At 70.3% G+C, this 113,588-nt stretch carries 109 protein-coding genes and 1 pseudogene (1 of these 110 running past the window's edge); 49 read left to right on the forward strand and 61 right to left on the reverse strand.

Features of this window, described 5'->3' with window-relative positions:
• The 3 genes from EUA06_RS17625 to EUA06_RS17635 form a co-directional block, all read right to left on the reverse strand.
• On the reverse strand, nt 1-359 hold a 359-nt coding region (locus EUA06_RS17625), incomplete at its 3' end, for an ankyrin repeat domain-containing protein (RefSeq protein WP_165354432.1).
• A gap of 293 nt (nt 360-652) precedes the next feature.
• The gene (locus EUA06_RS17630; protein WP_372456056.1) at nt 653-892 is read right to left on the reverse strand and encodes a DUF305 domain-containing protein; all 240 of its coding nucleotides are present in this window, start codon (nt 890-892) and stop codon (nt 653-655) included.
• 283 nt (nt 893-1,175) lie between these two features.
• Nucleotides 1,176-1,658 (reverse strand): MarR family winged helix-turn-helix transcriptional regulator, encoded by a 483-nt coding sequence (locus tag EUA06_RS17635; RefSeq protein ID WP_129478242.1) that lies wholly within the window; start codon nt 1,656-1,658, stop codon nt 1,176-1,178.
• A 184-nt stretch (nt 1,659-1,842) separates the two neighbouring features.
• On the opposite strand from EUA06_RS17635, the gene EUA06_RS17640 reads away from it, so the two are divergent.
• Both EUA06_RS17640 and EUA06_RS17645 read left to right on the forward strand, forming a co-directional pair.
• A complete protein-coding gene (locus EUA06_RS17640) occupies nt 1,843-2,445 on the forward strand; it encodes a TetR/AcrR family transcriptional regulator (protein ID WP_129478245.1) in 603 nt (200 codons plus the stop codon).
• Nucleotides 2,446-2,483: 38 nt separating this feature from the next.
• Complete coding sequence (locus EUA06_RS17645) at nt 2,484-4,823, forward strand: MMPL family transporter (RefSeq protein WP_129478247.1); 2,340 nt, start codon at nt 2,484-2,486, stop codon at nt 4,821-4,823.
• Between the two features lie 131 nt (nt 4,824-4,954).
• Here EUA06_RS17645 and EUA06_RS17650 read toward each other — a convergent pair whose 3' ends face one another.
• Entirely contained in the window at nt 4,955-5,458 is a 504-nt protein-coding gene (locus EUA06_RS17650) for a GbsR/MarR family transcriptional regulator (RefSeq protein WP_129478249.1), read from the reverse strand.
• A gap of 936 nt (nt 5,459-6,394) precedes the next feature.
• On the opposite strand from EUA06_RS17650, the gene EUA06_RS17655 reads away from it, so the two are divergent.
• Nucleotides 6,395-7,024 (forward strand): TetR/AcrR family transcriptional regulator, encoded by a 630-nt coding sequence (locus tag EUA06_RS17655; RefSeq protein ID WP_207083445.1) that lies wholly within the window; start codon nt 6,395-6,397, stop codon nt 7,022-7,024.
• A 723-nt stretch (nt 7,025-7,747) separates the two neighbouring features.
• Here the strand turns inward: EUA06_RS17655 and EUA06_RS17665 are convergent.
• Entirely contained in the window at nt 7,748-8,242 is a 495-nt protein-coding gene (locus tag EUA06_RS17665; RefSeq protein ID WP_129478253.1) for a peroxiredoxin, read from the reverse strand.
• Nucleotides 8,243-8,294: 52 nt separating this feature from the next.
• Nucleotides 8,295-8,720: a DoxX family protein gene (locus tag EUA06_RS17670; protein WP_129478255.1), complete on the reverse strand. Its 426-nt coding sequence runs from the start codon at nt 8,718-8,720 to the stop codon at nt 8,295-8,297.
• Nucleotides 8,721-8,928: 208 nt separating this feature from the next.
• Between EUA06_RS17670 and EUA06_RS17675 the strand changes: the two genes are divergently transcribed.
• On the forward strand, nt 8,929-9,300 hold the full coding sequence (locus EUA06_RS17675) for a winged helix-turn-helix transcriptional regulator (RefSeq protein ID WP_207083443.1): 372 nt from the start codon (nt 8,929-8,931) through the stop codon (nt 9,298-9,300).
• A 152-nt stretch (nt 9,301-9,452) separates the two neighbouring features.
• Here EUA06_RS17675 and EUA06_RS17680 read toward each other — a convergent pair whose 3' ends face one another.
• Nucleotides 9,453-9,932 (reverse strand): PaaI family thioesterase, encoded by a 480-nt coding sequence (locus EUA06_RS17680; protein WP_224276416.1) that lies wholly within the window; start codon nt 9,930-9,932, stop codon nt 9,453-9,455.
• A 5-nt stretch (nt 9,933-9,937) separates the two neighbouring features.
• The gene (locus EUA06_RS17685) at nt 9,938-10,564 is read right to left on the reverse strand and encodes a TetR/AcrR family transcriptional regulator (RefSeq protein ID WP_129478259.1); all 627 of its coding nucleotides are present in this window, start codon (nt 10,562-10,564) and stop codon (nt 9,938-9,940) included.
• Between the two features lie 197 nt (nt 10,565-10,761).
• Here EUA06_RS17685 and EUA06_RS17690 point away from each other — a divergent pair, with 197 nt between their 5' ends.
• Nucleotides 10,762-10,980: a hypothetical protein gene (locus EUA06_RS17690; RefSeq protein ID WP_224275792.1), complete on the forward strand. Its 219-nt coding sequence runs from the start codon at nt 10,762-10,764 to the stop codon at nt 10,978-10,980.
• Between the two features lie 1,073 nt (nt 10,981-12,053).
• Here EUA06_RS17690 and EUA06_RS17700 read toward each other — a convergent pair.
• Together EUA06_RS17700 and EUA06_RS17705 are read right to left on the reverse strand one after the other, a co-directional pair.
• A complete protein-coding gene (locus tag EUA06_RS17700) occupies nt 12,054-12,791 on the reverse strand; it encodes an MBL fold metallo-hydrolase (RefSeq protein ID WP_129478263.1) in 738 nt (245 codons plus the stop codon).
• Nucleotides 12,792-12,931: 140 nt separating this feature from the next.
• Nucleotides 12,932-13,324, reverse strand: a complete 393-nt coding sequence (locus tag EUA06_RS17705; protein ID WP_129478265.1) for a YidH family protein — start codon at nt 13,322-13,324, stop codon at nt 12,932-12,934.
• Between EUA06_RS17705 and EUA06_RS17710 the strand changes: the two are divergent.
• Nucleotides 13,242-14,173 (forward strand): annotated as a pseudogene (locus EUA06_RS17710) (IS3 family transposase); the annotation flags it as partial. The gene EUA06_RS17705 and the pseudogene EUA06_RS17710 overlap by 83 nt on opposite strands.
• A 521-nt stretch (nt 14,174-14,694) precedes the next feature.
• On the opposite strand, the gene EUA06_RS17715 reads toward EUA06_RS17710, so the two are convergent.
• From EUA06_RS17715 to EUA06_RS17745, 7 genes are all read right to left on the reverse strand, one after another.
• A complete protein-coding gene (locus EUA06_RS17715; RefSeq protein ID WP_129478267.1) occupies nt 14,695-15,168 on the reverse strand; it encodes a DUF7282 domain-containing protein in 474 nt (157 codons plus the stop codon).
• A 26-nt stretch (nt 15,169-15,194) separates the two neighbouring features.
• Complete coding sequence (locus tag EUA06_RS17720; RefSeq protein WP_211253534.1) at nt 15,195-15,434, reverse strand: cupredoxin domain-containing protein; 240 nt, start codon at nt 15,432-15,434, stop codon at nt 15,195-15,197.
• Nucleotides 15,435-15,619: 185 nt separating this feature from the next.
• Complete coding sequence (locus EUA06_RS17725) at nt 15,620-16,315, reverse strand: hypothetical protein (RefSeq protein ID WP_129478269.1); 696 nt, start codon at nt 16,313-16,315, stop codon at nt 15,620-15,622.
• A gap of 58 nt (nt 16,316-16,373) precedes the next feature.
• Nucleotides 16,374-17,027, reverse strand: a complete 654-nt coding sequence (locus EUA06_RS17730) for a zf-HC2 domain-containing protein (RefSeq protein ID WP_129478271.1) — start codon at nt 17,025-17,027, stop codon at nt 16,374-16,376.
• Complete coding sequence (locus EUA06_RS17735; RefSeq protein WP_056604303.1) at nt 17,024-17,515, reverse strand: sigma-70 family RNA polymerase sigma factor; 492 nt, start codon at nt 17,513-17,515, stop codon at nt 17,024-17,026. The genes EUA06_RS17730 and EUA06_RS17735 overlap by 4 nt, the downstream gene beginning before the upstream one ends.
• A gap of 130 nt (nt 17,516-17,645) precedes the next feature.
• Nucleotides 17,646-18,299, reverse strand: a complete 654-nt coding sequence (locus tag EUA06_RS22770) for an alpha/beta hydrolase (RefSeq protein WP_207208416.1) — start codon at nt 18,297-18,299, stop codon at nt 17,646-17,648.
• A gap of 94 nt (nt 18,300-18,393) precedes the next feature.
• Nucleotides 18,394-19,107, reverse strand: a complete 714-nt coding sequence (locus EUA06_RS17745) for a uracil-DNA glycosylase (RefSeq protein ID WP_165354435.1) — start codon at nt 19,105-19,107, stop codon at nt 18,394-18,396.
• A gap of 83 nt (nt 19,108-19,190) precedes the next feature.
• Here EUA06_RS17745 and EUA06_RS22535 point away from each other — a divergent pair, with 83 nt between their 5' ends.
• A complete protein-coding gene (locus tag EUA06_RS22535; RefSeq protein ID WP_165354436.1) occupies nt 19,191-19,523 on the forward strand; it encodes a hypothetical protein in 333 nt (110 codons plus the stop codon).
• A gap of 294 nt (nt 19,524-19,817) precedes the next feature.
• On the opposite strand, the gene EUA06_RS17755 is transcribed toward EUA06_RS22535, so the two are convergent.
• The gene (locus EUA06_RS17755) at nt 19,818-20,939 is read right to left on the reverse strand and encodes a YeiH family protein (RefSeq protein ID WP_340640797.1); all 1,122 of its coding nucleotides are present in this window, start codon (nt 20,937-20,939) and stop codon (nt 19,818-19,820) included.
• Nucleotides 20,940-20,992: 53 nt separating this feature from the next.
• Here EUA06_RS17755 and EUA06_RS17760 point away from each other — a divergent pair, with 53 nt between their 5' ends.
• Nucleotides 20,993-21,937, forward strand: a complete 945-nt coding sequence (locus EUA06_RS17760; protein WP_129478277.1) for a LysR family transcriptional regulator — start codon at nt 20,993-20,995, stop codon at nt 21,935-21,937.
• A gap of 334 nt (nt 21,938-22,271) precedes the next feature.
• On the opposite strand, the gene EUA06_RS17765 is transcribed toward EUA06_RS17760, so the two are convergent.
• Nucleotides 22,272-23,447: a serine hydrolase domain-containing protein gene (locus EUA06_RS17765; protein ID WP_107705825.1), complete on the reverse strand. Its 1,176-nt coding sequence runs from the start codon at nt 23,445-23,447 to the stop codon at nt 22,272-22,274.
• 199 nt (nt 23,448-23,646) lie between these two features.
• Between EUA06_RS17765 and EUA06_RS17770 the strand changes: the two genes are divergently transcribed.
• From EUA06_RS17770 to mobF, 3 genes are all read left to right on the forward strand, one after another.
• Nucleotides 23,647-24,609 carry an alpha/beta hydrolase gene (locus EUA06_RS17770; RefSeq protein WP_198652364.1) on the forward strand — a complete coding sequence of 321 codons (963 nt, stop codon included), beginning with the start codon at nt 23,647-23,649 and terminating at the stop codon, nt 24,607-24,609.
• Nucleotides 24,610-24,686: 77 nt separating this feature from the next.
• On the forward strand, nt 24,687-25,676 hold the full coding sequence (locus EUA06_RS17775; RefSeq protein WP_207208417.1) for a helix-turn-helix domain-containing protein: 990 nt from the start codon (nt 24,687-24,689) through the stop codon (nt 25,674-25,676).
• A gap of 561 nt (nt 25,677-26,237) precedes the next feature.
• Nucleotides 26,238-29,822, forward strand: coding sequence for a MobF family relaxase (gene mobF / locus EUA06_RS17780; protein WP_129478278.1), 3,585 nt, complete (start codon nt 26,238-26,240; stop codon nt 29,820-29,822).
• A gap of 3 nt (nt 29,823-29,825) precedes the next feature.
• Here mobF and EUA06_RS17785 read toward each other — a convergent pair whose 3' ends face one another.
• Nucleotides 29,826-30,692 (reverse strand): hypothetical protein, encoded by an 867-nt coding sequence (locus EUA06_RS17785; RefSeq protein WP_129478280.1) that lies wholly within the window; start codon nt 30,690-30,692, stop codon nt 29,826-29,828.
• A gap of 232 nt (nt 30,693-30,924) precedes the next feature.
• Between EUA06_RS17785 and EUA06_RS17790 the strand changes: the two genes are divergently transcribed.
• Together EUA06_RS17790 and EUA06_RS17795 are read left to right on the forward strand one after the other, a co-directional pair.
• Nucleotides 30,925-31,557: a helix-turn-helix domain-containing protein gene (locus tag EUA06_RS17790; RefSeq protein ID WP_129478282.1), complete on the forward strand. Its 633-nt coding sequence runs from the start codon at nt 30,925-30,927 to the stop codon at nt 31,555-31,557.
• Complete coding sequence (locus tag EUA06_RS17795; protein ID WP_207208418.1) at nt 31,554-31,970, forward strand: helix-turn-helix domain-containing transcriptional regulator; 417 nt, start codon at nt 31,554-31,556, stop codon at nt 31,968-31,970. The genes EUA06_RS17790 and EUA06_RS17795 overlap by 4 nt, the downstream gene beginning before the upstream one ends.
• A 3-nt stretch (nt 31,971-31,973) precedes the next feature.
• Here the strand turns inward: EUA06_RS17795 and EUA06_RS17800 are convergent, their stop codons facing one another.
• The 5 genes from EUA06_RS17800 to EUA06_RS23260 form a co-directional block, all read right to left on the reverse strand.
• Nucleotides 31,974-32,411, reverse strand: a complete 438-nt coding sequence (locus EUA06_RS17800; RefSeq protein WP_129478284.1) for a hypothetical protein — start codon at nt 32,409-32,411, stop codon at nt 31,974-31,976.
• A gap of 56 nt (nt 32,412-32,467) precedes the next feature.
• Complete coding sequence (locus EUA06_RS17805) at nt 32,468-33,640, reverse strand: tyrosine-type recombinase/integrase (protein WP_129478286.1); 1,173 nt, start codon at nt 33,638-33,640, stop codon at nt 32,468-32,470.
• A 289-nt stretch (nt 33,641-33,929) separates the two neighbouring features.
• Entirely contained in the window at nt 33,930-35,549 is a 1,620-nt protein-coding gene (locus EUA06_RS17810; protein WP_129478288.1) for an arylsulfatase, read from the reverse strand.
• A complete protein-coding gene (locus tag EUA06_RS23255; RefSeq protein WP_129478290.1) occupies nt 35,546-36,190 on the reverse strand; it encodes an MFS transporter in 645 nt (214 codons plus the stop codon). Before EUA06_RS23255 ends, EUA06_RS17810 begins: the two co-directional genes overlap by 4 nt.
• Nucleotides 36,139-36,897 (reverse strand): MFS transporter, encoded by a 759-nt coding sequence (locus EUA06_RS23260; RefSeq protein ID WP_129478292.1) that lies wholly within the window; start codon nt 36,895-36,897, stop codon nt 36,139-36,141. The genes EUA06_RS23255 and EUA06_RS23260 overlap by 52 nt, the downstream gene beginning before the upstream one ends.
• A gap of 137 nt (nt 36,898-37,034) precedes the next feature.
• On the opposite strand from EUA06_RS23260, the gene EUA06_RS17825 reads away from it, so the two are divergent.
• The 7 genes from EUA06_RS17825 to EUA06_RS17855 all read left to right on the forward strand — a co-directional run bounded on the left by EUA06_RS17825 (nt 37,035) and on the right by EUA06_RS17855 (nt 42,426).
• Nucleotides 37,035-37,841 carry an IclR family transcriptional regulator gene (locus tag EUA06_RS17825; protein ID WP_165354437.1) on the forward strand — a complete coding sequence of 269 codons (807 nt, stop codon included), beginning with the start codon at nt 37,035-37,037 and terminating at the stop codon, nt 37,839-37,841.
• 118 nt (nt 37,842-37,959) lie between these two features.
• Complete coding sequence (locus tag EUA06_RS17830) at nt 37,960-38,262, forward strand: urease subunit gamma (RefSeq protein WP_129478296.1); 303 nt, start codon at nt 37,960-37,962, stop codon at nt 38,260-38,262.
• A gap of 33 nt (nt 38,263-38,295) precedes the next feature.
• On the forward strand, nt 38,296-38,622 hold the full coding sequence (gene ureB, locus EUA06_RS17835) for an urease subunit beta (protein WP_129478298.1): 327 nt from the start codon (nt 38,296-38,298) through the stop codon (nt 38,620-38,622).
• A complete protein-coding gene (locus EUA06_RS17840; protein ID WP_129478299.1) occupies nt 38,615-40,315 on the forward strand; it encodes an urease subunit alpha in 1,701 nt (566 codons plus the stop codon). The genes ureB and EUA06_RS17840 overlap by 8 nt, the downstream gene beginning before the upstream one ends.
• Nucleotides 40,316-40,993, forward strand: coding sequence for an urease accessory protein UreF (locus EUA06_RS17845; RefSeq protein ID WP_242498225.1), 678 nt, complete (start codon nt 40,316-40,318; stop codon nt 40,991-40,993).
• Nucleotides 40,986-41,696, forward strand: coding sequence for an urease accessory protein UreG (gene ureG, locus EUA06_RS17850; protein ID WP_129478301.1), 711 nt, complete (start codon nt 40,986-40,988; stop codon nt 41,694-41,696). The genes EUA06_RS17845 and ureG overlap by 8 nt, the downstream gene beginning before the upstream one ends.
• Entirely contained in the window at nt 41,677-42,426 is a 750-nt protein-coding gene (locus tag EUA06_RS17855) for an urease accessory protein UreD (protein WP_129478303.1), read from the forward strand. The genes ureG and EUA06_RS17855 overlap by 20 nt, the downstream gene beginning before the upstream one ends.
• Before the next feature lie 7 nt (nt 42,427-42,433).
• Here EUA06_RS17855 and EUA06_RS17860 read toward each other — a convergent pair whose 3' ends face one another.
• The 3 genes from EUA06_RS17860 to EUA06_RS17870 form a co-directional block, all read right to left on the reverse strand.
• Nucleotides 42,434-43,057, reverse strand: coding sequence for a hypothetical protein (locus tag EUA06_RS17860; RefSeq protein WP_129478305.1), 624 nt, complete (start codon nt 43,055-43,057; stop codon nt 42,434-42,436).
• A gap of 4 nt (nt 43,058-43,061) precedes the next feature.
• The gene (locus EUA06_RS17865) at nt 43,062-44,057 is read right to left on the reverse strand and encodes a potassium channel family protein (RefSeq protein WP_129478536.1); all 996 of its coding nucleotides are present in this window, start codon (nt 44,055-44,057) and stop codon (nt 43,062-43,064) included.
• A gap of 95 nt (nt 44,058-44,152) precedes the next feature.
• Nucleotides 44,153-45,118, reverse strand: a complete 966-nt coding sequence (locus EUA06_RS17870) for a YihY/virulence factor BrkB family protein (protein WP_129478307.1) — start codon at nt 45,116-45,118, stop codon at nt 44,153-44,155.
• Nucleotides 45,119-45,179: 61 nt separating this feature from the next.
• Between EUA06_RS17870 and EUA06_RS17875 the strand changes: the two genes are divergently transcribed.
• The 3 genes from EUA06_RS17875 (at nt 45,180) to EUA06_RS17885 (ending at nt 47,738) form a co-directional block, all read left to right on the forward strand.
• Nucleotides 45,180-46,823 (forward strand): acyl-CoA dehydrogenase family protein, encoded by a 1,644-nt coding sequence (locus tag EUA06_RS17875; RefSeq protein WP_129478309.1) that lies wholly within the window; start codon nt 45,180-45,182, stop codon nt 46,821-46,823.
• A gap of 82 nt (nt 46,824-46,905) precedes the next feature.
• Nucleotides 46,906-47,214, forward strand: a complete 309-nt coding sequence (locus EUA06_RS17880; RefSeq protein ID WP_129478311.1) for a hypothetical protein — start codon at nt 46,906-46,908, stop codon at nt 47,212-47,214.
• Between the two features lie 161 nt (nt 47,215-47,375).
• Nucleotides 47,376-47,738: a hypothetical protein gene (locus EUA06_RS17885; protein WP_129478313.1), complete on the forward strand. Its 363-nt coding sequence runs from the start codon at nt 47,376-47,378 to the stop codon at nt 47,736-47,738.
• Here the strand turns inward: EUA06_RS17885 and pgm are convergent.
• Nucleotides 47,719-49,362, reverse strand: a complete 1,644-nt coding sequence (gene pgm / locus EUA06_RS17890; RefSeq protein WP_129478314.1) for a phosphoglucomutase (alpha-D-glucose-1,6-bisphosphate-dependent) — start codon at nt 49,360-49,362, stop codon at nt 47,719-47,721. The genes EUA06_RS17885 and pgm overlap by 20 nt on opposite strands.
• A gap of 134 nt (nt 49,363-49,496) precedes the next feature.
• On the opposite strand from pgm, the gene EUA06_RS17895 reads away from it, so the two are divergent.
• From EUA06_RS17895 to EUA06_RS17915, 5 genes are read left to right on the forward strand one after another with little or no spacing between them, the layout of a single operon-like run.
• Complete coding sequence (locus tag EUA06_RS17895; protein WP_129478316.1) at nt 49,497-49,847, forward strand: YciI family protein; 351 nt, start codon at nt 49,497-49,499, stop codon at nt 49,845-49,847.
• 10 nt (nt 49,848-49,857) lie between these two features.
• Entirely contained in the window at nt 49,858-50,217 is a 360-nt protein-coding gene (locus tag EUA06_RS17900) for a YciI family protein (protein WP_129478318.1), read from the forward strand.
• Nucleotides 50,214-50,573, forward strand: a complete 360-nt coding sequence (locus EUA06_RS17905) for a YciI family protein (protein WP_207208419.1) — start codon at nt 50,214-50,216, stop codon at nt 50,571-50,573. Before EUA06_RS17900 ends, EUA06_RS17905 begins: the two co-directional genes overlap by 4 nt.
• A 26-nt stretch (nt 50,574-50,599) precedes the next feature.
• Nucleotides 50,600-50,959 (forward strand): YciI family protein, encoded by a 360-nt coding sequence (locus EUA06_RS17910; protein ID WP_129478322.1) that lies wholly within the window; start codon nt 50,600-50,602, stop codon nt 50,957-50,959.
• 23 nt (nt 50,960-50,982) lie between these two features.
• Entirely contained in the window at nt 50,983-52,191 is a 1,209-nt protein-coding gene (locus EUA06_RS17915) for an RNA polymerase sigma factor (protein ID WP_242498227.1), read from the forward strand.
• Here EUA06_RS17915 and glgC read toward each other — a convergent pair.
• Nucleotides 52,188-53,432, reverse strand: a complete 1,245-nt coding sequence (glgC, locus tag EUA06_RS17920; protein WP_422879775.1) for a glucose-1-phosphate adenylyltransferase — start codon at nt 53,430-53,432, stop codon at nt 52,188-52,190. The genes EUA06_RS17915 and glgC overlap by 4 nt on opposite strands.
• Nucleotides 53,433-53,512: 80 nt before the next feature.
• On the opposite strand from glgC, the gene glgA reads away from it, so the two are divergent.
• Complete coding sequence (glgA, locus tag EUA06_RS17925; RefSeq protein WP_129478328.1) at nt 53,513-54,700, forward strand: glycogen synthase; 1,188 nt, start codon at nt 53,513-53,515, stop codon at nt 54,698-54,700.
• A gap of 133 nt (nt 54,701-54,833) precedes the next feature.
• Nucleotides 54,834-55,718, forward strand: coding sequence for a DUF559 domain-containing protein (locus tag EUA06_RS17930; RefSeq protein WP_129478330.1), 885 nt, complete (start codon nt 54,834-54,836; stop codon nt 55,716-55,718).
• An 84-nt stretch (nt 55,719-55,802) separates the two neighbouring features.
• Here EUA06_RS17930 and EUA06_RS17935 read toward each other — a convergent pair whose 3' ends face one another.
• Nucleotides 55,803-57,164, reverse strand: coding sequence for a cation:dicarboxylate symporter family transporter (locus EUA06_RS17935; protein WP_129478332.1), 1,362 nt, complete (start codon nt 57,162-57,164; stop codon nt 55,803-55,805).
• A gap of 153 nt (nt 57,165-57,317) precedes the next feature.
• Between EUA06_RS17935 and EUA06_RS17940 the strand changes: the two genes are divergently transcribed.
• From EUA06_RS17940 to EUA06_RS17950, 3 genes are read left to right on the forward strand one after another with little or no spacing between them, the layout of a single operon-like run.
• Entirely contained in the window at nt 57,318-58,925 is a 1,608-nt protein-coding gene (locus EUA06_RS17940; RefSeq protein ID WP_129478334.1) for a sensor histidine kinase, read from the forward strand.
• On the forward strand, nt 58,922-59,629 hold the full coding sequence (locus EUA06_RS17945) for a response regulator (RefSeq protein WP_242498228.1): 708 nt from the start codon (nt 58,922-58,924) through the stop codon (nt 59,627-59,629). The genes EUA06_RS17940 and EUA06_RS17945 overlap by 4 nt, the downstream gene beginning before the upstream one ends.
• A gap of 41 nt (nt 59,630-59,670) precedes the next feature.
• Nucleotides 59,671-60,351, forward strand: coding sequence for a hypothetical protein (locus EUA06_RS17950; protein ID WP_129478336.1), 681 nt, complete (start codon nt 59,671-59,673; stop codon nt 60,349-60,351).
• Here EUA06_RS17950 and EUA06_RS17955 read toward each other — a convergent pair.
• Nucleotides 60,344-61,780: a glycine hydroxymethyltransferase gene (locus EUA06_RS17955; protein ID WP_129478338.1), complete on the reverse strand. Its 1,437-nt coding sequence runs from the start codon at nt 61,778-61,780 to the stop codon at nt 60,344-60,346. The genes EUA06_RS17950 and EUA06_RS17955 overlap by 8 nt on opposite strands.
• 84 nt (nt 61,781-61,864) lie before the next feature.
• On the opposite strand from EUA06_RS17955, the gene EUA06_RS17960 reads away from it, so the two are divergent.
• The 6 genes from EUA06_RS17960 to EUA06_RS17980 all read left to right on the forward strand — a co-directional run bounded on the left by EUA06_RS17960 (nt 61,865) and on the right by EUA06_RS17980 (nt 65,917).
• Nucleotides 61,865-62,188: a hypothetical protein gene (locus EUA06_RS17960; protein ID WP_129478340.1), complete on the forward strand. Its 324-nt coding sequence runs from the start codon at nt 61,865-61,867 to the stop codon at nt 62,186-62,188.
• Between the two features lie 126 nt (nt 62,189-62,314).
• Nucleotides 62,315-62,404 carry a putative leader peptide gene (locus EUA06_RS23430; protein WP_422879771.1) on the forward strand — a complete coding sequence of 30 codons (90 nt, stop codon included), beginning with the start codon at nt 62,315-62,317 and terminating at the stop codon, nt 62,402-62,404.
• 73 nt (nt 62,405-62,477) lie between these two features.
• Nucleotides 62,478-64,190 carry a nitrite/sulfite reductase gene (locus EUA06_RS17965; protein WP_129478341.1) on the forward strand — a complete coding sequence of 571 codons (1,713 nt, stop codon included), beginning with the start codon at nt 62,478-62,480 and terminating at the stop codon, nt 64,188-64,190.
• The gene (locus tag EUA06_RS17970; RefSeq protein ID WP_129478343.1) at nt 64,190-64,354 is read left to right on the forward strand and encodes an Insertion element protein; all 165 of its coding nucleotides are present in this window, start codon (nt 64,190-64,192) and stop codon (nt 64,352-64,354) included. The genes EUA06_RS17965 and EUA06_RS17970 overlap by 1 nt, the downstream gene beginning before the upstream one ends.
• Nucleotides 64,351-65,094, forward strand: a complete 744-nt coding sequence (locus EUA06_RS17975) for a phosphoadenylyl-sulfate reductase (protein WP_129478345.1) — start codon at nt 64,351-64,353, stop codon at nt 65,092-65,094. The genes EUA06_RS17970 and EUA06_RS17975 overlap by 4 nt, the downstream gene beginning before the upstream one ends.
• A gap of 79 nt (nt 65,095-65,173) precedes the next feature.
• Nucleotides 65,174-65,917: a sirohydrochlorin chelatase gene (locus EUA06_RS17980; RefSeq protein WP_129478347.1), complete on the forward strand. Its 744-nt coding sequence runs from the start codon at nt 65,174-65,176 to the stop codon at nt 65,915-65,917.
• Between the two features lie 236 nt (nt 65,918-66,153).
• On the opposite strand, the gene EUA06_RS17985 is transcribed toward EUA06_RS17980, so the two are convergent.
• The 12 genes from EUA06_RS17985 to EUA06_RS18040 all read right to left on the reverse strand — a co-directional run bounded on the left by EUA06_RS17985 (nt 66,154) and on the right by EUA06_RS18040 (nt 74,720).
• Nucleotides 66,154-66,846 carry a DNA alkylation repair protein gene (locus EUA06_RS17985; protein ID WP_129478349.1) on the reverse strand — a complete coding sequence of 231 codons (693 nt, stop codon included), beginning with the start codon at nt 66,844-66,846 and terminating at the stop codon, nt 66,154-66,156.
• Nucleotides 66,843-67,220: a DUF3037 domain-containing protein gene (locus tag EUA06_RS17990; RefSeq protein WP_129478351.1), complete on the reverse strand. Its 378-nt coding sequence runs from the start codon at nt 67,218-67,220 to the stop codon at nt 66,843-66,845. Before EUA06_RS17990 ends, EUA06_RS17985 begins: the two co-directional genes overlap by 4 nt.
• A complete protein-coding gene (locus EUA06_RS17995; protein WP_242498229.1) occupies nt 67,217-68,008 on the reverse strand; it encodes a HipA family kinase in 792 nt (263 codons plus the stop codon). Before EUA06_RS17995 ends, EUA06_RS17990 begins: the two co-directional genes overlap by 4 nt.
• A complete protein-coding gene (locus tag EUA06_RS18000) occupies nt 68,005-68,859 on the reverse strand; it encodes a polyphosphate kinase 2 family protein (protein ID WP_129478353.1) in 855 nt (284 codons plus the stop codon). The genes EUA06_RS17995 and EUA06_RS18000 overlap by 4 nt, the downstream gene beginning before the upstream one ends.
• A gap of 7 nt (nt 68,860-68,866) precedes the next feature.
• A complete protein-coding gene (locus tag EUA06_RS18005; RefSeq protein WP_129478355.1) occupies nt 68,867-69,583 on the reverse strand; it encodes a GNAT family N-acetyltransferase in 717 nt (238 codons plus the stop codon).
• Between the two features lies 1 nt (nt 69,584).
• Nucleotides 69,585-70,073: a phosphoribosyltransferase gene (locus tag EUA06_RS18010; protein ID WP_129478357.1), complete on the reverse strand. Its 489-nt coding sequence runs from the start codon at nt 70,071-70,073 to the stop codon at nt 69,585-69,587.
• Nucleotides 70,074-70,118: 45 nt separating this feature from the next.
• Entirely contained in the window at nt 70,119-70,835 is a 717-nt protein-coding gene (locus EUA06_RS18015) for a regulatory protein RecX (RefSeq protein ID WP_129478359.1), read from the reverse strand.
• Nucleotides 70,836-70,839: 4 nt separating this feature from the next.
• Nucleotides 70,840-71,892, reverse strand: coding sequence for a recombinase RecA (gene recA, locus EUA06_RS18020; protein ID WP_129478361.1), 1,053 nt, complete (start codon nt 71,890-71,892; stop codon nt 70,840-70,842).
• 207 nt (nt 71,893-72,099) lie between these two features.
• Entirely contained in the window at nt 72,100-73,365 is a 1,266-nt protein-coding gene (locus tag EUA06_RS18025; RefSeq protein ID WP_242498230.1) for an MFS transporter, read from the reverse strand.
• Entirely contained in the window at nt 73,362-73,556 is a 195-nt protein-coding gene (locus EUA06_RS18030) for a DUF3046 domain-containing protein (protein ID WP_129478363.1), read from the reverse strand. The genes EUA06_RS18025 and EUA06_RS18030 overlap by 4 nt, the downstream gene beginning before the upstream one ends.
• A complete protein-coding gene (locus EUA06_RS18035) occupies nt 73,553-74,176 on the reverse strand; it encodes a class I SAM-dependent methyltransferase (protein WP_165354438.1) in 624 nt (207 codons plus the stop codon). Before EUA06_RS18035 ends, EUA06_RS18030 begins: the two co-directional genes overlap by 4 nt.
• Before the next feature lie 7 nt (nt 74,177-74,183).
• Nucleotides 74,184-74,720: a DinB family protein gene (locus EUA06_RS18040; RefSeq protein WP_129478367.1), complete on the reverse strand. Its 537-nt coding sequence runs from the start codon at nt 74,718-74,720 to the stop codon at nt 74,184-74,186.
• Nucleotides 74,721-74,763: 43 nt separating this feature from the next.
• On the opposite strand from EUA06_RS18040, the gene EUA06_RS18045 reads away from it, so the two are divergent.
• Entirely contained in the window at nt 74,764-75,252 is a 489-nt protein-coding gene (locus EUA06_RS18045; protein WP_165354439.1) for a GNAT family N-acetyltransferase, read from the forward strand.
• Between the two features lies 1 nt (nt 75,253).
• Here EUA06_RS18045 and EUA06_RS18050 read toward each other — a convergent pair whose 3' ends face one another.
• The 5 genes from EUA06_RS18050 to EUA06_RS18070 are packed head-to-tail and all read right to left on the reverse strand — an operon-like array spanning nt 75,254 to nt 80,689.
• Nucleotides 75,254-76,870 carry an AMP-binding protein gene (locus EUA06_RS18050; RefSeq protein ID WP_129478371.1) on the reverse strand — a complete coding sequence of 539 codons (1,617 nt, stop codon included), beginning with the start codon at nt 76,868-76,870 and terminating at the stop codon, nt 75,254-75,256.
• Between the two features lie 44 nt (nt 76,871-76,914).
• Nucleotides 76,915-77,721, reverse strand: coding sequence for an ABC transporter permease (locus EUA06_RS18055; RefSeq protein ID WP_129478373.1), 807 nt, complete (start codon nt 77,719-77,721; stop codon nt 76,915-76,917).
• On the reverse strand, nt 77,721-78,563 hold the full coding sequence (locus tag EUA06_RS18060; protein WP_242498231.1) for an ABC transporter permease: 843 nt from the start codon (nt 78,561-78,563) through the stop codon (nt 77,721-77,723). Before EUA06_RS18060 ends, EUA06_RS18055 begins: the two co-directional genes overlap by 1 nt.
• A complete protein-coding gene (locus EUA06_RS18065; protein WP_479724675.1) occupies nt 78,563-79,489 on the reverse strand; it encodes an ABC transporter ATP-binding protein in 927 nt (308 codons plus the stop codon). The genes EUA06_RS18060 and EUA06_RS18065 overlap by 1 nt, the downstream gene beginning before the upstream one ends.
• 45 nt (nt 79,490-79,534) lie before the next feature.
• A complete protein-coding gene (locus tag EUA06_RS18070) occupies nt 79,535-80,689 on the reverse strand; it encodes a PQQ-dependent sugar dehydrogenase (RefSeq protein WP_129478375.1) in 1,155 nt (384 codons plus the stop codon).
• 72 nt (nt 80,690-80,761) lie between these two features.
• Between EUA06_RS18070 and EUA06_RS18075 the strand changes: the two genes are divergently transcribed.
• A complete protein-coding gene (locus tag EUA06_RS18075; RefSeq protein WP_129478376.1) occupies nt 80,762-81,664 on the forward strand; it encodes an NAD-dependent epimerase/dehydratase family protein in 903 nt (300 codons plus the stop codon).
• Nucleotide 81,665: 1 nt separating this feature from the next.
• On the opposite strand, the gene EUA06_RS18080 is transcribed toward EUA06_RS18075, so the two are convergent.
• Together EUA06_RS18080 and EUA06_RS18085 are read right to left on the reverse strand one after the other, a co-directional pair.
• The gene (locus EUA06_RS18080; RefSeq protein WP_129478378.1) at nt 81,666-82,559 is read right to left on the reverse strand and encodes a homocysteine S-methyltransferase family protein; all 894 of its coding nucleotides are present in this window, start codon (nt 82,557-82,559) and stop codon (nt 81,666-81,668) included.
• Nucleotides 82,556-82,849 (reverse strand): virulence factor, encoded by a 294-nt coding sequence (locus EUA06_RS18085; protein ID WP_129478380.1) that lies wholly within the window; start codon nt 82,847-82,849, stop codon nt 82,556-82,558. The genes EUA06_RS18080 and EUA06_RS18085 overlap by 4 nt, the downstream gene beginning before the upstream one ends.
• An 86-nt stretch (nt 82,850-82,935) precedes the next feature.
• On the opposite strand from EUA06_RS18085, the gene EUA06_RS18090 reads away from it, so the two are divergent.
• The 5 genes from EUA06_RS18090 (at nt 82,936) to EUA06_RS18110 (ending at nt 90,918) form a co-directional block, all read left to right on the forward strand.
• Nucleotides 82,936-83,673, forward strand: a complete 738-nt coding sequence (locus EUA06_RS18090; RefSeq protein WP_242498232.1) for a YqjF family protein — start codon at nt 82,936-82,938, stop codon at nt 83,671-83,673.
• A gap of 73 nt (nt 83,674-83,746) precedes the next feature.
• Entirely contained in the window at nt 83,747-84,229 is a 483-nt protein-coding gene (locus EUA06_RS18095; protein WP_129478382.1) for a nucleoside deaminase, read from the forward strand.
• Between the two features lie 62 nt (nt 84,230-84,291).
• A complete protein-coding gene (locus EUA06_RS18100) occupies nt 84,292-85,425 on the forward strand; it encodes a CDP-glycerol glycerophosphotransferase family protein (protein WP_129478384.1) in 1,134 nt (377 codons plus the stop codon).
• Between the two features lie 167 nt (nt 85,426-85,592).
• Nucleotides 85,593-90,134 (forward strand): ATP-dependent helicase, encoded by a 4,542-nt coding sequence (locus tag EUA06_RS18105; RefSeq protein WP_129478385.1) that lies wholly within the window; start codon nt 85,593-85,595, stop codon nt 90,132-90,134.
• A complete protein-coding gene (locus tag EUA06_RS18110) occupies nt 90,127-90,918 on the forward strand; it encodes a DNA-formamidopyrimidine glycosylase family protein (protein ID WP_129478387.1) in 792 nt (263 codons plus the stop codon). Before EUA06_RS18105 ends, EUA06_RS18110 begins: the two co-directional genes overlap by 8 nt.
• Nucleotides 90,919-90,932: 14 nt before the next feature.
• On the opposite strand, the gene EUA06_RS18115 is transcribed toward EUA06_RS18110, so the two are convergent.
• Both EUA06_RS18115 and EUA06_RS18120 read right to left on the reverse strand, forming a co-directional pair.
• Nucleotides 90,933-91,241, reverse strand: a complete 309-nt coding sequence (locus tag EUA06_RS18115; RefSeq protein WP_129478389.1) for a helix-turn-helix domain-containing protein — start codon at nt 91,239-91,241, stop codon at nt 90,933-90,935.
• 46 nt (nt 91,242-91,287) lie between these two features.
• Complete coding sequence (locus EUA06_RS18120; protein WP_207208421.1) at nt 91,288-91,761, reverse strand: CinA family protein; 474 nt, start codon at nt 91,759-91,761, stop codon at nt 91,288-91,290.
• A 42-nt stretch (nt 91,762-91,803) separates the two neighbouring features.
• Here EUA06_RS18120 and EUA06_RS18125 point away from each other — a divergent pair, with 42 nt between their 5' ends.
• The gene (locus EUA06_RS18125; RefSeq protein WP_129478393.1) at nt 91,804-93,570 is read left to right on the forward strand and encodes a glycoside hydrolase family 15 protein; all 1,767 of its coding nucleotides are present in this window, start codon (nt 91,804-91,806) and stop codon (nt 93,568-93,570) included.
• Between the two features lie 57 nt (nt 93,571-93,627).
• Here EUA06_RS18125 and EUA06_RS18130 read toward each other — a convergent pair whose 3' ends face one another.
• The 6 genes from EUA06_RS18130 to EUA06_RS18155 form a co-directional block, all read right to left on the reverse strand.
• Nucleotides 93,628-96,195 (reverse strand): 5'-nucleotidase C-terminal domain-containing protein, encoded by a 2,568-nt coding sequence (locus EUA06_RS18130; protein ID WP_207208422.1) that lies wholly within the window; start codon nt 96,193-96,195, stop codon nt 93,628-93,630.
• Between the two features lie 242 nt (nt 96,196-96,437).
• The gene (locus EUA06_RS18135; protein WP_129478395.1) at nt 96,438-99,806 is read right to left on the reverse strand and encodes an ExeM/NucH family extracellular endonuclease; all 3,369 of its coding nucleotides are present in this window, start codon (nt 99,804-99,806) and stop codon (nt 96,438-96,440) included.
• 189 nt (nt 99,807-99,995) lie between these two features.
• Entirely contained in the window at nt 99,996-100,613 is a 618-nt protein-coding gene (gene pgsA, locus EUA06_RS18140; protein WP_129478397.1) for a CDP-diacylglycerol--glycerol-3-phosphate 3-phosphatidyltransferase, read from the reverse strand.
• Nucleotides 100,610-102,049 carry a 30S ribosomal protein S12 methylthiotransferase RimO gene (gene rimO, locus EUA06_RS18145; RefSeq protein ID WP_207208432.1) on the reverse strand — a complete coding sequence of 480 codons (1,440 nt, stop codon included), beginning with the start codon at nt 102,047-102,049 and terminating at the stop codon, nt 100,610-100,612. Before rimO ends, pgsA begins: the two co-directional genes overlap by 4 nt.
• 108 nt (nt 102,050-102,157) lie before the next feature.
• Nucleotides 102,158-103,774 carry a helix-turn-helix domain-containing protein gene (locus EUA06_RS18150; protein WP_129478400.1) on the reverse strand — a complete coding sequence of 539 codons (1,617 nt, stop codon included), beginning with the start codon at nt 103,772-103,774 and terminating at the stop codon, nt 102,158-102,160.
• Nucleotides 103,774-106,236 (reverse strand): FtsK/SpoIIIE family DNA translocase, encoded by a 2,463-nt coding sequence (locus EUA06_RS18155; RefSeq protein ID WP_129478402.1) that lies wholly within the window; start codon nt 106,234-106,236, stop codon nt 103,774-103,776. Before EUA06_RS18155 ends, EUA06_RS18150 begins: the two co-directional genes overlap by 1 nt.
• A 34-nt stretch (nt 106,237-106,270) precedes the next feature.
• Between EUA06_RS18155 and EUA06_RS23130 the strand changes: the two genes are divergently transcribed.
• Both EUA06_RS23130 and EUA06_RS18160 read left to right on the forward strand, forming a co-directional pair.
• Nucleotides 106,271-106,429 (forward strand): hypothetical protein, encoded by a 159-nt coding sequence (locus EUA06_RS23130; protein ID WP_165354440.1) that lies wholly within the window; start codon nt 106,271-106,273, stop codon nt 106,427-106,429.
• Nucleotides 106,430-106,653: 224 nt separating this feature from the next.
• Nucleotides 106,654-110,349, forward strand: a complete 3,696-nt coding sequence (locus tag EUA06_RS18160) for a S8 family serine peptidase (RefSeq protein ID WP_129478404.1) — start codon at nt 106,654-106,656, stop codon at nt 110,347-110,349.
• Between the two features lie 78 nt (nt 110,350-110,427).
• Here EUA06_RS18160 and EUA06_RS18165 read toward each other — a convergent pair whose 3' ends face one another.
• Complete coding sequence (locus tag EUA06_RS18165) at nt 110,428-112,203, reverse strand: sensor histidine kinase (protein ID WP_129478406.1); 1,776 nt, start codon at nt 112,201-112,203, stop codon at nt 110,428-110,430.
• An 81-nt stretch (nt 112,204-112,284) separates the two neighbouring features.
• Nucleotides 112,285-113,588, reverse strand: partial view of a ribonuclease J gene (locus EUA06_RS18170; protein WP_129478407.1) — the 3' portion only. Its footprint extends 382 nt past the window's final position; the window shows 1,304 of its 1,686 coding nt (coding positions 383-1,686); its start codon lies beyond the right edge, outside the window; it ends in the stop codon at nt 112,285-112,287.

Raw genomic sequence — 113,588 nt, forward strand, 5'->3', positions numbered from 1 at the left:
CCACGACCGAACATCTCGGCCGCCTGGCGGGCTGTTGGCGTGCCGGCGTCCAGGTCGGCACCGGCGCCTACGAGTCGGCGTACGACCTCATCGGCGCCCTTGAACATGGCACCAGCGACGATCGACTGGTCGCGAGCGTTGCGCAGGTCGGGGTCGGCGCCGCGGTCGAGCAGCATGTTCACGGTGTCGGGACGATCGTGGTAGGCCGCCAGCATCAGCAACGAGTCGCCCGACTCGGATACCGCATTGACGGGGACGCCGTGGTCGAGGAACTCCTCCAACTGCTCAGTCTCACCGGCGCGGGCCAGGTCGAGGGCCAGCGAGAGGACGCGTTCGGTCTGCTCGGGCGTGAGACTCATCTGAGAAGTCTACGAGCACGTGCAGAACTCACCGATCATGTGTCGCTAACGCTGTAAAGACGGGAGTTCTTGGCCTTCCCCGCGCTCCGGGCCATCCCGTAAGCCGATGGCCGGCTGGACGCCTGTGGACGTGCTCAGTCGACACACCTCCGCCGGTGCCATGGCCGAGGGGCGGCGCCTCGACCTCGACAACCGATCGCGCTCTGAGGGCGAGGTGCGGACAGTAAGCCGATCGGGTCCCAGCACGCCTGCCGGGACCCGAGCACGGTCCGTGTGAGCCTCAGTTGTGGCGATCAGGACGCGAGGAGTTCCTTCATCGTCTCGATCTCGAAGGCCTGCGTCTTCTCGATGGTCTGGGCCAGGTCGACGGCGCCGGGGTTCTCGCCGTCTGCCTGCTCGGTCTGGGCCATCTCGATTGCGCCCTCGTGATGCTCGATCATCATCGACAGGAACATCTCGTCGAACGCCGACCCGGACGCAGACGCCAACTCCTCCATCTTGTCGGACGACATCATGCCCGGCATGTCTTCCATGCTGCCCGCCCGCCGTGGTCCATGCCACCCATGTCACCGCTGCCGGTGTCGGGGACGTCCTCAACGCCTCAGCCACGAGCTCATCTTCTCGGTCTCGGGCTCTTGGACGACACTGATGTCCGCGGCGAGGTCCTTCACCCCTTGGCTCTCGGCGTCGGGCCGGAAACTACCGATTCGCTCGGTGTGGTGAGGGATTCGCCCTCGCTTCCGATCTCAGGATACCCGTCCAGTACCGAGTAGCACGGGCCCAATGTGGACCGTAGGTGGTACCGGGTCGAATCACTCAGGCGAGCTCGGAGACAAGATCAATGATGTGACGCAGCAGCGGGACCGCGATCGACTGCTCCTCGGCGGTGAGGGATGTCCAGGCCACCGCCAACCGGTCGGCAACCAGGCCGCGCTTGGCGGCCAGGAGTTGCTCCCCGCGCTCGGTGAGCGTGAGTACGCGTCGGCGTCGATCGTCCACGGCTGGGATACGGCACAGCAGGCCGGCCGCTTCCAGCCCGGCGGCCTGTTGGGTCACCGTGGGTTGGCTCAGCAGCGTGTATGCCGAGATGGCGGCGATGCCCTCGCGACCACAAGCCTGCACGGCGTCCAGCAGTACCAGCTGTGGCACGGTGACGTCCTCGAAAAGCGGCTGCAGTCGGCCCCTGGTCCGCCGAGCGACTGCGAGCAGGGCCAGCACCGCATCGGCGAACTGTTCCCCGTCAGTCGTCGTCTGGTTCCGTGTACGGTCAACGCCGACCGCTTCGCCATCAGCACCCATACGCGCTCCCCTAGGTCGATGCCGCCGACTGACAGGACCGGCCGTCCAAGGCGGATCAGCAGTCGCGTGTGCCGTCACGCTACCGGCCGCCGCCGGCGGCTACCGCTCAGCAAGGCGTCAGGCGACTGTCTGCGTGCTCACTGGGCAATGTTGCTCATTGGGCAGGCCCGGTCATACTGAGGGCATGGATCGTGGGTTGCGGGACCTCAAGCGGGAGGCGACGGCGCAGGCGCTGGCCGAGGCGGCCTTCGAGCTGACCCGTGAGCGCGGGTTGTTCGGGTTTGTCACTGCGGACGTCGTGGAGCGGGCGGGCTACTCCCGGCGCACCTTCGCGAACCACTTCTCCTGCAAGGAGGAGGCAGTCGCCGCGGTCGCGTTCGGGGGTGTCGACGACGCCAGCGCGATCCTCGCCGACCTGCCGGAAGACCTGCCACTGCTCGATGCCCTGTTGTCCGTGATGAGGGATCAGTTCACCGCGGACACCTTGGTGAGGATGCGCGAGCTGATGGCCATGGCACGGCAGTACCCGACGCTCGAGCCGTACGTCCTCAGCGTTCAGCAACGCATGCGCCACACCGCCCAGGAGCTCTTGGGATCCGCAGCCGGGGACCGCTATCCCGCCATCTACGTGCCGCTGCTGTTCGGCGCCGTCTATGGCGCCGTGATGGCCGCCTTGGAGGGAACTCTCGACGTGCACCTGGACGGCGAGAACGACGCCACCCCCGCATCGATGGACTACGCCTCGTTCCTCGATCTCACCTTCGACTACCTGCGCCACGGCCTCTAGCCACCGCCGCCCCGCCCCCTCAAGGAGACCCAGAACCCATGTCCACATTCTTGTACCGACTCGGACGAACCGCATTCGGCCGGCCGTGGCTGTTCATTGCCGGTTGGGTGGCGGTCCTCGCCGCGGTCGTCGGTGCCGTGGCCATCAACGGGGTGAACGTCAGCTCCGAGATGAAGATCGAGGGCACCGAGGCTCAGACCGTGCTCGACCGCGTGGCCGATGAGCTTCCCGCGGCGTCGGGAGGCCAGGCCAGCGTCGTCTTCACTGTGCCAGGCGGTGAGCGCCTCGACACTCCGGAGCGTCTTGCGGTGATCAGCGGCACCGTCAGCGACGTCTATGCCCTTGAGAAGGTCGTCAATCCCCTGGACGCCGCTCTGGGTGCCGGGGAGCAGGGCGGACCGGGCACTCCTCAGGAAGGTGCTCCGGCCGATCCCTCAGCCGGGACGGAGCAGGGGCAGGCGCCTCCCTACCAGCCGCTGGTGGTGGACGGGGCCGCGGTGCCCGGCGTGCTGGTGTCCTCGGACGGGCAGGTCGCACTGTTCCAGTTCCAGTTCACAGTCGCCTCGACCTCATTGACCGATGACGACGTCACCTCGGTGGTCGAGGTGGTGGAGCGTGCCGAGCAGGGAACCGGGATCACCGTGCTCCCGAGCGACTCGCTCAAGGCCATCGAAATCCCGGTCGGTATTGGTGAGGTGATCGGTCTCGCCGTCGCCGCTCTCGTGCTGGTGCTCACCCTGGGTTCGCTGATCGCGGCCGGTCTGCCCCTGATCACCGCCCTGGTCGGCGTCGGCATCGGCGTGGGTGGCGCGTACGCGCTCTCCACGGCCGTCGAGATGAACTCCGCCACCCCCGTCCTCGGTCTCATGGTCGGCCTCGCCGTCGGCATCGACTATGCGCTGTTCGTCGTCAACCGGCAGCGACGGTTGATTCTCGATCGGGGACTCAGCGCGCAGGAGGCAGCGGGCAGAGCGGTCGGCACCGCGGGCAGTGCTGTGTTCTTCGCCGGCCTGACCGTCCTTATCGCGCTGACCGCTTTGACCGTGATCGGCATCGCCATGCTGTCCACGATGGCACTGGTCGCGGCGTCCACGGTCGCCTTGGCCGTGCTCATCGCACTGACCCTGCTGCCCGCCCTGCTGGGGCTGGTCGGGGAGCGGATCTGCTCCGACAAGGCCCGATCCCGGCGCCGCGCCAAGGTGGAGGCGGAGTCCCACAGCGTCGCCGACCACTGGGTCAAGGGCGTGATCAGGTTACGGTGGCCCGTCATCGCAGGAGTGGTCGCGATCCTGGGCGTGATGGCGATCCCCGCTGCCAGCATGAACCTGGGCATCCCCACCGGCGAGACCGCGAACCAGGACACCGCCGCCCGGCAGAGCCACGAGGCCGTCTCCCAAGGCTTCGGTGAGGGATTCAACGGCCCCCTCCTGGTCACCGCAGAGCCCACCGGCACCGCAGACCGCGTCACACCCGAGCTGACCGACAAGCTCCTCGCCGAGTTCCAGGACCGAGACGACATCGTGCTGGCCGCGCCGGTCGGCGTCAACGAGGCCGGCGACCTCGCCGTGTTCAGCATCATCCCCACCTCCGGCCCCAGCGACGAGGCGACCAGCGACCTCGTGAAGTCGCTGCGCGAGCCCGACAACGACATCGCCCAGGACAACCAGGTGCAGTTAGGCGTCACCGGGTTCACCGCCATCGGCATCGACATGTCCGACAAGCTCGCCGACGTCCTACCGCTCTACCTCGGCATCATCATCGTGCTGTCCGTCCTGATCCTGACGCTGGTCTTCCGCTCGATCGTCGTCCCACTCAAGGCCACCGCCGGCTTCCTGCTCAGCATCCTGGCCACCTTCGGCGCCACCACCGCCGTCTTCCAGTGGGGCTGGCTCAGCAGCCTCTTCGGGTTCGACACCGGCGGCCCGCTGATGAGCTTCATGCCGATCATCGTGACCGGCATCCTCTACGGCCTCGCCATGGACTACGAGGTCTTCCTGGTCTCCTCCATGCGCGAGGCACACATCCACGGCCAGCCAGCCCGCCAGAGCGTCGTGCATGGGTTCGACCAGGCCAGCCGCGTCGTCGTGGCAGCCGCGATCATCATGGTCGCGGTCTTCTCCGGCTTCATCTTCAGCCACGACATCATGATCAAGCAGATCGGCTTCGCCCTCGCCGCCGGCATCCTCATCGACGCCTTCATCGTCCGGCTGACCCTCGTCCCCGCGCTGATGGCCTTCTTCGACGAGCGAGCATGGTGGCTACCCCGCTGGCTCGACCGCCTACTGCCCGACCTCGACATCGAGGGCGACAAGCTCCTGACCATGCTCAACCAGCAGGCCGAGGCCACCGACCGACAAAGCATCGAGGTCAGCAACTGAGGGACCGAAGCGTCGAGAGACGAACGCCGGGGCACGTCCTGGAGGCCTCACCACACCGATCCGGACCGCAGCCAGGGCCCGAACGCAATCGACCACCAATCCCTGACGGCGCCTCGATCACCGAGGATCGCTCATCCAGGATGTCGGCGGTACTCGGCCCAGCGCTCGAGCATGCCCTCCGTCTCGCCGCGCAGGAACGCGATGAACTCTGTCGCCTCGGCCAATCGGTGGCCGCCGCCGTTCGCGCCGAGCTCGACGGCGGCGGACTCCACCACGGACTCCCACTGCTTGAGAACCGGGATCCAGGCGGCCACGATCATGCCGCACACGTCGCCCTCACAGACCCGGTAGAACTCGGCCCTCCTCCCGGGTTCGCGCTCCTTGACCACCATCCGTGTCGCGGTGAGATGCCGCACGGCCCCCGAGATTGCGGCCGGACTGACCCGGACCCCGTCCGCGAGCGCGGCGGCGGAGTAGCGGTCAGCGTCGTCGGCGAGCATGTAGGCCAACACCCTGGCGGACATCCGTGGGATCCCGGCTTCGTTCAGGATCAGGGCAATACGCTCGACCACGCGAAGCAGCCCCTCGCTCTCGTCCTGCCAGCGGCTCGGCAGCATCTGCTCAGCATCGCTCATCGAGCCAGGCCCATCCGGGTATGCCCGTTGGGATAGCAGCCCTCAGAGATCCCCCTGCGAACGCAGATCCTGGAGGCGTCCGGGCTGTGGGGGTCTGTTTCAAGGTCGGTGCCAGCCCCGGCGCCTCCAGGTCCGAGACCGGCCGGAAGGGGCGGGCCCGTCGTTGAGGTGCGCTGGATCGCGTTCGCGGAGGTACTCCTCAAGGTCGCCCAGCCCGCGGGCGATGTCTCGACGCAGCCTGCGTTCGGCGAAGAACCGTAGGCGGGGCGCAGGATGGTCGCGAACCCACTCGGTGTACATGAACTGCCCCATGCACCAGCATGCACCGAACGCGACGCTGCCAGCCACCAGCGTCCACCACACGACTGCCAAGACATCCCACAGGGCGTTCCCCAGCTGTTGCCATGCCGGCCCGTACGGATTCCCGTATCTCACCTCACCCACCTCCAGCCGTGGCGGCCGAACCCGGGGGATCGCGATCACCCGTAGGTAGCGGTCGGCGCCAGCCTACGCCGAAATACATAGGAGGAAAAGGGTAGAAGTAGAGGGTCCAGCCGCCCACGGCGCCACGCCTGTCCCTGCAGTGGGCGTGCAGTGGGCTACCGATGGCGTTCATCGCCCGGCGTTGCCGCGTCTGGCTGAGCGAGTTCGGCAGACCACCAAGAATCGGCGCACTCAGCATTGTCGCCTCCGCTTTGAGTCGTCGTTGCCCGGATGTCGTGTTGACCACGTATGCAGCCTCGTTGCCCTTCGAGCACCATCGTCCGACACTGTCAGGATGGCGGCACCGGCCTCGACGAGGTGACGCGGTCGCTGACCAGTGACGGACAGGCTGAATTTCATGAGGACTGCCACGCCCCGGCGTGTCGCGTCCGCTCTCCTGAGCCGCCAGCCCTTCGTCGACGGCCTTTGGACGGAAAACTAGGCGGGTGGGGTATGGAGCAACCTTCTGATGGAACGGCGGCCGTGAGCCCGGTCAGGGCACGACCAGGGCGCCGGCCGGGGCACAGTTCTACACGCGAGGAGATAGCTCAGGCAGCCCGCGAGCAGTTCGCCGCTGGAGGCTACGACCGCGTCACCCTGAGGGCGGTCGCAGCACAGGCGGGCGTGGATGCCGCCCTCGTGGCGTACTTCTTCGGCTCGAAACGAGAGCTGTTCGACGAAGTCGTCAACTCTTCTTCGGATTCGTCCGCGCTCATGGCTCGGCTCCTGGACGGGGACCCGAGGCTCGTGGGCGAGCGCTTGGCAAGACTGGTGATCGAGGCACTCGATGAGACGGGCCGGCGAGAGCGCATCCTCGGAACCCTCCGCACCGCGGCGGTCGAAGCCGACACCGCTCGCATGATTGGCGAGAAGTTCACCACTGATCTGCTGGAACCGGTCGTGTCCCATCTCGGGGTCGGGCAGGCACCATTGCGCGCCGCGCTCGTGATGTCGCAGATCCTTGGCCTCGCCTTGGCTCGCCACGTCGTCGGCCTCGAGGATCTGACCTCTGCAAGCCAGGACGAGCTGGTGGCCGCGCTTGCTCCCACGTTGCAGCGCTACTTGGTCGGCGACATCTCCTGACTGGCGTCCGGCTGTCCCCAAACATCGCCCACTTGCGATCTGCGTCTGGTGGCACTGCTGAGCCGCTACACCTGGAGGAGTAGCGCTTATCCCGGCGCCGCTCCGGCTCTGGCCACGCGAGAGACGCTGATGAGCCGGCTGTCGGTGGACACCTCGCTGTGGCTGGCCGGCGTTTTCATGTTCATCACCGGCGCCGGCATAGGGATGGTGATGCAGGTCCTCGTGCTGGCGACCCAGAATGCGGTGCCCCATGCCGACCTCGGCGTCGCCACCTCCGGCGCCACCTTCTTCCGCTCCCTGGGCGGCGCGATGGGAGTCGCCGTCTTCGGTGCACTGCTCACCCACCGGCTCCGCGACACCATCCCCGCCCAGCTGAAGGCGGCCGGGGTGAGCGCCGACCAGATGCCCGCCGGGTCCGCCCCCCCAGGGCAGCCCCGAGCAGATCGCCGCGCTACCCGAGCCCATCCATCTCGCGGTCACCAGCGGGTTCGCCGAGGCGCTGAAGACCACGTTCCTCGCCGCCGTACCGTTCGCGATCCTCGGGTTCGTCATCCTGCCGTTCCTGCGGGAGACCCCGTTGCGACAGACCCGGGGACACACCTCGGGCGAGGACCTCGCCGCCGCGTTCGAGACCTCCGTCGACCCCGACGCACATCTCACCGACGACGAAGACACCCCACGGCCCGAGAACCCCCCGCCCCCGGGGAGGCCACCCCGCCGTCGCTAGGCAGGCCCGGTCCCCCCGGCGTCCGCGCCCCCGTCGGCTGCGAGGATGCGCAACGCCTCGTCGGCATGGGCCTCCATCCGCAGCTCACTACGAATCACTCCCCGCACGCGCTGGTCGGAGCCGATCACGAAGGTGCTCCGCCGCGGCGGCAACCCGAGAAGATTCCGCTGCGCACCGTAGGCAACAGCCACGGCCCCCTCGGCGTCGGAGAGCAACCGGTACCCCAGGTCATGCTCGGCGTCGAACTGACGCTGACGAGCCACGGAGTCGCGGCTAACCCCCACCCTGGTCGCACCGGCCGCCGCGAACTCCGCAGCCAAGTCACGGAAATGGCAGCTCTCCGCGGTACAGCCCCGACTCATCGCCAACGGGTAGAAGAACAGCACCACCGGCCCGGCCACGAGCAGCCGACTCAACCGGACCGGAGTCTCATGCTGGTCGGGCAGCTTGAAGTCCGGAGCAAGGTCACCGACACCTATCGGTCCGCTCATCGACGACCCCATCCGGTACCGGCCAGTCGGTTCGGATCGCCGGACACGCCGCTCAGCCCAGGTCGAACAGCGGGTCGGTCAGGGTGAGCCCCAGATCAGGGCCGGCCCAGCCGAACAGGACCAACACCATCAGCGCCGCCCCGGCCAGCGCCAGGTCTTTGAGGAACTGGGTCTGCTCCATCATCCGCTGCTGAGGATCCTCGACGCCCCACGGGCCGTGCATGACCACCGCCGTCGGAACCAGGAAGACCACCAGGAACAGCGCGCCCAGGTCGCCCCATACGCCCAGCAGGACCATCAGTGCGCCGGCCACGATCAGCAGCCCCGTCCCGAAGACCGCTGTCGGGGCGAGCGCCTGAGGAACCCCGCGCGAGGCCGTGTACTGGGCCATCATCTTGGTCTGGGTCAGGTGCCCGAATCCCGACATCAAGAACAACGCGGCGAACAGGATGCGCCCCACCAACACGAGTACGTCCACGGTCAGCCACCAGACCTTCCACGTCGAGGTGCGGAGCAGAACTGTGGGCCGTCCGCTCCATGGCCATCCTAGCCACAAAACTTACGTATGGTAAGTACTCTTCGTAAGTGGTGTTGAAAGTGGGTGTGCCCTGCGACGACGTGACCCCGCCGCGCGTGGTGTCCGGCCAAAGGTTCCTCGCGACGAACCGAAACGTCATGATGGACCAGTGACGCAGCAGAGCAGCACTCCCGGACAATGGCCGCCTGGCCACTGCCTCGGCCTGCAGCAAGCGCTGGAACTCATCGGCGGCAGATGGACGGGCAGCATCCTGCTCGCAGTGCTCTCCGGAGCCCGGCGGTTCAGCGACATCCGCGTCGCCGTGCCTGGCGTATCGGATCGGCTGCTGTGCGACCGCCTGCGCCGGCTCGAGGCCGAGGGACTCCTTGAGCGTCACACCGCCACGGATCCGGGCCTGGTCGGGTATTCCCCGACCGCGGCAGCGCAGGCGCTCGTGCCCGCGCTACGCGCGTTGTCAGACTGGACCACGCATTGGAGGGGCGGGACCGGGCGCGAATCCGACACCGGGCCCGGCCGTTGAATCCGAGCGCCGTCCTGAGCTGTTCGTGCTGCTCAGGTTGTACCAACCGCTGCCGAGACTCTGAGGCAACCGCCACCAGGATCGGCACCCACGGGACTGCAGACCTTCGGAACACGAGGCGTCGGGAAGTACGGCGCCCGACGATGGGCCCGTCATCGCGGCATGCCCTGGTTGAAGTGGGTCACGTCCACCGAAAGGAAGAGGGCCGTGGCGGAGGCGACACGCGACCCTCCGAGCTGCTTCATGTCGGCTTCCATGAAGAGCTTGCGCCCTTCTGTCCGGACGACCCTGGCCGCGAGATCGTAGGTGGTGCCGAGGATGACCGGTGAGTCGTAGAGCACCTCGAGCTTCCGGGTCACCGCAGGACCGCCCGTGAGGTAGAGCAGGAACCCGAAGAGGTCGTCGAAAACGGTTGCTACGGCACCGCCGTGGGCAATCCCGGGGGCGCCCACGTGACGTTCGTCGAAGACGTGGGTCGCGTGCACCTCCTCGCCTCGACGACGGGCGGTGAGGTGGTGGCCGTGTGGGTTGTCGGGGCCACAGGCGAGGCAGTGGGTGTGGTGCGGCGGAAGCTGAGCACCATCAGCGTGCGGCCGGAACTTCTCGTTCCAGCTGGCGAGGAGCTCCTCCATGCTGCTCACAGCGGCTCACTCCGCCGCTGGTCGCGACTGCCAGGTGTCGCGAGACCGTCGAGGACCAGCTCGCTGACCGCGGCAGACAAGCGCGCTGCGTCGGCGGATGGGTCGGCGGACGGCCCCTCCACGGCCGCGCTGAGGCCAGCGAGGGTGATGGCACCGAAGACGCTCAAGGCCACGGCGCCCGGATCGGCGACCTGGCGCAGCGACCCGTCGGAGACACCCTCAGCCAATAGTTGCTCGATCGGTTCGTAGAAGGCAGTCCGCAGTGCCGCCGCCAACTCGGGCAGCCGGGTCGCGCGTCCGAGGTCGCCGACCAGTGCCCGACACAAGGACGGGTGCTCGAGCATCACGCCCAGCTGCGCTTGCACAGCCGCCTCCAGTCGGGTCCGCGCGTTCTCCTCGCTCGCCACCGCAACACCGACCGCCCCGGCGATCATGTCCAACAGGTCGCCGAGGAGAAACTCCAGCACCGCGTTCTTGCCGTCGAGGTGGTAATAAATCGTGGCCTTGGGGATGCCCGTGGCCTCAGCGATGTCTTCGATCTTGGTGCCGTCCAGACCGCGCTCCGCGATCAGCTCCGCCGCCCCGTAGAGCTGACTGGCCAACTTCGCTGGAAGCTTCCTCATCCCACACGTCTCCGTTCACTTGCCGCCCAGCTCGGGAGGTCACGGCTCTCGACCTACGCGACATCGTAGTTGTACTTCCAGTACAAACCATGAGTTCAGGAGATGACGTGGTCAACCGAGCGACCTCGGGTGGGCGGCACGCCCGTCGCCCCCACCCACCTGTCCGTACTCGACGTCGATCACACCGAGGGCCGCTGATGAAGGAGCGACCGCGAAGGAGATGTTCGGGGAGCGACCAGCCACTGACCGATAGCCCGTTCGACGCCGAGGTGATCGCCGATCCCTATCCCCTCTACCGAGAGCTGCGCGCCAACGCCCCGGCCCACTGGTCGCGCAAGGCCAACTCGTGGGTCCTCCGCCGGTACGACGACGTCTCCGCCGCGCTCGCCGACCCGGCGACGTACTCCTGGCAATAATGCATTTGACCCCGGATGACCTCCTCGCATTCAACACACACGAGCCGAGCCAAGGTCATCCTCAAGGGACGATGCCCCCTTGCCTGCGGGCGACTGATGCTGGTTCAAGGCATAGCGATCCACCAGGACACATGTGCCTCGCCGGGACTCGGCGGAGGTGGTCAGAACGTGCAGCGACGAACCAGCCAGCATCCAGGGTTGTGCCGAGGTTGAGCAGGCGATCGGATCATCGTTCTCGCAGAGCGCGTTCCTCCTGCGCTTGCCCGCGTCCACCTCGGGGAGGTTGCCGACGAGCACTCGGTCGAGCTTGTCGATCTGGCGCGCACTGTGATAGCCACCGCCGTCGGGTGCGCCATCACCAAGGTTGCCCCAAAGACAGGCGCCCGACGTCGTGGAGATCCTCGACCAGGTATGTGGCGATCTGCTGTCGTAGGCACAACCGTACGGTGCGGATTGGCATTCCAATGTGAGACACATCCTTCTCGATGCCCCACGAGAACGTCCCGCCCACCTCCTCCTCGTTTGCTCCTGGTCAGCGCGGAGTCGCTGATTCAGTACAACCGGGACCTGCGGATGGTATTCGGGGCGACCACCTACCGGGCCCATGCCCAGATGCTCGCCGCAGGCGACCAGATCGAGTAACTCGGACACATGGGTCACCCCCATGCCGGGCCTTCTCGCCCATTGTGGCGGCACCCCTGGTCCCGTTGGCCGAACGCCTATCGGTCTCCGGCCCGGCATCGAGACGGTCAATGCGTGGGCGTCGCGATCACCGATTGAGGATACCCCTGTGGGACATCGGCGTCTCGCCGTTTCCGTTTGCGTTTCAGCGCTCTTTGGGGTTCGGCTCGCGGGACAGCCCAAACGGTTAAGACGTTTTCACCTCCGCGCTGGTACGTGGCGGGAGCACTCCGGCCACTGTTGGTGTGGCACTTACCAACTGCAGTCCGTGCGCATGGTCATCCGGCCCGAACAGGCGATGACCGGAGCCAAGCACGAGCGGGTAGATCATCAGGAGCAACTCGTCGATTAAGCCACAGCGACCATCCTCAACCGGAAACTGAACCGTCGCATCAGACTTCGATCGTTAGCCCGGGGGTGGCCACGGCGATCTCTCCGGAGAACTCTCGGCGAGCCGCCTGCCGCAGCCGGTCAGTGCTCTCGCCGGGCCAGACGTGGCACAACACCAGCTGGCCGACTCCTGCCTCGGCGGCGACCTTTCCGCGGTCGCGGGCGCTGCTCAGTCCCTCGGCCGACTCCGTGGGTACCTCGTCGACGAAGCTCGCTTCGGCCAGGAGTGCGTCGGCACCGCGAGCCAGGTCGACGGTGTCGGGACTCGCACCCGCGTCGCCGGTATAGGCGAGCAGGCGACCGCCGGCGCTAATGCGGACACCGAGGTTCGAGACGAAGTGCGGGAGCTCGACCGAGGTTACCGTGAAAGGACCGATCACCACCTCTTGCGCCGATAAGAGAACGGTCAGGGTCCAGTCATCGGCGAGCATCGCGCCGTCGAGACTCAGCAGCGCGTCGAGCGCGCCCGAGGGTGCGTGGATAGGCAGCTGGCCGGGTGGGTCGTCAGCGAGGTGCCGCGCGCGCAGCAACGGGTTGAGGTCGGCGCAGTGGTCGGCGTGACCGTGAGTGACCAGCACGGCGTCGACGTCCTCGGGCGAGACGTACTCCACCAGCCGGGACATGGTCGCGTGCCCTGGGTCCATCAGCAGGTGGAAGTCATCGTGCTCGACCAAGTAGCCGCTGCACGCTCGCTCCGGGGTGGGGTACCCACCCCCGCCTCCCAGCACGGTCACTCGCATGCTTGGAGGATACGTCGTTCACGGGGCATCACTTGTTGTGGTGCTTGCCATTCTCGAGCGTCAGCGACCCGAATGTCATGACGTTGTCGGCGCACCCCCGACGTTTGGGCTCTGGGTCGGGGCTCACCGAGTGCAGGTGGTCAGCGGCCTTGACCGTTCGATGCTTCTCCGATGATCAGCAGAATCAGTGATGCGAGCACGGCGAGGGTCAGGACCGTCGAGGCCATGGCGGGGCCGCGTCCGCGGCTGCCGGTGGTGTACTCGCCGTGCTCGATCTCGCGGTTGACACGGCGGTAGCGTCGGGTGCCGTAGAACAGTCCGGCAACGCCGACCACGATGAGCACTGCCCCGGCGGCGATGGTGTAGATGGTGGTGGCGTCGCCGAAGGTGGCCACGGCCAGGCCGAGCACCATGACCCCACCCGCGGTGCGGAGCCAGGCTAGGTAGGTGCAAGTAGTAGCCGCGTTCATCGACGCCAACCGCGACGATGTCGTCGCGGGCCGGCGCCTGGGGGTCGGGGTCATCTGCCGCATGCTGCAGGTGGCCCCGAGCAGCTACTACGAGTACAAGAACCGCCACCCTCCGCCCGTGTCCAGCGCGACGCCGTCATGGCCCCGGTCGTGCGTCAGCTCTGGGAGGACAACTACCGCGTCTACGGGGCCCGCAAGATCTGGAAGGCCGCCCACCGTGGTGGCCACGACATCGGTCGCGACCAGGTCGCCCGACTCATGCGCGCCGACGGTATCGAAGGGGCCCGGCGCACCAAGCGGGTCCGCACCACCAAGCCAGACCCCGGTGCGCCACGCCACCCCGATCTGGTGGGTCGTGACTTCACCGCTGCGGCACCTAACCAGCTGTGGGTCACCGACCTGACGTTCGTGCCGACCTGGGCCGGGATCGCCTACGTCTGCTTCATCATCGACGTATACTCCCGCACCATCGTCGGGTGGAGGGCCGCCTCGCACATCAGGACCACGATGGTCCTCGACGCGATCGAGATGGCCCGCTGGTCACGCGGCACCCAGCTGGCCGGGCTGCGGTGTCACAGCGACGCTGGGTCGCAATTTACGTCGATTCGGTATGGCGAACGCCTGGCCGAGATTGGCGCGGTTCCTTCGATCGGGGCCGTCGGAGATTCCTACGATAACGCTCTCGCTGAGACCGTGAACGGCTACTACAAGGCCGAACTGATCCGCGGCCCAGCTCGTGAAGGTCGGCCCTGGAAGACGGTTGAGGACGTCGAGCTCGCGACCCTGTCGTGGGTCTACTGGCACAACCACGAGCGCCTTCACGGCTACCTCGACGACGTACCGCCAGCAGAGTTCGAGGAGACGTTCTACGCTCGAGCTAGGACCGACCAACCCCTGGTCGAAATCCAATAGCCCGAGCCTCCATCAGACCCAGGGCGAGTCAAGGGTCCCCGACGCCGCAGCCTCGACGTGAGCCGACGAGTCCACATCCCAACCACCTTCGAAACTGGTGCAGTCTCTGGGCGAGCTGATCGCCCGAGGTCCCAGGAGACCCGTCCGCAGGCGCTTGCGGAATGGGGTCACGCGCCGGAGGTTTGATGCCGCTCCTGTTTGAGTCCAGGAGGACGAGCACCATGCCAAGAAAGATCGATGACGAGCTGAGATCCGGTGCTGTGCGACCGGTCAATGATCATCAGGGCGAGTGCTCCTCGACCGCGGACATCTGGCCAGCTCACGTTGTCGGTCGACGGCCATGGGATCGCACGCCCCGAAATTCCTCGGGGTACTTCCGCGGGTGCTCCCCGTGATGCTGACGCGAAGCACGGCTAAACGACCAGCTCGCCCTGCAGGCAAGGGTCGTCGCCGCTGGGGCGACGACCCTTGGCGGCGTCCCTGCACTCGTGAGTCCGGATGATCTTCAGGGACCACGCAGGTCAGCTGACGGTCAGGGTCAGCTTCTGCATCACGGGCATCTCGCCGTCGAGCACCGGCAGGTCGACGCCTTCGACATCGGGGAACTCGTAGGCCCCGATCTCGCCGTCGTCGACGTGCAGCATCGGCCAGTAGTCGCCGGTGGCGACGGTGTCGTCGAGCTCGACGACCACGTCACTGCTCTCACCCTGCTCGACCTGGACGGTGCCGACGACCGGTCCGGGTTTGCCGTCGACGTCACTGTGCACTGCGATCCAACCCTGCTCGACACCCTCGAGGCTGACGGAGCTCACGGTCAGGGTGCTGCCGTCACCGTCTTGGTCGGCTGCCTCGACCGTGCCGGTAGTCGTGGTGGAAGAATCCTCGGCGGGGACAGCGGTGGACGACTCGTCGTCGCTACCACAGCCGGCCAGGACGAAAGCCAGGAACAGGCTCGAGATGACAGCGGCGCTGCGCCGCGCGGTCAGGTTACGCATGGTGATCTCCTTGGTGTGGCTTTTCATTACTGAACGGTCAGAGTGCCGGTCATCGACGGGTGGATCTCACAGACGAAGTCGTAGGTCCCGGGCTTGTCAGGAGCGGTAAACGTGCCCGGCGAGCTGTTGTCGAAGCTGCCTGTGTCGAAGGAGCCGTCGATCGCGGTCAGGGTGTGCGCTTCGGCGTCGCTGTCGACGACCTCGACCTCTTGGCCAGGCGCGACGGTGAGCGGCGCGAATGCGTAGTCCGCCACGGTGTAGGCCACCCCCTCCGGCAGCACATCACCCGACGCGCCGTCCGGCGTAGCGGACGAGACGGGGGCGGGCGAGGACGAGGGCTCCTCCGACGAAGACCCACAGGCCGTTAGAAGGAAGAGGACAGGGACGATCAGAGCCTTCAGGACGTGTCGCGAGACCTGGGGTCGGTCCAACGGAGCCGGACGGATCACTCTCATGCGGGGGCGCCGTTGATACGGAAGTCCACGGTCTCGACCTTGGAGGCGACGCCGATGGCTTCGAGGTCGCGGCGGTCGATGCGTCCGTCGGCGTTCTGGTCGGTGACGACGGCGGGTGCGTCGTTGTAGATGCCGTCGTGGTTGAGGTCGTCGATGACGGCGACGGTCAGCGTGGTGGTGACGTCCTTGCCGGCGATCGGGGCGCCGACGATCCAGGTGTCCCAGATCTCGACGTCGTTCTTGGAGCGGTCGGTGACTCCGGTGAGGTTGAACAGGTTGGCCAGGTTGGTTCCGGGCCCGGAGAAGCCGGGGAGGGTGCTGTTGGTGGTGCTGGTGAGCACGACCAAACCGGGCATCCGGTCGTCGGCACCGGTCGAGAAGCTACCGGGGAAGGGAGCGGTGTTGTTGTGCGCGGCCGGCCCGGTCAACTGGTTGGCGGTGAAGCCGGTGCCTGCGAGCGAGGTGTCATTGAACTCGATCTCGAGGTCGACGAACCACCCGGCTCCGGCGATGCCGGCGTTGTCGCCGCGTGCGGGGGCGAGGATCTCGACGTCCACGGACTTGGCCGCGTCATGGCGGTCGCGGTGCCCAGGCCCAGGGGCGGCGGAGGCCCCACCGGCGGTGGCGGCGTAGGTGCCGCCGAGCGCCGCGGTCACGGTGAGGGCGGTGAGGGCAGTGGTCATCTTCTTCATTGGTGGGTCCCTTTTCGTCGGATGTCACGCAGGGGTACGCCGTCGCCGGCGGATCGGTTCACCGGGTAGTGGCGGAGATCACGAGATCACCGTCGGAGTCGGTGACCCGCACCTGGGCGACATCGCGCGTGACGAACGCCGAGGCCCCGGTCACGCGCGCTTCGCCGTTGCCGGTCGATCCCCAAGTGGCGACCTGCTGGCGCTCTCCTTCGGGTGAGACCAGCCAGGCGACGAACTGCTCGTCTTGTGGGAGCCCCCGCAGGTCGAGCTCGACCGACGTGCCCCACGGCTTGGCGCTCAAGGAGGCCGCACCGGTGGCGCTCACTCCCGCCGGTGCGCTCAGGGCGAGAGTCGTAGCGAGGGGTGCGTCGGGTTCGAGGACCACCGCCGTGCCGACACCCGCTCCCGCCACCAGCACGACCGCGGCGGCAGCGGTGAGGAGCAGCCGGCGACGATGCCGACGGGTCCGCAGGGCTCCGATCGCGTCACCCAAGGCAGCATCGGAGGTTTCGCGGTGTGCTGATGACGGCGCCCCGGCCCGCAGCAGCGCCGGCAGCCCGGCGTACGTCGCGAGCTCGTCGCGGCACGAGGCGCAGGTCGGGAGATGGGCCTCGAGCCGAGCCCGGTCGTCGGCGTCGAGACCGCCCAGGACGTAGGGGCCCAGCAGCTCGCGCAGCCGGGTGTGAGCGCGGTCCTCCTCGTGCTGGTTCATCGCTCGACTCCCATCTCTTCGAACGCGGTCCGCAGGATGCGGATCGCGTAGTACGAGCGTGACTTCACGGTGCCCGGGCGCAGCCCGAGGGTGCTGGCGGCCTCGGTGACGGTGGCGCCGCGGTAGTAGAGCTCGTCGACCACGGCCCGGTGCTCGGGTGAGAGCCGGTCCAGTGCCTGCTCGACGACATAGGCGTCGACCAGCGCGTCGGCGCGGTCACCGACCGACTGGGCTGCCACGGTGTCGTCGTCGCCGATGAGTCGTGGGCGGCGCTCGTCGGCGCGCCACAGATCGATGACCAGGTTGCGGGCCACCGCGAACAGGTAGGCCCGCGGATCACCGCGACTCGGATCGATCCTGTCGAGGTTGCGCCAGCCGCGCAGCATCGTCTCCTGCACGACGTCCTCGGCGCGGCCCCGGTCATCGACCAGGCGCAGCACGAAGGTCATCAGGGCCGTCCCGTGCCGTAGGTAGAGCTCGGTCAGCACTCGCTCATCGGCCCCGGCCGACCTACCGGGTGCCCGCGAGCCGGGGAGCAGCGATCTCACGGGTTTGGGTACGACCCGCTTTCGGGATCGGTTCACCGTGTCGCGCCGTGCACGACGGCTCCGTGAGGGCTCACGGGGCAGCGAAGCGCTTGAGGCGTTGGAGCATCGCGTCGAGGACCGGACCGGCCTGGTCTGTGGCGAAGATGTTCTGCGCGTGGGCCGTGCCCGGCAGGATCGTCACCTCGTTCTCCTCACCGGGGGAGGACGCGGCCAGCTCCGTCGAGACGTTGGCCACGGGCTCGTCCTCGCTGGCCACGAAGAGCTTCGGCTCCTCCCCGAGACCGTCGACCGTTGCGTTCGGCGATAGCAAGATCAGCTGATCGGCCAGCGATGGGTCCTGGCTCGCGAGATCGAGGATGGCGTCGGCCCCAGCGCTGGCCCCGACGAGCGCGACGTCGGCGACTCCCTCGCCCTGTAGCTGTTCCACGGCGTCGCGAATCGCATCGGGGTCGATGTCCTCGACAGCGATCACGCTCGCTCCCTGGTCGGCGATCGCGACGGCTTGCTCCTCCCAACTGGCCGCGTTGAAGGCGGCGCCATGAGCGAGGACAACTCCGTAGTCTCCCTGGCCCCACCTCGACGCCGGGGCGCCGGCGACGGAGATGGTCTGCCCTGAGGAGTCACCGGTGGAACCGGTGCTGGCCGTCTCCGGCGATCCTCCGCAACTCGCCAGGGCCAGGACAAGGACCGGTGCGAGTGCCGTTCTCTTCAGGGTTCCGAGCATGTCCACCACACTAGGTCGCTGTGCACGGAATGCTCATCTGTGTGACCGTCCCTTGCCCGCCACGCGTAAGCCGTCGTACACCACGCCTGTGGACTCAACTGTGGGCTGTTCGCCCGCAGAGATCTGCGGCTCGTTCCAGAGCGGCGGTGGTTCGCTGGAGGGCTTCCTGGCGCCGGTGTCCGTTGGCAGGTGAGGGATGGGGAACGGCCAGGGTCGGGACGACGACCGGGTGCTCGGCGAGCGTGAGGTACCTCATCCACCCTTCAAGTGCCGCGCCGCCGAAGGTCACGACCACCCGGAGGTCGACCAGTTCGGCGAGCAGCGCGCTCAAGGCCGGCCGGGCGTCTTCCAGGTCATCGACCCGGGGGGCGCGGAGTCGACCTTCAGGTCCGGTCAGGGCCCAGGGGACGACGTTCCACCGCAGGCAGCGAGCCTGGTCGAGATTGGAGGAGGTCAGCGCCCGGTGAACCTGTCGGGTGGTGGGATCGTCGTTGTCGAGCGAGCTGAAGCCGAGGTCGCCCGCGGCGACCGTTCTGGGGCCGGGCGCCTCCATCAGTAGCAGCACCTGGGCCTTAGTTCCTGCACCGTCGGGGTCGAACCAGGGCACGAACCTGGAATTGCTCGGACCTTCTAACCGCCACCGTTCGGCCAGCTCGTTCAAGCGGCCAACCGGGTCGTCGTGGACGCGCGCTCGTTTGCTGGCAGGGTCAGGCAGCACGGTGTCCGCTCCAGCCCACGGGCGCAACACCGACAGCCAGGCAGATGCCCGCGAATCCGGCGGCCACCGGGAGGGGGAACGCTTGCTCATCCCGTACATGCGGCGGCGACGTCACAAGAGAAACCCTATGCCGAACCAGCGGTGAGCCATGTGCCCGCACCCGGCTCCACTTCGTGGGCCACCAGTTCATTGTGGAGGCGCTCTGGTGGTCAGCGCTCAGCCGCACGCGCGATCGCGACGAGGTCACGCACGGCCCCGGCCGGCGGGTTCTTGGTTCCGACCCAGACGGCGCGGAAGTACCGTCGCAGATCGAGGTCCAGTACCGCCACGACGCTCAGGCTCCCGGAATCCACGTCGCGCGCGACGACGCGACGGCACCGCCGGCGCTGATGGCGAGCAGCACGTCCCACTGCGACGTGAACAAGGAAGGCAACCGGTGGACCGTGCCGGTGAGCCTGTCACCGGACGTATCGGGATCGATCGGCAGATCGCCGACGTCGGGGTAACTATTTTCGGGCACACGAACTCCTACCTGTCTCAGGTAGGGACTGTTGGTGGCCTGCCGCCACGGTTGTCGGCGAGCCCCACCGCCATCGTGTGCGCTCATTCTAACCAACTGCGACACTCACCGGCGAACCCGGACACCCCGAACACATCAGCGCGGACCGCCCAGCGTTTGGGATCCCCGACGATCACGCCGAAGGGTCGGGCCAAGTTGGGCCAGGTTGGGCGCAGGAGTGCCCGAACCACACGACCCACCCACCGCGGGGTTGGTCGAACCGACCACCACCCCTTGCCCGTCATGCGCCGGTGAGCTGTACGCCGGCGTAGGCGACCCCCGCGACGAGGACCCATGACATGAGGCCGAGCACCAGCGCGCGGCCTCCGGTGCGCCGCAGCACCGGGAGGTGGATCCCGGTGCCCAGACCGACCAGGGCTGCGGCGAGCAAGACCTCCTGGAGGACCTTCGCGCCGTGCAGGACCGGATCGGGCAGGAGCCCGGTGCTCGCGACGGCGATCGCTGCCAGGAAGCCGGCGACGAACAGGGGAAGCAGCGGTGGGCGGCGCCCCGTCGCCGCCGCGGGGGTGCGACGCCGCAGCGCAACGGCGGTCCCGGCGACCAGCGGGGCGAGGAGCACGACGCGGCTGAGCTTGACGACGACCGCGGTCGTCAGGGCTCCCGGTACGCGGTCGGCTGTCGCCACGGTCTGGCCCACGTCGTGCACGCTTGCGCCGACCCAGCTGCCGAACGCAGCAGGGTCGAGCCCGAGGGGCTCACGAAGCAGCGGGAGCAGCACGATGGCCAGGCTCCCGCACAACGTGACGAGCGCGATTGCGACCGCCGTGTCGTCCTCGTCCCCGCCGGCGACCTCCTCCATCGCGGCGACGGCCGAGGCGCCGCAGATCGAGAAGCCGGTGGCGACGAGCAGGGACCGGGCCGGCGGCACACCCAGCAGCCGCCCAAGCAGGCGCGTTCCGGTGAACGTGACCGTGACGGTGGTGACCACGACGAGGGCACCGCGCGGCCCCAGGTCGAGCAGCTGTTGCAGCCCCAGCTGCAGGCCAAGCAGCACGACGGCCAGGCGCAGGAACCGGTGTGAGGCGACGTGGGTGCCGACGTGCAGGGAGGGGTGGTGCAGCCCGATGTTGACCGCGATCGCGCCGATGACCACAGCAACGGTGGAGGGGTTCACCGCTGGGACCAAGGCATGCACGCCGAACGCGACGCCGGTGGCGGTTGCGACGGCGAGCAACCCAGGTACCGGACTGCGGTGCCCGGGCTCGGGAGTGGGCGGGCAGGACGGGCGGCAGCGGCTGCCGGTGCGGTGTCGGTGGACAGGGGCTTCGTGGGCCGTGGTCACAGGCATTCTCCTTCGTCGGTACTTCCAGCCTGCGCCGGCAGACGGGCGCTCGGTAGACATCCTGGATCGATGACGTCATCCACCGGACTGATGGCGGGCTCTAGAGTGGGTCGATGACTCTCACCCGGGTGCCCGACCTCGACACCCTGTCGCTGCTCCTCGAGATCGCTGCCAGCGGCAGCCTGAGCAAGGCCGGTGCCTCCCGCGGGCTAAGCCAGCCTGCCGTGAGCGCACGGGTGCGCGGACTCGAACGGCTGGTCGGGTTCGCGGTCCTCACTCGCTCGGCCCGTGGCTCGAACCTCACCCCCAACGGTGCACTGCTGGCCGAGTGGGCACGTGGGGTCCTCGCTGCTGCGGACGTCCTCGAGGCGGGCATCGCGTCCCTGCGCAGCGACCGCATCGCGCGGCTGCGGGTCGCGGCGAGCTTGACCGTGGCCGAGCATCTACTGCCGAGCTGGCTCGTCGTGCTGGCCGCCACGCATCCGGACACCGCCGTCAGCCTGACCGCAGGCAACAGCGACACCACGGCGGCCGCGGTTCTCGCGGGCGACGCCGACCTCGGCTTCATCGAGGGCCCCGACCTTCCCTCCGGCCTGTCTGCTCAGGTCGTGGCGACCGACCGGCTCGTGGTCGTCGTCGCGCCCGCTCACCCGTGGGCCCACCGCCGTAGATCGGTAGAGGCTGAGGAGCTGGCCGCAACGCGGCTGGTGCACCGCGAAGCCGGGTCGGGGACCCGCACCGCGCTGGACCGAGCCCTGACCCCGTTCGGCACCCCCACCCAACCCCTGCTCGAGGTGTCGACCAGCAGCGGCGTCCGCTCCGCAGTCATCGCCGGAGCCGGCCCGGCCGTGCTCTCCGACCTGGCAGTGCACGACGACGTCGCAGCCGGCCGCCTAGTCCAGGTCCCCGTTCACGGAGTCGACCTCGACCGCTCGCTACGTGCCGTCTGGCTCACCGGCCAGCGACCGGTCGGCCCGGCAGAGGACCTGCTTCGGCTTGCAGTCCCCGAGAGGCCACGAGCCCGGCGTCTACCCCGGAGCAGAGCGCGAGTTCGTTGAGGATCGCTGGCGCTACCGTGACTCGCGCGAGCTGGTCAACGCGCCACAAACTACTGGTCACAAAGAGCGCGACCGCAGCAGGATCGGCTCGCGGAGCGTGCCAGTGCAGGATCGGCTCGCGGAGCGCGCCAGTGCAGGATCCGTCATCGGTACGCGCACTCAACGCCAGCCGGACTTACAACCCGCCCCAGCACGCCGGCACCTAACACGACTTCGCATCACGATCACACGCATCGAGGACTACGCGGCGGCCGGAGCGGCACCGTTGTGCTTCGACCGCCGCGCTCGCTCCGGCTACCCCACGACTCCAGCGGTGGCGTGACTCAGCCGGTGGTCAGAGTGCCGTGTACAACGCCTTCTCGAAGTCGCCGTAGAGCTTCCAGGCCTCATGCTCAGTGATGAAGGGCAGCGAGTTGGTGTAGATCGAGGCGCAGATCCCGGTGCTCCGGTCGATGAAGAAGTGGGTGTTGAACAGACCGGCCCAGGCGCCGCTGCCTGCCTTGCGGCCGCCGGGTGAGTCGGCGCCGTTGAGCATCAGGCCGTAGCCCCACTTCCAGCCGGGACCGGCGTGGAGCGTGTCGGTGATCGCCGGGTCGGCGGTTGCGATCTCGGCGGGGAAGTCGAGGTCGCCGATCTGGTTGCTGAACGCCGCGTCGACGGTGCCCTCCTCGAGGATGCGGGTGCCGTCGAGCTCCCCGCCGCGGAGCAGGGCGCGCTCGAAGCGGATGTAGTCGCGCGGGGTGGAGTAGAGGCCGTGGCCGCCGGCCCACCAGTCGGGCTCGGGGTTGAGGATGCTGCCGGCCGAGCCCCACGACCCGTCCTCGCCCTTGACGTGGACCGTCACCGCGTTGTCGCGCTGGGCGTCGCTGGGGTGGAAGGTCGTGTTGCTCATGCCCAGGGGGCCGGCGATGCCCTCCTCGATCACCGCATCGAGCTGCTTCCCAGCCACCGCCTCGACGACCCGGCCGAGCCAGTCGGTGTTGATCCCGTAGACGAACTTCTCGCCGGGGTGCGCGGTCATGGGCGCCTTGAAGGCGTCCATCGAGCCCGGCACCACGTTGGGGATCCCGGTCGCCGCTTCGTACTTCACGAGGTCGTCGTTCCAGAACCAGTAGCCCAAGCCGCTGGTGTGGGTCACAAGCTGGTGGACGGTCGGCGGAGTACGTGGAGCGACCAGGATCGGCTCGTCGCCGTCCCAGCCTTCAAGGACCCTCACGTCCGCGAAGTCCGGCACGTAGTCCGCGACGGGGGCGTCGAAGTCGAGGTCGCCCCGCTCCTTCTGCTGCAGGGCGGCGGTGGTGCACACCATCTTGGTCATGGACATGATCCGGAACTGGGTAGACGTCCCGACCGGGTCGTCGGACTCGCCGGCGATCCGCACGCCAGCCCCACCCTCGTAGAAGACGCCGTCGGCATCCGCGGCGATGGCGGCGACGTGCGGCACCGCCCCGTTGTCCACGCCCTGCCGAAGCACGGCGTCGATCGCCGCGCCGTCGATGGTCCTCGTCATGATGCGTCCTCCTCGTGGTGGGCGCCGGCGTTACCGGTCGCTGTGGCTCACCGTGCTCCTCCGGCGGCGCGCAGGGAACCGCCGTCGCGACGCAGTTCGGTGTGCTCGGACCGCCATCTGGCGGGTCGCATCTCGCGAGTTGCACATTCGTCGGGTCGACCCCTGTCGCGGACGTCCGTCCGGGGCTAGCGTGACGAGGGTGACGAACGTCGTACGCCCCGAGTTCGACCCCGAGCTCAAGGCCGGACTGGCCATCGTGGGGGGCATGTTCCCGCCCACGATCACGCCCGACCTCATCGACTTCATGCGGGTGTCCTACGCCTCGGCCCCACTCGACGACCTCCTCGCCGAGCGCGGGATCGGACGGGTCGACCTGGAGGTGCCGGGGCACGAGGGGACTGCCTTGGCCGTCTCGGTGCTGCGACCGGCCGGGGCCACCTCCGGTCGCCCCGGAGTCCTCTACGCCCACTCCGGCGGGCTGATGTTCGGCGACCGGTTCAGCGGCATCGACCTGGTCCTCGACTGGGTGGACCGGCTGGGCGTGGTCATGGTGACCGTCGAATACCGCCTCGCCCCCGAGTTCCCCGATCCCTATCCCCGCGAGGACATGTACGCCGCCCTCGAGTGGACCGCTTCCCACTGCGAGGACCTCGGGATCCGCTCCGACCGGCTGCTCGTGGCCGGAGCGAGTGCCGGTGGCGGGCTGGCCGCCGGCCTCGCCCTCGCTGCACGCGACCGTGGGGGACCGCGGCTGTGCGGCCAGGTGCTCGACTATCCGATGCTCGACGACCGGGGCACCACAGCGTCGACAGGTCAGTTCGACGGGATCGGCGTGTGGGACCGGGTGAGCAACGAGACCGGCTGGGGCGCCCTGCTCGGGGCGCAGCGAGGAGGCGATCAGGTGTCGCCGTACGCCGCACCGTCGCGGGCCGACGACCTGTCGGGGCTCCCGCCGGCCTTCATCGACGTCGGGGCCGCCGAGATCTTCCGCGACGAGGCCATCGACTATGCCGACGCCATCTGGCGGGCCGGCGGCAACGCCGAGCTGCACGTGTGGGCAGGCGCGTTCCACGCCTGCGACATCTTCGCCCCGCACACAGCAGTCGGGCGCTCGATGATCCAGGCGCGCGACACGTGGGTGGAGAAGATCCTCGGTGACTGAGCGGGAGAAGAGCTGACGTGCAGGAGCTGTTGGGCCGCATCGCGCGTCTCGATCCCAGCGCCAGTCTGGGGTTGCGGGTGATCGCCTGTTTCGACGAGCTGGTCGTCGGCAACGTCAACACGCGTGGCCTCCTCGCCGCCGCTGCATCGCTGGCCGGGTGCTCGGCCGGCTTCCGCCAGGAGCACCCGCGTCGGGTGCTGCGCGTGAGTCCGCGCGGGAGCGTGGTGGACGGTGATCCGCCCGAGCTCGACGCCGAGTTCATGGCCCCCGCCTCGGACGGCCTGGTCGTCTGGCTCGAGCGCGAGGGTGAGGCGCTGCCCAACGACGCGATCACACTTGAACGGCTCGCGCTGGCTGTCCGGATTCGGCACGGTCGCGGTCGGCGCGACCACGACAACCGGCGCCACCTCGGGCTGCTCACCGACCTCGACGTGGCCGCGGAGGAGAGGATCGCCGCGGCGGTCGCCCTCGGTCTCAGCGCCACCGGTCGCTACCGCGTGGCGGCCGCGCCGCTGTTCGCCGTGTGGGTGCGCCACCCGGACGGTCCGGAGGACGTCATTCCCACCCGGCACGGGCCCATCCACGCGATCGTCCTGCCCGAGTCCTACGACGCGTTCGAGGCCAGTCCCTGCGGGGTCGGGATGGTCAGCTCGGTCGACGAGCTCCACCACTCGTTCCGCACCGCGATGGTCGCGCTCCGGTTGTGCGCACCACCGGACGACGGCCTCGTCTGCGCCGACGTCTACGGCGGACTGATCGACATGCTGGCCGACACCCCGGAGGACGCTCACCAGCCCGATGTCGCGCGGATGGATGACGTGGCGAAGCACCCGTGGGGTCTCACGACGGTGGCTGCCATCTTGGCGACCCAGTCGGTGCGCGAGGCAGCGCGCCGGGCTGGAGTACACCACAGCACGCTGAGCACCCGGGTGGATGTCATCTCCGCTGCCCTGGGCTTCGACCCGCTCGACGGGTTCGGTCGTGCCCGCCTCGGCCTGGCCTACCTCAGCCACCGCCTGCGCCGCTCGAAGGTGCTCGATCTACCTGCGCCACCCTTCGGCACCTGACGAAATCGCGACACCGGCCGAGGCGACGCCGGTCGACACGATTGGTCAATCGGTTGATAAGCCACGTTACGGGCACTGACCGAGCGAGGGCCCATTCTCGCTGCGACGACATCCTGGCTGCTCCCGCTCGCCGGCATGTCTAGACGTCCCCGTTTGGCGAACCTCGACCGACAAGGCTCCCGGCCCAAGAGTCGTCCTCCCGTGTTCTGTCGCCGTTTGGCCCGTCCGGTGACTTGTTCCGGTGACGGACCCCTATCCGGACGAGCCAACGCATCCCCCCGAGTCGGACTCCCTACCCGAACTTCGAACGCCGTCCGCGACAGCGGCCCAGCCCGGATCGCCCTTCTTGAAGCTCCTCACACACTGTCCCGCCTTTTCTCACAATCTTCCTGTTCACACGTTCTCGGCCCTCCACCGCTCCTGCCGCTCACCCCAGTCCCCCAGTCCTCTCGCTGACCCTGCTCCCTTCCTTCTCCGTCTCCTCCATTCGCCACACACCTCTTTCATTCAGGTTCCCCCCTGGCCACTCGCGGCAGTTCGGGCGCCTTGGGGGGTGTGACGATGACACTGCGCAAGCTGGCGGCCGGGTCGGGGTACGAGTACCTCACCAACCAGGTCGCCGCGCTCGACTCGACGGAGAAGGGCGCCACTCCCCTGGCTGACTACTACGCAGCCAAGGGCGAGGCGCCGGGCCGTTGGCTGGGTTCAGGGCTGGTCGGCATCGGCGGGCTCGAAGCCGGCGACGTCGTGACGGCGGAGCAGATGACCCACCTGTTCGGCAGCGGCTGCGATCCGGTCAGTGGGCAACCCTTGGGATCGCCGTACAAGGTGTTCACCAACGAGACCGCAGACGCCTTCGCAGCGCGGGTCGGCGAGCTCCTCGCAGATACGCCGAAGCCGAGTTCGGCTGAGCGGGCAGTGGCGCGGACCATCACGGCCCGCGGGATGTTCGTCGACGAGCACGGTCGCGAGCCGACCGCACCCGAGCTGTCGGCCGCGGTGGCGCGCTACGCGCGAGCCCGTCAGACGGCGGTCGCGGGCTTCGACCTGACGTTCAGTCCGGTGAAGTCGGTCTCCACCTTGTGGGCGATCGCGCCACCGGAGATTGCCCTCAAGATCGAACAGGCTCATGCTGCGGCAATCAACGACGCGTTGGTCTTCATCGAGCAGCACGCGCTCTTCACAAGGGAGGGCAAGGATGGAGCCCGGCAGGTCGAGACGCGCGGACTTATCGCCACCGCGTTCACGCACCGTGACTCTCGGGCCGGCGACCCGGATCTGCACACCCACGTAGCGGTCGCCAACAAGGTGCAGACGAAGCAGGGCAAGTGGCTCTCCATCTACGGGCGGGTGCTGCACCAGCACGTGGTCGCCGCGTCGGAGACGTACAACACCGCACTCGAGCGCCACCTCACGACGACCCTCGGCGTGAGGTTCACCGAACGCCCTGGCGCTCAGCGCGAGAGGCGGCCCATCCGGGAGGTCGTCGGCATCGACCGGGAGCTTTGCGAAGCGTGGTCGAGCAGGCGGGCTGACATTGTCGTCCGGCAGCGCGAATTGGCGCGGGCGTTCCATGAGGCGCACGTACGGTCGCCGACATCGATCGAATCGGTGGCACTCGCCCAGCAGGCGAACCTCGAGACCCGCGAGCGCAAGCACGAACCACGCTCGTTGGGCGATCAGCGCAGGACGTGGCGAGCCGAGGCGATCGAGTTGCTCGGCTCGGAGCGAGCCGTCGAGGCGACCATCCGTGCCGCCCTTCACCTGCCCGAGGACTTTGCACCGGTGTCGATGAAGACCGGCTGGCTCCGTCAGGTGGCTGCAGACACCTTGGCGGAATTGGAGCAGCACCGCGCGACCTGGCAGCGCTGGCACATCTACGCCGAAGTCCAACGGCAGATCCGACGCGCGGATCTGCCGCCCGAGTACCTCCCCGAGATCTCACGCATGATCGCCGACGAGGTCGTCGGCCTGTCGGTCCATCTCAACCCCGACCTGGATTCGATCCCTGAGCCCGGCGCGCTACGCCGGACGGACGGGTCCAGCGTCTACCGACATGCCGGCCGCGACCGCTTCAGCTCGACGCGCGTACTGGAAGCCGAGCAACGCATCGTCAGCGCCGCCGCGGGCACAGACGCCCCGAGATGGACCACCGACGACGTCGAACTAGCCATCCTTGCCGCCCGCATCACGGGCACCGAACTCAACGTCGACCAGCAGCGGCTGGTCCGCGCGATGGCCACGAGCGGCCGGCGCGTGCAGCTCTCAATCGCCCCGGCCGGAGCAGGCAAGACAACAGCGATGCGGGTTCTCGCCAAGGTGTGGACCGAGGCGAGCGCCGACGTGCTCGGGCTCGCCCCGTCTGCAGCCGCCGCGGCCGCACTCCACGACGCCACTGGCATGCCGTGCGAGACGCTCGCCAAGCTCGCGCACGACCTCGACACGCAGCCCGATTCGGCGCTGGCGGCCGCCGTCGGTCCCAACACCTTGCTCGTCGTTGACGAAGCTGGCATGGCCGACACCATCACCCTCGAGCGGATCATCGGCGTAGCGATGGAACGGGGCGCCACGGTCCGGCTGATCGGCGACGACCAACAACTCGCCGCGATCGGCGCCGGCGGAGTCCTGCGCGACATCGCTCGCACCAGTGGCGCCGTACGACTGGAAGAGGTTGTGAGGTTCGACGACCCGATCGAAGCCGAGGCTTCGTTGGCGCTGAGGGAAGGCAACCGCGGGGCGCTCGGCTTCTACCTCGACCACGACCGCATCCACTGCGGGGACCAAGAATCCGTCCTCGCCGACGTCTTCGACGCCTGGCGGCGCGAGCATGAGGCCGGCCGGGACTGTCTGATGCTGGCGCCGACCCACGAACTCGTGAGCGAGCTCAACGAGCGAGCGCGCACCGCGCGGCTCGCGGACGGGATCCCTGACGACGAGCTGCGACTGAGGGACGGTACGCATGCGTCGGTCGGCGACGTCGTGCTCACGCGTTGCAACGAGCGTCGGCTCTCTTTGAGCGGCAGCGACTGGGTCAAGAACGGCGACCGCTGGACCGTCACCGGCATCCGGGACGGCGGCCTGACTGTGCAGCATCGCGACTCCGGACTCGTCACCGTGCTGCCGTCCGAGTACGTCGCCGCCCACGTCGAGCTCGGCTACGCCTCCACAGTCCACACCGCCCAAGGCTTGACCGCCGATGTGATGCACAGCGTCATCACGGGTGAGGAGACCAGGCAACTGCTCTACACAATGCTGACGCGCGGCCGCGTCGAGAACCACGTCCACGTGATCACCGACCACGTGGGCGACGAGCACGAGCTCGAGCTGCCCGGAATCAGCGAACAACTCACGGCCACCGGGGCCGTCGAGCGCGTGGTGGCCCGCGACGGCGCTGCAGTCTCAGCGACCTCCACCCGCCACGACTCGGCTACCCCTGAAGCACGACTCCACGACGCCACCACGAGGTACGCCGACGCAGTGGCCTTGGCCACGCAACGGATTCTCGGCGCCTGGGATGACGAGTCCTCCGCGCCCGGCCCGCTCCCCTGGCTGCCTGACGTGCCGGCCGAGGTGGCCGACCACCCGCGGTGGGGCCCATACCTCGCAGCCCGAGCACGCCTCGTGCACAGCCTCGCGGCTGAGGCCCGCAACCGGGCAGACGCGACGCTGCCCTCTTGGTTCGACGACTACGACGACGTACTCACTCCTGCGCTACGTGCCGATCTCGCGGTCTGGCGGGCAGCACACGGCGTGGCAGCAGGAGAGCGCACCATGACAGGGCCAGTACCCGCGGACGATCGAGCCGCGCGGTATCGCCGAACCCTCCTTCGTGAGATCCACTCCCGGTACGACGACGCAGTCCGTGTATGGGAACGAAGGGTGGTCGAGTACATCGGCCGGCCCGACGAGCACACCCTCGACGTCGCACGCGAACTCGACAAGGTCCGTCGCCAAGGGCACGATCCCGAGCGCCTGCTCAAGCGCGCGATGACCCGGCCGCTGCCGGTGGAGCACCCGACGTCGGCCCTCGCGTATCGGATCCGCAGGCTCTCGCGTCCGAAGCCGGCCGCCGTGCAACGCGGCTGGCAGCCGGCGACGTCCGTGCCTTCGCGGCCACCCGCTCACGGGCCCGGACTCGGGCTGTGAGGGTCAGGCCGGATAGCCGAACTCCTCGAAGTGGTCCCAGAAGTACAGCTCGAGGAGCTCCGCCAACTCCACCGGCGGCAGATCGTGCGTCGCCACGAAGTCCCGCAGGTCGTCAACGATGCGCTGCTCGCGCGCGAACGCTCCAAGCTGGTCGAGGGCCGTTGTCGCCCGTCGGCGCACCGTTCGAGTCGGCATCTTGCGGAAGCGCATGGCATCGTCCACGGCGACGGGAGCGGTGAGCCCGCCCCGACCACGACGGGACGATACGGCGTGCTCATCTGCCGCTGTGGCGAGCTGATGCAGCAGGCTGGCGTCGTGATAGCTGATCGCGCCGGCGAGCAGCGCAGCCTGCACGAGATGCCCCGACTGCGACTCCGCGTTGGTCTCCTGGTCGGGCACGCTGGCCAACGAGTCGAGAACGGCATCGTCGCCACAAACCCACGTGTTGGCCCAGGTTTTGTCGCTCCTGCGCGCCGATTCGCCATGCCCGAGTTCATCCAGCAGTGCGCGGCGGACCCCTCGGAGGATGGTGGCCGCAACGCATCGCTCCACCGGCCGGCTCCTGATCCGCAGCCAAAGCTCGCCCGCCGTCAGTGCGTCGATGTCCGGCGAAAGATCACGTAATCCGTTGGCCACTCGCGTGGCGCCCGGAAGCATCAGCCAGGCCAAGACCAGTGCGGCTTCAGCATCTTCCTGAGCCAGGCGATGCAGATGTACCAGCAGACTGTCCTTGGTGGCTGCGGTCACCTGGCGGGTCCAGCCGGGTAAGGCGAGCAGGTCGTCAACCACCGCCAGCTCGGGATTCTGATGGCACCAGCGCTGCCACGCAACGGCCGCCACCGTCATCGCCGGGCCGTCCACGTCATCCACGCCAAGACAATTCGCCACGCTCATTGCCGCCGCTCCTTCCATCGTCCGGGCAGACGCCTGCCACGGTGCGGGCAGACCCGCTTCACTAGGTAGGTGTGCAGGCATGTCCCGATTTGGCCCGGAATCGCCGTACACACTGCCCATCTGTTGTCCGTGGTTGGTGGCATCTGTGCAGGTGGGAGTGCGAATCGCGCGATCTGGCCATCTAGATCCGGTCGGATATCCTTGGAGCATGTCCGGGCACTCCTTGCTCGTGTATGCCCGCCGTGCGGCCGGGCTGTCGCAGGCCGCGCTCGCACGGCTCGCCGGCACGTCGCAGCCGACCCTGTCGGCGTACGAGCGAGGCACGAAGTCGCCCTCATTGGCTGTCGCCGACCGGATCGTCGAGGCCGCCGGCCACCACCTGGAAGCGGTGTCGAACCTGGAGTTCGTGGAAGTGCCAGGCCAGCATGGCTTGCACCCGTTCTGGCTGGCCAACGAGCCGTGGCGGCTGGATCCGGAACGCGCGTTCAGCACAGTCCTGCTTCCCGGACCCGAGCACCAGTGGCCGGCGCCTCGTCGCCTCTACTACCTGCACGAGCGCGAAGATCGCGCCCGCGCCTACGAGCTGATCCTCCGCGAGGGCAGTCCGACCGACTTGCTCGACTACATCGACGCCACGTTGCTCGTCGACATCTGGAAGGAGCTCGACCTACCCGGTCCCATCCGTCGCGCCTGGCAACCGCTGATCCGCAAGGCCCTGCGAACGAGCCGGCGGCGGCCGGTGCCCCGTGGCGCCGGCCCGTCAACGACGCCGCAGCGCGTCCGGCAAGTTCAGGTGCGTAACATTCGTGATACGCTGGGCCGCGAAGGAGTTGGTGAATGATGACGAAGCACAGCGCATTCTGGGACGACCTGGCTGGCGACCTTGAGGACCCTGGGTTCCTGCGGGAGTACGTCGCCGAGTCGATGCGCATCGCGACCATCGACGCGATCGTCAATGCACTCGATGACGCACGGGAGGCTGCTGGATTGTCGAAAGCTGAGCTCGCCCGGGCCATTCAGGTGGAGCCAGCAACGATCCGAAGGCTCTTCTCCTCCGACAAGACCAATCCAACGCTCGGCACCCTCGCCGAAGTCGCGGCTGCTCTCGGCCTGCGCATCACTGTCGAGCCCATGGGCAAAGACGAGAGAACCCAAGTCACAGGTCCACTTCTCGAAGGACGCGTCGCTGACCCGAAGAAGTTGGCCAAGCACCTCGACACCCTGCGGACGCGCAAGACGAAGGTTCCCGCCTGACGATCAGACAATTGAGCGAGGGTTGCGCTTGCGGTACTCCTCGCCGAGAGCCCGAACCTCGGCGTAATCCTTGTTTGGCAACACAGTGCGGAACGGCTTGTCTCGACCATCGATGACCACCAGCAGCGGCTTCTCGCGGCCCATGGCCTCGTAGTCGAGCAAGCAGAACAAGCGGTAATGGTGGCGACCTGGACCGTCGGAGCGCACCTCGAACCACCCACTCATCTCGCCCTTCATCGCCTCCCAGTAACCGCCACCAGAGAAGCGCTTGGGTGGCGCCGTGGCGACGGCGACGAGTGCGGCGCGCATCTTCGCCCGAACCGTTGTTGGATAGCCGTTGAGCGCTTCACGGCCTGGGGTCGCCTGCTTCGGATCGTCATCTCTGTGGCGCCTGAAGAAGACGATCTCGTGTTCATCGTCTGGTGACGGCCCGGTGCGCACCGCAGGCACCTTCGGCTGTGACTTCCTTTGCTTCCGGCGGTCGCGTGGGTCTGGGCTCATCGCGGCTCATCTTCGCCGCGCACACCGACAAGCGCGGACAAGCGCTTGGCAATCTCGGTGTCGCGGTCGGCGGCGGCGTGTTGGTAGCGCATGGCCGCACCGGGAGTGGAGTGACCCAAACGCCCCATGAGTTCGGCAAGCGTCGCGCCGGTCTGCGCGGCCAATACGGCTCCGGTGTGGCGCAGATCGTGCCAGCGCAGATCCTCACGTCCCGCCGCCTTCCGAGCCGGGTAGTAGACCTTGTACAGCGTCGACGGTGCCATGTGGGCGTCGTGGTCGGCGGCGGCCGAGAACAGCAACGCGTCCTTGCCAGGACCCGTGTAGTCCTTGAGGTGAGCACTCACGAGTGGCAGCAGGTGCGGCGGGATGGCCACGTCTCGAATCCCGGCGTCGGTCTTCGGCAGGCCGACGATCATCTGGCCGTCGGCACGGACGACGGCGCGGCGGATCTTGACCTGCTTGGTCCGCAGATCGATGTCGCCCCGTCGGAGCTCGGCAAGCTCACCGAAACGCATGGCGCACCAAGCGGCCAGCAGTGCCATCAGTTGGTATCGCGTCGGCAGCTCGTCAACGATCGTCTCGAGCTCCTGCAGGGATGCCGGCCTGACCTTGTGCACGCGTTTGGTATTGCCCGCTCCCCTGATGTGCGCCGGGTTGTACGGGATGAACGCGCGCGGCCTCTCGGTCGCGGCACTCGTGAAGATCGTCCGCAGCAGGCTGTACGCCTGTGCCCGGATCGTCTCGCGGCCGGGGGCCAGGGCGTCGTACCACTTGTTGACGTCGTCGGCCGAGATCCGGTCGACGCGCTCGTCCCCGAAGGTCGGGTAGATGAACTTGTCGAGGAGCATCCGATATTGCTGCCGCGTCGTCGGGCGGAGTTCGCGGCCGCGGGTCTTCCTGGTCTCCAACCACAAGTCGCCGTACGCGCGCATCGTCGGTGCCGTCCGGCGAGCGGCGCCCCGGGCGGCAACGTCGGGCGCCCAGACCTCCATCTCGATCTCCGCGCGCCGGGCGGACAGCCAGGCAATGGCGTCATCCCGCGCACCGAAGGTCACCGGACCGCGGTAGAGCCGTCCGTCCGGACCGGTGTAGCCGGCGCGATAGCGACCGGATGCCAACTTCTCGATCCGCCCGAATCCACGCCTCGTGCGCCGCTGTTCGTTGACCAACTTTTTCGCCCCCAGTATCGCCTTTCGTGGAACAAGCGAGGAATAGTGGCGTCAAAACGTGTCCGGGACTGTCCGGTCTTGTCCAGACCCAAAATGGCCTCTGACCTGCGAGTTTACGTCAAATCAACCCGCATTCGGAACACTCCAGATGACCCGCTTCTCAAAGGTTCAAACCCAGTATCGCCCACCAACAGACGAAGGCCCCGCAGGAATGCGGGGCCTTCCTCCATGTGGCGGCTCAGTGACGGGATGGGGCGACCACACCCCCGTGGTGGTCGCCCCTCCCCCGTCATTCCTCCGGCAGGCCGTGCCCGCGCGCGGCGTAGATCTCGAGGACCTGCTCGCGCGGAATGACCCCGCACCGGTCGGCCCACGCCTGCCAGGCCTCGGCGAGGGTGGCGATGAGGTCGGGGTGCTCCGAGGCACGGTCGTCGAGCTCGGTGCGGTCGGCCTCGATGTCGTAGAGCTCCCACTCGCCGCGGTGCTTCCTGACGAGCTTCCACCGGCCGCGGCGTACGGCGCAGTTGCCCTCGTGCTCCCAGAAGAGGTCGCGGTCGTCGGCACTCCCCTCGCCCCGCAGCGCGGAGAGCAGGCTGACGCCCTCCGCATCCGGGATCGCCGCGCCGTTGCGCTCCTTCGGGTATCGGGCACCCGCCGCCTCGGCGATCGTCGGCAGCACGTCGACGAGCTGGCTCGGCACGGTGCACAGCGAGCCGTCGGTCGGCAGCCCGACAGGCCAGTGCGCGATGAACGGCGTCGAGATGCCGCCCTCGTGCACCCAGTGCTTGTACTCGCGGAACGGCGTGTTGGAGAGGTTGGCCCAGGACCGGCCGTAGGACATGTACGTGGACTCGGGGCCCGGGACGAGCGCCGGGTCGTTGCCGGGCACGACCGGCTCGCCCTCGCGGGTCGTCTCCTGCAGCGGGACGAACGCGGTGACGAACTCGCGCGCGCCGTCGCCCGGCGGCATCTCCTCGGCGCACCCGCCGTTGTCGGAGAGGAACACCACGAGCGTGTTGTCGAGCCGGCCGGTCCTCTCGAGCTGGTCGAGCACGCGCCCGATCCCCTGGTCCATCCGGTCGACCTGGGCGGCGTACGTCGCCATCCGGGACGCCTCCCACTCGCGGTCGACGACGTCCTCCCACGCCGGCACCCGCTCGTCACGCGGGGTCAGCGGCCACGAGGCGTCGATGATCCCCTCCTTCACGAGCCTCTCCAGCCGCTCCTCCCGGAGCTGGTCCCACCCGGCGTCGAAGCGACCGGCGTAGCGCGCGATGTCCTCGTCGTGGGCGTGCAGCGGCCAGTGCGGCGCGGTATAAGCGAGGAAGAGGAAGAAGGGGTCGTCGCCGCGCTGCTCGTCGTGCTCGGCGAGGAACTCGACCGCGGTGTCGGAGATCGCGTCGGTGTAGAACCAGCCCGGCTCCTCGGCCTCGTGCTCGATGTTGGTCTCCTGCCGCACGAGCGTGCGCGGTCGGTAGAACGAGCCCGCACCCTCGAGCGTGCCGAAGAAGCGGTCGAAGCCGCGTCGGGTGGGCCAGGCCGGGTTGGGGGTGTCCATGTCGACGGCGAGGTGCCACTTGCCGGAGAGGTACGTCGCGTAGCCCGCGTCGCGGCACACCTCCGCGACCGTCGCGCACTCCTCGCTGAGGTTGCCGGGGTAGCCGTCGGGCGCGTCGTCGAAGTTGAGGATGCCGATCCCGACCTGGTGCGGGTGGAGCCCGGTGAGCAGCGAGGCGCGCGACGGGCTGCACCGCGCGGTGTTGTAGAACTGCGTCATCCGGACCCCGCCGCTGGCCAGCCGGTCGAGGGACGGCGTGCGCACCTCACCGCCGTAGGACGCGATGTCGGAGAAGCCCATGTCGTCGGCCAGGATCAGCAGGACGTCGGGCCGCCCCTCGCGTGCGCTCATCGACCGGCGCCCACGGACTCGCGCGTGGTGTCGTACGCCGATGCGTCCCGCAGGTCGCGTCGGTGGGTCTCCGGGAGGAAGTACACCGAGACCAGCGAGATCAGGGCCATCGCCATCACGTAGATCGCGACCGGCCAGACCGAGCCGCTCCACGCGCTGACGAGCGACGTGCCGATCAGGGGGGCGACGGCGCCGGTCGGGATCACGCCGATCTGGTAGACCGCGCTCATCCCGGAGTAGCGCACGCGCGTCGGGAAGACCTCGGCGAACATCGCGCCCTCCGGGCCGAACATGATGCAGGCCGCGAGGCCCCAGCCGACGACGACGCCGAGGGTGATGAGCGCAGCGTTCTCGGTGTTCACGAGCGCGAAGATCGGGACGGCGCTCACCAGCGCGAGCCCGGCACCGGTCGCGAAGACCGGTCGACGGCCGAACCGGTCGGAGAGGCGGCCCGCGACCAGGATCGTGAAGAAGCCGACGACCGAGGCGACCAGCAGCGCGTCGAGGACGACGGACGCGGCCAGCCCGAGCACGGTGACGGTGTAGGTGACCAGGAACGCGTTGTAGATGTTGAAGGTGACGCTCTCGCTCACTCGCGCGCCCATCGCGAGCAGGGTGACCTTGGGGTGCTTGCGGAACACCTCGACGAGGGCAGCGCTGCCTTCTCGTCGGCCTCCTCGATCTCCTTGAAGGCCGGCGGCTCGTCGATCTTGAGCCGGATCACCAGGCCCACCGCGACCAGCACGATCGACACGAGGAACGGCACGCGCCAGCCCCACGACTGGAAGTCGTCCTCGGGGAGCTGGGTCACGGCGGTGACCGCGAGGGTCGAGGTCAGCAGGCCGATCGGCACACCGAGCTGGGGCCACGACGAGAACCAGCCGCGCTTGTCGTCCGGGGCGTGCTCGACGCAGAGCAGGACCGCGCCGCCCCACTCGCCCCCGAGGCCGATGCCCTGCAGCATGCGGAGGAGGAGCAGCAGCATCGGGGCCGCGACACCGATCGCGGCGTAGTTGGGCAGCAGGCCCATCGCAAAGGTGGAGAGGCCCATGATGAGCATCGTCAGCACCAGCATCTTCTTGCGACCGACCCGGTCGCCGAAGTGGCCGAAGATGAAGCCGCCGAGCGGGCGGGTGACGAACCCCGCCGCGAAGGTGGCGAAGGAGAGCATCGTGCCGACCAGCGGGTCGACCGTCGGGAAGAACTGCCCGTTGAAGACCAGCGCGGCCATCGTCCCGTAGAGGAAGAAGTCGTACCACTCGACGACGGAGCCGAGCAGGCTCGCGCCCGCCACACGTCGGATCTCGGACTGGTCCGACCCGGACTCGGGTGCGGCGACGGTTGCCATGCGGTTCTCCTTGCGATGTGTCCCGATTTGCGGGACAGTGGTACCCCACGTGGGACACTGCTGATCAGTCTTGGACGGCCGCACGGGCCTGTCAAGGTGTGCCCGACATCCCCTGTCACCGAGCGAGGAGTGCGCGCGTGCCCCTGTCACCGAGCAGCGACGGGTCCCCGCCCGAGGAGCGTGGCCTGCTGCGCCGCGCCGTGGCGGTGCTCGACTCGCTCGCGGACGACGCCGCCACCCCGAGCGTGCGCGCGATCGCCGAGAGGACCGGGCTGTCGAAGTCCGCGGTGCAGCGCATCCTGGTCGAGCTCGAGTCCGTCGACCTCGCCGTGCAGGACCCGGCGTCGCGGCGCTACCGCCTCGGCCCGCGCACGCTCGCGCTCGGCGCGGCCTACCAGCGCGGCCTGAGCCTGCACGCCGCGGCGGTCGGGCCGATGACGGAGCTGGTCGCGGAGGTGTCGGAGACCGTGGGCCTCTCCGTGGGCCGGGCGGACCGGATGATCCACGTCGAGCAGGTCGAGGCCCAGCGCCGGCTCAGCGCCCGCTTCGACGTCGGCCGCCCGCTCCCCCTGTGGTTCGGCGCCCCGGCGCGGGTGCTGCTCGCCGAGCGGTCGGACGACGACATCTCGCGCGTCCTCGAGGTCCGCGAGCTCACCGACATCGAGCCTGCCGACCCGCCGACGGCTGCCGAGCTGCGGCGTCAGGTGGACGACGTACGCCGGACCGGGCACGCGCGAGCGTTCGGCGAGACGATCGAGGGCGTGCACACGCTGTCGGTCCCGGTGCGCGACGCACTCGGCGACCTGGCGGCCGTGCTGTCGATCACCGCGCCGTCGGACCGGCTGCCGGTCGAGCGGATGGACGAGCTGCTGCCCCGCCTCCGGGACGCCGCCGCCCGGATCTCGGCCAGCCTCGGCCACCGCGTCGGAGCCGTCGGGCCGTAACGACGATGTAACTCCATCTGGTGTCACCACGAAACATGTCGTGCCTACCTTCGAGGTCATCGAACGGCACGACGACGTGCCGGTGGCGCCCTCTGGGCTGGGACCGAGAGGGGACGGCATGCACCTGACGCCCGCCGACACCGAGAAGCTCCTCCTCGCCGTCGCCGGCATGGTGGCGCGCGACCGCCTCGACCGGGGCGTCCTGCTCAACCACCCCGAGACGGTGGCCCTGCTCAGCACGTGGGTTATCGAGCGCGCGCGGGAAGGTGCGAGCGTGGCCGACCTCATGGACCGCGGTCGCCACGTGCTCACCCGTGACCAGGTGATGCCGCAGGTCGCAGCGATGCTCACCGACGTGCAGGTCGAGGCGACCTTCCCCGACGGCCGCAAGCTCGTCACGCTCCACCAACCCATCGCGTGATCCCGCGCCGATCGCCGAGACAGGAGGAGACCAGTGGCCGACCTGCCCACCGGACCCGGTGAGATCCGGACCCAGGACGGAACCGTCGTGCTCAACGCGGACCGGACGGAGGACGAACGCATCGACCTCGTCATCCTGAACACGGGTGACCGGCCCGTCCAGATCGGCTCGCACATCCACCTGCCGGACGTGAACGCGGCGCTCTCCTTCGACCGCGAGGCGGCCGCGGGCTTCCGGCTCGACGTCCCGTCCGGCACCAGCAGGCGGTTCGAGCCGGGTGCGTCACAGGAGGTCCAGGCCGTCGCGCTCCGAGGCCTGCGGCGCGTGCCCGGGATCCAGGTGCGGGCCATCGATGGTTGAGATCAGCCGGCGCGCCTACGCCGCCCTCTACGGACCGACGGCCGGCGACCAGGTGCGTCTCGCTGACACCGACCTGTGGATCGAGGTCGAGCAGGACCTCACCTTCGGCGGCGAGGAATCGGTCTTCGGCGGGGGGAAGTCGATCCGCGAGTCGATGCACCAGTCCACGGCCTCGCGCGCGGAAGGTGCCCTGGACACGGTGATCACCAGCGCCGTGGTCCTGGACCACTGGGGCATCGTCAAGGCCGACGTCGGCATCCGCGACGGGCGCGTCGTCGCGCTGGGCCGCAGCGGCAACCCCGACATCGCTGACGGTGTGCACCCCGACCTCGTCATCGGCCCGTCCACGGACGTCATCTCCGGCGAGGGGAAGATCCTCACGGCCGGCGGGATCGACGTGCACGTCCACTTCCTCTCGCGCTCGCAGGTCCACGAGGGGCTCGCCACCGGGCTCACCACCCTGGGCGGCGGCGGGACCGGCCCCTCCGAGGGCTCGAAGGCGACGACCGTGACGCCCGGCGCGTGGCACCTGCGCACCGTGCACCGCGCGCTGGATCCCCTGCCGGTCAACGTGCTGTTGATGGGCAAGGGCAACACCGTGTCCGCCGCGGCGCTCGCCGAGCAGGCCCTCGCGGGCGCGGCCGCCTACAAGGTCCACGAGGACTGGGGCTCGACACCGGCGGCCATCGACGCGGCGCTCCGCGCGGCCGACGAGCACGGCCTGCAGGTCGCCCTGCACTCCGACAGCCTCAACGAGGCGGGCTACCTCGAGTCCACGCTCCGGGCGATCGGCGGGCGATCGATCCACGCCTTCCACGCCGAGGGGGCCGGCGGCGGGCACGCGCCCGACATCGTGCGCGTGGCCGGGGAGCCGTACGTGATCCCGGGCTCGACCAACCCGACCCTCCCGCACACGGTCAACACGGTCGCCGAGCACCTCGACATGCTGATGGTCTGCCACCACCTCAACCCCCGCGTCCCGGAAGACCTCGCGTTCGCCGAGTCCAGGATCCGGGCGACCACGATCGCGGCCGAGGACGTGCTGCACGACATCGGCGCCATGTCGATCACGTCCTCCGACGCCCAGGCCATGGGGCGCATCGGCGAGGTGATCACCCGCACCTGGCAGGTGGCGCACACCATGAAGGCCAGGTTCGGCGTGCTCGGCACCGGACCGGCGGACAACGAGCGCGCTCGACGCTACGTCGCCAAGTACACGATCAACCCGGCCATCGCCCACGGCATCGACCACGAGGTCGGGTCGGTGGAGGCCGGCAAGCTCGCGGACCTCGTCCTCTGGGACCCCCGCTTCTTCGGCGTACGTCCGTCGATCGTGCTCAAGGCAGGGGCGATCGTGTACGCCGCGCTCGGCGACCCGAACGCCTCGATCCCGACCCCCCAGCCCGTCCTCATGCGACCGACCCTGGTCGAGGCCGACGGTGCCGACCACTCCGTCACCTTCGTCGCGCGGTCGGCGCTCGAGTCCGGGCTGGCCGCCGACCTGGGCCTCCGGCGACGGCTGGCAGCCGTGCGCCCGACGCGCGACGTGGGCAAGGCGCAGATGGTCAACAACGACGCCCTCCCGGTCATCAAGGTGGACCCCGAGACGTTCGCCATCGACATCGACGGCGAACGGGTCGTGCCTGTCCCGGCGTCGTGGCTCCCCCTGGCCCAGCTCTACACGATGTTCTGAGTGGTCGTGGACCACGTGCCGAGCGACCTCCTGCTCATGCTGCTCGCCGATGCGCGCCTGCCGGTGGCCGGCCACACCCAGTCGGCCGGGCTCGAAGGTGCGGTCCAGCACGGGTTGACCGGCGCCGACGTCCCGCTCTACATCTCGGCCCGGCTCGCCACGACCGTCCGGGTCGAGGCCGGCACCGCGGTCGTCGCCCTCCACCACCTCACCCACGCGCTGCCGCTCGAGCCCGTCGTGGCGGCGTGGGCGGCGCGCACGCCCAGCCACGCGCTGAGGCGCGCCTCCCGGATGCAGGGCCGGGCCCTGAGCCGCCTCACCACCCGGCTCTGGCCGGACGAGGAGCCCGTCCGTCGGGTGTCCGGGCTCGACGGCTGCCCGCGCGCAGTGGCCCTCGCCGGCGCAGCTGCGGCTGCGGGCCTCGAGGCCGTGGCCCTGGCACGGCTCGTCGGCTACGACGACGTCCAGACCGTCGCCTCCGCGTCGCTCAAGCTGCTCCCCCTCGACCCGGCCGAGACCACCGCGTGGGTGCACGGCGCCCTGCCCGCAGTGGCGGGGGCCGCAGCGGCCCTGGCCGGGCTCACCGACCCCCGCGACATCCCGGCGACCGCCGCACCCCAGACCGAGGTGTGGGCCCAGGCCCACGCCCACAGCACCAGGAGGTTGTTCAGTGCCTGACCTGTCCCCCACCCGTGGCCTTCGACTAGGGGTCTGCGGCCCCGTCGGCACCGGCAAGAGCTCGCTCATCGCCCTGCTGTGCCGCGAGCTCGCCGGCCGGATGTCGCTCGCCGTCGTCACCAACGACATCTACACCGACGAGGACGCCCGCTTCCTGCGTGCCTCCGGCGTGCTGGCGCCCGAGCGGATCCGCGCAGTCGAGACCGGGGCGTGTCCGCACACCGCCATCCGGGACGACATCACCGCCAACCTGCTGACGGTCGAGGAGCTCGAGGAGGAGTTCGCTCCCGACCTGGTGCTGATCGAGTCCGGGGGCGACAACCTCACCGCGACGTTCTCACCGGCGCTCGTCGACACCCAGGTCTTCGTGCTGGACATCGCCGGCGGGGGCGACGTGGCGCGCAAGGGCGGGCCGGGCATCGAGCGCGCCGACCTGCTGGTCATCAACAAGACCGACCTCGCGCCCCACGTCGGAGTCGACCGGGACCGCATGGTGGCTGACGCGGAGGCAGCGCGCGACGGACGCACGGTGATCCCCCTGTCCCGCACCGACCTCGACTCCGTGGCCGCACTGACCGCGTGGGTCACCGCCGAGGTCGTCCGGCACCGCGCCGGCGACCTGGTGCCCACCGACCCCGGCCCGATGGCCGCGCACACCCACGGCCACACCCACGATCACGACCATGACCACCCTGCTGCCTGACCGCGCGACCGCCCGCAGCACCAGGCTCTCCGTCACGCCGACCGATGGACGCGTCCACGTCCGGATCGCCACACCAGGCAACCCGGACGCCCCCTGCCTCCGCCCGATCCTGCTCGACAGCGGGCACCGTCATGCTCGCGTGGCACTCGTCCCGGACGGCGCGCTGCTGCTGGCGGGCGACGCCGTACGCCTCGACCTCGAGGTCGGGCACGGGGTCCGGCTCGAGGTGATCGAGCCCTCCGGCACGGTCGCCTTCGACATGCGGGGCGGCGAGGCCTCGTGGGACGTACGCATCGGCCTGGCACCGGACGCCACGCTGGTGTGGGCGGGAGAGCCGTTCGTGGTCTCCTCCGGTGCGCGCGTGCGCCGCAGCACGAGCGTCGACCTGGACGTCGGGGCGCGGCTGCTGCTGCGCGAGACCCTTGTGATGGGGCGGCACGGCGAGCGCGGCGGCCACCTCGAGCAGCAGTGGTCCGCGCACGGGCCCGACGGCGTACCCCTCCTGGTCGAGGAGACGGTCCTGGACGAGCGGTCACACCGTCCCGGCATCCTCGGCGGGCACCGGGCGCTCGGCACCGTCGTCGCACTGGGAGCCGTGATCGACCCCGACCTGTGCCCCGAGGGACGACTCGACCTCGAGTGCGCAGGGACGGTGTGGCGTGGCCTGAGCCACGAGGCCCACCGCGCCGTGCCCCGGGAGGCGTGGCAGGCAGCGGTCGTGGCGTGGTGACCGACGCTCAGAACTCGTAGCCGAACTCGCGGATCGTCCTCCTGAACCGCTCGGCCACGATCTCGGCGTCGCCGGGGCCGTAGAGCTTGCGGTAGTGCGGGCCGCTGCCCTGCTTCGCGTGCGGGAGGTCGAGGTCGAGGCCGAGCCGCTGCGAGAGGTCCTCGACCGCGGCCGGCAGCTCCTCGTAGCGGTAGACCCGATCGACGACGACCTGGCCGTCCATGCGGTAGAGCCGCTCGTTGAGGGCGAGCCGGTCGAGTCGGCGCGGCGTGCGGACGAACTCGGCGAAGGACTTGGTGAAGCTCGGCTTGCGCGCGCTGTAGCGCCACGAGGAGGCGACCACGTCGAACGGGTTCCGCTCGACGGCGAAGGTGAAGTAGTCGTCCCAGGTCTCGCGGCCGATCACCTTGACGACGCGGCGCGCGCCCATGTGGGCGTACGAGCTCGGCGACGTGTCGTCGTTCTGCGGCGGCACTCCCCCGGCGGCCGCGCGGAGCTCCTCGTCGGCCGGGCTGATCCGGGTGACGATGTCGTCGGGCCCGCAGTGGCGCGACAGCGCGATCTCCAGGCTGGTGCCGGCCGTCTTGCGGGTCTTGACGAAGACGAAGCGGTGACGGTGCGAGCAGATCAACGGATCAGTCGTCCTCGTCGGCGAGGTCCTCGCCGTGCGTGCCGGGGCGCGGCGCCCACGGCAGCTCCTTGGCGGGGCGTACGACGATGAGGCGGTCGCCGCGGGCGAGCAGCGAGACCACCGGGTCGAAGTAGCGGTAGACCTTCTCGTCCCGCACGACGGCGATGACCTGGTCCGGCAGGCGCTGCGGCTGCTTGCCGACCTCGTTGACGAGCAGGTCGCGCTCGGCGACCTCGAGACCCTCGCCGTAGGTCATCAGGTCCTCCATCACCGAGCCGAGCGTCGGCGACATCGACGACAGGCCGAGCAGCCGCCCGACGGCGTCGGAGGACGTGATAACCGAGTTGGCGCCGGACTGGCGCATCAGCGGGACGTTCTCGTGCTCGCGCACGGCGGCGACGATCCAGGCGTCGGGGTTGAGCTGGCGGACCGTCAGCGTGACGAGCACGTTGGAGTCGTCGCGATCGGTGGTGATGATGACGTGGGTGGCCTTCTCCACCTCCGCCTGGCGCAGCACGCCGCGACGGGTGGCGTCACCGGCGATCACGACCATGCCGTCGCGGTTGCCGTCGGCGACGGCGACCGGGCTCGGATCCACCACCGTGATGGCTTCGCGGGCGTAGCCGTTGTTGACGAGGGTCTCGATCGCGCTGCGGCCCTTGGTGCCGTAGCCGACGACGACGACGTGCTGGTCCATCTTGTTCCTCCATCGGGAGACCCGGATCATCTCGCGTCCCTGGGAGGCGAGGACCTCGAGGGTGGTGCCGATCAGCAGGACCAGGAAGGCGATGCGGGCCGGTGTGATCACCAGCGCGTTGACCAGCCTGGCCTGGGGTGTGAACGGGGCGATGTCGCCGTAGCCGGTCGTGCTGAGCGTGACGGTCGTGTAGTAGAACGCGTCGAGCAGGCTGATCTCGTTGTTCGGGTCGTTCCCGTCGACGTAGCCCTCGCGGTCGAAGTAGACCAGCAGCACCGTGCCCACCAGGATCGCGAGCGCCATCAGCAGCCGCCGGGCCAGCTCCCACCACGGTGAACGGTTGCGCTCAGGCAAGGACACCCGGCCCACGCTGGGCTGGTGGCTGAACGTCGACACGGTCAGGAGTCTCGCACGCTGATGCGCTCGCGCAGGCGCTGCACCATCTCGAGGCGGGCGCGCGTCGTGCTCTTCTGCGGCCAGACGGTGTCGAAGGCCGCGTTGACGGCCGCACCGATCAGCACGGCCAGCGCCAGGAGGTAGAGCCACAGGAGCACGGCGATGGGTGCGGCGAGGGGTCCGTAGATCGATCGCGACTCGGCCGCGGTCACCGTCAGCACCCAGCGCAGGACGTAGGACCCGGCGACCCAGCAGAACAGCGAGAACGTCGCGCCGGGGAGGTTGAACGTCCACTTCGTCCGCACCGGCACGGACACGTGGTAGAGCGTGGCGAGGAAGCAGATGCACAGCGCGAGCACGAGCGGCCAGTAGAGGCTGTTGACGAAGTCGAGCCGGTCGGGCAGCACGCGGTCCACCAGCGTCGGACCGGCCACCACCAGTGGGATGCTGATCGCCCCCGTGATCATGGCGAGCACGTAGAGCACGAACGACAGGGCGCGCGTCGCCACGATCCCGCGGTGCCCGCCGAGGCCGTGCATGATCGTGATGGTGTCGACGAAGACGTTGAGCGCGCGCGAGCCCGACCACAGCGCGAGGATGAAGCCGATCGAGATCACGTCGTAGCGGCCGCCGCCGAGCACCTCGCGGATGGTCGGCTCGATGATGTTGTCGACCGCGCGGTCGGTCAGCGCCTGGCGGGAGATCTCGAGCACCGCGTTGCTGATGTCGTCGACCTGCGTGTCGGTGAAGCTCCCGCTGACGAAGCCGACCGCCCCCGCGAGCGCGAAGACCAGCGGCGGGACGGACAGCACGGCGAAGAAGGCGGCCTCGGCGGCAAGCCCGGTCACCCGGTTGCGCAGGCAGGACCCGACGGTCGTCACGATCACCCGCCACAGGTGCTCGCGGCCCTGCCGGGCGAGCACCTCGATCCGGCGCGGGGCAGGGTTCTGCTCACGCGCCTCGACCATGTCGTCAACGCTAGTCGAGCACCCGCCCACGAGAGGTTTCCCCACGCCTTACGGTGTGGCCATGAGTGACATGCGCACGGCCGCCGTGACCAACCAGGCACCCGCTCTGGTGGGGCACAACGTGGTCACGTCCGACGTCGCCCTGACCGAGGCGCTCGTCCGCCACGGGTCGGCAGACCTCGTCGAGGAGCTCGCCCCGCTCGGCGCCGAGGCCGGCACCGAGGAGGCCCGCGAGCACGGCAGGCTCGCCAACCGCCACCACCCCGAGCTGACGACGTACGACCGCTTCGGCAACCGCATCGACGAGGTCGAGTTCCACCCGTCGTGGCACTGGCTGATGGAGCGCGCGGTGGGCCACGGCCTGCAGGCGGCGCCGTGGGAGCAGCAGGAGGGCGGCGACCCGCACGCCCACCTCCGGCGCGCGGCCGGCTTCTTCGCGTGGTCGCAGACCGAGCCCGGGCACGGCTGTCCGATCTCGATGACGTACGCCGCCGTGCCGGCGCTGCGGGCCGACGACGCGATCGCCCAGGAGTGGACCCCGCTGCTCGCGGCGCGGTCCTACGACCCGGGCGTGCGACCGCGGACCGAGAAGGTCGGCGCGCTGGCGGGGATGGGCATGACCGAGAAGCAGGGCGGCTCCGACGTGCGGGCCAACCAGACCCGCGCGCTGCCGACCGCCGAGGACGGCTGGTACACGCTGCACGGCCACAAGTGGTTCACCTCCGCCCCGATGAACGACGTCTTCCTCGTGCTCGCCCAGGCCGCGGGTGGGATGACCTGCTTCGTCGTGCCGCGCGTGCTCGCCGACGGCACCCGCAACCGGATCGACGTGGTGCGGCTCAAGGACAAGCTCGGCAACCGGTCCAACGCCTCGAGCGAGCTCGAGCTCGACGGCACCCTCGCGCAGCGCCTCGGCGACGAGGGCCGCGGCGTGCGCACCATCCTCGAGATGGTCGCCGCGACGCGGCTCGACTGCGTGCTGGGCTCGGCCTCGCTGATGCGGCACGCGCTGGCGGAGGCATCGTGGCACGTCGCGCACCGCTCGGCGTTCGGCGGTCTGCTGGTCGACAAGCCGCTGATGCAGAACGTCGTCGCCGACCTGGCCGTCGAGTCCGAGGCCGCGACGGCGCTCGCGATGCGGCTGGCCGCGGCGGTCGACCGGCCCGGGGACGCCCACGAGGTCGCGCTGCGGCGGATCGCCCTGCCGCTGGCGAAGTTCTGGGTGTGCAAGCGCACGCCCGCGATGGTCGCCGAGGCGCTCGAGTGCCTCGGCGGCAACGGCTACGTCGAGGACTCCGGCCTGCCCCTGATGTTCCGCGAGTCACCGCTGAACTCGATCTGGGAAGGCTCGGGCAACGTCAACGCCCTCGACGTCCTCCGCGCCCTCGGCCGTGAGCCGGAGGTCCTCCAGGCGTGGATCACCGAGGTCGGTGCCGCCCGCGGGGCGGACAGCCGCCTGGACCGGGCCGTCGACGACACGCTGGCCCTCCTCGGGGACGTCGGCTCGCTGGAGTCCGGCGCCCGGCTGCTCGCGGGACAGATGGCCGCGTGCCTGCAGGGGTCGCTCCTCGTGCGCTTCGCACCCGCCGAGGTGGCCGACGCCTTCTGCGGGAGCCGGTTCGGGACGTCGTACGGCGGAACGTTCGGGATGCTCACGAGCGGTTCGCTGCGGGAGATCGTGGACCGGACCACTCCCCAGGGGTGAGCCTGACGCCGATTCCTCGACGAAGCCTCGCGCGGCACCCTCTTCGCGCCTAACGTGGCACCGATCCCCCGAGGAGGCCGCCTTGTCCGGCAAGACCAGCACCCTGTTCACCGTCGGCACCCTGCTCAGGCACGCCCAGGACGCCGCGGCCCCCGTGCGCGTCCTGGTCGAGGGCACCTGGCTCGACGGGCGCATCGTCGGTGCCGACTCGCACGGCGTGGTGCTCGACGACGGCAACGGACAGCAGGTGCTGGTGCGGCTCGAGGCGGTCATCGCCGTCAGCTTCTCCCGCACCGACATCGACGATCCCGGCGCCGACCCGGACGAGGACACCCGCAGCCATGGGCGTCGCCGCCGCGACCCAATCGAGGCCGGCCCCGTCGGCGGCTGACCGGTCCATACCAGCTGCCGCGTGGCGAGCCGAGGATCATCAAGTTTCGTCGAAGTCCTCGGTCACGCTCAGCCCATCGGCAATCCGGTGTCGGAGCCGCGGCATACGTTCTCCCCACTGCACCTGTGGGGGGTGCTCACTCGTACCTGTGGGGGTATGCCATGACCAAGATGTCCAGCACGATGTTCAGCGTGGGGACGCTCCTGCGGCGGGCCGAGGACACCGGCGCCGAGGTGAAGGTGCTGGTGCAGAACAGCTGGCTCACGGGCCACGTCCTCGGCTGTGACGGACTCGGTGCCGTCCTCGACGACGGTGAAGGCAGCCAGTCGCTCGTGCGGCTCGACCAGGTCGCCGCGGTGACCTTCTCCCGCGCCGCGATGGAGGACGACCTCGTCGACGCGTCCGCCCGAGCGCACGGTGGTGGACGCGGCCCGATCGAGGCGGGCCCGGTCACGGTGCCCACCCAGGGCCGCGGCGAGCAGTCCATCCGCATGTTGCACGGCCTCACCGCAAAGCCGTACTGACGACCTCCCGCGCCTCGTCCTGCACCTGGGCGAGGTGCTCCGGGCCGCGGAACGACTCGGCGTAGATCTTGTAGACGTCCTCGGTGCCGCTGGGCCGCGCGGCGAACCACGCCGACTCGGTGGTGACCTTGAGCCCACCGATCTTCGCGCCGTTGCCGGGCGCCTCGGTCAGCTTGCCCGTGATGTCCTCCCCCGCCAGCGACGTCGCGCTCACGTCGTGGGGCGAGAGCCCGCCGAGCTTGGCCTTCTCCTCGCGGTTGGCTGGGGCGTCGATCCGGGCGTACGCCGGGTCGCCGTGCTGGGCGACGAGCTCGGCGTAGTGCTCGCTCGGCGTCTTCCCGGTGGCGCCGAGGATCTCGCTGGCGAGCAGCGCGAGCAGCAGGCCGTCCTTGTCGGTGGTCCAGGTCGACCCGTCGCGGCGCAGGAACGACGCACCGGCCGACTCCTCGCCGCCGAAGCCGAACGAGCCGTCCATCAGCCCGGGCACGAACCACTTGAAGCCGACGGGCACCTCGACCAGCGGCTTGCCGATCGACGCGGCCACGCGGTCGATCATCGAGCTCGACACGAGCGTCTTGCCGATCCGCGCGGTGTCGGGCCAGCCCGGCCGGGCGCCCCCGAAGAGGTAGCCGATCGCGACGGCAAGGAAGTGGTTGGGGTTCATCAGCCCGGCGTCGGGGGTGACGATGCCGTGGCGGTCGGCGTCGGCATCGTTGCCGGTCGCGATGTCGTACTCGTCCTTGCGGGACACCAGCGACGCCATCGCGTAGGGCGAGGAGCAGTCCATCCGGATCTTTCCGTCCCAGTCGAGCGTCATGAAGCGCCACGTCGGGTCGACGAGCGGGTTCACCACGGAGAGGTCGAGGCGGTGCCGGTCGGCGATCTCGCCCCAGTAGGCCACGCTCGCGCCACCCAGCGGGTCGGCACCGATGCGGACCCCGGCGTCGCGGATCGCGTCGAGGTCGAGCACCTGCGGCAGGTCGTCGACGTAGGTGCCGAGGAAGTCGTAGTCGCCGACGGCTGCGCGGGCCTTGGCGAACGCCACCCGCCTGACGCCCTCGATGTTGCCGCGGATCAGCTCGTTGGCGCGGGCGGCGATCACGCTGGTCGCGTCGGAGTCCGCCGGCCCGCCGTGCGGCGGGTTGTACTTGAAACCGCCGTCCTGCGGCGGGTTGTGCGAGGGCGTGACCACGATGCCGTCGGCGAGGCCGGCGCCGGTCGTACGCCCCTGGTTGGCGCGGATGATCGCGTGGCTGACGGCGGGGGTCGGGGTGAACCCGTCGCGGTCGTCGACGAGCACGGTGACGTCGTTGGCGACGAGCACCTCCAGGGCCGTGGCCCACGCCGGCTCCGAGAGGGCGTGGGTGTCGCGGCCGATGAAGAGCGGACCGTCGTAGCCCTGCTCCTTGCGGTAGTCGCAGATCGCCTGCGTGGTCGCGGCGATGTGCACCTCGTTGAAGGAGGTGTTCAGCGAGGTGCCACGGTGCCCGCTCGTGCCGAACGCGACCTGCTGCGACACGTCGTCGGGATCGGGCTCGAGGTCGAAGTAGGCCGTGACGAGGTGGGAGACGTCCACCAGGTCCTCGGTGCGGGCGGGCTGTCCGGCTCTCTCGTGGGTGGCCATGGCCCCATCTTGGTGGGTCGGGCAACTCCCGTCGAGAAAGGTGTCGGCCTCGTGTCGAATCGGGCAGGGTTGACCCGTCAACGGGGTGAGGCCGCAGCCCTGCGGCCCAGACGACCGAAGGAGCTCGACCGACGATGAGCCGCTACCTGATCCTGCTGCCTGCGCCCGAGGCCGAGTGGGCGGACCTGCCGCCGGATGAGCACGCGAAGGGACATGCGTCCCACGTGCAGTTCCAGCAGGACCTGGAGGCCGGTGGCCACGAGCTGCTGGTCGCGGGTCCGCTCGACCCCTCGGCCACGGCCACCTCGATGCGTCCCGACGGTGCGGGCGGCACGCTCGTCACCGACGGACCCTTCACCGAGTCGGCGGAGCAGGTGGTCGGGTTCTACCTCGTCCGCTCGGACGACGAGGCCGACCTGCGCGCGGCGTGCGAGCGGTGGTCAAGCCGGGGTGAGCTCCTCGAGTTCCGCCGGATGGCGGAGTGAGGAGACCGACATGACCGACTACATCGTGCTGCTGTTGGGTGATACCGACGCGTGGTGGGACACGCCGGAGGAGGAGAAGAAGGCGACCTACGACGTGCACGGGCGCTTCACCGAGGAGCTCGAACGGCGTGGCCACACCATCGTGGGCGGCGCGGAGCTGCCGCGGGCGTCGGAGGCGAAGTCGCTCGCGCCCCACTCCGACGTCGTGACCGACGGGCCCTACACCGAGAGCACCGAGCAGCTCGGCGGCTACTACGAGGTCTCCACCGACGACCTCGACGACCTGATGGACGTGTGCAAGATCCTCTCGGCGACCGGCGACGCCGTCGAGGTGCACCGCAAGATCACCGGCGAGGAGCAGCCGACGTGACCCGGTTCGTCGTCCTCATCGCCTACGGGTCGTCCGAGTGGGACGGCGCCAGTGCGGAGACGCGGGACTACTACTTCCGGGCCCACGACGCCTTCTCCGCCTACGTCGCCGAGCACGGCACCGAGCACTCCTCCGGCGCCCTCGCGGATCCGGGCGCGGCCACCACGGTGCGCCGGGCAGGTCGCGCCCGCGACGGTGACGTCGTCGTGACCATCGGCCCGTTCGCCGAGACGACCGAGCAGGTCGGCGGCTACTACGACGTCGAGCTGCCCGACCTCGACCACGCGATCACGGCCGCGAGCCTGCTCCCGGCGGCGTACTCCGTCGAGATCCGGCCCACCATCACCATCACCTGACACCACCCGACGAGACTGGAGCCGACATGAGATACCTGGTGCTGCTGATCGGCGACGGGGCGGAGAAGCCCTGGCCCGAGCAGACCGAGGACGAGCAGTCCGCCGCGATGGAGAAGTTCGGGGCGTTCGACGCGGCCTGCCGCGAGCGCGAGGGCGTCGAGCTGCTGGCCGGCGAGGCGCTGAGCGGACCGGACGACGCCACCGTGATGCGTACGTCGAGCGAGGGCCGGGTCGCGCTGACCGACGGACCCTACGCCGAGGTCATCGAGGGCATGGGCGGGTTCTACCTGCTGGAGGCGCCCGACCTCGACGTCGTCGTGGAGCTGCTGCGAGTGCTGCCGCGCTACGACATCCAGATCCACCCGACCGTGGACGTGACGCTCTGAGAGATCCAGCCCTCGAGGAGGTCGTGCGACAGGAGTGGGGCCGCCTGGTGGCCCTGCTCCTGTCGCAGTTCCGCCGTCTCGACCTCGTCGAGGACGCGCTCGGCGACGCGGTCGAGGCGGCCAGCCGGACGTGGCCCGCGGACGGCACGCCCGACAACCCGGCCGGCTGGCTGATGACCGCCGCCAAGCGGCGGGTGCTGGACCGGCTCCGCACCGAGGGCGTCGCCCAACGCAAGCTGCCGATGCTCCTCACCGACGCCGAGCACCGTGAGGAGGGCGCACGCACGATGGCCGACAGCGGCAGCCTCGTCGAGGACGACGTCCTCCGGCTCGTGCTGATGTGCGCCCACCCGGCGCTCGCGCCCGAGGCGGCCGGCGCCCTCAGCCTGAGGCTCGTCCTGGGCGTGCCGACGGCCGACATCGCGCGGCTCTTCCTCGTGCCCGAGCCGACGATGGCGGCCCGGATCACCCGGGCGAAGAAGCGCATCGTCGGGGCCGGCATCCCGTTCGCCGTGCCGGACGCCGCGGTGCTGCCCGACCGGCTCGACATCGTGGCGCAGACGACCTACCTCGCCTTCACCGCTGGGTACGCGCCGGGCACCGGACCCGACCTGCTCCGCGCCGACCTGTCGGGCGAGGCGATCCGGCTGGCGCGCGTGGTGCTCGGGCTGCGCCCCGACGAGCCGGCACTGGTCGCGCTGCTCGCCCTCATGCTGCTCCAGCACTCGCGGCGGGACGCCCGCGTCCGCGACGGCCGCCTCGTGCTGCTGGCCGACCAGGACCGCGGACGCTGGCACCACGACGAGATCGCCGAGGGGACCCGGCTGCTGGTGGGACCGGTGCTGGCGGGACCGGTCACGCCGCTCACGGCGTCGTACGCCCTCCAGGCGCGGATCGCGGCCGAGCACGCCACCGCGCCGACCGCCGACGACACCCGGTGGGACCGCATCGTCGGGCTCTACGACCTGCTGCTGCAGGTGTCGCCCTCCCCCGCCGCCCGGCTCGCACGAGCGGTCGCCGTCGCGGAGGACCGCGGCACCGCCGCGGGCCTGGCAGCGCTCGAGGGACTGGAGATCCCGTCGAGCCACCGTCCCGCCGCGGTCCGCGCCGAGCTGCTCGCCCGCTCGGGCGACACCGACGCCGCGCGGGCGGCGTACGACCAGGCGATCGCGGCGTGCGGCAACGACGTGGAGCGCGAGTTCCTCGAGCGGCAGCGCGAGACCCTGGGCTAGGACTCCACCTTCTGCTGCTTGGCCAGGACGGTCAGGCCCTCGTCCACGACGAAGCCGCGGGCGCGGTCCTCCTCGTGGTCGACACCGATCCGGGCACCCGGAGGCACGATCACGCCCTTGTCGAGGATCGCGTTGCGCACGACCGCGCCCTCGCCGATCTGCACGCCGTCCATCAGCACGGAGTCCGACACCTCGGCCCCGTCCTTGACCCACACCGCCGGCGACAGCACCGACTGGTTGACGGTGCCACCGGTGACGACCACTCCGGGCGAGAGGATCGAGTTGTGCGTCGACACACCGGCGCCACTGGCGCCCTCGACGAGCTTGGCCGGCGGGTGCGGGCCGTAGCTGGTGTAGATCGGCCAGGCGTTGTTGTAGAGGTTGAAGACCGGCAGCGGCGAGACCAGGTCCTTGTGGGCGTCGTAGTAGGACCGCATCGTCCCGACGTCGCGCCAGTAGCCGCGGTCGCGGTCGGTCGATCCCGGGACCTCGTTGTCCTTGTAGTCGTAGACCGCGGACTCCGCCTTGTCGACGAACCACGGCACGATGTCGCCGCCCATGTCGTGCTTGGACTGCTCGAAGTCCGCGTCGCGGGTGACGGCGTCGACCAGTGCGTCGGCGGTGAAGACGTAGTTGCCCATGCTGGCGAGCACCTCGTCGGGCGAGTCCGGCAGGCCGACGGGATCGGTGGGCTTCTCGAGGAAGGCGCGGATCTTCTGGGGGTTGCCCGGGTCGACGTCGATGACGCCGAACTGGTCGGCGAGGCTGATCGGCTGGCGGATCGCGGCGACCGTGCAGCCCGCACCGGACTCGACGTGGTCGGCGACCATCTGCGAGAAGTCCATCCGATAGACGTGGTCCGCGCCCACCACCACGACGATGTCGGGGCGCTCGTCGGTGAGCAGGTTGAGCGACTGGAAGATCGCGTCGGCGCTGCCGAGGTACCACCGCTTGCCGACGCGCTGCTGGGCGGGCACCGGGGTGACGTAGTTGCCGAGGAGGTTGGACATCCGCCACGTCGTCGTGACGTGGCGGTCGAGGCTGTGCGACTTGTACTGCGTGAGCACGACGACCTTGAGGTAGCCGGAGTTCACGACGTTGGACAGCGCGAAGTCGATCAGGCGGTAGATGCCTCCGAACGGCACCGCGGGTTTGGCCCGGTCGGCGGTCAGGGGCATCAGTCGCTTGCCCTCACCGCCTGCCAGGACGACTGCGAGGACCTTCTTGCGCGGGGGCGTGATGGCCATGCGACGAAACTAGCCGTCCGGCAGGGGCGCGGTCGACCACCTACGGGGCCAGTTTGAGGACTACCTTCGTGCCCATGCGCATCGACGTCCTGAGCAAGGAGTACCCACCGGAGGTCTACGGCGGTGCGGGGGTGCACGTCGCCGAGCTGGTCCGTGCCCTGCGGGTCCTCCCCGACATGGACGCGCGGGTGCGCTGCTTCGGCGCCCCGCGCTCCGAGCCCGGCACGACGGCGTACCACGAGGCCTCGTCGCTCGTCGACGCCAACCCGGCGATCCGGACGCTCGGCGTCGACCTCGCGATGGTCGACGACTGCCTCGGGGCGGACCTCGTGCACTCACACACCTGGTACGCCAACATGGCCGGCCACCTCGCGTCGCTGATGCACGGCATCCCGCACGTCGTCAGCGCGCACTCCCTCGAGCCCATGCGACCATGGAAGGCCGAGCAGCTCGGTGGCGGCTACGCCCTCTCCAGCTGGGCGGAGCGGACGGCGTACGAGGGTGCTGCGGGGATCGTCGCCGTCAGCGCTGCGATGCGCGACGACGTGCTGCGCAGCTATCCCGCGGTCGACCCGGCGCGCGTCCACGTCGTGCACAACGGCATCGACACCACGCAGTGGTCCCCCATCGACAACCCCGACCGGGTCCGCGAGCTCGGCGTCGACCCCGACCGACCGAGCGTCATCTTCGTCGGCCGGATCACCCGCCAGAAGGGCCTGCCCCTCTTCCTCCGCGCCGCGGCCGCGCTGCCGCCCGACGTGCAGCTCGTGCTGTGCGCCGGCGCGCCCGACACCCCCGAGATCATGGCCGAGGTGACCGAGCTGGTCTCCGAGCTGGCCGCCACGCGATCGGGTGTCGTCTGGATCGCCGAGATGCTCCCGCGTCCCGATGTCGTCGCGCTGCTGACCGCGGCCACCGTCTTCGCCTGCCCCTCGATCTACGAACCCCTCGGCATCGTGAACCTCGAGTCGATGGCCTGCGAGACCGCCGTCGTCGCCACCGCCACCGGTGGCATCCCCGAGGTCGTCGTCCACGGCGAGACCGGCTGGCTCGTCCCGATCGAGCAGGCCACCGACGGCACCGGCACCCCCCTCGACCCGGAGGCCTACGTCGCCGACCTCGCCGCCGCGCTGACCGATGCCGTGAGCGACCCCGCCCGCGCCCGGACGTACGGCGTCGCCGGACGCCAGCGCGCCATCGAGTCGTTCAGCTGGGACGCCATCGCGGGTCGGACGCTCGACCTGTACTCGTCCCTCACCTGACCGACCGACGGACCGAACCATCCGTGGCGGGCCACGTTTGGCGTACGGCGTGCAGCTGGCGTGTCGTTCGGTCCGCTGGTCGGCCTGTGGAGAGCGCCAGCGCGGGGATGCCTCCAGCAGGCAGGCTCACGAGATGGAGATCTCGCGGCTGATGGTGGTGCTGGGAGGCGTCGCCGACCGGAAGATGCTCGTCAACGTCACCTCCCGACGCCGGTTCGAGGAAGCCCTCGCCGCTGGCGAGATCGTCCGAGTGTCCCGCGGGCGCTACGTGGTCCCCGCCGTCCAGAAGGGCACCGAGCTGGCGCATGCCGTGACCGGCCACGTCTGCCTGGCTTCGGCGGCGTTGGCGCACGGCTGGAAGGTCAAGGTGGTGCCGGTGCGCCCGCAGATCGCCGTACCGAAGGACCGGCGCCTCCCGGCCACGACGCGACGTGTGATGGAGGTCCACTGGATCGATCTCGCACACACCGACGTCGAGGGCTTGGCCACGAACGCGTCAACGACCCTGGCGATGTGTGGACGTCGGCTCCCGTTCGACGAGGCACTGTCCATCGCGGACTCCGCACTGCGGGAGGGCTTTTCCCGCCAGGCCCTCCTGGACCTGGCCGATGCCGCGGTCGGTCCCGGCTCGGCCCGCCTGCGGCGGGTGGCTCGCCACGCCGACGGACGTGCGGCCAACCCCTTCGAGTCGACGCTGCGCGCCATTGCGGCGGGTGTGCCCGGGCTCTCCGTCGAGCCGCAGGTCTGGATCGAGGGTCTGCTCCAGCTCAACGTCCGCTGCGACCTCGTCGACGTACGCCTCCGCCTCGTGCTCGAGGCCGACTCGTTCGAGTGGCACGGTGACCGGGCTGCGCTCCGCCAGGACGCACGGCGTTATGACCTGCTGGTGGCCAACGGCTGGACGGTGTTGCGGTTCGCCTGGGAGGACGTGATGCACGACCCGGGCTGGGTCGCGTCCATCCTCGTTGCGACGGTCCAACGGACCGAACAGTCCCTGCTGGCCACCTCTCCCGCCTGAGCCCCACGTCACGACGGCGTTCGGTCCGTTGATGTACGCCGAACGCCCCGGACCGTGGTGGGTCCGGGGCGCGGCGGTGGTGGGTCAGCGGCTGGAGGCCATCTCCTCCGCCGGCGAGGCGGGCGGGGGTGAAGTGTCGTGGTCGTCGACCATCGTCGCTTCGTCGAAGCGGTCCTCCCCCGACAGCACCCGCTCCAGCTGGGCGTGGTCGATGGTGCCGGTCCACTGGCCGATGAGGAGCGTGGCCACCGAGTTGCCGGCGAAGTTGGTGACCGCTCGGGCCTCCGACATGAACCGGTCGATCCCGACGATCAGGCCGACGCCGTCGAGGAGCTCCGGGCGGTGCGACGACAGGCCACCGGCCAGGGTCGCGAGGCCGGCGCCGGTGACACCGGCGGCACCCTTCGAGGCGATGATCATGAACAGCAGGAGCGAGACCTGCTCGCCGATGCTGAGCGGCTTGTCGAGGGCGTCGGCGATGAAGATCGACGCCATCGTCAGGTAGATCGCGGTGCCGTCGAGGTTGAACGAGTAGCCGGTCGGCACGACGACCCCCACTGTGGTCTTCTCGATGCCGGCGTGGTTCATCTTCGCGATGAGGCGCGGCAGGGCCGACTCGGAGGACGAGGTGGAGACGATGAGCAGGAACTCGCGGCCGAGGTACTTGAAGAGCCGGAGGATGTTCACGCCCGTGCCCAGCTTGAGGATCAGGCCCAGGACGCCGAAGACGAAGACGGCGCAGGTGAGGTAGAAGGCGATCATGATCGTGGCGAGGCTCTTGAGGGCGTCCACACCGGTCTCGCCGACCACCGCCGCGATCGCGGCGAAGGCGCCGACGGGGGCGGCCCACATGATCATCGCGAGCACCCGGAAGACCAGGCGCTGCAGGTGGCCGATGCCGAGGAGGATCGGCTCGCCGGCGCGGCCCATCGCCTGGAGCGCGAAGCCGACCAGGAGCGCGACGAGCAGGGTCTGGAGGACCTCGCCGGACGTGAGCGAGGAGAGCAGCGAGTCGGGGACGATGCCGGTGATGAACTCGGTGGTGGAGCCGTGGCCCTCGGCGGCCTGCTCCTGGCCGACCCCGGCGACCTCGTCGGAGAGGTTGAGGCCCTCACCGGGGTCGAGCAGGTTGCCGACGACCATGCCGATGGCGAGCGCGACGGTCGACATCGAGAGGAAGTAGGCCAGGGCGAGCCCGCCGACCTTGCCGACGCTGGCCGCACTGCGCACGGACCCGACCCCGATGACGAGGGTGCAGAAGATGACCGGCTGGATCATCATCTTGATCAGCGCGACGAACGTCGTGCCGATCCACTTCAGGCCCACCGCGAAGTCGGGGAACACGAGGCCGACGACGGCTCCGAGGACCACCGCGATGATGACGGCGATGTAGAGGTAGTGCGTACGGTCCCGCTTGACCGTCGCCTCCGGGTTGGTTGTGCTCATGGTTCCTCCGACTCCGGTGCTGCTCGATGGCTGGGCCTGTGCCCGCCGTCACATCCTGTGCGCCCCTGTGATGGCGGTCACCCTTGTGTTCGTTGAGTTCACGCGGCTGCCCGGCGCGTGGCAGACCCGCGCGGCGACGGGCACAATGCCCGCATGCGACGACGGGCGGCCGAGCCGGGCGAGAGCCCAGTCGCCCGTCAGATCCTGCTGCTGCAGGTCGCCGTGGTCGTCGTCCTGGTGGTGACGGCCGTCGCGCTGGCCGCCTGGGACGCCCGCCACGACACCCGCGAGAGCGCACGTGCCCAGGCGACCGCGGTGGCGCGGTCGGTGGCCGACTCCCCGTTCGTACGCAACGAGGTGCGCACCGCCGACCCGACCGAGCGGCTCCAGCCCTTCGCCGAGGAAGTGCGCCGCGACACCGGCACCGACTTCGTCGTGGTCATGGACACCGACCGCACCCGCTACACCCACCCAGACACTGCGCAGATCGGCAAGGCGTTCATCGGCGACCTCGGGCGCGCTCCGCAGGGCGAGGCCTTCACCCAGGAGTACACCGGGACCCTCGGGCTCTCGGTCCGTGCGGTCGTGCCCGTGGTGGCCGACGGGGACGTCGTCGCGCTCGTCGCGGTCGGCATCCGGATCGACCGTCTCGACCGCCAGCTCGTCGGCGACCTCCCCGGGATCAGCCTCGCCGCGGGCGCCACCCTGCTCGCGGGCCTGATCGGCGCGTGGCTGATCTCGCGACGGCTCCGCCGCCAGACCCACGGCATGGGCGAGCGCGAGATCACCCGGATGTACGAGTACTACCGCGCCGTCCTCGGCGCGGTGCGCGAGGGACTGCTGCTCGTCGACTCCGACCAGCGCGTGCAGCTCGTCAACGACGAGGCACGGCGCCTGCTCGCCCTCCCCGACGACGTGGAGGGCCGCTCGCTCGACGAGCTGGGCCTGCCACCCGGGCTGGTCGCGGCCGTCGAGCAGCGCATCTCTATGGCCGACCAGACCTACGTGCTCGGTCAGCAGGTGCTCGTCCTCAGCACCTCCCCCGCCTACTGGGACCAGGCGGAGGTGGGTGCGGTCGTGACCGTCCGCGACCGCACCGAGCTCCAGGCCGTGACCGGCGAGCTCGACCTGGTGCGCGGGCTCACCGAGTCGCTGCGATCGCAGAACCACGAGGCCGCCAACCGCCTCCACACGATCGTCTCCCTCGTGGAGATGGGTCGTGTGGATCAGGCCGTCGAGTTCGCCACCTCCGAGCTCGAGGTCGCTCAGGGGTTCGCCGACGAGCTCGTCTCGGCCGTCGACGAGCCGGTCCTCGCCGCGCTGCTGCTCGGCAAGACCGCGCAGGCCGCCGAGCGAGGCATCGACCTCGACATCACCGGCAGCCTGCCTGCCGAGCTCCCCGTCGACGCCCGCGACCTCGTCACCCTCGTCGGCAACCTCGTCGACAACGCCTTCGACGCCGTCGCCGAGACGCGGGCCACGACGCCGCAGCGCGTCCGCGTCAACCTGGCCGGGGACGCGGACGCCCTCCGCGTCGAGGTCGACGACTCCGGCTCCGGCATCGCGCCCGAGGACCGCGCACACGTGCTCGAGCGCGGCTGGTCGAGCAAGGCCCAGGAGGGACGCGGGATCGGCCTCGCGATGGTCACCCAGGTCGTCTCGCGACACGGCGGCACCCTCGAGGTCACCGATTCCCCGCTCGGCGGCGCGCGCTTCGTGGTCGGCGTACGCACTCCGGCGGAGCAGGCGGCCCCCCGGTGAACGCGTCGATCAACGTCCGGGTGCTCGTCGTCGAGGACGAGGAGGTCGCTGCCGAGGCGCACGCGACCTACGTCGGCCGCGTGCGCGGCTTCGAGCTGGCCGGGGTCGCGCGGTCGGCAGGCGAGGCCGTGCGGCTGCTCGCCAGGGACGAGGCGGTCGACCTGGTCCTGCTCGACATGCACCTCCCCGACGGCCACGGCCTCGGCCTGCTCCAGCGGCTGCGCGCGGAGGGCCGGCAGGTCGACGTCATCGCGGTGACGTCGGCGCGAGACACCGAGGTCGTCCGTCGCGCCGTCTCGCAGGGGGTCGTGCTCTACCTCCTCAAGCCCTTCACCTTCGCCGCCTTCCGCGGCAAGCTCGAGCAGTACGCCGAGTTCCGCGCGCAGCTCGAGCGCTCCCCCGCCGACGTGGTGCAGGACGACGTCGACCAGCTCTTCGGCGCGCTGCGGGCACGGCCCACGGGCGACACGCTCCCCAAGGGGATGAGCCTGGACTCGCTGCGTGCGGTCGTGGTCGCGCTGCGCGCCCGACCGGAGGGCCTGTCGGCCGGTGAGGCCGCCGAGGATGTCGGCGTCTCGCGCGTCACCGCCCGCCGCTACCTCGAGCACCTGGCCGACGAGGGCCGGGTGACGCGTGCGCCGCGCTACGGCGGCGCGGGACGACCCGAGGTCGGCTATGTCTGGACCGGTGCCGACCCCGGCTGAAATGCACTTGCCGCCCGGCGCGCGCGGGGCCACCGTGGACCATGACCCAGCCGATCCCCGAGGCTCGTGAGCCGGTGCCGGACGGCGTACGCGCCCAGATCCTCGCCACCGAGCACTGGGGCCTGCTGGCCGTGCGCAGCCAGACGTGGAGCGAGGTGATGGGCCGGATCACCGCCCAGCTCATGTTCACCTCGGCGAGCCTGCTGTTCCTGGCGCTGCTCGGCCAGAGCATCGGCTACACCGAGACGTTCCGATCGCTCGCTGTGGCCCTGGGCCTGACCCTCCTGCTCACCGGGACCCTCACGGCGTTCCGCGTGCACAACGCGAGCCAGGAGGACTACCTGTTCGTCAAGGGGATGAACCGGCTGCGGGCGGGCTACCTCGACATCGACCCCACCCTCGAGCCGTACTTCATCACCGGGCTCACCGACGACGAGGTGGGCATCGGGCAGACCTACACGATGGGCCCGACGCGCAACGTGAGCCACGTCGCGGCGAGCTCGGGTGTCTTCATCGTCGCGGTGAACACGATCGTGGCCGCCGGAGTGACGGCCTTCGTGCTCTGGTCGATGGGGCCGTGGGTCGCGAGCATCGGCGCCGCCGTCCTCGGCGCAGCGCACTTCGCCTTCTGGATCTACCTCGCGTGGCGCAACTGGCAGGTCAACCTGACACCGGGGTGGGTGCGGTTCCCGACCGGACGGACCCCGGGCCGGCTCAGCTGAGGACGAGACCTGGGTAGAGCGGGTGCTTGTCGAGCATCTCGGCGGACTGCTTCGTGACGCGGTCGGCGACTCCGTCGCCCAGGACGTACGACGCCTTGCTCGGCTCGCCCGCCTTGGTCGTGCCGGCCGAGGTGTTCGCCAGCACGTCGACGATCAGCTCCGCGACCGTGTCGAACTCGTCGTGGCCGAAGCCGCGGGTGGTGAGCGCGGGAGTGCCGAGCCGGACGCCGGAGGTGTACCAGGCGCCGTTGGGGTCGGACGGGACCGAGTTGCGGTTGGTCACGACGCCGGCGTCGAGGAGGGCCGACTCGGCCTGGCGGCCGGTGAGCCCGAAGGACGACACGTCGAGCAGGACGATGTGGTTGTCGGTGCCGCCGGTGACGAGGTTCGCGCCGCGCGTGAGGAACCCCTCGGCGAGCGACTTGGCGTTGTCGGCGACCTGCTGGGCGTAGGTCTGGAACGAGGGCTGGCGGGCCTCGGCGAAGGCGACGGCCTTGGCGGCCATCACGTGCGAGAGCGGGCCACCGAGGACCATCGGGCAGCCGCGGTCGACGTCGGCGGCGAACTCCTCCTGCGCCAGCACCATGCCACCGCGCGGACCCCGCAGGGACTTGTGCGTGGTCGTGGTGGTGATGTGGGCGTAGGGCACCGGGTTCTCCTCGCCGGTGAAGACCTTGCCGGCCACCAGGCCCGCGAAGTGCGCCATGTCGACCATCAGCACGGCGCCGACCTCGTCGGCGATCTCGCGCATCTTGGCGAAGTTCACCCGGCGCGGGTAGGCGGAGTAGCCGGCGACGAGCACCAGCGGCTTGAACTCGCGGGCCTTGGCGGCGACGGCGTCGTAGTCCAGCAGCCCGGTCTCCGGGTCGGTGCCGTACTGCTGCTGGTGGAACATCTTGCCGCTGATGTTGGGGCGGAAGCCGTGGGTGAGGTGGCCGCCGGCGTCGAGCGACATGCCGAGCAGGCGCTGGTTGCCGAACTCGTGGCGCAGCGTCTCCCAGTCGGCCTCGGTCAGCTCGTTGACGTTCTTCGCCTGCATCTTCCGCAGGTAGGGCGTCTCGACCCTGTTGGCCAGGATCGACCAGAAGGCGACGAGGTTGGCGTCGATGCCGGAGTGCGGCTGGACGTAGGCGTAGGGGGCGCCGAACAGCTCGCGCGCGTGCTCGGCAGCGAGCGTCTCGACCGTGTCGACGTTCTGGCAGCCGGCGTAGAAGCGGTGCCCGACGGTGCCCTCGGCGTACTTGTCGCTGAACCAGGTGCCCATCGTGAGCAGCACGGCGGGAGAGGCGTAGTTCTCCGAGGCGATCAGCTTGAGGGACCCGCGCTGGTCGGTGAGCTCCTGGCGCGTCGCCGCGGCGATGCGCGGCTCCACCGACGCGATGACCTCGAGTGCCTGGGAGTACGCGCTGCTGATGAGGGAGTCCGTCATGGCGGACAGCCTAGAGGGACGCAGCCGTCTCCCGGACACCCGTCTCGGGGCCACCTATCCTGTGCTCCGACCCGAGGAGCACACATGCGCAGCACGCTGTGGACGACGTTCGCGACGGCGGTTCTCACCGCGTCCTTCCTGCCCGTCCTGACCGGCGCCGCCGACGGGGCCGCGGCCCCGGGCACCACCCTCGGCGTCGGGCCGGGCGCGTCCCTGTGGCCGGCCTTCGACCCGGCGGTCCAGCGCTACGCAGTGACGCCCGCCCCCGACGGGACCGTCGACGTGGCCGTCGGCGGTGCGGACGCGGTCTGGTTCGACGGCGTGCCGGACGACGACGGCGCGACTGCCGCGTCGGAGGCCGGCCGAGACAGGGTGCGCCTGGTGATCCGGCGCCTCCCGCGAGTGTGACGTGGACCGCACGACGGTGCGCACCGCGCCGTACCCGATGACATCCATCTCACATTGTGGAGGACGGTCCCACGATACGAGATTTCGTCTTGTGGAAAAGGCGTCCACTCCCTGAGACTTCTTGACATGGTCACCGCTTCCACCGACACGCACCTGGTGGTTCGACGTCACGTCGACCTCATGCGCGTGGGCAGCGCGACCTGTTGGCATCGCTGAATCGCCGCCCCGTAGTCCCTTCCGCGCTCAACGTCGCGCGCGGCACTTCTCAGCGAACAGGAATTTCCTGATCATGCCCGACCTCCGGTTCAAGCCCACGGCTGCCCAGAGCACCGACATCCCGCGCCCCAAGCGCGCGGAGGGTCAGTGGGCGCTCGGCTACACCGAGCCGCTCAACAAGAACGAGCAGTCCAAGAAGGACGACGACCCGCTCAACGTCCGCGACCGGATCCTCCACACCTACTCGCGACGCGGCTTCGACTCGATCGACCCGGCCGACCTGCGCGGCCGCTTCCGCTGGCTGGGCCTCTACACCCAGCGCGCGCCCGGGTTCGACGGCGGCAAGACCGCCCAGCTCGAGGAGGAGGAGCTCGACGACCGCTTCTTCATGATGCGGATCCGCACCGACGGCCAGGTGCTCGACGGCAACGCCCTCCGGGCGCTCGGCGAGCTGTCGACGGCGTACGCCCGCAACACCGCGGACATCACCGACCGCAACAACATCCAGTACCACTGGATCGAGATCGAGAGCGTCCCGGCGATCTGGGAGCGGCTCGAGGGCGTCGGCCTCACCACGCTCGAGGCGTGCGGCGACAGCCCGCGCCCGTTCCTCGGCTCCCCCGTCGCCGGCATCGCCAAGGACGAGATCATCGACGGCACCGAGGCGCTCGAGGAGATCAAGCGCCGCGTGCTCGGCAACCCCGACTTCTCCAACCTGCCGCGCAAGTTCAAGACCGCGCTGACCGGCCACCCCAGCCACGACGTCGCGCCCGAGGTCAACGACGTGTCCTTCGTCGGCACGGTCCACCCCGAGCACGGCCCCGGCTTCGACCTCTGGGTCGGCGGCGGCCTGTCCACCAACCCGATGCTCGCCCACAAGCTCGGCGTCTGGATCCCGCTCGACGAGGTGGCCGACGCCTGGGAGGGCGTGGCCGGCATCTTCCGCGACTACGGCTACCGCCGGCTGCGCTCGAAGGCGCGGCTGAAGTTCCTGCTCGCCGACTGGGGCAAGGAGAAGTTCCGCGAGGTGCTGGAGAACGAGTACCTCCACCGCGCGCTCGTCGACAACCCCTCCCCCGAGGCGCCGGTCACGCAGGGCGACCACATCGGCATCCACGAGCAGAAGGACGGCCGCTTCTACATCGGTGCCGCTCCCGTCGTGGGTCGCATCGACGGCACCACGCTGACCGCGCTCGGTGACCTCGTCGAGACCTACGGCGCCCGCGGCGCCCGGCTGACGGCGTACCAGAAGCTGGTCGTGATCGGCGTCGCCGCCGAGGACACCGCCGCCTTCGCCGACGACCTCGAGAAGATCGGCCTCACCGCCCGCCCCAGCAACTGGCGGCGCTCCACGATGGCGTGCACCGGCATCGAGTTCTGCAAGCTCGCGATCGTCGACACCAAGGAGCGCTCGCGCGCCCTGGTGACCGAGCTCGAGAAGCGCTTCCCCGACCTCGACGCGCAGATCTCGGTCAACGTCAACGGCTGCCCCAACGCCTGCGCCCGCACCCAGGTCGCCGACATCGGCCTCAAGGGCCAGCTCGTGATGGACGCCGACGGCAACCAGGTCGAGGGCTTCCAGGTGCACCTCGGCGGTGCTCTCGGACTCAACCCGGCGATGGGTCGCAAGCTGCGCGCGCACAAGGTCACCAGCGCCGGCCTCGACGACTACGTCACCGCCGTCGTCTCGGCGTACCTCGCCGACCGCACCGACGGCGAGCGGTTCGCCGACTGGGTCGCGCGCGCCGACGACGTCCTGCTGCGCGGGGAGCCGGTGGCTTCCTGATGAGCGAGCGCGCGCAGCCCTTCCACTGCCCCTACTGCGGGGACGAGAACCTGTTCCCCCAGGAGGGTGCAGGTGCCTGGGAGTGCCGCTCGTGCCTGCGCAGCTTCACCGTCAAGATGACCGGGATGATCCGGCCCCCGTCGACAGGTGGCGGTGCGGCATGAGCGCCTCCACGCAGGCCGCCCGCGACTTCAAGGGCACCCACACCGAGGGGCGTACGCCGGAGGAGCTGCGCGAGCTCGTCTCACACGTCGGCGCCGAGCTCGAGCTCGCTCCCGCCGAGGTGATCATCGAGTGGGCCGTCGCCACCTTCGGCGACCGGTTCGCGATCACCTCGTCGATGGGCGACGCCGTGCTCGCCCACCTCGCCTCCACGGTCGCACCCGGCATCGACGTCGTCTTCCTCGACACCGGCTACCACTTCATCGAGACCATCGGCACCCGCGACGCCGTCGAGGCGACGCTCCCGGTCAACCTGCGCACCGTCAGCACCTCGCTGACCGTCGCCGAGCAGGACGCGCAGTACGGCAAGGACCTCTACAAGACCGACCCCGACCTCTGCTGCGCGCTCCGCAAGGTGAAGCCGCTCGCCGACACGCTCGCGGAGTACGACGCCTGGGCCACCGGGCTGCGCCGCGCCGAGACCCACAACCGGGTGATCGCGCCGGTCGTCGGCTGGGACGCCCGCAAGGGCAAGGTCAAGGTCTCGCCGCTCGCCCGCTGGACCGACGAGCAGGTCGACACCTACATCGCCGACAACGGCGTGCTGGTGAACCCGCTCGTCCATGACGGCTATCCCAGCATCGGCTGCTGGCCGTGCACCCGCCGCGTCGCCCCGGGCGACGACCCCCGCAGCGGCCGATGGGCCGGCACCTCGAAGACCGAGTGCGGGATCCACGCATGACACACGACTTCTCAGGCGACAGCGCCGTCGCACCCACCCTGTTGCACCGCACCACCACTCACGATCGGAGGCACCACTGATGGCTGCTCCTGCTCTGGTTGCCCTGGCTCACGGAAGCCGCGACCCCCGCTCGGCCCAGACGATCAAGGCGCTCGTCGCCGAGGTCAAGGCGATGCGCCCCGACCTCCGGGTCGAGACGGCGTTCCTCGACCTCGCCAAGCCGTCGTTCGACACGGTCGTCGACCGCCTGGTCAAGGCCGGCTTCGACGAGATCGTCGTCGTCCCCCTCCTGCTCACCGAGGCCTACCACGCCAAGGTCGACGTCCCCGAGGTGATCGCGTCGGCGATGGCCCGCCACGCGGGACTCCGGATCCACGCCAGCCGCATCCTCGGGATGGAGGCCGCGTTCCTCGAGGTGCTCGACGTCCGGCTCCGCGAGGCCCTCAAGGAAGCGCGCGTCCGCGAGCTCGACGCCCTCGTGCTGGCCGCCGCCGGCTCGTCGGACCCGCTCGCGAACCAGTCGGTCGCCCGCATCGCCCGCACGTGGGCGGCCCGCCACCGCCTGCCGGTCACCGCGGCCTTCGCGTCGGCGACACCGCCCGCCGCCGGCGAGGCCGTGCGTGCGCTCCGCGCCGAGGGCAAGCGGCACATCGCCGTCGCGTCCTTCTTCCTCGCTCCCGGCCGGCTGCCCGACCGCGCCACCGAGCTGGCCCTGGAGGCGGGCGCCGTCGCCGTCTCCGAGCCGCTCGGTGCCCACCCGGCAGTGGCCCGCGCGATCCTGGCCCGCTACGCCGTCGGAGCCGTCGAGCTCGTCCCCGTCTGACGAGGCGGCGCGTCTGTTCGCCCGCGCCGGGTTGAGTCGGCGCATCTGGTCGTGCGAACCGGGTCGAGTCGGCTCATCTGTACGCGTCAACGGAGCCGAGTCGGCACGTCTGTTCGTACAGAGGCGCCGACTCGGACCCGTTCTTGGGTACATACGCGCCCTCTCAGCACTGCTTGTGCGTACACATGTGCCGACTCGGCGGGCGGTTGTCGCGTACACACGCGCCCGCTCGGCACTCAGAGGTGCTTGAGGGCCTCGCGACGGGAGAGTCCGCTCAACCGGTCCGCGTGGTCCTCGACGAAGGTCCGGACCCACGCCGCGTCCGTCCGGGCGTGCTGACGCAGCGCCCAGCCGAGGGCCTTGCGGGTGAAGAACTCCCGGCCGTACGCCGTGTCGTCGAGGTTGGCGACCAGGACCCGATCGAGCAGGTCGGTGTCGGTGGCCTCGGCGTGCCGGAGCTGCGCGAGCATCGCGGTCCTCCGCACCCACAGGCTGTCGGGGTCGACCGCCCACTCGTCGATCACCGGCGTCGCAGCCGCACGGTGGTCGAGCAGCACCTGGCCGACGAGGTGACCCGCGATCTCGTCGACGACGTCCCACCAAGCGCCGAGCCGGACGAGCTCCTCGAGCAGCGGGAGCAGGTCGGGGTCGAGCCAGGTGCGGTACGACCGGTGGCGGAGCAGGGCGACGGCGGCGTACCACTCCTCACGGTGGGTAGCGTCCTCGAACAGCTCCAGCGCCGCGGCCTCCCACTGGGCGCGGTCGGCGAAGCGGTGGTCGGCCAGGATCGGACGGAGCAGCACCTTCAGTGCGGGGGCGCCGAGCCCGACGTAGGGCAGGTCGGACTTCATGTAGGCCTGCTGCTGCGCGGCTCGCTCGGGGTCGCCGACCTCGGCGAGGGCGGCACGCACCGCGCCGACGTACGTCATCCCACCAGGCGCTCGCGCAGGTGCTCGAGCTGGCGAGCCGGGTCCTCCGTCACCCCGCCGTGCACCGGCCCCGGCTGGAGGACGGTGCTGCGCGGCGCCTTGAGGAAGCCGAAGCGCTGGCCGAGGGACTGTCGGGCGGCCTCGCCGGCGCGCTCGTCGCCGGCACAGACGAGGTCGACGAACGCGAGCGCCTCACGCACCTGCTCGACGTCGATCCCGGCGTGCAGGGCGCGCAGCCGGTCGGCGTCGACGTGGCACACGACGTCGAGGAAGTCAGCCGCCTGGCAGTGCAGCACCACGCCGACGTTGAGGAACTCCTCGCGGTCTGGTCGCGGCACGCAGCGCAGCACGACGTACTGGTAGGCCTGCCTCATCGAGCACCGCCCGGGAGCCACTGGCGGGTGCCGAGGCGGGCGACGAGGAAGTCGACGTACGCCTCTCGCAACGCCCCTGGCCCCAGCTGGTCGGCACCGTCGGCGCCCGGCACCGCCTCGAGCCACACGTCGGGCACGTCAGCGACGACCTCGGTGAAGACCTCGCGGCTCAGCGACGCCGAGATCTCGTCGTCCAGCTCCCGGGCGCGCCCGGCGCAGGTCTCGAAGACGTGGCCACTCGGGTCCCACGGCTGGGCAGCGAACCGCGCGGGGTCGGTGACGCCGCCCGCCCACCCGTGGTGGAAGTAGAGGGAGGCACCGTGGTCGATCACCCAGAGGTCGCCGTGCCAGACCAGCAGGTTGGGGTTGCGCCACGACCGGTCGACGTTGGCGGCGAAGGCATCGAGCCAGAGGACGCGGGCTCCCTCGTCGTCGGCGGTGCTCACCTGGCCGTCGACGCCGAACGAGCCGGGCAGGAAGTCGATGCCGAGGTTGGCGCCGACGCTTGCGTTGAGCAGGTCCTGCACCTCCTCGTCCGCCTCGTAGCGGGCGAGCTCGGTGTCGAGGTCGAGCACGACGAGGCGGGGGGTGCGCAGGCCGAGCCGGGTCGCCAGGCCGCTGACGATCACCTCGGCGACGAGCACCTTCGCGCCCTGGCCGGCGCCCCGGAACTTGCAGACGTAGGTGCCGAGGTCGTCGCCCTCGACGACACCGGGCAGGCTGCCGCCCTCGCGCAGCGGGGTGACGTAGCGCGTGACGGTGACGAGTGGGAGTCCGGTGGAGATCACTGGACCGGGGACTCCCCGGCGAGCCGCTCGGTCTCGGCCGCGACGTCGAAGTCGGCCTTCGGCCACTGCAGGTCGAGCCCCCGCAGCGTGTCGAGGAGCAGCTGGGCGATCGCCAGGTTGCGGTACCACTTCTTGTCCGACGGCACGACGTGCCACGGGGCGGCCTCGGTGTTGGTGCGCTCGAGCGCGATCTCGTACGCCTCGCGGTACTTCGGCCAGAACGCACGCTCGTCGAGGTCGCCGGGGTTGTACTTCCAGTGCTTCTCGGGATTGGCCAGCCGCTCCTCCAGCCGCGCCTTCTGCTCGTCGGCGCTGATGTGGAGCATGCACTTGATGATCGAGAAGCCCTCGTCCGCCAGCCGCGCCTCGAACTCGTTGATCGCGTCGTAGCGGCGCTCGATCTCGGCGCGGTCGGCGAGCTCGCGGACCCTGGCGATCAGGACGTCCTCGTAGTGCGACCGGTCGAACACGCCGATGTAGCCCGCCGCGGGCAGCCCGCGCTCGATCCGCCACAGGAAGTCGTGGGCCCGCTCCTCGTCGGTCGGCGCCTTGAAGCTGGTGATCCGCACACCCTGCGGATCGACGAGACCGATCGCGTGGCGCAGCACGCCGCCCTTGCCGCTGGTGTCCATGCCCTGGAGCACGAGCAGCACGCGCCGCTCGCTGCCGACGGTCCGCTCGGCCCACAGCCGCTCCTGCAGGTCGGCGAGCTCGGCGCCCATCGTCGCGAGAGCCTCCTGGCCGTCAGCCTTTTTGCCGTCGAACCCGGGTGCCGCGTCGGTCTCGATCGAGGTCAGGTCGACCGCTCCGTCCGGCAGTCGGAGGGCGTCGGCGATCGCGGAGGTCGTCATGCGCACATCATGGCCCACCCAGCACGCGGCGCACGTCCAGCGTGCAGCCGACGACCGTGGCCACTCCGCCGTCGCGCTGCGGCTCGTCGAACCAGGTGCCCTGCACGAAACCGGCCTTGTCGAGGATCCGCAGGGACGCCGCGTTGGCGTGGTCGGGTGCGGCGAAGTACGCCGGCGCGTCCGGGAACCGGCGTCGTGCGCCGAGCATCCAGGCCCAGAGGATGCGCGCCCCGAGGCCGCGACCGACCCACGCCGGCTCACCGATCACGTAGTCCAGCCCGATGGCGTCCGGGTCGGGCGTCAGCAGCGCGAAGTCCGGGTAGTCGCGGATCCGGTAGTCCTGGACGAACCCGATCGAGTGTCCGTTGACGTCGACGACCCACATCCGGGTCGGCGTCGTGCCGTCGACGCGAGGGCCGTACCTCGAGAGCACCGCGTCGGTGCCCGGGTCGCCGTCGTTGCCCCACCAGCGGCGTACGTGCTCCTCCCGCAGCCAGCGGGCGAGGATCGGCAGGTCCCCCCGCGTCATCGCCCGCAGCACGATCCTCTGGTCCGGCTCCACGACGAAGCGCTTCACCACTCCCGACAGGTCGTCGGCGACCGGGTCCCCGGGCACCCCCGAGGCGATCCGCGCCGCGGCGGCCGCCCACGACTCGTCGGGACCGACCGCGCCGGCGAGCTCCCGCCCGTCGTGGCACACGACGACCGGGACGTGGTCGGGCACCTCAGTGGGCCAGGGCACCCGGGACGACCGGCGGCAGCACCGACCACGGGAAGTCGATCCACTGCTCCGTGCGTCGCCCCGCGTAGTCGGGCTTGATGACCGACTGCGGCTTCTCGTAGATGACGACGGTGCGCGCCTCGGCGACGTGGCCCTCGCAGAACTCGTGCACGAGCTCGAGGGTCCGGCCGGTGTCGGCGACGTCATCGGCGATCAGCACCTTCAGCCCCGACAGGTCCACCCGCGCGGGCGTCGGCGGCAGCATGATCGGGACGTCGAGACGCTGGTCGACGCCGGTGTAGAACTCGACGTTGATCACCGACAGGTTCTTCACGCCCAGGGCGTAGCCGAGACCCATGCCGAGGGCGAGCCCGCCGCGGGCAATCGACAGGATCATGTCGGGCACGAAGCCGGAGTCCGCCACCTCCTGCGCCAGCTCGCGGCTGGCGGCGCCGAACATCTCGTACGTCAGGACCTCGCGTTCGCTGCTCACAGGGCCTATCCCACCAGAGGCCCGCGGGGCGTCGGAAGGGGTGGTTCAGAAGTCGGGGTGCGGCTCGTCGAGCTCCTCGTCCTGCTCGCCCAGTGCCTCCCGCACGACCGAGAAGGCCAGCCCGGCGGCGTACCCCTTGCGGGCCAGCATCCCGGCCAGCCGCCGGGTCGCGACCTGGCGGTCGAGGGTGGCCATCGAGCGCATCTTCTTGTCGACCAGGGCCCGTGCGGCGGCTCGCTGATCGTCCTCGTCGATCTGCTCGAGCGCCTCCTTGGCCTCCTCGTCGCCAACGCCCTTGCGCCGCAGCTCCTGCGCCAGCGCGCGAGGCGCCAACCCGCGGCTGCGGTGCCGGCTCTCCACCCACTGGCGGGCGTAGGCCGAGTCGTCGATCAGCCCGACCTCGGTGAACCGGTCGAGCAGCTCGGTCGCGACCTCGTCGGGCACCTCGCGCTTGGCCAGCTTGTCGGCGAGCTCCTTGCGGGTGCGCGCCTGACCGGTCAGGGAGTCGAGCACGATGGTGCGCGCCACACCCTCGGGGTCGGCCTGCACCTCGGCGGCGGCTGCCGCCTGGCGCGCCTCCCTCGCCTCGGCGCGCTCGGCGAAGGACTTCGTGCGACTGCGTCCGCCGCGCTTCTTCTGACGCCGCTCGGTCGGTGGCGACGTCGCGGTGTGGGGCGTGGATGGGGAGTCCCCCACCCACGCCTTCACACCGAGGCTGACGTCACCGGCCCAGTCGGGCGGCGGTCGGTTCTCGTCGGTCATCGACTCAGAAGTCGTTGACCCCGATGGGCTCGTCGCTCAGGTCGTCGGCAGGCTTGTCGACAGCCGGAGTGACACCCAGCTTCTCCAGGATCAGCTTCTCGATCTCGTTGGCGAGGTCGGGGTTGTCCTTGAGGAAGTTGCGCGAGTTCTCCTTGCCCTGGCCGAGCTGGTCGCCCTCGTAGGTGTACCAGGCGCCGGCCTTGCGGATGATGCCCGCCTCGACGCCGACGTCGATCAGGCCACCCTCGCGGCTGATGCCCTTGCCGTACATGATGTCGAACTCGGCCTGCTTGAACGGCGGGGCCACCTTGTTCTTCACGACCTTGACGCGGGTGCGGTTGCCGACCATGTCGGTGCCGTCCTTGAGCGTCTCGATCCGGCGCACGTCGAGGCGCACGGAGGAGTAGAACTTCAGCGCACGACCACCGGTGGTGGTCTCGGGCGAGCCGAACATCACGCCGATCTTCTCGCGCAGCTGGTTGATGAAGATGGCCGTGGTGCCGGAGTTGTTGAGGGCACCGGTCATCTTGCGGAGGGCCTGGCTCATCAGGCGGGCCTGGAGGCCAACGTGGCTGTCGCCCATCTCGCCCTCGATCTCGGCGCGGGGCACGAGCGCGGCGACGGAGTCGATGACGATCAGCGACAGGGCGCCGGAGCGGATCAGCATGTCGGCGATCTCGAGCGCCTGCTCGCCCGAGTCGGGCTGCGAGACGAGGAGGGCGTCGGTGTCGCAGCCGAGCGCCTTGGCGTAGTCGGGGTCGAGCGCGTGCTCGGCGTCGATGAAGGCGACGATGCCGCCGGCCGCCTGGGCGCTGGCCACCGCGTGGAGGGCGACCGTCGTCTTTCCGGAGGACTCCGGACCGTAGATCTCGACCACCCGGCCGCGCGGGAGACCGCCCAGGCCGAGGGCGACGTCGAGGGCGATCGACCCGGTGGGGATCACCTCGAGCGGGGCACGCGTCTCGTCGCCCAGTCGCATGACCGAGCCCTTGCCGAACTGCTTCTCCACCTGGGCGAGTGCGGCGTCGAGGGCCTTCTCGCGGTCTGCTCCAGCCATTGCTGTGTCCCGTTCTCTCGTCGTTGTGTCGGTACGTCTGCGACGCTAGGGCGAGCCACTGACAGTCCCTGATCAGGACCGTCGGATGCTGTGGACAACCTCGCCCGGCGTCGTACCTGTGGACGCACAGTAGCCCGAACAGGTGTTCGACACGACGTTCGAGCACGGCGTGTCGCGGGCGTGTTGCGCGGGAGTCGGTGCGGGCCCTCAGGAGTGCCGACGGGTGACCCGGCCGGCCGCCACGACCGTGCCCGCGAGCAGCGCCGCGAAGGCGGCGAGGGCGGAGTAGCCCAGCACTCCGACGATCACCCCGGCCAGCGCGCCGCCGCCGGCGGCGGTGAGGGCCATCGCCATGTCGGAGGTGCCCTGCACGTCGGTGCGGGCGGCGATCGGGGTGCGGTCGGCGATGACCGTCGAGGCAGCCACCGTCGCGCACGACCAGCCCAGGCCGAGCAGGAAGAGCCCGGTGGTGATCTGCCACGACGAGCCCTCGGGCGAGAGCCCGCACAGCGCGAGCGAGACCAGCAGCACCACTCCCCCGGTCACCAGGACGGCTGAGCGGCCGAACCGGTCGGCGGCCCACCCGACGATGGGTGAGAAGGCGAACATGCCGGCGACGTGGATCGAGATGACGAAGCCGATGACCTCGAGGTGTGCCCCGCCGTGCTCCATGTGGAGCGGCGTCATGATCATCACCGTCACCATCGCCGCGTGCGCGCACGCCATCGCGACGACCGCGGCACCGACGGCCGGCACCTCGCGCACGACCTCCAGGAAGGTCGCCCACGACCGGCCGCGCGGCTGGGGGCCGACGGTCGGCGAGACGCCCGCCGCGGCCTGCGCCAGGAGGAGCGGGTCGGGGCGCAGCCGCCACCACACCCAGCCCGCGGTGAGGACGAGCACCACGGCGCCTATGGCGAAGCCTCCGGTCAGCTCCGGGATGCCCAGGGACCGCCCGGTCGATCCGCCGACGCCGACGAGGTTGGGCCCGGCCACGGCGCCGATCGTGCTCGCCCACACGACGAGGGACAGCGACCGCGCGCGGTGCTCCTCGGTCGCGAGGTCGGTCGCGGCGTAGCGCGACCCGGTGTTGACGGCGGTGGTCGCCCCCAGGAGCAGCGAGCCGAGCAGCAGGACGAGCATCGAGCCGATGACACCTGCGACGACCGCGAGCACGGCGCCGGTCGCGCCCATCAGGTAGCCGGCGACGAGCCCGACGCGACGTCCACGCCGTCCCATCACCCGCGCCAGGCCGTAGGCCGTGGCAGCCGTCCCGAGCACCTGGAAGGTCTGCGCGAGCCCGGCCATCGTGTCGCTGCCGGAGATGTCGCGGGCGAGCAGCGAGGAGGTGGTGACGCCGATCGTCACCCCGACGGCGCCGACCGCCTGCGAGACCAGGAGCGTGCGCACGGTGTGGCGCTGGACGACCCCGAGGTCGACGTCGGTGGTCACCGGCGGGACGGCGCCGCTCACCGCTCGCTCTCCGGCAGCTCCAGCTGGCGGCGGACCGCTGCCCAGACCTGCTTCGGCGGCATGCCCGCGTCGAGCGCCTCGCGCGTGGTGAGGCCGTCGAGGTCGCGCACGACCGTCAGCTCGGCCCACGTGCGCGAGTAGCTGCGGCCGAGCGCCTCGTCGAGCCGCGTCCAGAACTCCGTGTGCCTCACGAGGACACCTCATCACGGACCGCCGACAGCTCGATCCAGGTCTCCCCGCGGGAGCCCGCGACGCCCGACCGGGCGGCCACGTCGGTCCACCCCGCGGCGGCGACCACGGGCGACACCTCGTCGGCCCGCCAGTAGGTGAAGTGGCGCGGGCGGGTGATCGAGCCGTGGGTGGACCAGCCGTCCCCGTCCCCCTCCTTGAGCGAGACGCGCAGCACTCCGCCTCCGCGGGTGACCTCCGCGAGCCGGGCGAGCACGGTCGGCAGGTCGTCGCGCCGCACGTGCAGCAGCGACGCGTTGGCCCACACCGCGTCGTAGGGTCCGGCCGGCGACGAGATGTCGTCGACGAGCGGGTCGAGCAGGTCGCACCCGACACCCTGCGCGCGGAGCAGGTCGACGAAGCCCGGGGTGATGTCCGTGCGTCGCACGCGGAGGCCGAGCGACTCCATCAGCCGCGCGTCACGCCCGCCCCCCGAGCCGATCTCCAGCACCCGGGCACCCGGCCCCAGCAGCTCGGCGAACGCCTCGATGTCGGCACGGACCGAGTCGGGCACCGCTGGTCCGTTGGCGGCGTACGCCTCCGCGTCGAGATCGTAGGCACGGACCGTCTCGTCCGTGCTCACCTGGCGCTCACCCGGCGCCCACGTCGTGCAGGTGGTGGACGACGTCGTGCAGGTGGTAGCTGCCGACCGTCTCGACGGTGAAGTGGTCGCCGTTCGAGCGCACCCCGGGGCGGTCCTTCGTGGCATCGGTGACGCCCGCGTAGACGCCGGCGACGGTGCCCGCGGCCTCGATCAGCTCGACCGCGACGGTGGTGGCGTCCTGGCTGCCGTAGTCGCCCTCGACGGCTGTCGCGTCCTGGTCCCAGTTGGCGAAGGTCGGCTCGTCCTCGTCCAGCATCGCCCGGAGCCGCTGCGCGAAGAGGACGTGCACGTCGCGGACGTGGCAGCCGTACTCGAGCGGCGACCACACGTCGGGCGCGGGCCGCACGCCGACGTCACCGCGCGCCAGCACCTCCGACCACGTCATCGCGGTGTCGTGGACCAGGCGCGGCAGGTCGCCGAGCCCCTGCGCCGACGGGGCGAAGCCGCAGTCGGGGCACGGTCGCTCGAGCACCCAGGTCCAGTCCTTGGTGTCCGGGACGATCGCGTCGGGTGCAGCGCTCATGGCCGCCATCCAACCAGCCCCGGCATCGGGGACAATCGGTGGAATGGACATCCGTCGCGCACTTCCTGCCGACCTGCCCGCAGTCTCCGACATCTACGGTCGCGAGGCCCGCGAGGGCCACGCCACCTTCGACGTCGAGCCGCGGCCGATGGCCCTGTGGGAGGAGAAGCTGGCGGCGAGCGGACCCGGTGAACACTTTCTCGTCGCCGAGCACGAGGGCGAGGTCATCGGTCACGCCGGCGCGACGTCGTACCGCCCCAAGCCCGCCTATCGCCACACCCGCGAGAGCTGGGTCTACGTCGCGCCCGGCCACCAGGGCCTCGGCACCGGCCGCGCGCTGTACGACGCCCTCCTCACGCTGCTCGCCGACGACGACGTGCACCTCGTCGTGGCCGGCGTCGCCCTGCCCAACGACGCGAGCCTGGCGCTGCACCGCGCGGTCGGCTTCGAGGAGGTCGGCACGATGCGGGAGGTCGGCCGCAAGTTCGACCGGTGGATCGACCTGGTGTGGCTGCAGAAGGTGCTGGCCTGACTCAGGCCAGCCCGAGCTCGCGGGTCGACACCTCGCGCATCTCGACCTTGCGCACCTTGCCGGTCACCGTCATCGGGAACTCCTCGACGACCATCACGTAGCGCGGGATCTTGTAGTGCGCCAGCCTGCCGTCGGCGTACGCCCGCACCCCCGCCGCGTCGAGCGGCGCGGTGCCCGGTCGCATCCGCAGCCACGCGCACAGCTCCTCGCCGTACTTCGCGTCCGGAACGCCGACGACCTGCACGTCCTCGATGTCGGGGTGCGTGTAGAGGAACTCCTCGATCTCGCGCGGGTAGATGTTCTCCCCGCCGCGGATCACCATGTCCTTGATCCGCCCGGTGATCCGCACGTAGCCCTCGTCGTCCATCACCCCGAGGTCGCCGGTGTGCATCCAGCCGTCGGCGTCGACCGCCTCGGCGGTCTTCTCCTGGTCGTCCCAGTAGCCGAGCATCACCGAGTACCCGCGGGTGCAGAACTCCCCCGCCTCGCCGCGCGGCAGCGTGTCCCCGCTGACCGGGTCGACGATCTTGACCTCGAGGTGCGGGGCGACCCGGCCGACGGTGCCGACCTTGCGCTCGAGCGAGTCGTCGGGGTGGGTCTGCGTCGACACCGGCGAGGTCTCGGTCATGCCGTAGGCGATCGTCATCTCGTCGATCCCGGCGTCGATGAGCTTCTTCATCATCTCCTCCGGGCACGGCGAGCCCGCCATGATCCCGGTGCGCACGCTGCCCAGGTCGTACGACGCCAGGTCGGGCAGTGCCCACTCCGCGATGAACATCGTCGGTACGCCGTAGAGCGAGGTGCACCGCTCGTCGGACACGGCACGCAGGGTGAGGGCCGGGTCGAAGCCGGGCGCCGGGATCACCATCGTGGCGCCGTGGCTGGTGCACGCGAGGTTGCCCATCACCATCCCGAAGCAGTGGTAGAAGGGCACCGGGATGCAGACCCGGTCCTCCTCGGTGTAGCGGCAGGCCTCGCCGACGAGGTAGCCGTTGTTGAGGATGTTGCGGTGGCTGAGGGTCGCGCCCTTCGGGAAGCCGGTGGTGCCGGAGGTGTACTGGATGTTGATCGGGTCGTGCGCGTCCAGCGACGCCGACCGTGCACGGAGGTCGTCCTCGGAGACGCCCGACCCGTCGGCCAGCAGGCCGGCCCAGCTGTGCTCGTCGTCGAGGTGGACGACCCGCTGGAGGGTGTCGAGCTGGTCGGCGGTCTCCTGGATCATCGCGCGGTAGTCACTCGTCCTGAACGACGTCGCGCTGACCAGCATCCGCATGCCGCTCTGGTTCACGACGTAGGCGAGCTCGTGGGTGCGGTAGGACGGGTTGACGTTGACCAGGACGGCGCCGACCTTGGCCGTGGCGAGCTGCACGAGGGTCCACTCGGCGCTGTTGGGTCCGTAGATCCCGACCCGGTCGCCCTTCTCGATGCCCGCGCCGATCAGTCCGCGAGCGACGGTGTCGACGTCGCGGTCGAGCTCGGCCCACGTCCAGCGGCGACCGCTCGCGCACTCGACCAGCGCCTCGCGGTCGGCGTACGACGCCACCGTCCGCTCGAGGTTGGCTCCGATCGTCTCCTCCAGCAGCGCCGGTGTGGTCTCGCCCTGTGCGTAGGAGTCCATCCCGGCAACCTAGGACGACCCCCGTCGGATTGGCTACAGGTTGGTCAGGTGAGTAGCAGCGCGTCGAGGCGACGGCGTACGACGAGCAGGCCGACGATGCCCATCACCACGAGGTAGACGACCGACACTCCCGACTCCCAGGTGACGACGCCGGTGGTGAGCTCGCGGCACAGCACGACGCCGCGGTAGAGCGGGGTGGCCTCGACGACCCACCGCAGCACGCCGTCGCCGAACGCCTCGACCGGGAAGAACGTCGCCGAGAAGAGGAAGAGCGGCATCTGCGCGAGTGTGATCTTGTCGAAGTCCTGCCACGACTTCATCCACGTCGTCAGTGCCATGCAGACGGCCGAGAACGCGAAGGCGATCAGGATCGCCGCCGGCAGCGCGAGCACGGCCCACCACGACTCGACCAGTCCCATCGCCACCATCACCACGAGGAAGGCCGCGGAGTAGACCGAGCCGCGGATCAGCCCCCAGGCGATCTCTCCGCGGGCGATGTCACCCGTGGTCAGCGGCGTCGCCAGCATCTGGTCGTAGAGCTTCTCGTACTTGAGCTTGAAGAACACGTTGAACGTCGAGTCGAGCAGCGCACCGTTGAAGGCCGAGGTGGCGAGCATCGCCGGCGCCACGAACGCGGCGTAGGACACCTGCTCGCCGTGGAACTCGAAGCTGTCGATCAGCTGGCCCACACCGATGCCGATCGAGAAGAGGTAGAGCACGGGCTCGAGGAAGCCGGTGAGGAAGAGCTTCCAGGCGGACTTGTAGACGATGAAGTTGCGCAGCACGAGGACCCGCGCGGCGTGCACCGGGGTCAGCGGTGCGGGGATCGCGACCCGGTCGAGGGTGGCCATCAGACCTCCAGCCGCTTGTCGAGGCCGGTGACCGACCAGCGCCAGCCGACGACGCAGAGGATCACCAGCACGGCGACGTTGATGCCGGCCAGCGACCAGTCGACGGTGTCGAGGCAGAGCATCCGAGACAGCGAGACGCCGTGCCACAGCGGCGTCAGCCGGGCGACCCACTCGAGCACCGGGCCGAGGTTGGTGATCGGGAAGAACGCGCCCGAGAAGAGGGTCAGCGGCAGCACGCCGAGGCGGAAGAGGACGCCGAAGCCCTCCTCGGACCTGAGCCGCGCGGAGTAGCCGAACGTCAGCAGCGCGAAGGCCGTGCCGACCAGCACCTGCGACAGCCACGCGAGGACCGGGCCCCACCAGCTCTCGAACACCCCGAAGGGCGCGAGCACGAGCATGAAGACCGCGCACGCGGAGGCCACGCGGAACACCACGAAGGCCACGAACGCGTTGACCAGGTCGCGCACGGCCAGCGGCGTCGCGAGCTGGGCGAAGAACGTCTTGTGCCACTTGATGGCGCCCATGACGGGGTACGTCGACTCGCTGACCGCGATCGTCATCGCGTGAGCCGCGACCAGGCCGGGGACGATGAAGGCGAGGTAGGACGTCGCACCCTCGAGCCTGCTGGGGTCGGCGTCGATGAAGCCGCCGAGTAGCACGCCCATGGCGACGACGTAGAACAGCGGCGTGGCGAAGGAGCTGATGACTCCGCCGCGCCAGGTGCGCTTGTAGACGGTCAGCCAGTAGTCGTACTGCCGGGCCATGCCCTCCCACGCGGAGAGCGTGCCGGTGGGCCGGTCCGTGCGGGTCGGTCGTGTCGGTCGCGTCGGGGTGGTCGCCATCAGTCGGCCAGGCTCCGGCCGGTGAGGCGCAGGAACACGTCCTCGAGGGTCGAGCGGCGCACGAGCGTGGCGATGGGCTGCAGGCCGCGCTCGATCACCGCGGTGACGACGTCCTCACCGCGGTCGCTGTAGACGAGCAGCCGGTCGGGCAGCACCTCGACGCGGTCGCCGAGGTCCTCGATCTTCTCGGCCAGCGCCTCGTGCTCGCCGACCCCGAAGCGCAGCTCCGCGACCTCGCGGGTCGAGTGGGCCTCGATCAGCTCGCGCGGCGAGCCCTCCGCGGCGATCACGCCCTTGTCCATCACGACGAGCCGGTCGCAGAGCTGCTCGGCCTCGTCCATGTAGTGGGTGGTGATCACGAGCGTCACGCCCGCCTGCTTGAGCCGGAAGAGCTGGTCCCACAGCACGTGGCGCGCCTGCGGGTCGAGGCCGGTGGTGGGCTCGTCGAGCAGCAGCAGGTCGGGGTTGTTGATCAGGCTGCGGGCGATGGTGAGCCGGCGCTTCATGCCACCGGAGAGGTCCTCGACCTTCGACTTCGCCTTCTCGGTGATCTGGGCGAACTCGAGCAGCTCGTTGGCCCGGTCGCGGCAGGTGGCGCGGTCGATGCCGAAGTAGCGGCCGTAGATGTAGAGGTTGTCGAAGACGTTGAGCTCGTTGTCGAGCGTGTCCTCCTGCGGGCAGACGCCGAGGCGGCCGCGGATCGCCGGGCCGTCGGTGGCGGGGTCCAGCCCGAAGATCCGGAGCTCGCCGGACGTCACCGGGCTGACCGAGGCGATCATCCTCATCGTGCTCGACTTGCCGGCGCCGTTGGGGCCGAGGAAGCCGAACGCCTCGCCCTTGCGGACGTCGACGTCGATGCCCTTCACCGCTTCGAAGTCCCCGAAGGACTTGCGCAGTCCGCGCGCCGAGATCATGGAGTGCGTCACATCGAGTGACCCTAGATCAGCCCGGAGACAACCGACGAACCGCTTTCAGCCACCGTTCGCCGGTGTCAGCCGCAGGAGGCGCCCGGCGCCCTCGTCCTCCAGCAGCCAGATGGCGCCGTCCGGCGCCTCCTCGACCGCGCGGACCCGCTCCCCCAGGTCGAAGACCTCGGACTCGCCGGCGGTCGTGCCCTCGAGGTCGACCCTGACCAGTGCCTCGCCCGACAGCGCCCCGAGGAACGCGTCGCCCTGCCAGTCGGCGAAGAGGTCCCCGCCGTAGATCATCAGGCTGCCCGGCGAGATGCTCGGGGTCCACGACGCCACCGGGGCCGCGAAGCCGTCGCCCTCGGCGTGGTCGGGGATCTCGCCCCCGCCGTAGTCGCTGCCGTCGGACACCTCGGGCCAGCCGTAGTTCGAGCCGGCCTCGACGAGGTTGAGCTCGTCGCCGCCCTCGGGACCCATCTCGGAGGACCAGAGCGTCCCGTCGGGCGCGTGCTCGAGACCGAGCGGGTTGCGGTGGCCCCACGTCCAGATCTCCGCGGTGACGCCGCCTCGGTCGGCCAGCGGGTTGCCCGGCGCGGGGTCGCCGTCGAGGGTCAGCCGCACGATCGTGCCGAGGGTGTTGGACGTGTCCTGGGCGGGATCGCCCTGCTGGCGATCGCCCGAGGAGACGAAGAGGTGCTCGCCGTCCGGGGAGAAGGCCAGCCGGTGGCTCAGGTGTCCGTCCCCGCTCGTCCTCGGCGTCTGGCGCCAGACCACCTCGAGGCCGTCGAGGCGCGGCGCCTCGCCCTCGGTGACCAGGCGGGCCCGGCCGACGACCGCCCCGATCCCGCCGTCGCCCTCCTCGGCCCAGCTGAGGTAGACGGTGCCGTCCTCGTCGTACGACGGTGCCGGCAGCACGTCGCCCAGACCGGCCTGCCCGCTGTCGGCCACCGTCGGCACGCCGGCGACCTCGACGCGCTCCCCGCTGTCCGCGTCGCGCAGGTGGAGCACCCCGCTCCGTTCGGTCACGAGCAGGTCACCGTCGGGCAGGAAGGCCATCGCCCACGGTTCGTCGAAGCGGTCGAGCTCCTCGACCTCGAAGGGCCAGTCCCGGTCACCGGAGGCGGTCGCGGGCCCCAGCGCGCCTGAGGAGGCGCTGTCGGCGCACCCGGCCGTCAGCGCAGCCACGATCCCGGCGAGCACGATCGGCGCTGACTTCATGGGTCCATGGTGCGTGCCGCCACCAACCCGGCCGGGCGCGCGCCGTGGGGACGTGCCCGGTAGGAAGGAGGCATGCGGATCTTCCTCACCGGTGGCAGCGGCAAGGCCGGCCGGCACGTCGCCCCCTACCTCGCCGAGCAGGGCCACCAGGTCACCAACGCCGACCTCGTGCCCCTCGACCACCCCGACGTCATCGACCTGCGGGTCGACCTCACCGACGCCGGCGAGGTCTACTCCGCCCTCGCCGGGTTGGCGACGTTCGACGAGCTCGACATGCCCGAGAAGCCGACGTACGGCGCCGTCGTGCACCTCGCCGCGATCCCGGCGATCCTCAAGCAGGCGGACGCCGCGACCTACGCCACCAACGTCCTCAGCACCTACAACATCCTCGAGGCAGCGACCCGGCTCGGCATCCCCAAGGTCGTCTTCGCGAGCTCGGAGACGACGTACGGCATCTGCTTCGCGCAGGGTGAGCGCAAGCCGCTCTACGTGCCCGTCGACGAGGAGCACCCGACGGTCCCCGAGGACTCCTACGCCATGTCCAAGGTGGCCGGCGAGGTGACGGCGCGGTCGTTCCACGCGCGCTCCGGCGCGGACATCTACGGCCTGCGGATCAACAACGTCATCGAGCCGCACGAGTACGCCGAGATGTTTCCCGACTTCCTCGCCGACCCGTCGCTGCGCCGGCGCAACCTGTTCGCCTACATCGACGTGCGCGACCTCGGGCACATGGTGCAGCGGTGCCTGGAGACCGACGGCCTGGGCTTCGAGGTCTTCAACGTCGCGAACCCCGACATGTCGGTGGCCGCGACGACCGACGAGGTCATCGCGCGGTTCTACGACGGGGTCGAGGTGCGTCGCGAGATGGGACGCGACGAGACCTTCTTCGCCATCGACAAGGCACGCGAGCTGGTCGGCTTCGACCCGCAGCACTCCTGGCGCGACGTGCTGGACGACCCGCGCCGCGACGCCTGAGTCAGCGCGACCGGGCCTGTCCGATCGCGGCAGCGATGGCCGCGACGTGGTCCGGGGTGGATCCGCAGCACCCGCCGACGAGGTCGATGCCGAGGTCGGAGACGCGACCCGCGTGCGCGGCCATGTCCTCCGCGCTGGCGTCGTACTCGAAGTGGTCGCCGACGACCTGCGGCAGGCCTGCGTTGGACTGGGCGACCAGCAGGAGGCCGTCTGGTCGCGCCGCCGCCATCTCCGCGGCGATCAGCTCCATCTCCTCGGGCCCGCGACCACAGTTGGCACCGACGGCGTCCGCGCCGGCAGCCGCGAGGTGGACCACGGCGTCGCCGGGACGCACCCCCATCATCGTGCGGAGGTTGGTGTCGAAGCTCATGGTCACGACGACCGGCAGGTCGGGCGCGACCTCGCGGGCCGCAGCCAGCGCGGCGTCCGCCTCGGCGAGGTCGCTCAGCGTCTCGACGAGCACGAGGTCGATCCCACCGTCGACCAGCGCGGCCAGCTGCTCGGCGAAGAGGGCCTGGGTCTCCTCGGCGGTCAGCGTCCCGAGCGGCGCCATCAGCTCTCCGGTCGGGCCGAGGTCGCCGGCCACGAGCAGCCCGCGCCCGTCGGCGACCGAGCGGGCCACCTGCGCGGCGTTCCGGTTCACCTCGGCCAGGCGGTCGCCGAGGCCGTGCATGTCGAGGCGCGGTCGCGTGCCGCCGAAGGTGTTGGTGGTCAGCACGCGCGCGCCAGCGTCGGCGTACGCCGTGTGCGCCGCGCGGACCGCGTCCTGGTTCTCCAGGTTCCAGAGCTCGCCCGGGTCCCCGTCCTCGAGTCCGCTGTCCTGGAGCAAGGTGCCCATCGCGCCGTCGAGGAGGAGGGGCCGGTGGTCGCCGATGAGGGCTGCGAGGCGGTTCATGCGGTCAGTCCGTCCAGGTAGTCGGCGATGCGGTCGGCGGGCCACTCGCGGTCGAGCTCGGCGCTGACGCGGTCGAGCACCTCCGCCGGCGCACCGTCGGCCTCGGTCCAGGGCGAGCGCTCCCAACCCTCGAGGTAGTCGGTCGCGCCGGTGTCGCCGAGCCGCATCGCGGCCTCGTCGATCGCCTCCTGGAACCTCGCCGCGAGCTGCACCTTCGCGGTCTCCTCGCCCGACCGGGCCGCGACCATCGACGGCAGCTCGCGCCACCGCGTCACCTGGAACTCCGTCATGCCACGAGCCTAGGGCGGGTGGTCGAGCGCAGGGAGGGTGTCCCGACGCGTGGGCCGCGTTCGACGGGCGTGCCTAGTCTGGAGAAGTGATCGAGCCGGTGTCACCCGACGCCCCGGCCCTGCGTGGGCGCGTGCTGATGAGCCAGGACTGGCGCGACCTCACCTTCCTCCACTGGGCGGTCGATCCCGCCCTGGTCGCGGACCGGATGCCGGCGGGCGTGCGCCCCGACGTCCTCGAGGGCCGCACCTATGTCGGGCTCATCCCCTTCCGCATGGTCGACGCCGGGCCCGGCCGCGGTCCGGCCGTCCCCTGGGCCGGGACCTTCCTCGAGACCAACGTGCGGCTCTACTCCGTCGACGACACCGGCCGCCGCGGCATCGTCTTCCTCAGCCTCGACACCGACCGCGCCCTCGTCGTCGCCGGCGCCCGTGCCGGCTTCGGCGTGCCCTACCGCTGGGCGCGGATGCGACACCGTGCGGAGGGCGGTGACCACACCTACGACGCGCGGCTGCGCTGGCCGGGCACGCGCGCGTCGAGCCACGTCGTCGTACGCCCCGGCGCGCAGCGCGAGCCCACGGACCTCGACCACTTCCTGAGCGCCCGCTGGGGGCTGCACACGCGGTGGGGCGGCCGCACGCTCTACGTCCCCAACCACCACGAGCCCTGGCCGGTCCACGACGCGGAGGTGCTGGCGCTCGACGACGGGTTGATGGCGTCCGTCGGGCTCCCCGGCCTGGCCGACCGGGCCCCCGACCACGTGGGGTTCAGTCCCGGGGTGCACACCGACTTCGGGTTCCCCGTCGACGCGCGCCGCCCGCGCTGACCTCGCACTCATTGGGGAAGCTCGCCGTGACATGTCACGAGCGATCTTCCCCGTTGCGGCCTACTGTCGGCGGATGGACGACCTCACCCCTGACGATCTCCACCACCTCCGCCGCTGCGTGGCGCTCGCCCGCGAGGCGCTGGACGCGGGCGCCGAGCCCTTCGGCTCGCTGCTGGTCGATCCCGGCGGCACGGTGCTGCGCGAGGAGCGCAACGAGACCTCGGCCGGCGACCAGACCCGGCACCCCGAGCTCGAGCTCGCCCGGTGGGCGGCGACGAACGTCGCGGAGGACGTACGCCCCCGGTGCATCGTCTACACGTCCGGGGAGCACTGCCCGATGTGCTCCGCCGGCCACGCGTGGGTCGGCCTCGGGCGGATCGTGTACGCCGGCTCGACCGCGCAGCTCTCCGCGTGGCGGTCGTCCTGGGGCCTGGCCGCCGGGCCGGTGCTGCCCCTGTCGATCAACGCCGTCGCGCCCGGCGTACCCGTCTCCGGGCCCGCGCCCGAGCTCGAGGTCGAGCTGCGGGAGCTGCACCAGCGAGCGGCAGGGGGCTAGCCGGCGAAGGGGACGACGGACGTCCGCCTGACCGAGGTGGCGCAGCGGACTAGAGTTCGTACGTGAACGACGTGCACGTGATCGCCTACTTCGCCGGCGACCCGACCCGGACCTACCAGCTGGCCCAGTGGCTGGAGGTCCTCGAGATCCTCGACGGCGTGCACCCGGTGGCGCTGGTCCTCCGAGACCCCTCCTCCGCGGCGCTCATCGGCTCGCGCACGACCCTGCCCGTCCTCGTCGCCGAGACGTTCCCGGAGCTCACCGAGCTCTACGCCGACCTCGACGCCCAGGTCGTCCTCTACTGCAACAACGCGGTGCTCAACTTCGAGTCCCTCGTCGACGCCCGCCGGCTGCACGTCCACATCAACCACGGCGAGAGCGACAAGCAGTCGATGGCGAGCAACAACGCCAAGGCCTACGACCGGGTCTTCGTCGCCGGCGATGCTGCCGTCCAGCGCTACGTGACCGGGCTTCTCGACTTCGACGCCACCCGTCTGGTGCGCATCGGTCGGCCCCAGCTCGACCTGCCGCGCACGCCGCTGCTGCCGCCCACCGAGCGGCGTACGGTCCTCTACGCCCCCACGTGGGAGGGCGACGCCGACTACAACGACTACACGTCGATCGACACGCTCGGCGAGACGATCGTGCGGGCGATCCTCGAGGTCCCCGACGTGCGCCTGGCCTACAAGCCGCACCCGAAGGTGACGACCAGCCTCACCCCGGCCATCGCCGAGGCGCACGACGCCATCGTGCGCATCGTCGCCGAGGCGGCCCGGCTCGACCCGGACGCCGGCCACACGCAGGTCTTCAGCGGTGACATCCTCGCGGTGATGCCGGGTTGCGACGCGATGGTCACCGACGTGTCCTCCGTCGGCCTGGACTGGCTCTACCTCCACACCGACAAGCCGATCGTCCTGACCGACCGCCACCGGGACCTGGCGTCCCTCCTGGTCGAGGTCCCGATCAGCCGGTGCGCGGACGTCGTCGACGAGACGAGCGTCGACACGCTGACCGCGCTCCTCGCCGAGCGCCTCGCGCACGACGAGCACCACTTCGCCCGCATCGCGATGCGGCACCACTACTTCGACGACCTGCGGGTGGGCGACAGCACCGCGCGCTTCCTGGACTCGGTGGGCGAGCTGGTGGCGCTGCGAGAGCGACTGGTCGACGGTGGGTCGGCTGCGATCACTGCCTGACGGACGTCAGTCGATCAGCCAGACAAGAAGCTCGGCTCCGGCACCGCCTCGACCCTGGCGGCATACGACATCCCCGGCGCCCGATCGGATGTCGTTTCCCGCCACCCTCGGCCGCGGAACCCCAAAGGGCGGGGCCGATGTCCCACCCTGCTGACAGACTGCACAGCATGACCGCCCTCGACCGCTTCAGCGCGCCCACGCGGGCGTGGTTCGAGGCGTCGTTCGCCGAGGCGACACCTGCGCAGGACGGTGCTTGGACGGCCATCGCCGAGGGCAGGAACGCACTGGTCGTCGCCCCCACCGGCAGCGGCAAGACGCTCAGCGCCTTTCTTCACGCGATCGACCGACTGATGAGCACCGCACCGCCCGAGGACAAGTCGAAGCGCACCCGCGTCCTCTACATCTCCCCGCTCAAGGCCCTCGGCGTCGACGTCGAGCGCAACCTCCGTGCGCCGCTCACCGGCATCCGCAACACCGCCGAGCGGCTCGAGGCCACGGTCCCCGAGGTCACCGTCGGGCTGCGGTCCGGCGACACGAGCCCGGCCGACCGGCGCAAGCTCGGCACCACGCCACCCGACATCCTCATCACCACGCCCGAGTCGCTGTTCCTGATGCTCACCAGCCAGGCGCGCGAGACGTTGCGCAGCGTCGACACGATCATCATCGACGAGGTGCACGCCGTCGCAGGCACCAAGCGCGGCGCCCACCTCGCCCTCAGCCTCGAGCGCCTCGACGCGCTGCTCGACAAGCCGGCCCAGCGCATCGGCCTCAGCGCGACCGTCCGCCCCCTCGACGAGGTCGCCCGCTTCCTCGGCGGCTCGCAACCCGTCGAGATCGTCTCGCCGCCCAGCACCAAGGAGTGGGACCTCCGGGTCGTGGTGCCGGTCGAGGACATGACGATGCCGGAGGAGTACGACGAGGCCTCGGGCGACCCCGGCCGGTCCACGAGCATCTGGCCCCACGTCGAGGAGCACGTGGTCGACCTCGTCGAGCAGCACCGCTCGACCATCGTCTTCGCCAACTCACGCCGGCTGGCCGAGCGACTCACTGCCCGGCTCAACGAGATCGCCACGACGCGGGCGGAGGAGCGGGCCGAGGCGCGAACCGAGGACCAGGCGGCAGGGACGGGCAGGTCGCCCGCCCAGATCATGGCGCAGTCCGGGCAGAGCAGTGGTGCCGACACGATCATCGCCAAGGCCCACCATGGCTCGGTCTCCAAGGAGCAGCGGGCGATCATCGAGGACGACCTCAAGCGCGGCCGCCTCCCCGCCGTGGTCGCCACCAGCAGCCTCGAGCTCGGCATCGACATGGGCTCCGTGGACCTCGTCATCCAGATCGAGTCCCCGCCCAGCGTCGCCAGCGCCCTGCAGCGGGTCGGTCGAGCCGGCCACCAGGTCGGTGAGACCAGTCGCGGGGTGCTCTTCCCCAAGCACCGCGGCGACCTCGCCCAGACGGCCGTGTCGGTGGAGCGGATGCGCACCGGCGCCATCGAGAAGCTCTCCGTCCCCGCCAACCCCCTCGACGTGCTCGCGCAGCAGGTCGTGGCGATGCTGGCGCTCGACGAGTGGGACGTCGACGAGGTGTTCGCGCTCGTCACCCGCGCGGCGTCGTACTCCCAGCTCCCCCGCGCCGCCTTCGACGCCACGCTCGACCTGCTGAGCGGGCGCTACCCGAGCGACGAGTTCGCCGAGCTGCGTCCGCGCATCGTGTGGGACCGCGTCACCGGCACCCTGAGCGGACGGCCCGGCGCCCAGCGGCTGGCGGTCACCAGCGGCGGCACGATCCCCGACCGCGGCCTCTTCGGCGTGTTCCTCGTCGGCGAGAAGGCCAGCCGCGTCGGCGAGCTCGACGAGGAGATGGTCTACGAGTCGCGGGTCGGCGACATCTTCGCCCTCGGCGCCACCAGCTGGCGGATCGAGGACATCACCCACGACCGGGTGCTCGTCACGCCGGCGCCCGGCATCCCGGGTCGGCTGCCGTTCTGGAAGGGCGATGCCCTGGGCCGTCCTGCCGAGCTGGGTGCCGCTGTCGGTGCGTTCACCCGCGAGCTGGCCGCAGCGACCCCGGCGAAGGCGATCGCGAGCGTGCGCGAGCGCGGCCTCGACGAGAACGCCGCCACCAACCTCGTCACCTACATCACCGAGCAGCGCGAGGCGACCCAGGTCGTCCCCCACGACACGCAGATCGTGGTCGAGCGGTTCCGCGACGAGCTCGGCGACTGGCGCCTCGTCGTGCACTCCCCCTACGGCACGCCCGTCCACGCGCCGTGGGCGCTCGCGATCAACGCCCGGCTCCGCGAACGCTACGACGTCGACGGCCAGGCCGTCGCGTCCGACGACGGCATCGTGATCCGGATCCCCGACACCGACGCCGAGCCGCCCACGGGCGAGGTGATCGTCTTCGAGCCCGAGGAGATCGAGCAGATCGTCACGCAGGAGGTCGGCGGCTCCGCGCTCTTCGCCAGCCGGTTCCGCGAGTGCGCCGCGCGCGCCCTCCTGCTCCCCCGCCGCGACCCGGGCCGGCGCAGCCCGTTGTGGCAGCAACGCCAGCGCAGCGCCCAGCTGCTCGAGGTCGCGTCGAAGTACCCCGCGTTCCCCATCGTGCTCGAGGCCGTGCGCGAGTGCCTCCAGGACGTCTACGACCTGCCTGCGCTCGTTGCGCTGCTCGGCCGCGTGCAGCGCCGCGAGGTCACCGTCGTCGACGTCGCGACGACCTCCCCGAGCCCCTTCGCCCGAAGCCTGCTCTTCGGCTACGTCGCCCAGTTCGTCTACGAGGGCGACTCCCCGATCGCCGAGCGCCGCGCCGCCGCGCTGTCGCTCGACCAGGGCCTGCTCGCCGAGCTGCTCGGCCGCGCCGAGCTCCGCGAGCTGCTCGACCCCGAGGTCCTGGCCGAGGTCGAGGCCGAGCTCCAGTGGCTCGCTCCCGAGCGCCGCGCCCGCAACGCCGAGGGCGTCGCCGACCTGCTGCGCCTCGTCGGACCGCTGTCGGTCGCCGAGATCGCCGAACGGTCGGTCGAGGGCGCGGACGTCGCCGAGTGGCTGGCGATGCTCGATCGTCGCGTCCTCCCCGTCCGGATGGCCGGCGAGGACCGCTGGACCGCCATCGAGGACATCGGCCGGCTGCGCGACGGGCTCGGCGTCCCCGTGCCCGTCGGCACGCCCGACGCGTTCCTCGAGCTGCCCGAGGACCCGCTCGGCGACCTCGTCTCCCGCTACGCCAGGAGCCACGGCCCCTTCACCACGGCCGAGGTCGCCACCCGGCTCGGCCTCGGCGAGGCCGTCGCCCGCCAGACCCTCCAGCGCCTCGCCCACCGCGGCCGGGTGCTCGACGGCGAGTTCCGTCCGTCGGGGTCCGGCACCGAGTGGTGCGACGCCGAGGTGCTCCGCAAGCTCCGGCGGCGCTCGCTCGCGCGGCTGCGGCAGGAGATCGAGCCGGTCACCCACGACGCGGTTGCGCGGTTCCTCCCGGCCTGGCAGAAGGTCGGTGGCAACCTCCGCGGCGTCGACGGGGTCGTCGCCGCCATCGACCAGCTCGCCGGATGCCCCATCCCGGCGAGCGCGCTCGAGCCCCTCGTCCTGGCCGCCCGCGTCCGCGACTACGAGCCCTCGATGCTCGACGAGCTCACCGCCTCGGGAGAGATCATCTGGGCCGGGCACTCCCCGCTGCCCGGCAGCGACGGCTGGGTCAGCCTCCACCTCGCCGACCAGGCCCACCTGACGCTGCCCGAGGTGGAGCCGAGCGACGAGCTCGACGGCCTGCGCCGCGCCGTCCTCGACGCGCTCGAGCCCGGCGGCGCGTGGTTCTTCCGCCAGATCGCCGACCGCGTCGGCCCGACCACCGACGCCGAGCTCAGCACCGCCCTGTGGGACCTCGTCTGGCGCGGCCTCGTCACCAACGACACCCTCGCCCCGCTGCGGGCGCTGGTCCGCAGCGGCACGCCGTCACACCGCACCCGTCGTACGCCGCCCCGGCTCGGGCGCACGACCGGCGGGCGGATGCCCGTGCGCACCGGTCCGCCCGAGACCGCCGGCCGGTGGGCGGTCCTGCCTGACCGCGACGGAGACCCGACGCGGCGGGCACACGCGCGTGCCGAGCACCTGCTGGAGCGGCACGGCGTGGTGACGCGCGGCGCCGTCGTCAGCGAGCGCGTGGTCGGCGGGTTCGCCGGGGTCTACAAGGTGCTCAGCGCCTTCGAGGACACCGGCCGCTGCCGCCGTGGCTACTTCATCGAGGGTCTCGGCGCCGCGCAGTTCGGCAGCGCCGGTGCCATCGACCGGCTGCGCACCTTCTCCGAGCCGGAGAGCGCCAAGGGTGGCGGCAAGCCGACCGTCGTGGCGCTCGCCGCCACCGACCCGGCCAACGTCTTCGGCGCCGCGCTCCCGTGGCCGGAGCCTGCCGACGCCGAACGTCCCGGCCACCGGCCCGGACGCAAGGCCGGGGCGCTGGTCGTGGTCGTCGACGGCGACCTCACCGTCTACGTCGAGCGCGGTGGGCGCACGCTGCTCACCTGGACCGAGGACCAGGACGTCCTCACCCCCGCGATGTCCGCACTCGCCGACGCGGCACGCCGGGGTGCGCTCGGGCGGCTCACCGTCGAGAAGGCCGACGGGCAGGCACTCATCGGCAACGGCGGCGAGACCCCGATCCGGCTCGCACTCTCCGCGGCGGGCTTCGTCGCGACACCGAAGGGACTGAGGCTCCGTGCCTGAGGGCGACACCGTCTACCGAGCCGCAGCCAAGCTCGACCGCGCCCTGACCGGGCACCAGCTCACCCTCTCCGACTTCCGTGTGCCCGCCTTCGCCACCGTCGACCTCACCGGCGGCAACGTCATCCGCACCCTCTCGCGCGGCAAGCACCTCCTCACCCGCGTCGACCACGAGCGCGCCTGGACCATCCACACGCACCTCAAGATGGAGGGCTCGTGGCACGTCTACCCCGCCGGGGAGCGGTGGCGCCGACCGGACAGCCAGGTGCGCCTGGTGCTCGGCATCGAGGGGCGCAAGGCGGTCGGCTTCCAGCTCGGCATCGTCGAGCTGGTGCACCGTGAGGACGAGGCCGGCCTGGTCGCCCACCTCGGTCCCGACCTGCTCGGGCCCGACTGGGACGAGGAGCGCGCCGTGGCCAACCTCCGCGACCAGCCCGCGCGCCCGGTGGGGCAGGCGTTGCTCGACCAGCGCAACCTCGCGGGCGTGGGCAACATGTACATGGCCGAGCTCTGCTTCACCAGCGGCATCAACCCGGCGACCGACGTCGCGAGCGTGCCCGACCTCACCCGCCTGGTCCGGCGGGCGAAGCAGATGCTCGAGGTCAACAAGGAGCGGGCGATCCAGTCGACCACCGGCAACCTCCGCGAGCGCGAGCGGATGTGGGTCTACCGACGCGACAACTCACCGTGCCGGCGCTGCGGCACCACGATCGCGGTGACCATGCTGGGTGAGCCAGGACGAGAGCGCGCGGCCTACTGGTGCCCGAGCTGCCAGCCCGAGCGGTGACCGCGTAGGAGCCGTCAGGCGGCGGAGGCGACGACGTCGCCGGCGGGACGCCCGGCCGTGATCGGCGTGGCCACCACGCCGAGCGCGATCTCCTCGATCGCCACGGCGTCGGCCACGTCGCGCAGCACGTCCGAAAGCGGCAGGTCCATGGCCTCGCACAGCGACGCCAGCAGCTCCGACGAGGCCTCCTTCTGGCCACGCTCGATCTCCGAGATGTAGCCCAGGCTCACCCGGGCCTCCGCAGAGAGCTCCCTCAGGGTCATCCCGCGCTGCATCCGGGCGCTGCGCAGCACGTCGCCGAGCAGTCGTCGGAAGATCACCATGCGCGAGGTCCTTGCTCTGAGGAGTTGAGGAACATCTGGCCCAACGCTACCCGAGGCCCGGTTCTTCCCGCAGGAGGTCCCACAGGAGGGTCACTGCTGACTCGCACGTCGCCTCCCGGATCGCGCGACGATCACCGTCAAGCGCGAGGAGCCGGGTGCGTACGACGTCTGGCCCGGCCACGGCGACCCACACCGTCCCGACCGGCCTCCCCTCCTGGCTGTCGGGGCCGGCGACCCCCGTCGTCGACACGCCCCAGGTCGCGTCGAGGCGACGGCGCACGCCGCGCGCCATCGCGACCGCACACTCCTCCGACACCACCCCGTGCCGGTCGACGACCTCGGCCGGGACGTCGAGCACGGACACCTTGACGCGCGTCGCATAGGAGACGACCCCGCCGACGAAGCTGCGCGAGGCACCCGGGACGTCGGTGACGAGCCCGGCGAGCAGCCCGCCGGTCAGCGACTCGGCGGTCGCGAGCGTCTCGCCGCGCTCGACCAGCGATTGGAGCACATCCCCCACGGGGTTCCCGGCCGGCGACCACACGTCGGCGACACTAGCGCCATGGCACTCCCCATCGAGGACTACGCCCTCATCGGCGACCGCGGCACCGCGGCCCTGGTCGGCAAGGACGGCTCGATCGACTGGCTCTGCCTGCCGCGCTTCGACTCCCCCGCCTGCTTCGCCGCACTGCTCGGCACCGAGGACCACGGCCGCTGGCTGCTCGCCCCCGCCGACGACGTGGTGTCGACGAGCAGGAGGTACGTCGACGGCACGGCGATGCTCGAGACGACGTTCACCACGGCCGACGGAGAGGTCGTGCTGCTCGACGTGATGCCGACCGGCGACGGCCGCGCCGACGTCGTACGCCGTCTCACCTGCACCCGCGGCACCGTCACCATCCGCCACGACTGGGTGGTGCGCCTCGACTACGGCCACGTCCGGCCGTGGGTCACGCGCGAGCACGCGCACGGCAACGACCTGATCGTGGCCGTCGCCGGACCCGACAAGCTCGTCCTGCGCGGGCCGCGGCTGCCCCGCGCCCACGACGGGCACCACTCCGACGAGTTCGAGATGAAGCAGGGCGACCAGGTCACCTTCTCCACGACGTGGGTCCGCTCGTGGCGCGACATCCCGGAGCCGCTGGGCTTCGACGAACGGATCGAGGCGACCTGCGCCGCGCAACGTGAGTGGTCGGCCCGCTCCCCCGACGACGTGCCGCACGCCGACATGGTCCGTCGCAGCCTGCTCACCCTGCTGCTGATGACCCACGAGGAGACGGGCGGGATCGTCGCCGCGCCCACGACGTCGCTGCCCGAGGACTTCGGTGGCGAACGCAACTGGGACTACCGATTCTGCTGGCTGCGTGACGCCGCGCTGACCCTGGAGTCGCTGCTGGGGGCGGGCTACGCCGAGGAGGCCTACCACTGGCGACGCTGGCTGCTGCGTGCCGTGGCGGGCGACCCGGCGGACCTGCAGATCATGTACACCGTCGACGGCGGCCGCCAGCTGCCAGAGCGCGAGGTCGAGCACCTGCCGGGCTACGCGGACAGCAAGCCCGTGCGGATCGGCAACGGTGCCGTCTCGCAGCGGCAGAACGACGTCCTCGGTGAGGTGATGATCGCCCTCGAGCTGGCCAGGGAGGCGGGTCTCGACGAGACCCACAACTCGTGGTCACTCCAGCGCGCGCTGGTCGAGGAGCTCGCCGACCACTGGGACGAGCCCGACAACGGGCTCTGGGAGATCCGTGGCGACCAGCGACACTTCACCCACTCCCGCGTGATGGTGTGGGTGGCGTTCGACCGGGCCGTGCGCGCGGTCGAGGACCACGGCCTCGACGGCCCGGTGGACCGCTGGCGCGACCTGCGCGACCGTGTCCGCGAGGAGATCCTCGACAAGGGCTTCGACACCGAGCGCGGCACCTTCACCCAGCACTACGACACCCGCGAGGTCGACGCCTCGCTGCTCACCATCCCGCTCGTCGGCTTCCTGCCGGGCGACGACCCACGTGTGCTGGGCACGATCGACGCCGTCGTCGAGGACCTCATGTGCGACGGCCTGCTCCTGCGCTACCGCACCGAGACCGGCGTCGACGGCCTCTCCGGCGACGAGCACCCGTTCCTCGCCTGCTCCTTCTGGCTCGTGTCGGCGCTCGCCAGCGCCCGCCGCCGCGAAGAGGCCGAGGAGCTGATGGACCGGCTCTGCGGCCTCGCCAACGACGTCGGCCTGCTCTCGGAGGAGTACGACGGCGCGCACGGACGGATGGCCGGGAACTTCCCTCAGGCCTTCAGCCACCTGACCCTCGTGCAGGCGGCGCTCGCTCTCCGGTGATGCCAGCGGCCCCCGCCCTGCAGAGCAGGACGGGGGCCGTTGGTCGGTGGGCTCGGATCAGCGAGTGATCTTGAGCTTCACGATCTTCTTGGCACGCTTCACGTCGTCGTCACCGAGGTAACGCACGACGAGCTTCTTCTTGCCGGCCTTCTTGAACGCGGGCAGCTTGACGACTGCCTTCCCGTTCTTGACCTTGAACCGGTACACCTTGCCGGTCGACTTGACCCGGACCTTGATGAAGCCGGTGGCGGTCTCGTCGCCGGCCTTCACCTTGACCTTGAACCGGACCTTCTCGCCGACCGTGCCCGTGGCGTCGAGCACCTTGAGCGTGGACGTCGCCTTGACCGGCTCCGGAGTGGGAGTCGGGGTCGGGGTCGGGGTCGGGGTCGGGGTCGGCTTGGCCGTCACCGTGACCGTGACCTTGCCGGTCGCCGAGCGGTGCAGGTCATCACCGGTGTAGGTGAGGTCCAGCTCGTGCACACCGACCGGCAGGGCGCCGGCGGCGATCGGGATGGAACCCGCACCATTGACCAGCGTGGTCTCCACCGTCATCTGGCCGAGGCCGAGGATGACGTCACCGGTGGCGGTGCTCGGCGAGACCGTGACCGGCACGGTGCCAGCCTGGCCCTCCGGGATGGTGATGTTCGTGCCCGTCACCGTGGTGACGATGCAGTCGGGGGCGGTGATGTCGAGAGGCACCAGCACCTCCGTACCCGTGGTGAGGCCCGTGACGGTCAGCGTGTCGGTCGGGGCACACGCCGGGATCTCCACGGTGACGCTCGACGTTCCCGTGGCGTCGAAGCCCGGGAGCGCTGCGGCGACAGTGGTGACGACGGGTGCGGTTCCCAGCACCTTCTCACCCAGCGACACCTCGACCTCGGAGTCCGTCAGGTCGCCCGGACCCGACATCGACAGCGACGACAGGTTGAAGGAGACGTCGTCACCCGTGCCGTAGGACGCCGGAGCACCCGCGGGGAACTCGACACCCACCGCACGCTGCGAGTAGTCGACGGTCAGCGGCGGGTCGCCCTGCGAGGAGTTCGCGAACTCCTCCATGTACTCGACCATCGCAGCCAGGTCCACCTTGCCGGTGTCCTGCTTGTTCGTCCCACCCGAGAAGGCGGCGAAGTTGTCGCCACCGCCGGCGAGGAAGGAGTTGGCAGTCACCGAGTACGACGTGGTGAGGCCGATCGGCTCGCCGTCGAGCCACATGCCGGTGATGCGGGATCCCTGTGCCTTCGACGGGTCGAAGGTGTGGGTGAAGCCCTCCGACGCGCCCAGGCGCAGGAACGGACGGCTGGCGCCGCCCGGCTGCCACTGCTGCTCGAGAGCAGCCTTGATCTGCGCACCGGTCATGTCCATGTTGACCAGCGTGTTGGCGAACGACTGGACGTTGGCGGCCTGACGGTAGGTCAGCGTGCGCGGGAACGCGCCGGCGTTGCCGATCATGTCGTCGCGCAGCCCGCCGGGGTTCATGAACGCGATCTGCGCTCCACCGACGGTGGCGGGCGTGGCCCACCGCTGCACCTCGGCAACCAGGTTGCTGAGCGTGGACTCGTGACCACGGTTCTCCGTCGTGCCGTTGGCGAGCTTGGCACGGTAGAAGGGAGCCTCGATCTTGCCCAGCTCGACCGCTCCGAGCGGACCAGCGTCGGCGATCGCCTGGTTGACGATCGGGGTCACCGTGTCGTCAGCCGGGTAGTTCGGAGGGAACGGGGTCAAACCCTTCATGGGAAGGAGTGCCTGGGTCTTGGTCAGGACCTGACCGGTGGCGGGGTCCACGGTGAACTTCAGCTGGTTGAGGTTCTGACCGTACTGACCCGCCGAGACCACGGGGCGCTCCGTGACCGGGCGGCCGGACCAACCGGCCACCGGGAAGGAGCAGTTGTAGGCCAGGTGCGTGTGGCCCGACACGATCGCGTCGACGTTGTCGTTGACGCCGGCGATGATCGAACCGAAGTCCGAGGTGGGGTCGTCGTCCATCGTCACGCAGTTGGTGCCGGGCGCACCCTCGTGGACGAGCAGGACGATGACGTCCACGCCCGCTGCCTTCAGTGCGTTGGCCTCGCTGTTGGTGGCCGCGACGATGTCCTCGATCTCGACACCCTGGATGCCGTCGGGCGAGACCAGCTCGTCGAGCTGCTCGGTGACCGCGCCGACGAAGCCGACCTGCACGCCCTCCATCTCCTTGACGAAGCTGGGCTCGAGCAGCTCGGAGGCCGGAGCGGACGGCTTGCTCACGTTGGCGCCGATGTACTCCCACTCGGCACGCGGGATCACCCGGTTGACGAGGTCGTCCCAGCCCTGGTCGAACTCGTGGTTGCCCACGGCGGAGACCTCGAGCCCGGCGGCGTTGAGTGCGTCGATCGTCGGCTCGTCGTTCAGGATGAACGACTCGAACGTCGAGGCGCCGATCAGGTCACCGGCAGCGGCGAAGACCGTGTTGGGCTCCTCGGTGCGCAGCTGCTTGACCGCACCCGACAGGATCGCCGCGCCGGGCGTGGGCCCGTTGCTCGTTCCGTTGGTGCCGTCCTCGTTGAGGATCCGGCCATGGAAGTCGTTGGTGCCCAGGATCTGGATGTCGACCGGATCGGCCGCCTGGACCGGTGCGGTGCTGCCGAGCACGGCAAGAGGGGCCGCGGCAACCGCAGACGCGGCCGCCCCCGCAATCCAGCGGCGCCTGGTGGTGGATGCTGACACTGAGTGTGGCCTTTCGTCGGAAATGCTGTCGGGAACCGTGAGACGAATCACCCTAACCCGGGTTTTCGGCCGGGGGGCGGTGGAGCATCCCCCGGTGCCGTGCGGTCCGGCCACCCTCGGATGAGGGTCACCGGGCCGCACGGGCACCAGGGGTCAGCGAGGCTGGGTCAGCGCCGCTTCACGCGGAACTTCGCAGTCGTACGAGCCTCCTCGGTGTTGGCGTCACCGAGGTAGCGGACCTTGGCCTTGTAACGGCCGGGCTTGCCGATCTTCTTGAGCTTGACGACCGCCTTGCCGTCGACGACGCGCGCCCGGTAGACCTTGCCCGCGACGCGGACCCGGACCTTGCCGGTCGGCTCGTAGCCGTCGGCCTCCACGCGCACGACGATCTTGACGCGACCCTTGCCGGGCTTGACGACCTTCGGCTTGGCCTTCGCCGTGAGCGTCGGGGTCGCCTTGGTCACGACGTGGGTCACCGTGCCCGTCGACGCCTTGTGGCCGGCGTCGCCGGAGTAGGACAGCGCCAGGGTGTAGGTGCCGGGCGGCAGCGCCTTCGCAGGTACGGCGATCGTGCCCGCGCCCGAGGTGAGGGTGGTCGAGCCGATGACGGTCCCCGCGAGGGAGAGCGTCACGGTGCCGGTGGCAGTCGCCGGGGCGACCTTCACCGCCACGGAAGCGGCCTGGCCGTAGTCGACCGGAGCGGCCGTACCGGTGACCGTCGTGTCGACGACGACCGGTGCGGGGGCCGCAGGCGCCTTGATCCCGACGATCTCCGGATTGTGGTCGGAGGACCGGTAGGGGTTCGGGGCGTAGAGGTTCGTGACGTTGGAGTTGAAGCGCGCGTACTCGTAGTAGACCGACTCGTAGGAGTTGATGTCCCAGATGTCGACGCCCTGCACTGTCGCGAGCGCCGCGTCGTTGGCCAGCACGTGGTCGAGCGATCCGACCATGCCGTCGAAGGAATAGCTCTCCTCCTCCGGGTCACTGGTCGACTCCAGGTTGGTGTACCCGGCATCGTTGAGGATCTGGATCGGGTCCTCCTCGGAGTAGGCGTTGAAGTCGCCGGCGAGGAAGACCTTGCTCAGGTTGCGCTGGGTCTTGAACTCATCGGCAAACGTCACCAGACCGGCCGCCTGCAGCTCGCGGCGATCGTTGGCGTTGCCCTGGCCGTCAGGGTCGGCGGTGCCGGATCCCTTCGACTTGAAGTGGTTGACGATCACCGCGAACGCCTCGGAGTCAGCGGTCCCGGCCCTCTTGAAGGCCTGCGCCACCGGCTCGCGGGCGTCCTCGAACGCCTCCCCGGCCGACGATTGGTCGCTCAGCACCACCGAGTCACCGACCAGCGACACCTTGGCCGGCTTGTAGATGAACCCGTTGCGGATCACGTCCTGCTCTGACGTCGGCGGCAGCACGGGTGCGGACGGGACCGCGGCCCAGGTGCCGGCACCGGCGTCGGCGTTGAGGGCCGTCACCAGTGCGTCGATCGCGAAGTCGCGCGGCTTGTTGAACTTCACCGAGTTCTCGAGCTCCTCGAGGGAGACGATGTCGGCGTTCGCGGTGTTGATGGCACTCACGATCTTGTCGCGCTGGCGCACCAGATTGGCGTCGTTGGCAGCGCCACGGGGACCGTTGGGGTTGCACGAGTTGTTGGAGATCCTGTTGCCCGCGCGGTCGACGTAGTAGGTGCACGTGCCGAGCCCGGAGGCGACGAACTCCTCACCGGTGGTCGGGAAGAAGTTCAGCACATTGAACGTCGCGAGCTTGAGGTCGCCACCGACCGGCTCGGGAGCCGCGGGACGGGTCTGCTCGAACTCCAGCATGCCGGTGGGCTTGCCGACCACCTGCGCCTGCGGCTGGATCCGCCACGACGTGTTGCGCTGCGTGAACACGACCGGCTTGACGAAGGTCATCCCGGCACCGACGCGCACGGTGTGGTCCGCAGTGAACCACGGGAGCGGCTCGCCCGCGCGGTCGTAGTTGGGCGGGTTGCCCGGGATGAAGTAGCTCCACGACGACGCGTCGTCGAGGATCAGGCGGTGGGCGGCGTTGTAGGCCTTGCGGGCGTCGATCGCGGGGGTGTCCTGCGCGTCGATGATCTCCGTCGGAGCGACCAGCGGGTCGTCGCTGTTGGCAACGACCGCGAGCTCTCCGATGAACGCGCCGTCGTTCTGCCCGTTGGACCGCAGGTCGGGGCTGCCGTCGTAGGAGTCCGTGACGGTCCACGGAGCGGTGGGCTTGAACAGCTCGCCCTCCACGACCTCGCGCGCGGTGTCCAGGGCCGCGCCCGTCAGGCACGCCGTGCCCGGGAGTGCGCAGTCGGTGCCGGGCACCTGGGTCTTGAGGACGACCTCGCCCAGGGACGGCGTCACCGTGGTGACTCCAGTCGCGGTGACCTGAGTGGCACCTGCGAACTCGCCGGCGGTGCCGGTCACCTCGACCGAGTCGCCGACCGACGGGTACACGGCGAATCCGGAGGTCCCGCCGTAGACGAAGACCGCGTCAGAGGCGTCCGGGGTGGTGTCGGCGCCGGGCGTCTGGATGTAGAAGCCGTTGAGGCCACCAGTCGGGTAGGCCGCGGTGACGACACCGCGGGTCGTGACCGTCTGGCCGTTGATCGGCGTGGCGGCACCGCTGCCCTGGATCTCGGCGATCGCGATCGGGGCAGCAGGCTCCGTGACGGTGAACGTGAACGTGACGGAGTCCGTCGCCGGGGTCGGGGCGGCGGAGTCCGTGGCAGTCGCGGTGACGGAGTAGGTGCCGGGGGTGGTCGGCGTACCGGACACGGCGCCGTCCGTGGCGACCACGACGCCCGGGGGCAGGCCGGTGGCCGTCCACGTGTAGGGGGCGGTGCCTCCCGTCGCACTCAGGGTGAAGCCGGTGATGGGCGCGTCGACCACGCCGGACTTGTTGCCCGGCGAGACGGCGTCCAGGCCGGCGGCAGCAACGACGTTCTCCGCGTCCGGCGTGGGCGCCTGGGCCGTGAACTCGGTGGAGTTGTTGTCGTTGTCGGCCGCGATGCGCTGGATGCTCAGAGCGACGGTGTTGCCGGACGCCGCAGCGGTCTCGGGAGTGTTGCTGGTGCCGTAGCCGAGCTTGTCGACGACCAGGTCGCTGCTCGACGGGTCGACGGCAGACGCCCCGCTCACGAGCGTGACGGTCCCGCCAGCACCCCCGGGGTTGATGCTCGAGGTCTGGTCGACCCCGGGCACGGCCGTGCCATTCGCTCCGTTGCTCCCACCCTGGAGCGTGAAGTAGCCGTTGGCGCCGATGGAGCCGGTCAGCGGAACCGTCGTGGTCGAGTTTCCGGTCGAACCGGGGGCGCGGTACTGGACCGACATCGGCGTGGCGGTGAAGTCGATCGCCGCCCCGGTCAGGTTGCGCAGCTCGACGTACTTGTTCGTGTGCACGGCGCCGGCCGAGCCGCCGTTGATGTAGACCTCGCTGATGACGAGCGTGGTGCTTGCGGCCTGTGCGGGCGAGGCCAGGCTGATGGCCAGCGGCGAGACGACGAGGGTGGCGGCGAGGGTGCCGACCACCCCTCGACGACGCCACGAGAGGGGCGCTGGTGAGCGCATGCGAACTCCGGGAGGGTCAGGTGAATGTGACCCACGCATCTTCACCCAGAGGTCCGACAGTTGGGGTCTCGGACCTGCATCAATTCGTGCGAGGGTTGACGAAAGTTCACGACCGATTTGGTGAGGTGTGGCCGTAACGGCCGAAACGCCTCAGGAGCCCGGTGTGCGCTGCTTCCTGACCTCGCGGACGAATTCCCACCCGGACCACATCGTCATCACGACGGCACCGGCGAGCGCCACCTGGCTGACGTAGAACAGCACCTCGCCCAGCGGACCGGGCCAGAAGTCGAAGGCGCCGCCGTGGGCGTCACCGTGCGGCAGCGGCCAGGTCAGACCGGCCAGGGCGAAGGCCTGCAGCACGGTCTTGATCTTCCCGCTCTGCGCGGCCGGGATCACGACCTGCTTCAGCACCGAGAGGCGCAACAGCGTGACGCCCCACTCGCGCAGCAGCACCACGATCGTGACCCACCACCAGACGTCCCCGACGATCGAGAGCCCGATGAAGGCCATGCCGGTGATCGCCTTGTCGGCGATGGGGTCGGCGATCTTGCCGAAGTCGGTGATCAGATTGTGCTTGCGCGCGAGGTCGCCGTCGATCTTGTCGGTGATCATCGCGACGGCGAACAGCGCGAAGGCCACCCAGCGCCACAGCGGGTCGTTGCCGCCGTCGTGCAGGAGCGCCCAGCCGAACAACGGCACCATCGCGATGCGCAGGACGGTGAGCACGTTGGCGATGTTCCAGTTCGAGACCTGCTGGTCGGTCGTCATGCTGCTCCCTCCGCACGTGCGACGAGGTCGACGCCGTCGGTCCCGGTGACGGTCGCGGTCACCAGGTCGCCGACCTCCGCGTCGTCCGCGCCGAGCAGGGTCGTCGTACCGTCCACCTCGGGACCCTGGTGCGCCGCGCGGCCCTCGACGGCCTCGTCGATGCTCTCGACGAGCACGACGACCTGCTCACCGATGCGCTCCTCGGCCCGCTGGGCGTTGAGCTCCTCGACCAGGCCGGTGACGTGCTCGGTGCGGGCGCGGATCTCGTCGTCGTCCAGCTTGAGGTCGTCGGCGAAGCCGGCCGCCTCGGTGCCGTCCTCGTCGGAGTAGCCGAAGACGCCGGTCACGTCCATCCGCGCCGCCACGAGGAAGTCGCACAGAGTCTGGAGGTCCTCGTCGGTCTCGCCGGGGAACCCGACGATGACGTTGGACCGTACGCCGGCCAGCGGGGCCTGCGACCGGATGCGCGCGAGCAGGTCGAGGAAGCTCTCGGGGTCGCCGAAGCGACGCATCCGGCGCAGCACGGTGGCGCTGGCGTGCTGGAAGGACAGGTCGAAGTAGGGCACGACGCCCGGGGTGTCGGCGATCGCCTCGATCAGGCCGGGGCGGGTCTCGGCGGGCTGGAGGTAGGACACCCGCACCCGCTCGATGCCGTCAATGCCCGACAGCTCGGGGAGCAGGGTCTCGAGCAACCTCAGGTCGCCGAGGTCCTTGCCGTAGGACGTGGAGTTCTCGCTGACGAGGAAGAGCTCCTTGACCCCCTGCGTGGCCAGCCACTGGCCCTCCTGCAGCACGTCGCTCGGGCGACGGCTGACGAAGGAGCCGCGGAAGGCCGGGATCGCGCAGAACGTGCAGCGTCGGTCGCAGCCGCTCGCCAGCTTGAGCGGAGCCATCGGCCCGGAGTCGAGGCGACGACGTACGGAACGGGGTCCCGTCGCAGGTGCGCCGGCCCCGATCTCGCTCGTGTCGGCGGCGACCTCGTGACCCGGGATCGAGATGGTCGAGGCGTCGCGGTCGACCGGGGAGATCGGCAGCAGGCGGCGACGGTCGGACGGCGTGTGCGGGTGGTGCACCTCGCCACCGACGATCGCGCGCAGCTTCGCAGCGATGTCGGGGTAGTCGTCGAAGCCCAGCACCGCGTCGGCCTCGGGCAGCGACTCCGCGAGGTCCTTGCCATACCTCTCCGCGAGGCAGCCCACCGCCACGACGGCCTGGGCGCGACCGCCGTGCTCGACCTTGAGGTCCGCGGCCTCGAGCAGGGTGTCGACGGAGTCCTTCTTGGCCGCCTCGACGAAGCCGCAGGTGTTGACCACGACGGTGTCGGCGTCCTCCGCGTCGTCGACGAGCACGAAGCCGCCCGCCTCGAGGCGTCCGGCCAGCTCCTCGGAGTCCACCTCGTTGCGGGCGCAGCCGAGCGTCACCACCGCAACGTTCAGCGGGGTGGGGGGAAGCTCGGTGTCAGTCGTCGTCATCGCACCGTGAGTATGCCGGGTTCGCGGGTGCGGACCAGCAATGCCGGGGCGGTGAGGCACCTCACCGCTGGGTCAGTCCTCGACGAAGGTGCCCTGGCCCGCGACCCCGGGCTCCCCGACCGCACGGGCAGCGCCGTCGCCGAGGGCGACGGTGACGGCACCGTCGGTCGACATCACGCGCACCGGCGGGGACGCCTTCAGCTCGCGGGACTGGCCGACGGCGAGGTCGCCCTTGAAGACCTCCGTGCCGGACGCGTCGCGCACGACGACGCGGGCGCCGCCGGTCGAGGCGGCCGTCACGACGACGTCGACCGGCTTGGCGGGCGGGGCGTTGCCCGCGCCCTGCGGACCACCGGAGCCGTTGAGCACCGGGGTCGAGCCGCGGAGCTCGGGCGGGGTGTCCATGACCAGGCGGGCGATCGACCAGCAGAGCACGAGCGCCATCACGACCGCGACGAGCACCGACCAGTTCGGACCGCCGCGGGTGCCGCGGATCGAACCGTGCGCACCGGTGGCCAGCTCGGCCTCGAAGACGCGGCGCGGGTTGATCGGGGCGTGCGCGTAGCGCTCGTCGTACGACGCCAGCAGCGGCGCCACGTCGAGGCCCAGCACGCGGGCGAGGGTGCGCAGGTGCCCGCGGGCGTAGAAGTCGCCGCCGCACGGCTCGAAGTCGTCGACCTCGACGGCCTCGATGACGTGGGGGCGGATTCGGGTGCGCTCGGCGAGCTGGTCGACGGTGAGCCCGATGCGGGTGCGGGCCGCGGCCAGCTCCGGACCGATGACCGGGTCCTCGGCAGGCTCGACCTCGAAGTCGTCGAGCACGAGCGGCTCGACCGGGTCGCCGGCCCGGGCGATCGCCCGGACGCGGTCGCCCCACGACTGGGTCTCCTCCACCAGGCTGACCCGACCGGGACGGTGGTGCTCGCGGCCCTCGGGCTCGGAAGCGGATTCGGCGGGCTCGAAGTCGCGACGGACCTCCGAGCGTCGGGCCGCCCCCGTCTCGCGCAGCGCTGCCGGGGTCGGGCTGGCGACGACCGTGTCCTCGGGAACCACGACGTCCTCAGGGACCTCGACGGCATCCTCGGTGACGAGCGGCTCGACCAGCACCACCTGGCTGGCGTCGCGCGCCACCCGTCCCAACGCCACCGTGAGGTCGTCACCCGCACCCACGAGGCGGGTGGAGAGCCCCAGCGGCACCGCGAGCGGAGCACCGTGCAGCATGCGCGAGATGGTCGTGTGGCGCTTGCCGGCGCCGGTGATCTCGGACTCGATCAGCTCGAGGTTGTGCGGCACCACGACCAGCCGTCCGTCGCGCAGCAGCCCGCGGCGCGGGGTGTGCTCGACGTGGTGGACCGCGGTCCACGGCAGGCCGCGCCAGGTGCGACCGAGCCGGATCCGGATGCCCTGCGCGTCAGCGACCAGCAGGGGCGTACGCGCGTCGACGAGGCTGGCGAGCCAGTAGGCGCCGAGCAGCCCCATGACGACCACGAAGGCCCAGTCGAGGGCGGACCCGCCCTGGGCCGCACGACCGAGGTAGGCGATGGCGACCGCCGAGGCGGTCAGGCCCACAGCAGCGGCGACGCCGGCGTGGCGGCGTACCTCGATGCCGTCGGGTGCGGCGCTGAGCTCGCCCTCGTGCGTCCCCTCCGTCGACAGATCGGTCTCGTCCTCGTTCAGCATGGCGCCCATCAGGCTCCCCCCTCCAACGTCGCGATCACGGAATCGAGCTCGTCGGGCTTGACCAGGACGTCACGGGCCTTCGAGCCCTCGCTGGGCCCGACGACCCCGCGGCTCTCCATGATGTCCATCAGGCGTCCGGCCTTGGCAAAGCCGACGCGCAGCTTGCGCTGCAGCATCGACGTCGAGCCGAACTGGGTGGAGACGACGAGCTCGACGGCCTGGACCACGAGCTCCATGTCGTCGCCGATGTCGTCGTCGATGTCGCGCTTGGCCGCCGCGGGCGCGGTGACCTCCTCGATGTAGGTCGGCTCCAGCTGGTCCTTGCAGTGCTTGACCACCTGGTGGATCTCGGCCTCGGTGACCCATGCACCCTGCACGCGCACCGGCTTGCTGGCACCCATCGGCAGGAAGAGCCCGTCACCCTGGCCGACGAGCTTCTCCGCGCCCGGCTGGTCGAGGATGACCCGGCTGTCGCCCAGCGAGCTGGTGGCGAAGGCGAGCCGCGACGGCACGTTGGCCTTGATCAGGCCGGTGACGACGTCGACCGAGGGGCGCTGCGTCGCGAGCACCAGGTGGATGCCGGCCGCGCGGGCCAGCTGGGTGATGCGGACGACCGAGTCCTCCACGTCGCGCGGCGACACCATCATCAGGTCGGCGAGCTCGTCGACGATGACCAGGAGGTAGGGGTACGGCGTGAGCGTGCGCTCGCTGCCCGCCGGGACCTCGACCTTGCCCGCCCGCACGGCCTTGTTGAAGTCGTCGATGTGGCGGTAGCCGAAGTTGGCCAGGTCGTCGTAGCGCATGTCCATCTCGCGCACGACCCACGCCAGCGCCTCGGCGGCCTTCTTGGGGTTGGTGATGATCGGGGTGATCAGGTGCGGCACGCCCTCGTAGGCGTTGAGCTCGACCCGCTTGGGGTCGATCATGATCATCCGGACCTCGTCGGGCGTCGAGCGCATGAGGATCGAGGTGATCAGCGAGTTGATGAACGACGACTTTCCGGAGCCGGTCGCGCCGGCCACCAGCAGGTGCGGCATCTTCGCCATGTTGGCGACGACGAAGCCGCCCTCGACGTCCTTGCCGAGCCCCGCGACCATCGGGTGGTGGTCGGAGCGGGCGGTGTTGGAGCGGAGCACGTCGCCGAGGGAGACGATCTCCTTGTCGAGGTTGGGGATCTCGATGCCGATCGCGGACTTGCCCGGGATCGGGCTGAGGATCCGCACGTCGGCGGAGGCGACGGCGTAGGCGATGTTCTTCGACAGCGCGGTGACCTTCTCCACCTTCACCGCGGGGCCGAGCTCGACCTCGTAGCGGGTGACGGTCGGGCCGCGCGTGTAGCCGGTGACGGCGGCGTCGATGCCGAACTCCTCCATCACCTGCATCAGCCGCTCGACGACCGCGTCGCTGGCCTTGGAGCGGGCCTTGTGGGGCGAGCCGGGCTTGAGAGCGGAGTTGTCGGGCAGTGAGTAGGTGATGTCGCCGGACAGCGCGAGCTGCTCCACACGGGCCGGGAGCGGCGTGTGCGGCGGCGGCTCGAGGGTGCCGGTGTCGGCCTCAGCGCCGCTGCGGGCGGCGGGGACGGCCGGGGTGACCTCGGTCGGGGCGTCGGCGGTCGGGTCGGCGAACAGGTCGATGCCGTAGTCCTCGACCTGGTCGTCGGAGGCGACGTCCTTCTTGCGGCGGCGCCTCTTCAGCTCGCGGTCGCTCAAGACCGGGCTGTCGTAGGCGGGGTCACCCATCTCGGGGTCGATGTCGTCCTCGAGCATCGAGCGGCGGCGGGTGCGGACGGGCTTCGTGGCCTCGTCCTCGGCCGGCTCGACGTCGGGCGCGGTGCGGCCGAGCGCCTTGTCGCGCAGCGCCGCGAGCTTGACCGGGATCTGGTAGACGGGCGTCGCGGTGATGATCAGGATCCCGAAGATCGCGAGCAGGCCGAGCAGGGGCACCACGACGTACGGCGTCTGCATCAGGTCCAGGAGCAGGCTCGAGGTGACGTAGCCGACCGCTCCCCCGGCCTCCTGCAGGTTGGTGGCGTCGCCCAGGACGGGCTGCGGGTTGCCGTTGGCGATGTGCACGATGCCGAGCAGCCCGAGGCCGAACGCGGTCCAGCCGATCACCTGGCGACCCGCGGGGCCGTTGCGCTCCGGGTCGCGGAGCGTGCGCCAGCCCGCGTAGACGAGGAAGAGCGGGACGAACCAGCCGACCTTGCCGACGGCGCCGGAGGTGACCGAGCGCGCGAAGTCCATCACGCCACCCGGCAGCTGCCACCACACGGCCGCGGCGGCGATCGTCGCGAGGCCGAAGAGGAAGAGCCCGGCACCGTCACGACGGTGCTCGGGGTCGAGGTCGCGGGCCGACTGCCCGATAGAGCGGGCGACGGCGCCGAGGGCGTGGGCGATGCCCAGCCAGACGGCCGCGATCCCGCGTCCGATCGCGCCGAAGGCCCGCGAGACCGGCCCAGGCCCGTTGCGCACGGCACGGGGTGCCGGACGCGACGCAGGGCGACGCTTGGCCGCGCTGGAGCCGCTCCTCGTCGAGCTCGAGCGAGGGGCGGACTTGCTGGTACTCCGGGATCGGGTGCTCGAGGCCTTGGACCGGCTCTTGGAACCGGACGTGCTCGTGCTCCGCGACCCCGGCGGGGAAGACGTACGGGTCGCCATGCTGTGACCCTACGGCCAAGTCACACCAGCCACAGGGATCACACGCATGCGTGTCGTGCGTGAGCAGTCCGAGGGAGGGGTGACTCCACCCCTGAGGAGCATCTCGGTCACGACCAGTAGGAAATCCAAGAATCCATTCGAAAGTTGTAGGGAGAACGTCCGAGATGTCCTTAGGGTGACCCGGGTCACCCGCGTGGTGGCACGTCTCATCCGTTCCCAAGTGGAGGAATCTTGTCCGAGCACTCTCGTAGCCCGTGGCGCACGGCGGCTGTTGCCGTCACCGCCACGGCGCTGGCCGCAACGGCCACTCTCGGGGTGTCGCCGTCGACAGCGGCCACACGTCCCGGCGACCTCAACGCCGGCCCCCAGTCACTGACGCAGAAGGACCGCGACGGGGGTGTCGCCCAGCGGCTCGCCGAGCGCGCCTCGGCGGGCCGCCAGGCCTACCTGCTGACCCTCGACACCAGCAGCACCAGTGCCGCGTTCAACCGCGCAGGGGGCAAGGGCACCGCGGCTCAGTCCGCCGCCCGCGACCAGCTCACGCGCGTGCAGGCGGCACAGGAGCGCGTCATCGACCAGCTTCCGGCCGGTTCCGACGTGCTCTACCGCACCCAGGCCGCCCTGGCAGCCGTCGCGGTCACCTCCGATGCCACGCAGGCGTCGCTCGAGGCCCTGTCGGGCGTGCAGTCGGTGCACCCGATCGCCGCCAAGACCCCCTCCAACGCCTCTGCGGTGCAGCTCCACGGCGCCCCGGCCGCGTGGACGGCCAACAGCCAGACCGGCGCGGGCACGACCATCGCGATCATCGACACCGGTCTCGACTACACCCACGCCAACTTCGGTGGCACCGGCCAGGTGTCGGACTACGAGGCCGAGTACGCGAAGTCGGACACCGCGACCAACACGTCGTCCTTCTTCCCGACGGCCAAGGTCGTCGGCGGCTGGGACTTCGTCGGCAACGCGTACGACGCCAACGTCGCGGCCAGGTCGGTCCCGAAGCCCGACCCGAACCCGCTCGACTGCGGCGGCCACGGCTCCCACGTCGGTGGTTCGGCGGCCGGCTTCGGCGAGAACGCCGACGGCTCGACCTACACCGGCGCCTACAACGCCTCCACGCCCTTCGGCACGATGAAGATCGGGCCGGGCATGGCGCCCGCCGCCAAGCTCATGGCGCTGAAGGTCTTCGGCTGCGAGGGCTCGACCAACGTCGTGTCCGCCGCCATCGAGAAGGCTGTCGACCCCAACGGCGACGGCGTGCCCAACGACCACGTCGACGTGGTCAACATGTCGCTGGGCTCGGGCTACGGCTCCCCCAACGACGGTGACGCGGTCATGGCCGACGCAGCCTCCAAGGCCGGCGTGGTGATGGCCATCTCGGCCGGCAACTCCGGAGACGTCCAGGACGTCAGCGGTTCGCCCGGCTCGTCCGTGCGCGCCATCACCGTCGCCAACACGGTCGACGCCGAGAGCGTCCTCGACGGGCTCGAGGTCACCATCGGTTCGGACGCGCAGCGTCACGGCATCAGCCGGAGCGTCGCCTACGACTGGAAGACCAAGCCCGACCTGACGGGCGACGTCGTCGCCCTGACCGGCTCCAACGAGACCGCCTGTGCTGCCCTCAGCACCGCCGACGCGGCGAAGGTCGCCGGCAAGGTCGCGCTCGTCAAGTGGACCCAGGGTGCCGGGCTCGAGTGCGGCTCCGTGGCCCGCGGCGGCAACCTCGCCGCAGCAGGCGCGAAGGGCTTCATCTTCCACAACTCGGGAGAGACGTTCGAGGCCGGCATCACCGGCAGCGCCGTCATCCCGGGCGTGCTGGTGGTCAAGAGCGGTGGTGACGCCATCCGCACCGCCCTCGCCGCAGCCACCCCCGTCACGGTCACCGGCACGTCGTACGGCACGGTGAAGCAGAACTTCCCCGCGGACGTCGACACCGTCAACTCCTCCTCCTCGCGCGGCGGCCACGCGGCCGGCGCACTGAAGCCCGACGTGGCTGCGGTCGGCACCAGCGTCTACTCCACCGGAGTCGGCTCGGGGACCCGGGGCGAGGACCTCAGCGGCACCTCGATGGCCGCTCCGATGGTCGCCGGCCTGGCTGCCCTGGTGAAGGGCCTGCGCCCGACCTGGACGCCGGAGATGATCAAGGCCGACATCATGAACACCGCCGGCCAGGACCTGTTCCTCGGCAAGAACCGGACCGGTGCGAAGTACGCCCCGAACCGGGTGGGTGCCGGCCGCATCAAGGCCGACGCCGCGCTCGCCAACCAGGTGCTCGCCTACGTGACCGACGACCCGGGCGCCGTGAGCGTCTCGTTCGGCGCGATCGAGGTCACCGGCCCCGTGTCGATGAGCAAGACGGTCAAGGTGCAGAACACCGGCACGACCGCGGCGACCTACGCCACGTCGTACGCCTCCGCCACCTCGATCCCGGGTGCCTCGTGGTCGGTCTCGCCGGCCTCGGTCACGGTTCCCGCAGGTGGCTCGGCCGACGTGACGGTGACCTTCTCGGTCTCCGGTCGCAGCGCCCTCACCAAGACCGCCGACCCCACCACGGGCTACCTCGACAACGCCGGGCAGCTCCCGCGCGAGGTGCTCTCCGCGTCCAGCGGTCGCGTCGTGCTGACCCCGCAGAGCGGTGTCGCCCTGCGCGTCCCGGTCTACGCCGCTCCGCGTCCCGCGTCCGCCATGACGCAGGCCGCCGAGCTGACCATGCCGGTCGGGGACTCGTCCGCCCAGCTCGCACTGACCGGTGACGACGTCGCCAACGGTGCCCTGGACGGCGACGCGTCGAACGACATCTTCTCCGTCGCTGCCGGCTTCGAGCTGGCTGCGGTGGACGGTCTGGAGCCGATGTGTTCCGAGACCCTCGACGCGGGTTGCCTCAACCTGCCCGAGGAGCGGTTCGCCGACATCGCGCACATCGGTGTCACCTCCGACTACCCGGTCCAGGGCTCGCAGGCCGCGTCGCAGGCGTACTTCGCCGTCAACGCGCACGGTGCGTGGAGCACCCCGGCGTCGAAGATCGAGTACGACCTCTACATCGACACCAACGGGGACAAGAACCCCGAGCTGGTGGCGTACAACACGCGCCTCCTCGACGAGGACGTCTTCGTGGTCACCCTGGTCGACCTGACCAGGACCCCGGCCGCGGTCATCGACACCCAGCTGCTCAACAACCGCTTCGGCGACGTCGACACGGCGGCCTTCGACAGCGACACGATGATCATGCCGGTGTGGCTGGAGGAGCTGAAGGCGTTCGGCGTCAACCCGTCGAACCCGCGGATCAACTACGGGTTCATCAGCTACACCAACCTCAGCGGCGACTACATCGACGCTGTCGGTCTCGACCCGAACACGGGCCGGGTGTCGCTGACGGCGGACGTGTTCAACCCGGGCATCAGCGTGACCGACGCCAACGGCGCCGGCCCCCTGGTCCTCGACAAGTCGGGCTCGTCGCTCACCGTCACCCGCAACGCGGCCAGCTACGCGGCCGACGGCGGCAAGGGCCTGATGATGGTCCACCTGCACAACAAGGTGGGCGCCAAGGCCCAGGTCGTGGCCCTGAAGGACCCGACCACGCCGCCCACCACGACGCCGCCCACCACGACCCCGCCCACCACGACGCCGACCCCGGCGCCCGGCACGGTCGAGACGGACACGTCGGTGCGGATCAAGCCGAAGAAGCCCTCCTACCGGGAGAACTTCAAGGTCGTGGTGAAGGTCGAGGCGGACGGGACCACCCCGACCGGCAAGATCGTGCTGCGCATCGACGGCAAGCGGATGGGTCGCGCGAAGCTGGAGGACGGCCGCGCCGTGTTCCGGATCGAGCGCGACTACTTCGTGGGCAAGCACGTCGCCCAGGCGAAGTACAAGGGCTCCGACACCGCTGACACGAGCAAGGACCGCATCAGGTTCCGCGTCGTGCGATGAGCTGAGCTGCAAGATCCGGAGGCCCCGGCGGAGAGATCCGCCGGGGCCTTCGGCCTGTCCGGGCCGAGCAGCAGGAGCTCAGGCGTCGCGCGTCGAGCGCAGCGGCAGGGTGAAGGTGAAGGTGCTCCCCCGGCCCAGCTGGGAGGCGACCGAGAGGGTGCCGCCGTGGGACTCCGCGATGCGCTGCGCGATCGGCAGGCCGAGACCGGTGCCCGGCACCGACAGCGCGTTGGGGTTCGTGGAGCGGTGGAACGCCGAGAAGACGTGCGCCTGGTCGGTGACCGAGATGCCGAGCCCGGTGTCGGTGACCTCGACGCTGACCTCGTCGTCGGAGACGGTCATCGCCACCTCGACGGTGCCGTCCTCGGGGGTGTACTTCACCGCGTTGTCGACCATGTTGTCGATGACCCGCGCCAGCTCCTCCGGGTCGCCGAAGACGACGACCGGCCCCGAGCCTGACGAGGTGAACGAGAGGCGTACGCCGGCCTGCTTGGCGCGGATCCCGAGGAGGTCCACGCTGGCCTCGCACAGCTCGGCGAGGTCGACGGCGCGGCGCACGGTCTCGCGCCGGCCCTGGATCCGCGAGTAGTGCAGCAGGTTGGCCACGAGGTTGTTGAGCCGCTGCGCGTTGCGGATGATCGCGTCGATCGAGGTGAGGTCGGGGTGCCGGTCGGCGATGAGCTCGGCGTGGCCGAGGATCGCGGTCAGCGGCGTCTTGAGCTCGTGGGAGATCGTGGCGATCAGCTCGCTGCGGTAGCGCGCGAGCTCGCGGAGCTCCTGCACCAGCCGCTGCTCGGTCTCGAGCACGCGTGAGGCGCGCACCGTCTGCGCGAGCAGGCGGCCGACCTCGAGCACGGCGTCGGCCTCCGCGGAGGTCAGCGGGCGCGCGTGGCGCGCGAACCCGAGGACGAGGTAGCCGACCAGCTCGTCCCGCGAGACGAGGGGGCACACGAGCGCCCGCTCGACCCGCATGCCGCGCATGAGCCGCTGCATGCGGGGGGCGCTGAGCGGGAGACTGGTCGACTCCTGGTCGGTGACGCCGAGCTCGATGAGCACCTTCAGGTCGTCGAGCTCCGCGAGGTCGGTGCGGATCTCCGGGACGTCGTCCTCCGGGGTGAAGGCCAGCGGCGTGGCGATGCCGATCTGGCTGCCCTGGGCGTCGGCGGGGAACGTCCGCACCACCGTCTGGACGGTGCCGAAGCACTCCGCGACCGCTGCGACCGCCGAGGTCAGTGCCTGCGGCAGGCTGTGCTGGGTGCCGGCTCCCGCGACCGACGTCAGCATCCGGTCCAGCCGCAGCCGGTCGGTGAGACGCTCGCGCTCGCGGGCGTTGGACAGGGCGACGCCCGCCTGGACGGCGAACATCTCGAGGAGCTCGCGGTCGGTGAGGTTGGGCACGCGGTCGCCGGGCGGCAGGTCGACGGCCATGTTGCCGAGGAGCTCGCCGCCGGCCGAGTACAGCGGCGCGTAGAGGGCGTGCTCGGGGTGCCAGGCCTCGGGGTCGTCGCTGACCGGCACCTCCGGGATCCAGGCCGCGCGCAGCCGCTCCTCCGACATCCGACCCGCCGGGACGAACCGGAGGATGCCCCACCGGTCGGCCTCGCGGAACTCGTCGAGGATCTGCTCGGCCGGCGTCCTGCGGTGGAGGATCTGCGCGACCACCTCGGGCGGTCCCGCCACGTTGGTCATCACGAGGGTGTCGCCCTCGAGGCGGGCGATGGCCGCGACGCCGTAGCCGAGGACGTCGACGACACCGTGGGCGATCTCCTCGAGGATCACCTCGGTGTCGGTCGAGGAGTTGACGCGACGCATGAGCTCGGCGAGGCGGCTCAGCGCATCCATGTTGTGCGCCACGTACACCTCCCCACCCAGATCGACGTCGGCACCGCTCGTCCCCGGTTGCCCCGCGGGAATCCTAGGGCTTGCGTCAGGGCCCTACGCCTCGATCACGACAGGAATGATCATCGGGCGCCGGCGGTGCGCCCGGTTGACCCAGCGGCCGACGACGCGTCGGATGGTCTGCTGGAGCTGGTGGGGGTCGGTGACCCCCTCCTGCACGGCGGAGTGGATCGCGTCGATGATCGGCTGGCGGATCTCGTCGAACGTCGTCTCGTCCTCGGCGAAGCCGCGGGCGTGGATCTCGGGACCGGACACCACCTTGCCGGTGACGGAGTCCACGACCACGATGACCGAGAGGAACCCCTCCTCGCCGAGGACGCGACGGTCCTTCATCGAGGCCTCGGAGATGTCGCCGATCGTGGTGCCGTCGACGAAGACGTAGCCGACGTCGACCTTGCCGACGATCTTGGCGACGCCGTCGACGAGGTCGACCACGACGCCGTCCTCGGCCAGCACGACGTTCTCGACCCCGGTCGCGCGGGCGAGGTCGGCGTTCGCCCGCATGTGGCGGACCTCGCCGTGCACCGGCATCACGTTGCGGGGCTTGACGATGTTGTAGCAGTAGAGGAGCTCGCCGGCGCTGGCGTGGCCGGAGACGTGCACGAGCGAGTTGCCCTTGTGCACGACGTTGGCGCCCAGGCGCGAGAGGCCGTTGATCACCCGGTAGACGGCGTTCTCGTTGCCCGGGATCAGCGAGCTGGCGAGGACCACGGTGTCGCCGGGCTCGAGGTGCACGAAGTGGTGGTTGCTCTGCGACATCCGGCTCAGCGCGGCGAGCGGCTCGCCCTGCGAGCCGGTCGAGATGAGGACCTGCTTGTGCGGCGGCAGGTCGGCGAGCTCCTTGGCCTCCACCATCACGCCGGGCGGCACCGTGAGGTAGCCCAGCTCCTGGGCGATGGCCATGTTGCGCACCATCGAGCGGCCGACGTAGGCGACCTTGCGGCCGTGCGCGACGGCCGCGTCGAGCACCTGCTGCACGCGGTGCATGTGCGAGGCGAAGCAGGCCACGATGATCCGCTGCTCGCTCTTGGCGAAGACCCGGTCGAGCACCGGGCCGATCTCCTTCTCCGAGGTGGTGAAGCCGGGGACCTCGGCGTTGGTGGAGTCGGTGAGGAAGAGGTCGACCCCCTCGTCACCGAGACGGGCGAACTCGTTGAGGTCGGTGATCCGGCCGTCGAGCGGGAGCTGGTCCATCTTGAAGTCGCCCGTGTGCAGCACGACGCCGGCACCGGTGCGGATCACGACGGCGAGCGCGTCGGGGATCGAGTGGTTGACGGCGACGAACTCGAGCACGAACGGGCCGAACGTGATCGTCTGCCCCTCCGCGACCTCGTACTGCG

The sequence above is a fragment of the Nocardioides glacieisoli genome (assembly GCF_004137245.1).
GTDB classification, from domain to species: Bacteria; Actinomycetota; Actinomycetes; order Propionibacteriales; family Nocardioidaceae; genus Nocardioides; species Nocardioides glacieisoli.

Bases quoted from the DNA above. Each gene is read 5' to 3' on its own strand.
- EUA06_RS18070 (WP_129478375.1), bottom strand. From the start codon at position 80,689: ATGAAGTCAGCGCCGATCGTGCTCGCCGGGATCGTGGCTGCGCTGACG.
- EUA06_RS17965 (WP_129478341.1), top strand. From the start codon at position 62,478: ATGCCCGACCTCCGGTTCAAGCCCACGGCTGCCCAGAGCACCGACATC.
- EUA06_RS17715 (WP_129478267.1), bottom strand. From the start codon at position 15,168: ATGCGTAACCTGACCGCGCGGCGCAGCGCCGCTGTCATCTCGAGCCTG.
- EUA06_RS18000 (WP_129478353.1), bottom strand. From the start codon at position 68,859: ATGACGACCTCCGCGATCGCCGACGCCCTCCGACTGCCGGACGGAGCG.
- EUA06_RS18045 (WP_165354439.1), top strand. From the start codon at position 74,764: ATGGACATCCGTCGCGCACTTCCTGCCGACCTGCCCGCAGTCTCCGAC.
- EUA06_RS17955 (WP_129478338.1), bottom strand. From the start codon at position 61,780: ATGACGGACTCCCTCATCAGCAGCGCGTACTCCCAGGCACTCGAGGTC.
- EUA06_RS17640 (WP_129478245.1), top strand. From the start codon at position 1,843: ATGGATCGTGGGTTGCGGGACCTCAAGCGGGAGGCGACGGCGCAGGCG.
- EUA06_RS22770 (WP_207208416.1), bottom strand. From the start codon at position 18,299: ATGCTCGGAACCCTGAAGAGAACGGCACTCGCACCGGTCCTTGTCCTG.
- EUA06_RS17855 (WP_129478303.1), top strand. From the start codon at position 41,677: ATGACCACCCTGCTGCCTGACCGCGCGACCGCCCGCAGCACCAGGCTC.
- EUA06_RS17765 (WP_107705825.1), bottom strand. From the start codon at position 23,447: ATGACGAGGACCATCGACGGCGCGGCGATCGACGCCGTGCTTCGGCAG.
- EUA06_RS17960 (WP_129478340.1), top strand. From the start codon at position 61,865: ATGCGCAGCACGCTGTGGACGACGTTCGCGACGGCGGTTCTCACCGCG.
- EUA06_RS17885 (WP_129478313.1), top strand. From the start codon at position 47,376: ATGACCAAGATGTCCAGCACGATGTTCAGCGTGGGGACGCTCCTGCGG.
- EUA06_RS17980 (WP_129478347.1), top strand. From the start codon at position 65,174: ATGGCTGCTCCTGCTCTGGTTGCCCTGGCTCACGGAAGCCGCGACCCC.
- EUA06_RS23430 (WP_422879771.1), top strand. From the start codon at position 62,315: ATGGTCACCGCTTCCACCGACACGCACCTGGTGGTTCGACGTCACGTC.
- EUA06_RS17985 (WP_129478349.1), bottom strand. From the start codon at position 66,846: ATGACGTACGTCGGCGCGGTGCGTGCCGCCCTCGCCGAGGTCGGCGAC.
- EUA06_RS17700 (WP_129478263.1), bottom strand. From the start codon at position 12,791: ATGCGAGTGACCGTGCTGGGAGGCGGGGGTGGGTACCCCACCCCGGAG.
- EUA06_RS17755 (WP_340640797.1), bottom strand. From the start codon at position 20,939: ATGTCTACCGAGCGCCCGTCTGCCGGCGCAGGCTGGAAGTACCGACGA.
- EUA06_RS17970 (WP_129478343.1), top strand. From the start codon at position 64,190: ATGAGCGAGCGCGCGCAGCCCTTCCACTGCCCCTACTGCGGGGACGAG.
- recA (WP_129478361.1), bottom strand. From the start codon at position 71,892: ATGGCTGGAGCAGACCGCGAGAAGGCCCTCGACGCCGCACTCGCCCAG.
- EUA06_RS17745 (WP_165354435.1), bottom strand. From the start codon at position 19,107: ATGAGCAAGCGTTCCCCCTCCCGGTGGCCGCCGGATTCGCGGGCATCT.
- EUA06_RS17810 (WP_129478288.1), bottom strand. From the start codon at position 35,549: ATGAGCGCACGCGAGGGGCGGCCCGACGTCCTGCTGATCCTGGCCGAC.
- EUA06_RS17940 (WP_129478334.1), top strand. From the start codon at position 57,318: ATGCGACGACGGGCGGCCGAGCCGGGCGAGAGCCCAGTCGCCCGTCAG.
- EUA06_RS17725 (WP_129478269.1), bottom strand. From the start codon at position 16,315: ATGAAGAAGATGACCACTGCCCTCACCGCCCTCACCGTGACCGCGGCG.
- EUA06_RS17840 (WP_129478299.1), top strand. From the start codon at position 38,615: ATGGTTGAGATCAGCCGGCGCGCCTACGCCGCCCTCTACGGACCGACG.
- EUA06_RS18150 (WP_129478400.1), bottom strand. From the start codon at position 103,774: ATGGGCGCCATGCTGAACGAGGACGAGACCGATCTGTCGACGGAGGGG.
- EUA06_RS17680 (WP_224276416.1), bottom strand. From the start codon at position 9,932: ATGGAGGAGCTCCTCGCCAGCTGGAACGAGAAGTTCCGGCCGCACGCT.
- EUA06_RS17630 (WP_372456056.1), bottom strand. From the start codon at position 892: ATGGAAGACATGCCGGGCATGATGTCGTCCGACAAGATGGAGGAGTTG.
- EUA06_RS17950 (WP_129478336.1), top strand. From the start codon at position 59,671: ATGACCCAGCCGATCCCCGAGGCTCGTGAGCCGGTGCCGGACGGCGTA.
- EUA06_RS17930 (WP_129478330.1), top strand. From the start codon at position 54,834: ATGGAGATCTCGCGGCTGATGGTGGTGCTGGGAGGCGTCGCCGACCGG.
- EUA06_RS17790 (WP_129478282.1), top strand. From the start codon at position 30,925: ATGTCCGGGCACTCCTTGCTCGTGTATGCCCGCCGTGCGGCCGGGCTG.
- EUA06_RS17655 (WP_207083445.1), top strand. From the start codon at position 6,395: ATGGAGCAACCTTCTGATGGAACGGCGGCCGTGAGCCCGGTCAGGGCA.
- EUA06_RS18055 (WP_129478373.1), bottom strand. From the start codon at position 77,721: ATGGCCACCCTCGACCGGGTCGCGATCCCCGCACCGCTGACCCCGGTG.
- EUA06_RS17650 (WP_129478249.1), bottom strand. From the start codon at position 5,458: ATGAGCGATGCTGAGCAGATGCTGCCGAGCCGCTGGCAGGACGAGAGC.
- EUA06_RS17975 (WP_129478345.1), top strand. From the start codon at position 64,351: ATGAGCGCCTCCACGCAGGCCGCCCGCGACTTCAAGGGCACCCACACC.
- EUA06_RS17635 (WP_129478242.1), bottom strand. From the start codon at position 1,658: ATGGGTGCTGATGGCGAAGCGGTCGGCGTTGACCGTACACGGAACCAG.
- EUA06_RS18085 (WP_129478380.1), bottom strand. From the start codon at position 82,849: ATGACGGAGTTCCAGGTGACGCGGTGGCGCGAGCTGCCGTCGATGGTC.
- EUA06_RS18050 (WP_129478371.1), bottom strand. From the start codon at position 76,870: ATGGACTCCTACGCACAGGGCGAGACCACACCGGCGCTGCTGGAGGAG.
- EUA06_RS17910 (WP_129478322.1), top strand. From the start codon at position 50,600: ATGAGATACCTGGTGCTGCTGATCGGCGACGGGGCGGAGAAGCCCTGG.
- EUA06_RS18075 (WP_129478376.1), top strand. From the start codon at position 80,762: ATGCGGATCTTCCTCACCGGTGGCAGCGGCAAGGCCGGCCGGCACGTC.
- EUA06_RS17830 (WP_129478296.1), top strand. From the start codon at position 37,960: ATGCACCTGACGCCCGCCGACACCGAGAAGCTCCTCCTCGCCGTCGCC.
- EUA06_RS17870 (WP_129478307.1), bottom strand. From the start codon at position 45,118: ATGGTCGAGGCGCGTGAGCAGAACCCTGCCCCGCGCCGGATCGAGGTG.
- EUA06_RS23260 (WP_129478292.1), bottom strand. From the start codon at position 36,897: ATGGCAACCGTCGCCGCACCCGAGTCCGGGTCGGACCAGTCCGAGATC.
- EUA06_RS18115 (WP_129478389.1), bottom strand. From the start codon at position 91,241: ATGGTGATCTTCCGACGACTGCTCGGCGACGTGCTGCGCAGCGCCCGG.
- EUA06_RS17990 (WP_129478351.1), bottom strand. From the start codon at position 67,220: ATGAGGCAGGCCTACCAGTACGTCGTGCTGCGCTGCGTGCCGCGACCA.
- EUA06_RS18060 (WP_242498231.1), bottom strand. From the start codon at position 78,563: ATGGCGACCACCCCGACGCGACCGACACGACCGACCCGCACGGACCGG.
- EUA06_RS18105 (WP_129478385.1), top strand. From the start codon at position 85,593: ATGACCGCCCTCGACCGCTTCAGCGCGCCCACGCGGGCGTGGTTCGAG.
- EUA06_RS18040 (WP_129478367.1), bottom strand. From the start codon at position 74,720: ATGAGCGCTGCACCCGACGCGATCGTCCCGGACACCAAGGACTGGACC.
- EUA06_RS18015 (WP_129478359.1), bottom strand. From the start codon at position 70,835: ATGACCGACGAGAACCGACCGCCGCCCGACTGGGCCGGTGACGTCAGC.
- EUA06_RS18080 (WP_129478378.1), bottom strand. From the start codon at position 82,559: ATGAACCGCCTCGCAGCCCTCATCGGCGACCACCGGCCCCTCCTCCTC.
- EUA06_RS17705 (WP_129478265.1), bottom strand. From the start codon at position 13,324: ATGCGGCAGATGACCCCGACCCCCAGGCGCCGGCCCGCGACGACATCG.
- EUA06_RS18125 (WP_129478393.1), top strand. From the start codon at position 91,804: ATGGCACTCCCCATCGAGGACTACGCCCTCATCGGCGACCGCGGCACC.
- EUA06_RS17730 (WP_129478271.1), bottom strand. From the start codon at position 17,027: ATGAACCAGCACGAGGAGGACCGCGCTCACACCCGGCTGCGCGAGCTG.
- EUA06_RS17875 (WP_129478309.1), top strand. From the start codon at position 45,180: ATGAGTGACATGCGCACGGCCGCCGTGACCAACCAGGCACCCGCTCTG.
- pgsA (WP_129478397.1), bottom strand. From the start codon at position 100,613: ATGACGACCGACCAGCAGGTCTCGAACTGGAACATCGCCAACGTGCTC.
- EUA06_RS17795 (WP_207208418.1), top strand. From the start codon at position 31,554: ATGATGACGAAGCACAGCGCATTCTGGGACGACCTGGCTGGCGACCTT.
- EUA06_RS17935 (WP_129478332.1), bottom strand. From the start codon at position 57,164: ATGAGCACAACCAACCCGGAGGCGACGGTCAAGCGGGACCGTACGCAC.
- mobF (WP_129478278.1), top strand. From the start codon at position 26,238: ATGACACTGCGCAAGCTGGCGGCCGGGTCGGGGTACGAGTACCTCACC.
- EUA06_RS17665 (WP_129478253.1), bottom strand. From the start codon at position 8,242: ATGAGCGGACCGATAGGTGTCGGTGACCTTGCTCCGGACTTCAAGCTG.
- EUA06_RS17760 (WP_129478277.1), top strand. From the start codon at position 20,993: ATGACTCTCACCCGGGTGCCCGACCTCGACACCCTGTCGCTGCTCCTC.
- EUA06_RS18095 (WP_129478382.1), top strand. From the start codon at position 83,747: ATGGACGACCTCACCCCTGACGATCTCCACCACCTCCGCCGCTGCGTG.
- glgA (WP_129478328.1), top strand. From the start codon at position 53,513: ATGCGCATCGACGTCCTGAGCAAGGAGTACCCACCGGAGGTCTACGGC.
- EUA06_RS17865 (WP_129478536.1), bottom strand. From the start codon at position 44,057: ATGGCGCTCGCGATCCTGGTGGGCACGGTGCTGCTGGTCTACTTCGAC.
- EUA06_RS17685 (WP_129478259.1), bottom strand. From the start codon at position 10,564: ATGAGGAAGCTTCCAGCGAAGTTGGCCAGTCAGCTCTACGGGGCGGCG.
- EUA06_RS17895 (WP_129478316.1), top strand. From the start codon at position 49,497: ATGAGCCGCTACCTGATCCTGCTGCCTGCGCCCGAGGCCGAGTGGGCG.
- EUA06_RS17690 (WP_224275792.1), top strand. From the start codon at position 10,762: ATGAAGGAGCGACCGCGAAGGAGATGTTCGGGGAGCGACCAGCCACTG.
- EUA06_RS17645 (WP_129478247.1), top strand. From the start codon at position 2,484: ATGTCCACATTCTTGTACCGACTCGGACGAACCGCATTCGGCCGGCCG.
- EUA06_RS17900 (WP_129478318.1), top strand. From the start codon at position 49,858: ATGACCGACTACATCGTGCTGCTGTTGGGTGATACCGACGCGTGGTGG.
- pgm (WP_129478314.1), bottom strand. From the start codon at position 49,362: ATGGCCACCCACGAGAGAGCCGGACAGCCCGCCCGCACCGAGGACCTG.